The 115343-nt window shown below is 33.8% G+C and carries 118 protein-coding genes (1 of these 118 running past the window's edge); 34 read left to right on the forward strand and 84 right to left on the reverse strand.

What is annotated here, in order from left to right:
- Positions 1–510 precede the first annotated feature (510 nt).
- Positions 511–1260, forward strand: a complete 750-nt coding sequence (locus OD803_RS08530; protein WP_262733123.1) for a hypothetical protein — start codon at positions 511–513, stop codon at positions 1258–1260.
- Positions 1261–1520: 260 nt separating this feature from the next.
- Here the strand turns inward: OD803_RS08530 and OD803_RS08535 are convergent, their stop codons facing one another.
- The 5 genes from OD803_RS08535 to OD803_RS08555 form a co-directional block, all read right to left on the reverse strand.
- Positions 1521–2498: an SDR family oxidoreductase gene (locus OD803_RS08535; RefSeq protein WP_262733124.1), complete on the reverse strand. Its 978-nt coding sequence runs from the start codon at positions 2496–2498 to the stop codon at positions 1521–1523.
- A gap of 134 nt (positions 2499–2632) precedes the next feature.
- Positions 2633–3925, reverse strand: coding sequence for a nucleotide sugar dehydrogenase (locus OD803_RS08540; protein ID WP_262733125.1), 1293 nt, complete (start codon positions 3923–3925; stop codon positions 2633–2635).
- Positions 3926–3927: 2 nt separating this feature from the next.
- On the reverse strand, positions 3928–4515 hold the full coding sequence (locus OD803_RS08545; RefSeq protein WP_262733126.1) for a sugar transferase: 588 nt from the start codon (positions 4513–4515) through the stop codon (positions 3928–3930).
- Between the two features lie 4 nt (positions 4516–4519).
- Positions 4520–6997 carry a polysaccharide biosynthesis tyrosine autokinase gene (locus OD803_RS08550; RefSeq protein WP_262733127.1) on the reverse strand — a complete coding sequence of 826 codons (2478 nt, stop codon included), beginning with the start codon at positions 6995–6997 and terminating at the stop codon, positions 4520–4522.
- 4 nt (positions 6998–7001) lie between these two features.
- The gene (locus tag OD803_RS08555) at positions 7002–7793 is read right to left on the reverse strand and encodes a polysaccharide biosynthesis/export family protein (protein WP_262733128.1); all 792 of its coding nucleotides are present in this window, start codon (positions 7791–7793) and stop codon (positions 7002–7004) included.
- A gap of 104 nt (positions 7794–7897) precedes the next feature.
- Between OD803_RS08555 and OD803_RS08560 the strand changes: the two genes are divergently transcribed.
- From OD803_RS08560 to OD803_RS08605, 10 genes are all read left to right on the forward strand, one after another.
- Positions 7898–9760 carry an ABC-F family ATP-binding cassette domain-containing protein gene (locus OD803_RS08560; RefSeq protein ID WP_262733129.1) on the forward strand — a complete coding sequence of 621 codons (1863 nt, stop codon included), beginning with the start codon at positions 7898–7900 and terminating at the stop codon, positions 9758–9760.
- Between the two features lie 14 nt (positions 9761–9774).
- Positions 9775–10539 carry an O-methyltransferase gene (locus OD803_RS08565; RefSeq protein WP_262733130.1) on the forward strand — a complete coding sequence of 255 codons (765 nt, stop codon included), beginning with the start codon at positions 9775–9777 and terminating at the stop codon, positions 10537–10539.
- 79 nt (positions 10540–10618) lie between these two features.
- Positions 10619–11302 carry an ABC transporter ATP-binding protein gene (locus OD803_RS08570; protein WP_129761373.1) on the forward strand — a complete coding sequence of 228 codons (684 nt, stop codon included), beginning with the start codon at positions 10619–10621 and terminating at the stop codon, positions 11300–11302.
- 5 nt (positions 11303–11307) lie between these two features.
- The gene (locus tag OD803_RS08575) at positions 11308–11436 is read left to right on the forward strand and encodes a hypothetical protein (protein ID WP_255421388.1); all 129 of its coding nucleotides are present in this window, start codon (positions 11308–11310) and stop codon (positions 11434–11436) included.
- A gap of 117 nt (positions 11437–11553) precedes the next feature.
- Positions 11554–12129 (forward strand): cob(I)yrinic acid a,c-diamide adenosyltransferase, encoded by a 576-nt coding sequence (locus OD803_RS08580; protein WP_262733131.1) that lies wholly within the window; start codon positions 11554–11556, stop codon positions 12127–12129.
- A 230-nt stretch (positions 12130–12359) separates the two neighbouring features.
- Complete coding sequence (locus OD803_RS08585) at positions 12360–12581, forward strand: DUF2795 domain-containing protein (RefSeq protein WP_010177336.1); 222 nt, start codon at positions 12360–12362, stop codon at positions 12579–12581.
- A gap of 172 nt (positions 12582–12753) precedes the next feature.
- Entirely contained in the window at positions 12754–16107 is a 3354-nt protein-coding gene (gene secA / locus OD803_RS08590) for a preprotein translocase subunit SecA (protein ID WP_262733132.1), read from the forward strand.
- A gap of 145 nt (positions 16108–16252) precedes the next feature.
- Positions 16253–17236: an SMP-30/gluconolactonase/LRE family protein gene (locus OD803_RS08595; RefSeq protein WP_262733133.1), complete on the forward strand. Its 984-nt coding sequence runs from the start codon at positions 16253–16255 to the stop codon at positions 17234–17236.
- Between the two features lie 96 nt (positions 17237–17332).
- The gene (locus tag OD803_RS08600; protein WP_262733134.1) at positions 17333–18055 is read left to right on the forward strand and encodes a thioredoxin family protein; all 723 of its coding nucleotides are present in this window, start codon (positions 17333–17335) and stop codon (positions 18053–18055) included.
- Between the two features lie 153 nt (positions 18056–18208).
- Positions 18209–18598: a hypothetical protein gene (locus tag OD803_RS08605; RefSeq protein ID WP_262733135.1), complete on the forward strand. Its 390-nt coding sequence runs from the start codon at positions 18209–18211 to the stop codon at positions 18596–18598.
- Between the two features lie 228 nt (positions 18599–18826).
- Here the strand turns inward: OD803_RS08605 and OD803_RS08610 are convergent, their stop codons facing one another.
- From OD803_RS08610 to OD803_RS08715, 22 genes are all read right to left on the reverse strand, one after another.
- The gene (locus OD803_RS08610; RefSeq protein WP_223077118.1) at positions 18827–19468 is read right to left on the reverse strand and encodes a DUF6266 family protein; all 642 of its coding nucleotides are present in this window, start codon (positions 19466–19468) and stop codon (positions 18827–18829) included.
- Between the two features lie 88 nt (positions 19469–19556).
- Positions 19557–20030: a DUF6943 family protein gene (locus tag OD803_RS08615; protein WP_223077119.1), complete on the reverse strand. Its 474-nt coding sequence runs from the start codon at positions 20028–20030 to the stop codon at positions 19557–19559.
- A gap of 231 nt (positions 20031–20261) precedes the next feature.
- Positions 20262–20558 carry a helix-turn-helix domain-containing protein gene (locus OD803_RS08620; protein ID WP_262733136.1) on the reverse strand — a complete coding sequence of 99 codons (297 nt, stop codon included), beginning with the start codon at positions 20556–20558 and terminating at the stop codon, positions 20262–20264.
- Positions 20559–21326: 768 nt separating this feature from the next.
- Positions 21327–23285: a heavy metal translocating P-type ATPase gene (locus OD803_RS08625; protein WP_262733137.1), complete on the reverse strand. Its 1959-nt coding sequence runs from the start codon at positions 23283–23285 to the stop codon at positions 21327–21329.
- Between the two features lie 11 nt (positions 23286–23296).
- On the reverse strand, positions 23297–23503 hold the full coding sequence (locus OD803_RS08630; RefSeq protein ID WP_084176750.1) for a GDCCVxC domain-containing (seleno)protein: 207 nt from the start codon (positions 23501–23503) through the stop codon (positions 23297–23299).
- Complete coding sequence (gene merTP / locus OD803_RS08635; RefSeq protein WP_036122966.1) at positions 23503–24096, reverse strand: mercuric transport protein MerTP; 594 nt, start codon at positions 24094–24096, stop codon at positions 23503–23505. The genes OD803_RS08630 and merTP overlap by 1 nt, the downstream gene beginning before the upstream one ends.
- A gap of 58 nt (positions 24097–24154) precedes the next feature.
- On the reverse strand, positions 24155–24571 hold the full coding sequence (locus tag OD803_RS08640; RefSeq protein ID WP_262733138.1) for a Fur family transcriptional regulator: 417 nt from the start codon (positions 24569–24571) through the stop codon (positions 24155–24157).
- Positions 24572–24573: 2 nt separating this feature from the next.
- Complete coding sequence (locus OD803_RS08645; RefSeq protein WP_262733139.1) at positions 24574–25779, reverse strand: efflux RND transporter periplasmic adaptor subunit; 1206 nt, start codon at positions 25777–25779, stop codon at positions 24574–24576.
- Positions 25780–25783: 4 nt separating this feature from the next.
- On the reverse strand, positions 25784–30118 hold the full coding sequence (locus tag OD803_RS08650) for a CusA/CzcA family heavy metal efflux RND transporter (RefSeq protein WP_262733140.1): 4335 nt from the start codon (positions 30116–30118) through the stop codon (positions 25784–25786).
- Between the two features lie 117 nt (positions 30119–30235).
- Positions 30236–30547 carry a DUF6660 family protein gene (locus OD803_RS08655; protein WP_105045957.1) on the reverse strand — a complete coding sequence of 104 codons (312 nt, stop codon included), beginning with the start codon at positions 30545–30547 and terminating at the stop codon, positions 30236–30238.
- 58 nt (positions 30548–30605) lie between these two features.
- Positions 30606–32669, reverse strand: coding sequence for a Piwi domain-containing protein (locus OD803_RS08660; protein ID WP_262733141.1), 2064 nt, complete (start codon positions 32667–32669; stop codon positions 30606–30608).
- A gap of 20 nt (positions 32670–32689) precedes the next feature.
- Positions 32690–32983, reverse strand: a complete 294-nt coding sequence (locus tag OD803_RS08665) for a helix-turn-helix domain-containing protein (protein ID WP_262733142.1) — start codon at positions 32981–32983, stop codon at positions 32690–32692.
- A gap of 163 nt (positions 32984–33146) precedes the next feature.
- A complete protein-coding gene (locus tag OD803_RS08670) occupies positions 33147–34886 on the reverse strand; it encodes a DUF3987 domain-containing protein (RefSeq protein ID WP_262733143.1) in 1740 nt (579 codons plus the stop codon).
- Positions 34883–35791, reverse strand: a complete 909-nt coding sequence (locus tag OD803_RS08675) for a BT4734/BF3469 family protein (protein ID WP_262733144.1) — start codon at positions 35789–35791, stop codon at positions 34883–34885. The genes OD803_RS08670 and OD803_RS08675 overlap by 4 nt, the downstream gene beginning before the upstream one ends.
- A complete protein-coding gene (locus OD803_RS08680) occupies positions 35778–36074 on the reverse strand; it encodes a helix-turn-helix domain-containing protein (protein WP_072349425.1) in 297 nt (98 codons plus the stop codon). The genes OD803_RS08675 and OD803_RS08680 overlap by 14 nt, the downstream gene beginning before the upstream one ends.
- 2 nt (positions 36075–36076) lie before the next feature.
- Positions 36077–36373, reverse strand: a complete 297-nt coding sequence (locus tag OD803_RS08685; protein WP_093026613.1) for a helix-turn-helix domain-containing protein — start codon at positions 36371–36373, stop codon at positions 36077–36079.
- A 211-nt stretch (positions 36374–36584) separates the two neighbouring features.
- Positions 36585–37589: a DUF6617 family protein gene (locus OD803_RS08690; protein ID WP_111126202.1), complete on the reverse strand. Its 1005-nt coding sequence runs from the start codon at positions 37587–37589 to the stop codon at positions 36585–36587.
- Positions 37582–38694 (reverse strand): site-specific integrase, encoded by a 1113-nt coding sequence (locus OD803_RS08695; RefSeq protein ID WP_111126203.1) that lies wholly within the window; start codon positions 38692–38694, stop codon positions 37582–37584. The genes OD803_RS08690 and OD803_RS08695 overlap by 8 nt, the downstream gene beginning before the upstream one ends.
- Before the next feature lie 245 nt (positions 38695–38939).
- Positions 38940–39632, reverse strand: a complete 693-nt coding sequence (locus tag OD803_RS08700) for a peptidoglycan DD-metalloendopeptidase family protein (protein ID WP_262733145.1) — start codon at positions 39630–39632, stop codon at positions 38940–38942.
- 89 nt (positions 39633–39721) lie between these two features.
- The gene (locus tag OD803_RS08705; RefSeq protein WP_262733146.1) at positions 39722–41302 is read right to left on the reverse strand and encodes a hypothetical protein; all 1581 of its coding nucleotides are present in this window, start codon (positions 41300–41302) and stop codon (positions 39722–39724) included.
- An 18-nt stretch (positions 41303–41320) separates the two neighbouring features.
- Positions 41321–41893 (reverse strand): hypothetical protein, encoded by a 573-nt coding sequence (locus OD803_RS08710; RefSeq protein ID WP_262733147.1) that lies wholly within the window; start codon positions 41891–41893, stop codon positions 41321–41323.
- Positions 41874–42425: an RNA polymerase sigma factor gene (locus tag OD803_RS08715; RefSeq protein WP_262733148.1), complete on the reverse strand. Its 552-nt coding sequence runs from the start codon at positions 42423–42425 to the stop codon at positions 41874–41876. Before OD803_RS08715 ends, OD803_RS08710 begins: the two co-directional genes overlap by 20 nt.
- A 187-nt stretch (positions 42426–42612) precedes the next feature.
- Between OD803_RS08715 and OD803_RS08720 the strand changes: the two genes are divergently transcribed.
- Together OD803_RS08720 and meaB are read left to right on the forward strand one after the other, a co-directional pair.
- On the forward strand, positions 42613–43188 hold the full coding sequence (locus OD803_RS08720) for a DUF2911 domain-containing protein (RefSeq protein ID WP_129761382.1): 576 nt from the start codon (positions 42613–42615) through the stop codon (positions 43186–43188).
- 17 nt (positions 43189–43205) lie between these two features.
- Positions 43206–44282 carry a methylmalonyl Co-A mutase-associated GTPase MeaB gene (meaB, locus tag OD803_RS08725; RefSeq protein WP_131508206.1) on the forward strand — a complete coding sequence of 359 codons (1077 nt, stop codon included), beginning with the start codon at positions 43206–43208 and terminating at the stop codon, positions 44280–44282.
- On the opposite strand, the gene OD803_RS08730 is transcribed toward meaB, so the two are convergent.
- Positions 44277–45218 (reverse strand): NAD-dependent epimerase/dehydratase family protein, encoded by a 942-nt coding sequence (locus OD803_RS08730; protein WP_262733149.1) that lies wholly within the window; start codon positions 45216–45218, stop codon positions 44277–44279. The genes meaB and OD803_RS08730 overlap by 6 nt on opposite strands.
- Positions 45219–45319: 101 nt before the next feature.
- On the opposite strand from OD803_RS08730, the gene OD803_RS08735 reads away from it, so the two are divergent.
- The 3 genes from OD803_RS08735 to OD803_RS08745 are packed head-to-tail and all read left to right on the forward strand — an operon-like array spanning position 45320 to position 48286.
- On the forward strand, positions 45320–46033 hold the full coding sequence (locus OD803_RS08735; protein WP_129761385.1) for a glycosyltransferase family 2 protein: 714 nt from the start codon (positions 45320–45322) through the stop codon (positions 46031–46033).
- Positions 46033–46671: a lipid-A-disaccharide synthase N-terminal domain-containing protein gene (locus OD803_RS08740; protein WP_129761386.1), complete on the forward strand. Its 639-nt coding sequence runs from the start codon at positions 46033–46035 to the stop codon at positions 46669–46671. The genes OD803_RS08735 and OD803_RS08740 overlap by 1 nt, the downstream gene beginning before the upstream one ends.
- Complete coding sequence (locus OD803_RS08745; protein WP_262733150.1) at positions 46649–48286, forward strand: ArnT family glycosyltransferase; 1638 nt, start codon at positions 46649–46651, stop codon at positions 48284–48286. Before OD803_RS08740 ends, OD803_RS08745 begins: the two co-directional genes overlap by 23 nt.
- On the opposite strand, the gene OD803_RS08750 is transcribed toward OD803_RS08745, so the two are convergent.
- The 3 genes from OD803_RS08750 to OD803_RS08760 are packed head-to-tail and all read right to left on the reverse strand — an operon-like array spanning position 48276 to position 50449.
- Complete coding sequence (locus OD803_RS08750; RefSeq protein ID WP_131508198.1) at positions 48276–48845, reverse strand: phosphatase PAP2 family protein; 570 nt, start codon at positions 48843–48845, stop codon at positions 48276–48278. The two genes, OD803_RS08745 and OD803_RS08750, sit on opposite strands and share 11 nt — an antisense overlap.
- Positions 48846–49073 carry a hypothetical protein gene (locus OD803_RS08755; protein WP_262733151.1) on the reverse strand — a complete coding sequence of 76 codons (228 nt, stop codon included), beginning with the start codon at positions 49071–49073 and terminating at the stop codon, positions 48846–48848.
- Positions 49074–49075: 2 nt separating this feature from the next.
- The gene (locus OD803_RS08760) at positions 49076–50449 is read right to left on the reverse strand and encodes an MATE family efflux transporter (RefSeq protein ID WP_262733152.1); all 1374 of its coding nucleotides are present in this window, start codon (positions 50447–50449) and stop codon (positions 49076–49078) included.
- 408 nt (positions 50450–50857) lie between these two features.
- Between OD803_RS08760 and OD803_RS08765 the strand changes: the two genes are divergently transcribed.
- Positions 50858–51805, forward strand: coding sequence for a hypothetical protein (locus tag OD803_RS08765; RefSeq protein WP_262733153.1), 948 nt, complete (start codon positions 50858–50860; stop codon positions 51803–51805).
- Between the two features lie 183 nt (positions 51806–51988).
- On the opposite strand, the gene OD803_RS08770 is transcribed toward OD803_RS08765, so the two are convergent.
- The 4 genes from OD803_RS08770 to OD803_RS08785 all read right to left on the reverse strand — a co-directional run bounded on the left by OD803_RS08770 (position 51989) and on the right by OD803_RS08785 (position 56586).
- On the reverse strand, positions 51989–52936 hold the full coding sequence (locus tag OD803_RS08770; RefSeq protein WP_262733154.1) for an NAD(P)H-dependent flavin oxidoreductase: 948 nt from the start codon (positions 52934–52936) through the stop codon (positions 51989–51991).
- A complete protein-coding gene (locus OD803_RS08775; RefSeq protein WP_262733155.1) occupies positions 52937–54556 on the reverse strand; it encodes a S8 family serine peptidase in 1620 nt (539 codons plus the stop codon).
- A 32-nt stretch (positions 54557–54588) separates the two neighbouring features.
- Positions 54589–55776: a tRNA 2-thiouridine(34) synthase MnmA gene (gene mnmA, locus OD803_RS08780; protein WP_262733156.1), complete on the reverse strand. Its 1188-nt coding sequence runs from the start codon at positions 55774–55776 to the stop codon at positions 54589–54591.
- 99 nt (positions 55777–55875) lie between these two features.
- Entirely contained in the window at positions 55876–56586 is a 711-nt protein-coding gene (locus tag OD803_RS08785; protein WP_262733157.1) for a toxin-antitoxin system YwqK family antitoxin, read from the reverse strand.
- 59 nt (positions 56587–56645) lie between these two features.
- On the opposite strand from OD803_RS08785, the gene OD803_RS08790 reads away from it, so the two are divergent.
- Positions 56646–57638, forward strand: a complete 993-nt coding sequence (locus OD803_RS08790; protein ID WP_262733158.1) for a fasciclin domain-containing protein — start codon at positions 56646–56648, stop codon at positions 57636–57638.
- A gap of 100 nt (positions 57639–57738) precedes the next feature.
- Here OD803_RS08790 and yidC read toward each other — a convergent pair whose 3' ends face one another.
- The 3 genes from yidC to argS all read right to left on the reverse strand — a co-directional run bounded on the left by yidC (position 57739) and on the right by argS (position 63216).
- Entirely contained in the window at positions 57739–59640 is a 1902-nt protein-coding gene (yidC, locus tag OD803_RS08795; protein WP_262733159.1) for a membrane protein insertase YidC, read from the reverse strand.
- Between the two features lie 68 nt (positions 59641–59708).
- Positions 59709–61349, reverse strand: a complete 1641-nt coding sequence (locus OD803_RS08800) for a CTP synthase (RefSeq protein ID WP_262733160.1) — start codon at positions 61347–61349, stop codon at positions 59709–59711.
- A 91-nt stretch (positions 61350–61440) separates the two neighbouring features.
- The gene (gene argS / locus OD803_RS08805; protein WP_262733161.1) at positions 61441–63216 is read right to left on the reverse strand and encodes an arginine--tRNA ligase; all 1776 of its coding nucleotides are present in this window, start codon (positions 63214–63216) and stop codon (positions 61441–61443) included.
- Between the two features lie 634 nt (positions 63217–63850).
- Here argS and OD803_RS08810 point away from each other — a divergent pair.
- Positions 63851–65935 carry an ATP-binding protein gene (locus tag OD803_RS08810; RefSeq protein WP_262733162.1) on the forward strand — a complete coding sequence of 695 codons (2085 nt, stop codon included), beginning with the start codon at positions 63851–63853 and terminating at the stop codon, positions 65933–65935.
- Here the strand turns inward: OD803_RS08810 and ctlX are convergent, their stop codons facing one another.
- Together ctlX and OD803_RS08820 are read right to left on the reverse strand one after the other, a co-directional pair.
- Positions 65936–66868: a citrulline utilization hydrolase CtlX gene (gene ctlX, locus OD803_RS08815; RefSeq protein ID WP_262733163.1), complete on the reverse strand. Its 933-nt coding sequence runs from the start codon at positions 66866–66868 to the stop codon at positions 65936–65938. It abuts the gene before it with no gap.
- 81 nt (positions 66869–66949) lie between these two features.
- A complete protein-coding gene (locus tag OD803_RS08820; protein WP_129761402.1) occupies positions 66950–67348 on the reverse strand; it encodes a hypothetical protein in 399 nt (132 codons plus the stop codon).
- Between the two features lie 157 nt (positions 67349–67505).
- On the opposite strand from OD803_RS08820, the gene OD803_RS08825 reads away from it, so the two are divergent.
- Positions 67506–69245: a M14 family metallopeptidase gene (locus OD803_RS08825; protein ID WP_262733164.1), complete on the forward strand. Its 1740-nt coding sequence runs from the start codon at positions 67506–67508 to the stop codon at positions 69243–69245.
- On the opposite strand, the gene OD803_RS08830 is transcribed toward OD803_RS08825, so the two are convergent.
- Positions 69242–69823, reverse strand: coding sequence for an NUDIX hydrolase (locus OD803_RS08830; protein ID WP_129761404.1), 582 nt, complete (start codon positions 69821–69823; stop codon positions 69242–69244). The genes OD803_RS08825 and OD803_RS08830 overlap by 4 nt on opposite strands.
- Positions 69824–69949: 126 nt before the next feature.
- On the opposite strand from OD803_RS08830, the gene pyrE reads away from it, so the two are divergent.
- On the forward strand, positions 69950–70594 hold the full coding sequence (gene pyrE / locus OD803_RS08835; RefSeq protein ID WP_262733165.1) for an orotate phosphoribosyltransferase: 645 nt from the start codon (positions 69950–69952) through the stop codon (positions 70592–70594).
- A gap of 27 nt (positions 70595–70621) precedes the next feature.
- Positions 70622–71017, forward strand: coding sequence for an SRPBCC family protein (locus OD803_RS08840; protein ID WP_129761406.1), 396 nt, complete (start codon positions 70622–70624; stop codon positions 71015–71017).
- On the opposite strand, the gene OD803_RS08845 is transcribed toward OD803_RS08840, so the two are convergent.
- Complete coding sequence (locus OD803_RS08845) at positions 71014–71745, reverse strand: biotin--[acetyl-CoA-carboxylase] ligase (RefSeq protein WP_262733166.1); 732 nt, start codon at positions 71743–71745, stop codon at positions 71014–71016. The genes OD803_RS08840 and OD803_RS08845 overlap by 4 nt on opposite strands.
- A gap of 96 nt (positions 71746–71841) precedes the next feature.
- Between OD803_RS08845 and rsfS the strand changes: the two genes are divergently transcribed.
- From rsfS to OD803_RS08875, 6 genes are all read left to right on the forward strand, one after another.
- Positions 71842–72213: a ribosome silencing factor gene (gene rsfS / locus OD803_RS08850; RefSeq protein WP_134199521.1), complete on the forward strand. Its 372-nt coding sequence runs from the start codon at positions 71842–71844 to the stop codon at positions 72211–72213.
- Positions 72214–72223: 10 nt separating this feature from the next.
- Positions 72224–74152 carry an ATP-dependent zinc metalloprotease FtsH gene (gene ftsH, locus OD803_RS08855; protein WP_131508168.1) on the forward strand — a complete coding sequence of 643 codons (1929 nt, stop codon included), beginning with the start codon at positions 72224–72226 and terminating at the stop codon, positions 74150–74152.
- A gap of 113 nt (positions 74153–74265) precedes the next feature.
- Positions 74266–74874, forward strand: a complete 609-nt coding sequence (locus OD803_RS08860; protein ID WP_129761410.1) for an LUD domain-containing protein — start codon at positions 74266–74268, stop codon at positions 74872–74874.
- A complete protein-coding gene (locus tag OD803_RS08865; protein WP_134199517.1) occupies positions 74875–75696 on the forward strand; it encodes a phosphatidate cytidylyltransferase in 822 nt (273 codons plus the stop codon). It abuts the gene before it with no gap.
- Positions 75686–76336 (forward strand): phosphatidylserine decarboxylase family protein, encoded by a 651-nt coding sequence (locus OD803_RS08870; protein ID WP_131508164.1) that lies wholly within the window; start codon positions 75686–75688, stop codon positions 76334–76336. Before OD803_RS08865 ends, OD803_RS08870 begins: the two co-directional genes overlap by 11 nt.
- Position 76337: 1 nt before the next feature.
- Positions 76338–76604, forward strand: coding sequence for an acyl-CoA-binding protein (locus OD803_RS08875; RefSeq protein WP_129761413.1), 267 nt, complete (start codon positions 76338–76340; stop codon positions 76602–76604).
- A gap of 1 nt (position 76605) precedes the next feature.
- On the opposite strand, the gene OD803_RS08880 is transcribed toward OD803_RS08875, so the two are convergent.
- The 37 genes from OD803_RS08880 to rpsL form a co-directional block, all read right to left on the reverse strand.
- Positions 76606–77520: a dimethylarginine dimethylaminohydrolase family protein gene (locus OD803_RS08880; RefSeq protein ID WP_262733167.1), complete on the reverse strand. Its 915-nt coding sequence runs from the start codon at positions 77518–77520 to the stop codon at positions 76606–76608.
- A gap of 68 nt (positions 77521–77588) precedes the next feature.
- Positions 77589–78875 carry a citrate synthase gene (locus OD803_RS08885; RefSeq protein ID WP_129761415.1) on the reverse strand — a complete coding sequence of 429 codons (1287 nt, stop codon included), beginning with the start codon at positions 78873–78875 and terminating at the stop codon, positions 77589–77591.
- Positions 78876–79048: 173 nt separating this feature from the next.
- Positions 79049–80593, reverse strand: coding sequence for a glycogen synthase (locus tag OD803_RS08890; protein ID WP_262733168.1), 1545 nt, complete (start codon positions 80591–80593; stop codon positions 79049–79051).
- 140 nt (positions 80594–80733) lie between these two features.
- Entirely contained in the window at positions 80734–82023 is a 1290-nt protein-coding gene (gene eno, locus OD803_RS08895; protein WP_129761417.1) for a phosphopyruvate hydratase, read from the reverse strand.
- 155 nt (positions 82024–82178) lie between these two features.
- A complete protein-coding gene (gene carA, locus OD803_RS08900; RefSeq protein WP_262733169.1) occupies positions 82179–83282 on the reverse strand; it encodes a glutamine-hydrolyzing carbamoyl-phosphate synthase small subunit in 1104 nt (367 codons plus the stop codon).
- Positions 83283–83367: 85 nt separating this feature from the next.
- Entirely contained in the window at positions 83368–83841 is a 474-nt protein-coding gene (gene rplQ / locus OD803_RS08905) for a 50S ribosomal protein L17 (RefSeq protein WP_262733170.1), read from the reverse strand.
- A 63-nt stretch (positions 83842–83904) separates the two neighbouring features.
- Entirely contained in the window at positions 83905–84897 is a 993-nt protein-coding gene (locus OD803_RS08910; protein WP_129761420.1) for a DNA-directed RNA polymerase subunit alpha, read from the reverse strand.
- A gap of 95 nt (positions 84898–84992) precedes the next feature.
- The gene (rpsD, locus tag OD803_RS08915) at positions 84993–85598 is read right to left on the reverse strand and encodes a 30S ribosomal protein S4 (protein WP_262733171.1); all 606 of its coding nucleotides are present in this window, start codon (positions 85596–85598) and stop codon (positions 84993–84995) included.
- A gap of 171 nt (positions 85599–85769) precedes the next feature.
- Complete coding sequence (gene rpsK, locus OD803_RS08920) at positions 85770–86153, reverse strand: 30S ribosomal protein S11 (RefSeq protein ID WP_129761422.1); 384 nt, start codon at positions 86151–86153, stop codon at positions 85770–85772.
- Between the two features lie 105 nt (positions 86154–86258).
- The gene (rpsM, locus tag OD803_RS08925; protein WP_129761423.1) at positions 86259–86633 is read right to left on the reverse strand and encodes a 30S ribosomal protein S13; all 375 of its coding nucleotides are present in this window, start codon (positions 86631–86633) and stop codon (positions 86259–86261) included.
- A gap of 2 nt (positions 86634–86635) precedes the next feature.
- Positions 86636–86752 (reverse strand): type B 50S ribosomal protein L36, encoded by a 117-nt coding sequence (gene ykgO, locus OD803_RS08930; RefSeq protein ID WP_008269159.1) that lies wholly within the window; start codon positions 86750–86752, stop codon positions 86636–86638.
- Between the two features lie 4 nt (positions 86753–86756).
- Complete coding sequence (gene infA / locus OD803_RS08935) at positions 86757–86972, reverse strand: translation initiation factor IF-1 (RefSeq protein ID WP_007094967.1); 216 nt, start codon at positions 86970–86972, stop codon at positions 86757–86759.
- An 11-nt stretch (positions 86973–86983) separates the two neighbouring features.
- On the reverse strand, positions 86984–88342 hold the full coding sequence (gene secY / locus OD803_RS08940) for a preprotein translocase subunit SecY (protein WP_131508153.1): 1359 nt from the start codon (positions 88340–88342) through the stop codon (positions 86984–86986).
- Between the two features lie 13 nt (positions 88343–88355).
- Positions 88356–88808 carry a 50S ribosomal protein L15 gene (gene rplO / locus OD803_RS08945; RefSeq protein ID WP_129761425.1) on the reverse strand — a complete coding sequence of 151 codons (453 nt, stop codon included), beginning with the start codon at positions 88806–88808 and terminating at the stop codon, positions 88356–88358.
- A 12-nt stretch (positions 88809–88820) separates the two neighbouring features.
- Positions 88821–89003, reverse strand: a complete 183-nt coding sequence (gene rpmD, locus OD803_RS08950; RefSeq protein WP_129761426.1) for a 50S ribosomal protein L30 — start codon at positions 89001–89003, stop codon at positions 88821–88823.
- Positions 89004–89014: 11 nt separating this feature from the next.
- The gene (rpsE, locus tag OD803_RS08955; protein WP_129761427.1) at positions 89015–89539 is read right to left on the reverse strand and encodes a 30S ribosomal protein S5; all 525 of its coding nucleotides are present in this window, start codon (positions 89537–89539) and stop codon (positions 89015–89017) included.
- A 6-nt stretch (positions 89540–89545) separates the two neighbouring features.
- Entirely contained in the window at positions 89546–89902 is a 357-nt protein-coding gene (gene rplR / locus OD803_RS08960) for a 50S ribosomal protein L18 (RefSeq protein WP_262733172.1), read from the reverse strand.
- A gap of 10 nt (positions 89903–89912) precedes the next feature.
- Positions 89913–90455, reverse strand: a complete 543-nt coding sequence (gene rplF, locus OD803_RS08965; RefSeq protein ID WP_131508151.1) for a 50S ribosomal protein L6 — start codon at positions 90453–90455, stop codon at positions 89913–89915.
- 17 nt (positions 90456–90472) lie between these two features.
- Positions 90473–90871, reverse strand: coding sequence for a 30S ribosomal protein S8 (gene rpsH / locus OD803_RS08970; RefSeq protein ID WP_262733173.1), 399 nt, complete (start codon positions 90869–90871; stop codon positions 90473–90475).
- Positions 90872–90941: 70 nt separating this feature from the next.
- Positions 90942–91211, reverse strand: a complete 270-nt coding sequence (rpsN, locus tag OD803_RS08975; protein WP_129761431.1) for a 30S ribosomal protein S14 — start codon at positions 91209–91211, stop codon at positions 90942–90944.
- Between the two features lie 3 nt (positions 91212–91214).
- Positions 91215–91766: a 50S ribosomal protein L5 gene (rplE, locus tag OD803_RS08980; RefSeq protein WP_129761432.1), complete on the reverse strand. Its 552-nt coding sequence runs from the start codon at positions 91764–91766 to the stop codon at positions 91215–91217.
- A 2-nt stretch (positions 91767–91768) separates the two neighbouring features.
- Positions 91769–92080 carry a 50S ribosomal protein L24 gene (rplX, locus tag OD803_RS08985; protein ID WP_262733174.1) on the reverse strand — a complete coding sequence of 104 codons (312 nt, stop codon included), beginning with the start codon at positions 92078–92080 and terminating at the stop codon, positions 91769–91771.
- Between the two features lie 12 nt (positions 92081–92092).
- Positions 92093–92461: a 50S ribosomal protein L14 gene (gene rplN, locus OD803_RS08990; RefSeq protein ID WP_129761434.1), complete on the reverse strand. Its 369-nt coding sequence runs from the start codon at positions 92459–92461 to the stop codon at positions 92093–92095.
- Between the two features lie 2 nt (positions 92462–92463).
- Positions 92464–92721, reverse strand: a complete 258-nt coding sequence (gene rpsQ / locus OD803_RS08995) for a 30S ribosomal protein S17 (RefSeq protein ID WP_073085362.1) — start codon at positions 92719–92721, stop codon at positions 92464–92466.
- 18 nt (positions 92722–92739) lie between these two features.
- Entirely contained in the window at positions 92740–92931 is a 192-nt protein-coding gene (gene rpmC / locus OD803_RS09000) for a 50S ribosomal protein L29 (RefSeq protein WP_262733175.1), read from the reverse strand.
- A gap of 11 nt (positions 92932–92942) precedes the next feature.
- Positions 92943–93362 (reverse strand): 50S ribosomal protein L16, encoded by a 420-nt coding sequence (gene rplP / locus OD803_RS09005; RefSeq protein WP_262733176.1) that lies wholly within the window; start codon positions 93360–93362, stop codon positions 92943–92945.
- A gap of 18 nt (positions 93363–93380) precedes the next feature.
- Positions 93381–94097, reverse strand: coding sequence for a 30S ribosomal protein S3 (gene rpsC, locus OD803_RS09010; protein WP_262733177.1), 717 nt, complete (start codon positions 94095–94097; stop codon positions 93381–93383).
- 9 nt (positions 94098–94106) lie between these two features.
- The gene (gene rplV / locus OD803_RS09015; RefSeq protein WP_129761438.1) at positions 94107–94514 is read right to left on the reverse strand and encodes a 50S ribosomal protein L22; all 408 of its coding nucleotides are present in this window, start codon (positions 94512–94514) and stop codon (positions 94107–94109) included.
- An 8-nt stretch (positions 94515–94522) separates the two neighbouring features.
- On the reverse strand, positions 94523–94801 hold the full coding sequence (gene rpsS / locus OD803_RS09020) for a 30S ribosomal protein S19 (protein WP_008269180.1): 279 nt from the start codon (positions 94799–94801) through the stop codon (positions 94523–94525).
- A 10-nt stretch (positions 94802–94811) separates the two neighbouring features.
- Positions 94812–95639 (reverse strand): 50S ribosomal protein L2, encoded by an 828-nt coding sequence (rplB, locus tag OD803_RS09025; RefSeq protein WP_262733178.1) that lies wholly within the window; start codon positions 95637–95639, stop codon positions 94812–94814.
- Between the two features lie 10 nt (positions 95640–95649).
- Entirely contained in the window at positions 95650–95940 is a 291-nt protein-coding gene (gene rplW, locus OD803_RS09030) for a 50S ribosomal protein L23 (RefSeq protein ID WP_129761440.1), read from the reverse strand.
- Positions 95941–95947: 7 nt separating this feature from the next.
- Positions 95948–96577 carry a 50S ribosomal protein L4 gene (gene rplD / locus OD803_RS09035; RefSeq protein ID WP_131508147.1) on the reverse strand — a complete coding sequence of 210 codons (630 nt, stop codon included), beginning with the start codon at positions 96575–96577 and terminating at the stop codon, positions 95948–95950.
- Positions 96577–97194: a 50S ribosomal protein L3 gene (rplC, locus tag OD803_RS09040; protein WP_129761442.1), complete on the reverse strand. Its 618-nt coding sequence runs from the start codon at positions 97192–97194 to the stop codon at positions 96577–96579. The genes rplD and rplC overlap by 1 nt, the downstream gene beginning before the upstream one ends.
- A gap of 127 nt (positions 97195–97321) precedes the next feature.
- Positions 97322–97627, reverse strand: a complete 306-nt coding sequence (gene rpsJ / locus OD803_RS09045; protein WP_007650482.1) for a 30S ribosomal protein S10 — start codon at positions 97625–97627, stop codon at positions 97322–97324.
- A 12-nt stretch (positions 97628–97639) separates the two neighbouring features.
- Positions 97640–99766 carry an elongation factor G gene (gene fusA, locus OD803_RS09050; RefSeq protein WP_262733179.1) on the reverse strand — a complete coding sequence of 709 codons (2127 nt, stop codon included), beginning with the start codon at positions 99764–99766 and terminating at the stop codon, positions 97640–97642.
- Positions 99767–99771: 5 nt separating this feature from the next.
- On the reverse strand, positions 99772–100248 hold the full coding sequence (gene rpsG, locus OD803_RS09055; protein WP_129761444.1) for a 30S ribosomal protein S7: 477 nt from the start codon (positions 100246–100248) through the stop codon (positions 99772–99774).
- 23 nt (positions 100249–100271) lie between these two features.
- Positions 100272–100646, reverse strand: coding sequence for a 30S ribosomal protein S12 (gene rpsL / locus OD803_RS09060; RefSeq protein WP_019386263.1), 375 nt, complete (start codon positions 100644–100646; stop codon positions 100272–100274).
- A 171-nt stretch (positions 100647–100817) separates the two neighbouring features.
- Between rpsL and OD803_RS09065 the strand changes: the two genes are divergently transcribed.
- From OD803_RS09065 to rlmB, 5 genes are all read left to right on the forward strand, one after another.
- Positions 100818–102506 carry a POTRA domain-containing protein gene (locus OD803_RS09065; RefSeq protein WP_129761445.1) on the forward strand — a complete coding sequence of 563 codons (1689 nt, stop codon included), beginning with the start codon at positions 100818–100820 and terminating at the stop codon, positions 102504–102506.
- A gap of 101 nt (positions 102507–102607) precedes the next feature.
- Positions 102608–105865, forward strand: a complete 3258-nt coding sequence (locus OD803_RS09070; protein ID WP_262733180.1) for a SusC/RagA family TonB-linked outer membrane protein — start codon at positions 102608–102610, stop codon at positions 105863–105865.
- 12 nt (positions 105866–105877) lie between these two features.
- The gene (locus OD803_RS09075) at positions 105878–107299 is read left to right on the forward strand and encodes a SusD/RagB family nutrient-binding outer membrane lipoprotein (RefSeq protein WP_129761447.1); all 1422 of its coding nucleotides are present in this window, start codon (positions 105878–105880) and stop codon (positions 107297–107299) included.
- 174 nt (positions 107300–107473) lie between these two features.
- Positions 107474–109114 carry an aryl-sulfate sulfotransferase gene (locus OD803_RS09080; RefSeq protein WP_262733181.1) on the forward strand — a complete coding sequence of 547 codons (1641 nt, stop codon included), beginning with the start codon at positions 107474–107476 and terminating at the stop codon, positions 109112–109114.
- Between the two features lie 60 nt (positions 109115–109174).
- The gene (gene rlmB / locus OD803_RS09085) at positions 109175–109909 is read left to right on the forward strand and encodes a 23S rRNA (guanosine(2251)-2'-O)-methyltransferase RlmB (protein ID WP_262733182.1); all 735 of its coding nucleotides are present in this window, start codon (positions 109175–109177) and stop codon (positions 109907–109909) included.
- On the opposite strand, the gene OD803_RS09090 is transcribed toward rlmB, so the two are convergent.
- The gene (locus tag OD803_RS09090) at positions 109906–110664 is read right to left on the reverse strand and encodes a rhomboid family intramembrane serine protease (RefSeq protein ID WP_262733183.1); all 759 of its coding nucleotides are present in this window, start codon (positions 110662–110664) and stop codon (positions 109906–109908) included. The two genes, rlmB and OD803_RS09090, sit on opposite strands and share 4 nt — an antisense overlap.
- A gap of 88 nt (positions 110665–110752) precedes the next feature.
- Here OD803_RS09090 and OD803_RS09095 point away from each other — a divergent pair, with 88 nt between their 5' ends.
- Positions 110753–112033, forward strand: a complete 1281-nt coding sequence (locus OD803_RS09095; protein WP_129761451.1) for a replication-associated recombination protein A — start codon at positions 110753–110755, stop codon at positions 112031–112033.
- Here OD803_RS09095 and OD803_RS09100 read toward each other — a convergent pair.
- The 4 genes in view from OD803_RS09100 to radC are tightly spaced (at most 36 nt apart) and all read right to left on the reverse strand, a layout consistent with a single transcriptional unit that may run on beyond the window.
- The gene (locus tag OD803_RS09100) at positions 112030–112902 is read right to left on the reverse strand and encodes a hypothetical protein (RefSeq protein ID WP_262733184.1); all 873 of its coding nucleotides are present in this window, start codon (positions 112900–112902) and stop codon (positions 112030–112032) included. The two genes, OD803_RS09095 and OD803_RS09100, sit on opposite strands and share 4 nt — an antisense overlap.
- Positions 112903–112938: 36 nt before the next feature.
- Positions 112939–113622 (reverse strand): YjjG family noncanonical pyrimidine nucleotidase, encoded by a 684-nt coding sequence (locus OD803_RS09105; RefSeq protein WP_332006932.1) that lies wholly within the window; start codon positions 113620–113622, stop codon positions 112939–112941.
- Positions 113615–114916: a polysaccharide deacetylase family protein gene (locus OD803_RS09110; protein WP_262733185.1), complete on the reverse strand. Its 1302-nt coding sequence runs from the start codon at positions 114914–114916 to the stop codon at positions 113615–113617. Before OD803_RS09110 ends, OD803_RS09105 begins: the two co-directional genes overlap by 8 nt.
- Positions 114917–115343: the 3' portion of a RadC family protein gene (gene radC / locus OD803_RS09115; RefSeq protein ID WP_129761455.1), read on the reverse strand. It continues 272 nt past the right edge of the window; the window shows 427 of its 699 coding nt (coding positions 273–699); its start codon lies off the right edge, out of view; it ends in the stop codon at positions 114917–114919.

Below are 115343 nucleotides of genomic sequence, written 5' to 3' on the forward strand. Positions count from 1 at the left end.
TTTTGGTTCACCTGCCTTGAGCCTGTCGAAAGGTGGTCCCTCAAAAATGAACAAGCACACATCACTACAAAACCAAAAACCAAAAACCAAACACTAACAACCAAACACCAAACACCAAACACCAAACACTAACAACCAAACACCAAACACCAAATCCCAACTCCCCCATAAAAACCCCATAGATACTCCATGGATACTCCATGGATAGTCCATGCAAGAGCTATTTCAGAAAAACCAAGAACATAAGGCAACAACAACCAAAAACGGCACAAAAAAAGAAAAAACCCAAAACAAAACCCTTACAGGCTAAAACACACATAAAAGGCATTTTCTAAAACCTACCATAACAACAACCAATTAAGTTTATGCCTACATGACAGCCAAAGCTGTTTTTGTATACAAGGTCTTGCAAAAGACAAAAGCGCTAAAAAACAAGCTAAGGCTAATAAACCAATTAATAACCAGAAACTATAATCGCCAAAACTATAGTTTCATAAAACCCAAATCATTATGGCAAAATTGAAAAGCTTCATTAAGATCGAAGGAACCCTGGACGGTCTTACCTTTTACAAGGGCAAAGAAGGGTATTTAATCAAAACAAAAGGAGGTGTAAGTGCAAGACGTATTAAAAACGACCCTGCATTTGCACGTACCAGAGAAAACGGCTCCGAGTTCGGTCAAGCTGCAACTAGCGGCAAACAATTACGACGAGCAATCATCGATTTAATGTCCGACGCTAAAGACGACTTAGTAACATCACGCTTAACACAAGCACTGATAAAAGTCAAAAACGCTGACACGACATCTCCTAGAGGAGAACGTAGTGTAGCTATCGGTCTAGAATCACCCGAAGGAAGACTTGCTTTAATAGGATTTAACTTTAATAACAATGCAATCCTAAGCAGTGTCTTATTAACCGATTATGAGTTAAACACAACAACAGGAGAAATAGATATACCTAGTCTAATTCCTATCCAAAACCTCAACTATCCTGAAGGAGCAACACACGTAAGCTTAGAATCTGGATTCCTTAATTTAGACCTTTCCACCGATATAAAGGACCTACAATTAAGTCCAATTGTAAACCTACCAATCGATGCTACCAACACACCGGTAACATTAACACCAGCTGCTCCTGCCTCTGGTTCAGGTAATGAATTCTTCTTTTTAAAAGTAGCATTCTTTCAGGAGGTCAATGGTACTCAATACCCACTTAACAATGGTGCTTTCAACGCACTTCAGTTAATTGATGTATTGTAACCCATAGTGTGAAGTTAAAAAGCGGGTAGTTGCTACTCGCTTTTTTTTATAGTTAACATGCCAACCCTCATCGCGATACCAACACATGTAGTCGGTAAAACTCCATTCCTGCAACGGGCGTACCCGCGAAGTTTTGGGTGCGGTTCGCTGCAAGCGAAATGTTTACTGACAGTAAAGGACTTTTTGGTTCGTTTTTGGTCCCTCAAAAATGAACAACAAACAACAAGAAAACAGAAAACGAAATACCAATAAACAATAACCTAAGAAAAAGCATCCCAAGTAAGTTTCAACCCTTCCCTAACCGTGTAATGAGGACGGTAACCCAACAATTGCTCTGCCTTGGAAATATCAGCTAAAGAATCCCTAACATCCCCTTGGCGCTCAGGACCATAAACCGCTTCAACTGTAGAATGAGCAGCTTCCTTTAAAGTAGTCCAAAGATAATTAACACTAATACGTTCGCCACAAGCCACATTAAACACCTCATTCTTTACCGCTTCTGAAGCAAAAAAGCCTTTAACATTAGCTTGAACAGCATTATCTACATACGTAAAATCACGCGTTTGCTCCCCATCACCATTAATCTTAGGCGGTACACCATCCTTTAAAGCCTGCATAAACAATGGGATTACTGCTGCATAAGCACCATTAGGACTCTGCTTAGGCCCAAACACATTAAAATAACGTAACCCGATAACATCAGTACCATAAGTAGCTCCAAACACAGTAGCATATAACTCGTTCACATACTTAGTAACCGCATAAGGTGATAGCGGATTGCCAATAACAGCTTCTACCTTTGGCAAGTTCTTACTATCTCCATAAGTTGAACTCGAAGCAGCATATACCATGCGCTTAACAGTAGTACTCTCTTTTAACGCAATCATCATGTTTAAAAAACCGCTAATATTAACCGCATTGGTAGTAGCAGGATCATTAATTGACCGAGGCACCGAACCTAAAGCCGCCTGATGACTAACATAGTCAATGTCTTTCATCGCGTCCTTACAAGTTTGCAAGTCCCTAATATCTCCCTCTATAAGTTCAAAATTAGGATGCGACTGAAAAGCACTTAAGTTCTCTCTATACCCATTAGAAAAATTATCTAGTACCCTAACGGTTTTAGCATTGTATTTTAATAAATATTCCACAAGATTAGAGCCTATAAAGCCTGCACCTCCTGTAACTAAAAAAGAGAGTTGCGATAAATCTTGGGTATGATATGCGTTTTCGTACATGTTGTTTTATTGTTTACTGAATTGTTATGTTCTATGCTTATTGTCAGTCTAAGCTAAGCCTGTACTGAGCGTAGTCGAAGTGTCGAAGTTCCTTCAAGCGTCTCTCTCCTCACTCCTCACTTCTCTCCTCTCCCTTACAACCTTGCATCAACCAAGTCTCTTGGTAGTAAAGATTTTACATCAAACACCACACAGTGATCAGATTTCATAGACTTAACATCCAGCCCTAAAAAGTCTTTGTGAGATACAGCAAGCACAATACCATCATACTGCTGTTTGAGTAACGACGCATCACAAAGCAAATTGAGTCCGTACTCTTCATGCACTTCCTCAGCAGAAGCCCAAGGGTCATACACATCTACGGCTACATCATAAGTTTCAAATTCTCTTATAATATCAATAACTCGAGAGTTTCTAATATCTGGGCAATTTTCTTTAAAGGTAATACCCAGCACTAATACGTTAGCATCTTTAATACGCGCTCCCTTTTTAATCATCATCTTTACAGTTTCTTGGGCTACATAGCTACCCATACTGTCATTCATCTTTCGTCCTGCTAATATAATTTCTGGGTTATATCCAGTCTCAATAGCTTTTTGTGCTAAGTAGTATGGATCAACACCTATACAATGACCTCCAACTAAACCAGGTGTGAAATTAATAAAGTTCCATTTTGTTCCAGCAGCCTCTAGTACCGCTTTCGTGTCAATATCTAATAGTCTAAAAATCTTAGACAGCTCATTTACAAAAGCAATATTAATGTCACGTTGAGAATTCTCAATAACTTTAGCTGCTTCTGCCACTTTAATAGAAGGCGCCATATGGGTTCCTGCAGTAATAATACTCTTATAAAGGTCATCCACATATTTAGCAGTCTCTGCTGTAGAACCCGAAGTCACTTTAAGTATTTTAGTAACAGTATGTAGTTTATCACCAGGGTTAATTCGTTCAGGGGAATAACCCGCAAAGAAGTCTTTATTAAAGGTTAGTCCAGACTCTCGTTCTAATATAGGCACACAAATATCCTCAGTAACACCAGGATACACAGTAGACTCATAAATAACAACATCCTTAGGTTTTAATACTTTCCCTACAGTCTCACTGGCTTTAACAAGCGGTGTAAAAATAGGTTTATTGAGCTCATCTGTAGGCGTTGGCACAGTCACGATATATACATTAGCAGTCTCAAGGATTGAGGTGTCGTCGGTTACAAAGAGTCCAACACCTTTAGTTAAATCATCTGATAATACCGCTTTCAACTCATCACCTTCAACCTCTAAAGTACGGTCAACAGCCCCTTGTAATTCTTTTACTCGTTTTGGATTAATATCAAATCCTATTACTGGATATCGTTTTGCAAATTCTACTGCTAGTGGTAATCCTACATACCCTAACCCTATAACGGCAATCTTGTCTTGTGTATTCATTATCAGTTGGCTATCGATTTTAATATCATTGTCAAATCTAAACAAAAACTCCAATTCTCCACATATTTTTTGTTGATTTTCACTTTATCAGGCCAAATGACACTATCATTATAATATTGAGGGTCTGCTTGTTGACTCAACAAAACATCTTCGGCTTTATATTTTAAGGTTGCTGGACCAGTAATTCCAGGTTTTACACTTAAAACAATACGGTCATCACCTTCAAGACAATCAGCATACCCAACAACATCTGGTCGCGGACCCACAAAACTCATTTGCCCTAAAATAACATTAAACAGCTGTGGCAATTCATCTACTTTCGTTCGCCTTAATAGTTTACCAAGAGAAGAAGCATATACATCAAACTGTCCCAACTGGTGTGCACCTTGTTTTAGTGTACGCAGTTTATAAATTCTAAACAACCGTCCGTGTTGACCAACACGCACTTGAGAAAACAATCCCCATTGCTTGGTATCAATAGTCGCTAAAATTATCAGCAACAGAATAGGCAACAATAATACAGGGAGCAATAAAAGGCTAAGCGCCAAATCAAAACTTCGTTTTACAGCTAGTTGTCGAGTGCTAAGCAAAAGGCTAAATACGTTTTAGGAATTGTCTGAAACGCTTCCACATAGATTGTTTATCGTTTTCATGGTATGCATTACCATAAACACCATAACCATAGCCATAACCATAGCCATAGCCGTAGCCATACCCATAATTATGATTGGTTTTATGCTTGTAGAAGTTAAGCACAAAACTAATATTCTTTACTTCACCAGCTTTGTACTTGGCATTTATTAAAGAAAGCATTCCCTTTTTAGTATAATCTAAACGCACCATAAAAATAGACGCGTCAGCAAACTGCGCCAACTCCAAAGCATCAGTAACCAATCCTAAAGGTGGAGTATCTAGTACGATAATATCATAAGTTTCTCGTAACTGCGAAATTAATGAACGCATAGAATCACTCATCAACAATTCAGAAGGGTTTGGTGGCACTGGACCAGAAGGTATAATATCAAGGTTTTCTATATGTGTAGTGAATTTCACCTCCTCTAAAGCGCTTTCCTCTATTAAATAATTAACAACACCTTTATCATTAGTGATATTAAAGTCTCCAAATATCTTTGGTTTACGTAAATCTAGTCCAAGAAGAATGGTTTTCTTACCAGATAATGCATAAACCGTTGCCATGTTAATAGAGCAAAAGGTTTTTCCTTCACCACTAACAGAAGACGTGATCATTAAGGTGCGACCTTTATCTGAAACACCTTGTTTTTTATAGATAAATTGCAAACTAGACCGTATAGCTCTAAAGGACTCAGCTACTGCCGACTTAGGTTTTTCATAAACTACTAAATTGTTTTTGTAGTTATACTTCCCAACCAATCCAAGTATAGGAATATTAGACAATTGCTCTACCTCATCCGAACCGTGTATGGTATGATCTAATAAGTAAATAATGAAGATTAAAAACATTGGCGTAAAAAAACCAATCATCAGCGCCATCATATAATTAAGGGACTTATTAGGTCCTATTGGAGGGTTACCAATATCCTTAGCCTCATCAATAACAGAAATATCCGAAACATTGGCAGCTTTTACAATAGCCGCTTCACTGCGTTTATCAAGATAGACGTCGTAGGCTTCCTGACTTATATTCATCTTACGCTCTATCTTAAGGTACTCCTGTTGCTCTTCTGGCAATTCACTGAGTTCAGCTTCAAACTTAGCAATCTTGTTATTTATAGAAGATAAATAAATCCCTATAGTGGTTCGGGTGGCGTCAATAGTTTCAAGTAACACATTCTTCTCTGCATTGATTTGACGATCTAAATCTTTAAATAGAATATTACCTTCTTTAGTAGTGTACTCTAAGCTCTGACGCTCTATAGCCAATGCTGTAATCTTACCAACACTGCTTAATATATTGCCTTCTTGTATCCCTACTGAAGTAGGTGCTGCAATATTGGTATAGTCTGTTTTGGTTCGTAGATAAGTCTCTAAAGAATTTAGGTAATCTAACTTAGACTGCTCAGTCTCTTTTTGAACATCAAGCTGACGCAATTTCCCTGAAAGCTCAGTCATTTCCTCATTGACGTCAAACACCTTGTTTTGTTTTCTGAAAGCATTCATCTCATCAGTAACATCCTTAAGATTATCATTAACAGCATTCAAACTACTGTCAATAAACTTAATGGTATTAGTGGCGTAAAGGTTTTTGCGCTCCAATTCTGTCTTGCTTAGTATGGCTGTAGTAGCATTTAAGTAATCAACAATCTTAGCTTTATTGGTTCCTGCCATTGTTAAGCTTAACACCGAAGAAGACCTAGAATACGGATTGATTTTTACAGCACGTTGGTAACTATATACAACACCATCAAAATTAAGGAATTGAACAAAAAACTCGGTATTAGGAATAATACGTTTCCCTGCCCTAGAAGTAATAACTCCATTTAAAAAAGGCAGTTTTATAGAATCGCCAAATCTAAACGTTTGAGAAAAAGCACCTAAAGGCACTGTGACATTGTACTTGGCTTTATCGGCATATCGCTGAACGGATTTTTGTTCAGAAGTAAAATCAGCAAATACTTCAAACTGTTCGTTATCTAAAAAACGAATCCCTATGGGTTGACTTAATAATTGCCCTTGGGTTTTATCAATAGAAAATTTAAAAGGCGCAGCAGTGTAGACATCTACCTTACGATACTTACCCTCTACCAAATACCGCATGTAGTATTGAAGTGAATCTACAACCAATTCATTATGGCGTCGGGTATTAATTGACGTCATAATTTTACCAACCTTCCCAGAAACACCTCCCCAGTTAAAGGAAATACTGGTATTGGCAGTAAAAAAAGGGTTCTGATCACTCTCAACCGAAATCAAAGACCCTAGTTGATAGACATTTTCCTTTCTGACATTAATTAAATAAGCCACTACTAAAGCCACACCAATACTCAACAATACTAGCTTCCACAAGTTTAAGGCTTTAAACAAAAAGCCTTTAAAATCAAAGGTACTCCCTCTTGGTTCAGATGAATCAATATCAAAATGGTCTTGGTTCATACCTTTAAATACGATTAATTAATAAAATGGTAGTTGTAACAACAGATAAAACTGTAATAACTGATGTTAAGTTTTCTCTTAAGGTCGTTCCTGTTCCCCATGATTTTTGCTTCAATGGCTTAATATAAATTATATCATTGGGTTGAACATAATAATAAGGAGACTGCATCACATTAATATCAGTAAGATCTACATGATGAATTTGTTGGCCTTGTGGATATTGTCGGATAATTAACACATCCTTTTTGTTCCCTGTTACAGGAATCTCTCCACTATTAGCAACAGCCTCAAAAATATTTACTCGGTCTTGAAAAAGAGTATTAGTCCCAGGGTTAGCTATTTCTCCCATTGTAGTATAACGCAGACCTGCAAGTTTTACTGTTACAAACAAATTAGCTGTTTTCTTAAACTGTTCTTCTAGAAGTTTTGTTTCAATAATATCTTGTATCTCTTTGGTAGTATAACCTAAGACATTAATCTCTCCAAGCGATGGTATATTAATATTACCATGGTCATCAACAGTAAACCCATCAAAATAAGCGCGTTCAGAACTACTCGCATTTAGATTCTCATCTCCAGCAGGATTTAATATAGAAACTGATTCTTGGTCCAAGGCCTTAACCCGAATACTTAATATATCATTGATTTGTACTCTGTAAGGCTTATGCTGCTCAGTCATGAGCTGTAAAGAATCAAGAGCTTGTTCTTTAGTTTGTAAATACAGTGTATCTTTATGTGGAATACAAGAGGTAAAACCAATTGCCATGAGTAACACTAGCAGTAAACATCTATTCATAGTTGCGTAACTTGTTGCCTCACAAATATAATCCATCAACAGGAATATCAAAACTATTCCTTCTTTTTTTAAGGATTATCCCGTTATTTGCAAAAAAATGACTTTTGAATTACTTAACCGTTGAACATATCTCAAAATCTTATGGAGTACTGGAACTCTTCAGTGACATTTCTTTTAGTATCCATAAAGATCAAAAAATAGCTTTCGTTGCTAAAAATGGCAGCGGAAAAACCTCAATCCTCAATATCATCTCAGGGGCAGATAGCCCTGATTCGGGTCAGGTGATTATGCGTAATGGGTTACGGGTTTCCTTCTTGTCGCAAACCCCAAACTTTGGGGACAGCAAAACTATTGAAGAGGCCATTTTTAATGCAGACCTACCCATACTCAACATCATATCCAATTATGAAAAGGCCTTACAAAACCCTGAGGACACTGAAGCCTACCAAAAAGCCTTTGAACAAATGGACATCCATAATGCCTGGGAGTTTGATGTGCAGTACAAGCAAATTCTGTTTCAGTTAAAGCTAGAAGATATCCATCAAAGCATCAGTACACTATCTGGTGGTCAAAAAAAGCGTTTAGCACTAGCAAAAGTACTTATCAACACACCTGATTTACTTATTCTAGATGAGCCAACCAACCACTTAGACCTTGAAATGATTGAGTGGCTAGAGCAGTATTTTGCAAAAGCGCAAATGACACTATTTATGGTCACACACGACCGCTACTTTTTGGAGCGCGTTTGTAATGAAATTATTGAACTAGATCATGGCAAACTGTACACCTATAAAGGTAACTACTCCTACTATTTAGAACAAAAAGAAGCTCGAATTGCTTCTGAAGAAGTTGAAACAGGAAAAGCCAAACAGCAATACAAAAAGGAATTAGAATGGATGCGCAGACAACCTAAAGCGCGTACCACGAAGTCAAAATCTAGAATTGACGACTTCTTCGATATAAAGTCTAAAGCGCACCAACGCCGAAAAGACCACCAAGTACAGTTGGAACTCAACATGGAACGTCTTGGAAGTAAGATTGTGGAACTACACAAAGTCTCAAAAGCCTATGAAAACAAAACTATTCTTAACGGCTTTGACTATGTCTTTAAAAAAGGCGAACGTGTAGGTATTATTGGAAAAAATGGTACCGGAAAATCCACATTCCTTAACATGCTAACCAAAACCATAGCTCCCGACTCAGGTAAAGTAGTTGTTGGTGACACCGTAAAGTTTGGGTATTACACGCAATCAGGAATCAAAATAAAACCTGAACAAAAAGTCATTGATGTTATTAGGGAATTTGGTGAGTACATCCCATTAAAAAAAGGACGTCAAATTAGTGCACAGCAACTCTTGGAGCGTTTTCTATTTGATAGAAAGAAGCAATACGACTTTGTTGAAAAACTTAGTGGTGGTGAACAAAAGCGTCTGTACTTATGTACTGTACTTATTCAAAATCCTAATTTTTTAATTCTGGATGAGCCAACTAACGACTTGGATATTGTAACTTTAAATGTGTTGGAAGACTTTTTGCTTGACTTTCCAGGATGTTTAATTGTGGTTTCTCACGACCGTTACTTTATGGATAAAATTGTAGACCACCTTTTTGTGTTTAATGGCGATGGTACCATTACTGATTTTCCAGGAAATTATACCGATTATAGGGTTTATGAAAGCTCTACTCCTCCTGAAACTTCGCCTAAGGAAACTACTAAAGTTACAGAAAGCCAAAGGCAAAACGAAGCACAAAAACTCTCATACAACGAGCAAAAAGAACTCAAAAACCTTGAAAGTAAGATTCGTTCTTTAGAACTTGATAAAAAAGCACTTGAAGCTAAGTTTAACGACACAAGTTTATCTCAAGATAAAATCAATGCGTTATCGCAATCACTTCAAGACATTATTGACGAGATTGCCACCAAAGAAAGCAGGTGGTTTGAACTCTCAGAAAAACTAGAATCCTAAGACGCAAAACTCGTATGCATCAAGTGATTCAATATATAAAATTCTTATTTAAATCCACCAACCAACATGGTGTACACTCGCCTTTTGTATTTGACTTGGTTACTAAATGTTTTTACGACACTACTAACTATCCTGACTACGAAAAGCTTAAATCCTACAGACAAAGTCTACTGAGAAATGACAGTTTAGTTTCCATAACCGATTTAGGTTCTGGATCTAAACGCACAACATCTAATACTCGACAACTATGTGCCATTGCAAAAACATCTGGCACTACTTACAAACGTGCTAAACTGCTTTATAGATTATCACATTATTTTAAATTTAAGTCTATACTCGAACTTGGAACATCGGTTGGCATAGCAACTCATGCATTACATCTTGGAAATCCTAATGCAACACTTACAAGTATTGAAGGTTGCCCTAACCTAGCGCTACTTTCAAAAACAAGATTTACCAACCAACCAAATATTACTATCATTACTGGAGCATTCGACGAGCAGATTCCGCTTTTAAAAACTTCAAACTACGATTGTATTTTCTTTGACGGCAACCATACTAAAGATGCAACATTGCACTATTTTGAAGCCTTACTACCAAAAGCTACAAACGATACTGTCTTTATTTTTGATGACATTTATTGGTCTAAAGGTATGACTGAAGCTTGGGAAACTATAAAGCAACATCCTAAAGTCACAGTAACTGTTGACACCTTTTTTTGGGGCTTTGTGTTTTTTAGAAAAGAGCAAGCCAAAGAACATTTTACCATAAGACTGTAACAAGATTGTTGTTTTAGCGTCATATTAATCGCAAATATGTATCTTGCATAGCAACTATAGTTCAACTAAAAAAGTGATAATGGGTAACGTTATAGAAATACGTGATATTGTTAGAGATTTTCAATTAGGTCAGGAAACTGTACATGTTCTTAAAGGCATTGACTTAGACATTGAACGCGGAGATTATGTCGCTATAATGGGACCTTCTGGATCAGGAAAATCTACGCTTATGAACTTATTAGGCTGTTTAGACACACCAACATCAGGTTCTTACAACCTTAATGGAAAAGATGTAAGCAAAATGAGTGATGACGAACTTGCTGATATTAGAAACAAAGAAATTGGCTTTGTCTTTCAAACCTTTAACCTCTTACCACGTACCACAGCATTAGACAATGTAGCATTACCTATGGTGTATGCTGGTGCTTCTAAAAAAGAACGTGTTGCAAGAGCCGAAGAAGTACTAAACGATGTAGGTCTTGCTGACCGAATGGACCACAGACCTAATCAGCTTTCTGGTGGTCAACGTCAACGTGTTGCTGTAGGTAGAGCTTTGGTTAACAAGCCTTCTATAATACTTGCTGATGAGCCAACAGGTAATCTAGATTCTAAAACCGGATACGAAATCATGAATCTTTTTGATGAGATACACAAAGCAGGAAACACCGTTATAATGGTTACTCACGAAGAAGATATAGCTGCTCATGCAAAACGCGTTATTCGTTTACGTGATGGTATCATTGAAAGTGATACTAGAAACTAATTGTCATGCTTTGGATACTTTTAATTTTAGTTGGTGCTTTTATTCTTGTTAAAACTATTTTCACAAACAATCAACGCTTAAGGGAACGTCGTAATAAAGACACTATGTTTAATAAACGTCGGTTTAGACGTTAAAACATCCTTTACAATTTTCCAATAGAACTTTTAAATCTTACCTTGCATTTGCAAATTCCAAGATTCGGTTTAGCACACCTACCTCTTGTAATTCAGTAAACCCTGAAAGTTTAAAATATGAAAGTATACACAAAAACCGGAGACAAAGGCACAACAGCTCTGTTTGGTGGTACACGAGTACCAAAACACCATATAAGAATTGAAAGCTATGGCACTGTTGATGAGTTAAACTCCTACATTGGTCTGCTTAGAGATCAAGACATCAATACCCACTACAAAAACGTATTAATAGAAATACAAGATCGCTTATTTACTGTTGGCGCTATTTTGGCTACCGACCCTGAGAAGGCTATTTTAAAAAACGGAAAGTCTCGATTAAATATTCCTAAAATTTCTGAAGAAGATATTACTACTCTAGAGCAAGAAATGGACACCATGGATGCTGCGTTACCACAAATGACACACTTTGTATTACCAGGAGGCCACCAAACCGTGTCATTCTGTCACATTGCGCGCTGTGTATGCCGTAGAGCCGAACGTTTGGCGTCAGCACTTAATGACTTAGAACCTTTTCAATCGGAAACTTTAATGTATTTAAACCGCTTATCTGACTACCTTTTTGTGTTGGCACGAAAGTTGACTTATGACTTGCAAGCCGAAGAAGTAAAATGGATTCCGAAAAAAGAATCGTAACATTTTTTGGGTATTTAAAAAACTTTGCTTTATTGATACTATCAAGTTCAAGAATTAGCAAATAGTTATACGCTCTTTGATTAATGACAATGTGCTATTTAAACTGTAAAAAAAGCACTACAAAACACTTTGTAACGTACTCAGTTTAAACAAAACATTAAATAATTCATTTTTTTCTTGACTTTTTGAACTAAAAATTTATTTTTGCAAAAAATTAAAACGCATAAGAAATGTATTGGACACTAGAACTAGCATCTTATTTAAGTGATGCACCTTGGCCAGCAACTAAAGACGAATTAATAGATTACGCCATCCGTACAGGAGCGCCTCTGGAAGTAGTTGAAAACTTGCAGGCTATTGAGGATGAAGGTGATTCTTATGATTCTATTGAAGAAATCTGGTCAGACTATCCTACGGATGAGGACTACCTCTGGAACGAGGACGAATATTAAACAAAATCAAAAAGAATAGTTAAAAAGTCTCATAATGAGACTTTTTTTGTGGACTATCCTTTTAAAAAACATAACACAAACCCTATCTTTGTAAGCCTTACTAAAGCAAACCAAAGATTACAATAACAACTTAAGACCGTATTACTTCGGTCTCATAAAAAATAGACTACATATGAGTTTTTTAGATTCAGTTTTAAAAGTATTTGTAGGTGATAAATCTAAACAAGATGTAAAATCCATTACACCAATTGTTGATAAGATTAAAACCTTTGCAAGTGCTCTTGAACAATTATCACACGATGAATTAAGAGCCAAAACCGATGCTTTTAAAGCTAAAATAGCAGAAGCGAGACAACCACTTCTAGAAAAAAAGGAACAACTCCTTAAACAAGCCGAAACTACTGAAGATATTGACGAGAGAGAAGATATCTACGTTGAAGCCGATAAAATAGAAGACGACATCTACCAAGTTACCGAAGATGTACTTAACGACATACTACCAGAAGCCTTTGCTGTAGTTAAGGAAACCGCTAAGCGTTTTGTAAGCAATACTGAAATTACAGTAACTGCAAGTACGTTTGACAGAGAACTTTCAGGAAGTAAAGAATACATTACTTTAGAAGACGATAAAGCGGTCTGGTCAAACTCTTGGGATGCTGCTGGTAAAGCCATCACTTGGGATATGGTACATTACGATGTACAGCTTATTGGTGGTGTCGCAATGCACCAAGGTAAAATTGCCGAAATGCAAACTGGTGAAGGTAAAACTCTTGTTGCAACCCTACCTGTTTACCTTAACGCATTAGCAGGAAAAGGTGTTCATCTAGTTACTGTAAACGACTATCTAGCAAAACGTGACAGTGCGTGGATGGCTCCAATTTTTGAGTTCCATGGTTTAAGTGTTGACTGTATAGACTATCACCAACCTAACTCAGCTGCTCGTAAAAAAGCTTACATGGCAGACATTACTTATGGTACAAACAACGAGTTTGGTTTTGATTACCTAAGAGATAATATGGCACACTCACCAGACGACTTGGTACAGCGTCCGCATCACTACGCTATTGTGGATGAGGTGGATTCGGTATTGGTTGATGATGCACGTACACCTTTAATTATTTCTGGTCCAATTCCGCAAGGAGACAGACATGAGTTTACTGAGTTAAAACCAAAAGTTGATAATATTGCTGGTGTACAACGTAAAATGCTAACTGGTGTGCTTGCCGAAGCAAAAAAATTAATTGCCGAAGGCGACACTAAAGAAGGTGGCTTTTTATTGCTGAGAGTGTACAGAGGTATGCCAAAAAACAAAGCATTAATTAAGTTTTTAAGTGAAGAAGGTATCAAACAACTCCTTCAAAAAACTGAAAACTACTACATGCAGGATAACAATAGAGAAATGCCTAAAATTGATGCTGAGCTTTACTATGTTATCGATGAAAAAAACAATCAGGTTGAATTAACTGATAAAGGTGTTGAATTCCTCTCAGGTGAAGATGATCCAAACTTTTTTGTGATGCCTGAAATAGGTGTTGAAATTGCTAAAATTGAAGCCCAAGGTCTTTCAAAAGAAGAAGAAGCTGAAGCTAAAGAAGATCTCTTTAGAGATTTTGGTGTAAAATCTGAACGTATCCATACCCTTAACCAATTGCTTAAAGCGTACGCTTTGTTTGAAAAAGACATTCAATATGTTGTTATGGACAACAAAGTAATGATTGTTGATGAGCAAACAGGTCGTATTATGGATGGTCGTCGTTATAGCGACGGACTTCACCAAGCTATTGAAGCCAAAGAAAATGTAAAGATTGAAGATGCTACTCAAACTTTTGCAACGGTTACACTTCAAAATTACTTTAGAATGTACCGCAAACTTTCTGGTATGACAGGTACTGCTGTTACCGAAGCTGGTGAGTTTTGGGAAATCTATAAATTGGATGTGGTTGAAATCCCAACCAACAAACCTATCGCAAGAGATGATAGAGAAGATTTGGTTTACAAAACCAAACGTGAAAAATACAATGCTGTAATTGATGAAGTTACTGCCTTATCGCAAGCTGGTCGTCCAGTTCTAATTGGTACCACATCAGTAGAAATTAGTGAGCTTTTAGGAAAAATGTTATCCATTAGAAAAGTACCTCACAATGTCCTGAATGCAAAATTACATAAAAAGGAAGCTGATATTGTTGCTGAAGCTGGTAAAGCAGGACAAGTAACCATTGCCACCAATATGGCTGGTCGTGGTACTGACATTAAGTTAAGCGAAGACGTAAAAGCTGCTGGTGGATTAGCTATTGTTGGTACTGAGCGTCATGACTCGCGTCGTGTAGACAGACAGTTACGTGGTCGTGCAGGTCGACAAGGAGATCCAGGAAGTTCGCAATTTTACGTGTCTCTTGAAGACAACTTAATGCGCTTATTTGGTAGTGAGCGTATTGCGAAAATGATGGATAGAATGGGATTACAAGAAGGTGAAGTAATTCAGCATTCTATGATTTCAAAATCTATTGAGCGTGCTCAGAAAAAAGTAGAAGAAAACAACTTTGGTGTTCGTAAACGTTTATTAGAATATGATGACGTAATGAATGCACAACGTGAAGTGGTTTACAAACGTCGTCACCACGCATTATTTGGTGAGCGCTTAAGAGTGGATTTGGCAAACATGATTTACGATACTTCAGAAGGTATTGCACAAACCAACAAAGACGCCAACGACTTTAAAAACTTCGAGTTTGAGCTTATTAGATACTTCTCAATGAGTTCGCCAATTACTGAAGCAGAGTTTTCTAAACTTTCAACTCAAGACATTGCAGGAAAAATCTATAAAGCGGCATTTGAACATTATCGTGAAAAAATGGAGCGTAATGCAGAAATTGCATTCCCTGTAATTAAAAATGTATACGAAAACCAACGTGATAAATTTAAGCGTATCGTTGTTCCTTTTACTGATGGTGTAAAGAATTTACAAGTAGTTACCGATTTAGAAAAAGCTTACGAAACCAACGGTAAGCAACTTATCAACGATTTTGAAAAGAATATTACTTTGGCTATTGTTGATGATTCTTGGAAAACGCACTTACGTAAAATGGATGAGCTTAAACAGTCTGTACAATTAGCTGTTCATGAGCAAAAAGATCCTTTATTAATCTATAAGTTTGAAGCTTTTGAATTGTTTAAACAAATGCTAGACCAAGTTAATAAGGATGTGATTTCATTCTTGTTTAAAGGTGAATTACCTACAGAAACGCAAAACACCATTCAGGAAGCTAGAGCTAGAAGAAAAGAAAATCTTGAAACTTCTAAAGAAGAAATTCCAAATATGGATGAGCGTTCTGCGCAAAACAGAGCTGCAGGTAACACACAACGTCAACCAGAAGTTGTAGAAACTATTGTTCGTGATAAACCAAAAATTGGTCGTAACGATAAAGTCACCATAAAACACGTTATGAGTGGTGAAAACAAAACCGTAAAATACAAACAAGCAGAACCCTTAATCGCTAAAGGCGAATGGGTTTTGATTGAAGAGTAAAACCTGATAAATAGTTTATTATAGTCCTGATGCATTCATGTGTCAGGACTTTTTATTTGTATAAATATAGTATAAGGGATTGCCTATTTACTAGTAATCAAAACCACGGTTTTTGAGTATTTTTATCACCAAATAAAACTTGAAAATGCAGATTAAAACCATAACAACTTCTCTACTCTTTTGTATCGCCTTATCAATAATCAGTTGTAAAGAAGCTACAACAACAGCTTTAAACACTAGTAACACATTAAAACACAAAGCTGTTTTAGAATACCAAATACAATCAAAATTAGGAGAAGGCTCGTTTTGGAACTACAACACTCAAGAACTCTATTGGGTAGATATTCAAGGTAAAACATTACATATTTACAACCCTAAAACTAAGAGCAATAAAAGCATAACTGTACCTTCTATGATTGGTACTGTAGTTCCTTCAACTCAAAGTAACAAAGCTATTGTTGCATTGCAAGATGGAATTTACAGTATTGACACGAACACAGGAGATTTACAATTACTTTCAGATGTAGAGCAAGCTATAACTACCAATCGTTTTAATGATGGAAAATGCGACCCAAGTGGTCGATTTTGGGTAGGTTCTATTGCCTTTGATGAAACTCCACACGCTGCAAAACTATATATGTTGGACAACAACCAAAATGCCATTTTAAAAAAAGATAGTGTCACTATATCCAACGGAATTGTTTGGACCAAAGACAAAACCACTATGTATTATATCGATACGCCAACAAGCGAAATAAAGGCTTACGATTATAATGATGCTACAGGAGCTATATCAAATGAACGTGTTGCAGTAAAAGTGAGTGATACACTTGGTTATCCTGACGGAATGACCATTGATGAACACGATAACCTTTGGGTTGGTTTATGGAACGGAAGTGCTGTTGGATGCTTCAACCCTAAAACTGGTAATTTGATTACAAAAATTGAAGTTCCTGCGCTTAATGTAACCTCTTGTGCCTTTGGTGGTAAAAACCTAGACACGCTTTACATTACCACAGCAACCAAAGATATGGATACTGAACAACTAAAACAGTTTCCATTAGCTGGTTCAGTATTTAAAGCTGTTCCTGAAGTAAAAGGTGTTAAAGGACATTTCTATAAAGAGTAACGCTTTGATAATTTGTTTTTTAAAAAAAATAAACGATATTCGTTCCGCTAAATAATCATTTTTTTTAAAGACAATAACTCTAACCAAATCAAAACCATGAAAAAAACTGCCTCTATTTTAATGATGCTATTAAGCATCACGATATCATTTGCTCAAACAGAACTTACTGATGATGACGCTGAAGCAAAGCTTCTTGTTAATAACGATAGATTAATTGTACTAGACTTTTATGCTACTTGGTGTGGACCATGTAAGCGTATGGAACCTATCATTAAAGAGTTAGAAGCAAAATATAAAGATAAAGTTGACTTTTATAAAGTTGATGTTGATAAAAACAAAGTAGATGATGCGTTAAATGTTACAGCAATGCCTACGTATTTTTTCCTTAAAAACAGCTCTAATTTAGAAGTTGTTGAAGGCGCAATGAGTAAAGCTGAAATGGAAGACTTGATTCTAAAACATATGGGTGGCGCTGTTGCTTCTAGTTCATCAAACACTATTGATCTTGACGACTTTAGTCAATCCAATATTGACAAGTATTGGAACTCCTCTAACAGCTTAAACAGTTTAGCTTGGAATGCCTACGAAAATTATAGTGACATCAAAATTCTATTAAAAGCTATTAAAGCTGTAGAACGTTCTATTGAACTAGACCGAAATTCCCATAATACTGATACATACGCTGCGTTGTTATACAAAACTGGAAATTACACCAAAGCTTTAAAAATGGCAAAGGAATCTATTGACATTGCTAAATCAAGTGGAGAAAACTATCAAATAACTACTGAACTTATTGAAAAAATTATTGATGAGATGTAAAGCTTAAAGGCTATTCATTAAACATATAACCTATCAAAAGCTTGACTTTTTTTTTATAAAAACAGTTGAGCTTTTTTGTTATTGATATTCGTTATTGAAAGAATTTATATCTTTATTATTGTGCAACATATTGAAAAACCTTTCTGAAATTAAATGAATATTGACAAAATAATTTATGTTCTATTGTTTATTCCATTTTTATGGATTCTGATTTTTGACCAACAGAAACTGAAAAAAAGAACTGTGTTTATTAAATATTTACTAATCTCAATTGGAATTTTGATGATTGGAATTTTATATCAAAATCATTCTGAAACTGAAAATAGATTTCTTGTTTATATTGGTTCTCAAATGACATTAATATTTTTGATTTTATTTAAAATAATTAGAATTCCATACTTTATGATTTTTAAACGCGAACCTGAATTTAATGCTTACGGTGGAAAGTGGATTGATAAAATAATTACGTTGATAATCACTATTGGAACTGTAGCTTTACCTCTTTTGATTGACAGTATGATATTCAAAAAAGTAACTGAATAAAAACTACTGGCAACAACGTGTATAGTTTATTGCTTCTGAATTTCCTATCGGAAATTAAAAACCCCTTATTTATAAGGGGTTTAAGTTAAAAAGGCAACAATAAGGCAACAAATATTTGATTATAAGAACTAACCAAAGGAAAGAAATAATAGATAAAATTAGGAACTTATTAAACGATAAAAATAAAACCGTTCGTGTAGAACGGTTTTATTATTTAAACATCAACCGTTAATTAGCTGTTCCAGAGCCTAAATAAACGCTGTTTGACACGATACTACCATCTGCTGTAGTAAATGCCATAAAAAGCTCAACAGTATCTCCTGCATAGGTACTTGGAATTGTAATGATTTGAGATCCTACAGTTCTATCAGCACCATCAAGAATATACATTGATTCTTTTTTACTTGGATTGTAAACTAAAATCATTGCTTTATCGGTTGCATTTGCATTACCTTCAGCAGAGTTATCATCCCAAGTAAATTCTACTTGTCCCGCAGTTGCTAAATCTGTTGCAGGGTTCAATGCTCCTGATAGATTACCTCTACTTAATAAAGCTAAAGAATAATCAACAGTAAAGTTTGGTGCAGCTCCTGTAATAGCATTATTCAATACATAAGACATTGCTGCATTAAACTCTGTTTTTTGCACCGCATAAGATTTATACCCTTTCTTGATAAAACCTAAATTCGGTTGAAGATACTCCAAAGTAACAGTAAACTTGTTTCTTTGGTTAACTTGTCCTTCTGTTCGTGGATTTGCCACATTTGAAGGCTTAATTCTCAAATAGTCAATACCTTTCCAAGAAGCACCGACTACGTTTCCTACTTTTCCTGATACACCGCCCAGGATTCCTTGTGAAATAACACCCATTGTATATAAAAATTAAAATTACTACTTGTTCGGAGTTGGTACGGACTTGGTATAGCCTTTCACCAACACAAGTAATATATGGCAAATACTATGCTAATAGATTGATTTGGTTTTTGTTGCCCTTTGTTGCCCGATTTTGCTTTTTAGAAAATAGATTTTGTATATATGACACTTTTAAATCTGCCATTTTTGAAATGACTTTTTGTAATTCTGCTTCTTTTTGGCTAATAGCTGACACAATACTAATATGCTTCTGCAACTCTTTAGATTCATTTAGTAATGAAGTGTAGCTATATTTAAGCGTGTTTCTGCAATCATTTATTGAAATAAACGGAATTACACTACCTTTTAAATAATACGCATAGAAACCGCCTATTTGTAGCATCATTGATAAATGATAAAGGGTGTGTTTTTCTTCTTCGGTTGGTACAGTTACCACAAAGCAATTAGGACAGGGATTTATTAAAGGCTTTCCGCTGTTTTGCCCTTTGTTCAGGATAAAAAAATGAGGTTGCGAATAGGTTCTTCCGATTTGGTGTGTTTTCAGTTCAAAAGTTGACATAGCTATCCAATTTAAAATTGCTTCGCTACGCTTCGCACCATTAATTTTTTAAAAGAAAAACAATAAAAAAAGAAAGCCGTATGTTCTTGTGGCGTGGATAAGGCTGTCAAGGTTTTTGGAAAAAATACTACCCTCTTTTTTAAATAATATTGGGGTGGAGATTTTTTTCAAAACCCGTAGGGCGTGACCTTTATAGCCTTGCGCGTTGGCTGTGGTAGCCACATATATTTGCTACCTTTTTTTATGTATTTTTTGTTGTTCTAAAACATCTAATATGTCTTCTTTTTTATAAAAAATTCTGTTGCCCATACGAATTGGATTTAAAATGCCGTGTTTATTCCAGGAATGTATTGTTACTAAACTTATCTTTAAATAATCGGATACTTCTTGTCTTGTTAGGATTTCATCATTTTGTTTTTTAGATAATTCTTTAAGGTAGTTTTCAATTTTAAACATTAGTTTATCTGCTACCGCATCTGCTAATTCATCTGCTGTAACTTCTGTGATTTGAATTGTTTTTGTAATCATCTTGTTTTCTTTTTAGTTAATTGATTTCCACTTTTTGGGGCATAAACTCTTAAAAAAATAGGTTATTACCAATTTGAGCGTTGGATGAAGCGTTTGTATGGGTAGCGTTTTAAATAGTTGTTTGATAAAACAGCATTTAAACAAGCTACTTATACAGGACATTTAGGCAATAGCTTTTTGTTTTTTTGAGGAACGAGAAAAAGCAATATGCTATGGCTTATTACTACATTTTATGAACCTATTTTTTTATAACCGCTGACTTGGGTGGTGGGGAAAAGTGGTCTTTTATATTTGTTAACGAAATGAAACAAACAAAGACTTGAGGTAAGGAATACTTGGACTTAACGATGGTTTTGTGCAGCTTGAATGAGATAACGAATATGCTTCATTTTAATCTAAAATTTCAAATGGTTATTGTTTCAATTTAGTTCGGATTTTTATTAAAAGTTCGGATGTGAGCGTGGGAAAAGCGGCTATTTTACATAATGGCGTTATAACTACAGCTTTGGTGATGCGGTGGGTGTAGCGGCTGCTATTATAACTACCCGTTATGTAAACATAGCTTGGGGTGGTTTTTGGTGTGCGCGTTGGGAACAGCTCTTTGCTTTTTTATTGTACCACTTTTTAAAATATACCCGCAAATAAAATAAGCAATGTGCTGTGTGAGGGTTGGCAACCAAAAACTACAAGTGCGGTGGATAGCGGAACAAAACAAAAGACAGAGGATTTTGAGGTACGAAAAAACTGGGTTTTGTTTTGTGGGGACAATTACCAACTCATTCGTTGTAATCTAACTGCATTTAAAATTGCTAATAATGCTACTCCTACATCTGCAAAAACTGCTTCCCACATTGTAGCTAAACCACCTGCTCCTAAAATTAAGACAATGACTTTAACACCAAAAGCTAAAATGATATTCTGCCAAACAATTTTTCGTGTGGAACGACTTATTTTAATGGCTCTAACTACTTTTGAAGGTTGGTCGGTTTGAATGATAACGTCTGCTGTTTCAATAGCTACATCACTACCCAAACCACCCATTGCAATTCCAACGTTACTTGCTGCTAAAACAGGCGCATCGTTTATACCATCCCCTATAAATGCTACTTTATTTTCAGGATTCTTTTTTAATATTTCAACTTCGTTTAACTTATCTTCTGGAAGTAAATCACCTTTTGCATTTTCGATGTTCAACTCTTTAGCGACTTGTTGAGTAATGGAATCTTTGTCACCGGAAAGCATCATAATATTTTTGATACCAACTTTTTGTAATTTGACAATTGTTTCTTTGGCATCTTCTTTTAATTCGTCTGCTATTACCACATAACCAGCAAACTTGTTATCTATTGCAACTAATACAATAGATTCTACAATATTTTCCGTTTCCGCTGGGACTTCTATATTATTAGTAATCATTAATGCTTTATTACCTACTAAAACTGTTTTACTATTTACAATTCCTTTTAATCCTTTACCTGCAATTTCAGAAACGTCTTGAGCTTCAAAATCTTCTCCTTCTGATTTATACTCTAAAATTGCTTTAGCAATTGGATGCGTGGATTGTTCTTCCATCGCCATTAAATATTGCATAAATTCGGTTTCTTTCCAATCAATTGCTTTTACTTCTTTGATTTTAAAAACACCTTTAGTTACGGTTCCTGTTTTGTCCATTACCAAAGTATTTATCTTGGTCATTGCATCTAAAAATGAAGCACCTTTAAATAATATTCCATTTTTTGAAGCTGCTCCCAATCCACCGAAATATCCTAATGGAATTGAAATCACTAACGCACAAGGACAAGATATTACCAAGAATATTAATGCTCTGTATAACCAATCTCTAAATATATAATCATCTACAAAAAAGTAAGGTATAAAAGTAACACCAATAGCCAAGAACACTACAATTGGTGTGTAGATACGAGCAAACTGTCTGATGAATAATTCTGTTTTAGACTTACGAGCTGTAGCATTTTGAACCAAGTCTAATATTCTCGCAATAGAACTATCTTCAAACTTGTTGGTTACCTCAACTTCAATAACACTTTCTAAATTGATACTACCTGCGTAAACCTTTGCTTCTTTTTGAATGGAATCTGGTTTGCTTTCTCCTGTTAACGCAGCTGTATTTAAAGATGCTTTTTCGGATAATAAAATGCCATCCAATGGAATTTTTTCACCTACACGAATTTGAATTTTCTCTCCAATATTGACAACTTCAGGCGAAACACTTTTATAATCTCCCTCACGAAATACATTGGCTTCTTTAGGTCTAACATCTAATAATGCTTTTATATTTCCTTTTGCACGATTTACAGCAGCACTTTGAAATAATTCGCCTACTGCATAAAATAGCATTACTGCAACACCTTCGGGATATTCACCAATTATAAACGCACCAATTGTGGCAATAGACATTAAAAAGAACTCGGTAAAAACATCGCCTTTTATAAGATTTTTCCATCCTTCTTTTACCACAGGAAAACCAACAGGAATATAGGCTACCACATACCAAAGAATACGAATCCATCCAGAAAAATGAGGAAATGCTTCAAAATAATCTACAGCAATACCAACTATTAACATTACGAAACTGAAAATAGCTGGTAAATAGGTGTTTAAATTTGAAACACTTTTAGGATTGCTATGATTGTGACCATCATCGTGAGAATGTTGTTCTTCTGAATTTGGTTTTAAATCTCTTAAATTGACTTTCTTTTTTTTCATTTAGTTTTGTTTTAGCAACAACTTTTGTTTTGTTGAATTGGTGGACAAGGAACTGTACCATAAGAACAATACACACAACAATCACCTTCGTTTGGTTTTAGTACCGTTTTACAATTCTCGCACTCGTAAAAGAATTGACAAGCATTTGTTGGCATATCTTCTTCTTTTTTATGTCCGCAGTTAGGGCAAGTGATTTCCGATTTTAATATGGTTTTCATTAATTTTCTTTTTTATCAGTTACTTTATAACCTGTTGCGTTAATTGCTTTCTCAATTTCCGCTTCATTTGTTTTAGTTTTATCATACTCAATGATTGCGTTACCATTTTCGTATGATGTTTTTGAGTTTACAATTCCGTTAAGTTTATTTACTTCGTGGTTTACGTGAGCTTCACAACTGGCACAAGTCATTCCACTTATTTTATACTCTGTTGTTTTTATATTTGATTTATCAACGACAACAATTTGTTTCTCTGAATTGGGATAAAACATACTTGAGTAGTATGGGAAAGCCAACAACACTATTGCGAATACTGTTACAACACCTAAAAAGGTTTTTGACTGCATAAATTTTGGTTTTTCATCCGTTTCACATTCACAGTCTATTTCTTTTTCTGGTTTTAGTTTTTGATACCAAGCAAATAGAAGAACTACTATTGTTAGCCCTATTAAGTAAGGTCTAAATGGTTCTATCCAAGAAAAAGTTGAAGCAAATCCACTTGTTCCCGCGATTAGAGCCAAAACTGGGGCTATACAACATAATGAAGCTGTAATTGCTGTAAGCAAACTTGTTATCGCTAATTTACTTTTCATAATTACTTAATTCTTTGATTTCAAAAATGCAATTAAAAACAGTGCAATGGAAGTGCAATTATTGTCCACTACATTTATCACAAATACCTTTTACCACCAAATTTACATTCTCTGACACAAAACCATTTGGCACTTTTATTTGAGGTATTTTATGTTCTGTTAAGCAAATGGTTTCATTGCAATTATTACAATGGAAATGTAAGTGCAAATCGGTTTCAATTTCACAATTACATCCCTTTTCACATAATGCATATTTTGTAATCCCTGTACCATCGTCTATTTGATGCACAATAGCCTTTTCTTCAAAGGTTTTAATAGTTCTATATAAAGTGGTTCTGTCTGCTTTTGAGAAAGCATTTTCAATATCACTTAATGTTACCGCTATCTCTTTTTCTGCAAGAAACTTATAAATTAACATACGCATTGCTGTAACACGAATATTTTTTGACTCTAATACTTGTTCTATTGTTTCCATAATTAATCGTGGTCTTCCGCTTCTCCTTTTTTCATTTCTGCCATAAGATAATAAGCATTGTTATAAGCGAATTTTGTGTTTTCATCTATTTCTTCAGTAAATTTAATTGCTACCCATTTGCCATCTTTTTCTCCAACAATCACTTCAACAGGTTTAAAGCTCCAATCATCATTTTCTTTTTCTCCTGAAAATATATAATGTTTATCTCCTTCTTTAAAAATGGCACTTTCCGGTAATGCTTTTGCTTGGGTATTATCTACTTGAATTTTACCTTGAATATACATACCAGGAATTAAGTTACCTTTTTTGTTTTCTATTTCTGCGTGAACGTGGACTGCTTTTGGGTTGTCCTCAAAGGTTATGCTTACGGAATAGATTTCTGCGGTAAGTTCTGTATCTGGTATAGATTGTACCGTAAAGTTTACTCTTTGACCCTTCTGTACTTTATGGACATCTTTTTCAAAGACCATTAAATCGGCGTGAACGTGATGCGTATTTACAATTTCAAATAATTCGGTTTGCGGTTCTACATATTGTCCTGTTTTTACTTCAACTTTTTGTACGAAACCCTCTATTGGACTTCGCAATGCTATGCGTTGTGAAATTGTGCCATTACGAACAGAAGTTGTATTGACGTTCAATATTCTTAATTGCGCTTCTAAACCATTAACCATTGCTTTTGATGCTTGATATTCTGCTTCTGCTTTCTGGAAATTAGCACCAGAACCAACACCAGCATCGTATAATTTTTGTTGACGTTCATAATTTTTCTTTGCAAGCTCGCTATTGCTATAAGCGTTTAAATAATCCGTTTGCGCTTGTATGATATTTGGGTGCGATAGATAAGCCACAACTTGACCTTTATTAACCTTATCACCTTCAATCACTTCAATTGAAACGACATTTGCACCAACAACAGTAGTAATAGCTGCTTCGTTTTGTGGTGGTACTTCTAACGTTCCGTTTGCTTCTACATAGCCGCTCATATTACGTAATGCCAACGTATCTATTTTCATTTTTAAAGCATCGAATTGCTGTTGTGAAAGCATTACTTCTTCGCTTTCATTATGTTCTTCATTAACTTCTGTTTTTTCTTCCTTATCGTGGGAATGACCATCATTCTCGTTATGATTTTCTTTATTTCCGCAAGCTGAAACAAAAATGGTTAACACCATTACGGTAAGAATTTTATATATTTTATTTTTCATTGTCTTATTGATTAAAATATTGTAATTGAAATGTGCTTTCTAAATAGTTTACTAATGCAGTCTGTGCTTCAAGTTCCGATTGAATTGCTTCTTTTATCAACTGCGTAAATGCAGTATAATCAATTTCGCCTTCTCTGTACGCCAGTAATGCACCTGTTTTTTGCTCTTTTGTTAATGGTAAAACTTGGTCTTTGTAAAACTCCCAAGACGTTTTCCATTTGAAATAATTTTCTTTAGCCTGAACAAACCTTGATTGTACTTCCTGTTTTTTGAACGCTACGTTGGTTTCTGCTATTTCTTTATCAATTCTGGCACTTCTAACTTGTGCTTTGTTAGAACCTGATAAAAACGGAATTGAAATTCCTGCTTGATAGGTGTAAAATCCTGAATTGCCATTGACACGCTGTAAGCCACCTTGAAGATTGAACTTCGGTAAATTATCTGCCTTTGCAGCTTTATATTTGGCTTCTGCTTCATCTACAATGTTCTGCGACATACTGTACAATGGATGATTTTCAATACTGAACGTTTCCATATCATTCTCCATCACTACGTCAAACTCATCTGAAACTGTAAAAACTTCTTCTGATACCAACCACAAATTGAATTGTTGTAAGGCAATAAGATAATTACTATAGGCTTGCGCTTTTTTATTCTGAATTTGAAACGCTTGATTTTTTGCTGCTGAATATTCTAATTTAGAAATGGCTTCGACTTCATAATTTAAAGCTACTGCTTGTTCAAATTTGGAATAAATGGAATCCAGTTCTTTATACAAGTTATAGTTCCGTTTCATTTGATAGCATTTAGACCACGCTTTTTTTACTTCCAATTCCAGTTCCAATTCGGAAAGTTGAAAGGCTTTTTGTGCTAACTGAATGCGTTGTTCTTGTAACTTCCTTTTTGAACCAATACCAAACACATCAATATTAGATTGACCAATACCTATGGTTGTATAGATGCCATTACCACTATTAATTTCTTCACCACCTGTAAAAATTTGAGTCGTTCCGAAATCATAGGCAGTCGCTTTTAATTGCTCTTGTTTTGTAATTTCCAACTGCTTTTGTTTGAGCAATGGATAATTACTTTTTGCGAGTTTAACAGCTTCCTGTAATGAAATTTCGGGAATTGTATCATTCAACTCTTGAGCGTTACTTTGTGGTGAAAAGCCAAACAGTAATAATACAACTGCTGTTGCTGTTACTAACTTTTTATTTGGCTTAAACGTAAAAGATTTATTTTCTACCCAATGGTATAAAATAGGTAACACAAATAGTGTTAGCAAAGTAGAAGTTAATAATCCACCAATAACTACAGTTGCCAAAGGACGTTGTACTTCTGCACCTGCTGATGATGAAATAGCCATTGGTAGAAAGCCTAACACATCTGTAAAAGCAGTTAGCATAATAGGTCTGATTCTTCGTTTAGTGCCTTCAACTATTCTATCCTTTAGATTGGTTACACCTTCTTCTTTTAATTCGTTGAGTCCACTTATCATTACCAATCCATTTAAAACTGCAACGCCAAACAACACAATAAAACCAACACCTGCCGAAATACTAAATGGCATATCACGCAACCATAAGGCTACAACACCACCAATGGTTGCCATTGGGATGGCTATATAAATCATTAAGGTTTGAGGTAGTGATTTTAATGCAAAGTATATTAGTATAAATATGAGTAATAAGGCGATAGGAACAACGGTTTGTAATCGGTTGCTGGCACGTTCCAGATTTTCAAATGCACCACCATAGCGAATAAAATAACCCGATGGTAGTTCCAATTGTGCATCTAATTTTGATTTTATTTCAGTTACCAACGATTTTACATCTCGACCTCTGACATTGATACCTACATAGGTTCTTCTGTTGGTATTGTCTCTACTTATTTGCATTGGTCCTGCTTTGTAACTTACATCAGCTACTTCGCGAAGTGGAATCTGTGCACCAGAAGGTAAGTTGATAAACAAATTTTGCACATCTGTTATGTCTTTACGATTATGAGAACTTAACCTAACCACCAAATCAAATCGCTTTTCTCCTTCAAATATAGTACCTGCTACTCCTCCTGCAAAAGCTGATTGCACAATTTGATTTAACGTGTTTATTTGAAGTCCGTATTGTGCCAATTTATTTCTATTGTAAGTAATGGTCATTTGTGGCAATCCTTTCGTAGCTTCTGCTCGCATATCACCTATACCTTCAGTACCTGCAATAATTTTTGATATTTCCTCTGCTTTTTGAGCGAGGATGTTTATATCTTCGCCATAAAGTTTAACAGCAATATCTTCTCTAATACCTTCAAGCAACTCGTTAAAACGCATTTCAATAGGTTGGGTAAACTCATAATTAACGCCAGGAATAATTTCGACTGCCTCTTTTATTTCTTCAATGAGTTCATCTTTTGAAGACACTGTTGTCCATTCGCTTTTAGGTTTTAGGATTACAAAAATATCCGCAAAATCCATCGGCATTGGGTCTGTAGGCACTTCGGCAACACCAATACGACTAACAATTTTTTCTACTTCTGGAAATTTTGCTTTTACTATTTGCTCTATTTTAGTGGTAGTTTCAATGGTTTCAGTAAGGGAACTACCTGGTTTTAAAATAGCGTGAAAAGCAATATCACCTTCATCGAGTTGCGGGATAAATTCACCACCCATTCTTGAAAACATAAAAACGGTTATCCCAAACAACACAACTGCAATACCAATTACCCATTTACCTTTTCGCAAGGCTCTAACCAATATAGGTTGATATTTGTCTTCAACCCAATGTACAAATCTATCTCCATAAGATTTTTTATCATTTTTTGGTGCTCTTAACACTAAAGCAGACATCATTGGCACATAGGTTAAACACAGTACCATTGCACCAATCATAGCAAAAATAAAGGTCAATGCCATTGGTTTAAACATCTTTCCTTCAATACCTTGTAAGGCTAAAATGGGTAGAAAAACGATAAGGATAATCAACTGACCGAAAAACGCAGCGTTCATCATCTTTTTTGAAGCATTAGACGCCACTTTATCTCGTTCTTTGGATGTAAGCTGTTTCTTTTTTAGTACTTGTGATGCAATGAGAAATACTGTACTTTCTACAATAATTACAGCGCCATCAACTATAATACCGAAATCTATTGCTCCCAAACTCATTAAGTTTACCCAAACATCGAACACGTTCATTAAAATAAAAGCGAATAATAAGGATAATGGTATTGTTGAAGCAACGATTAAACCACCTCGCCAATTACCCAATAAGAAGATAAGCACAAAAATAACTATCAATGCACCTTCAATAAGATTTGTGGTTACAGTAGAAGTTGTTTCTCCAATTAATTTACTTCGGTCTAATAAGGGTTCAATAATTACACCTTCAGGTAATGACTTTTCAATTTGAGCCATTCGCTCTTTTACATTGGCAATAACATCATTGGAATTTGCACCTTTTAGCATCATCACCAATCCACCTACAACTTCACCTTCACCATCTTGGGTTAATGCACCGTAACGTATGGCAGAACCGAATTGCACAGTTGCAATATCATTAATAGTTACAGGAATATTATTAACGGTTTTTACCGTAATTTTTTTAATGTCTTCTAAACTCCGTACCAAGCCTTCTCCACGAATAAAATTAGCCTGATGGTTCTTTTCAATATATGCACCACCTGTATTTTGATTATTGGCTTCAAGTGCATTAAAGACATCTGTAATGGTCAATCCAATTGCGTTTAAATCGTTTGGGTCAACCGCGACTTCGTATTGTTTAATTTTACCGCCTATGGCGTTAACCTCAACCACACCTTCTACCATTGCCATTTGACGTTGTACAATCCAATCCTGCATTGAGCGTAAATCTGCAATGTCGTATTTGTCTTTATACTCTGGTGCTACTTTTAAGGTGTATTGATAAATTTCCCCTAATCCTGTGGAAATAGGTCCCATAGTAGGTTCTCCAAAACCAGCTGGAATTTGTTCTTTGACTTCGTTTAGTTTTTCGGCTACTAATTGACGAGGTAGATAGGTTCCCATATCATCGTCGAATACGATGGTAACAACCGATAAGCCAAAACGAGAGATTGACCTAATTTCCTTTACATCAGGCAGGTTGCTCATTGCAACTTCCACAGGGTAGGTTACAAATTGTTCAATATCTTCTGTACCTAAATTAGGTGCTTGTGTAATAACCTGTACTTGGTTATTGGTAATGTCTGGAACAGCATCGATTGGCACTTTGGTCATACTCCAAATACCTGCTCCAATTATGGTAAGCGTAAGCAAACCAATAATGAATTTGTTATTGATTGAAAAATCAATGATTTTATTAATCATAGTAAAATTTTAATTCAGTTAAACATATCATTTTGCGCTTCGCGCAAAATAAAAGCGAAGCAATGCTTTTGTTAAAAAGCATTGCGTAAGGATATAGCTATCCTTTAAAAAACTGAATTATGCCTGTGGTGGCTGTAAAATGGAAGTGGTAAAATCTTTTTTTATACCGTTTAAGTAGAGAAAATCTTGAGAAGAAATGTATTTAAACTCAAATTTTATTTCTGCGAATTTGAAATAAGTTACGTTTAAATGGCAACATTGGCAAATACAAAATGGGGAACATAAATCTGCATCTTGATGTTGGTGGTTATCACCTAAATCTTGAGAAATTTCTGTTTTAACTTCATTGTCAAAAGTACCTGTATCTTCACAAGGCACTAAATTTAGTGTGAAGATATAGATTGACAATATGAATGCTAAAAATTTCATTAAGGCAAATATAAGAATTTTTTAATGCAATGGTTGTGCAAAGAAAAAAGGCTTCGGATTATAAAAACCATAAGGTTTCTTGACCAAAAGGTGGTATTTCCTTGCTTTCAAAACGAGGTGCTATTTCTGCAACCATTTCAGGATATTTAATTGTTATTGGTACGTTTTGTTGACGTAAGGATTTCCAATATAGCCTACTAAATTGATACACTTGCTCTATTAGCTTTCTAATCATTTTACTATCATTTAAAGCCTCTGGTGTAGGACTTGATATTTTAAGTTTTATTGGAAATGAGTAACTTGAATGACTTGGGTATTGAACTGTTGTCTTATACCTTAAATTATTAAATAAAAGATATTTGTGTTCATCTTTCCTGCCTATATTTATAAAAGTACCACTCATAGGTATTAGCTCACCATTCCAATTTTGGTCGAAAGCAATTATATCTTGAGATTTTGTTTTATTGATATTTAAAACAAATAAAGGACAAGGCAATTTAAGTTTATCCATCATTTCTAAAACAGGTTGTATTTCCTCATCCTTCATATCCTTATAAAAGTGAATAACTATTTTTTCAGGTATTTGGTTTGTTGGTACGTATTGATAGATAGCATCACTTAATGCACCCCCTAACTGTTTAACATCAGATTTACTGAAATAATGAAATTCATTAAATCTTCCATTATTTTTAAAACTAAATGCACTCGCTACATATCGAATGTTTTCTTCGGTATTTTTAAATGCACCCACACCTATAACTAATTCATTTTTAGGTTTGACATTTAGTTGCCAAGGTGTACCATCTAATTTTGCTAATAAGGCTAATGATATATTGGTTAAATCGTATATGAACTTATGTTGATTTCTTCTAAATCTATCAAACTCTATTACTTGAGATATAATTCTTTTATATAAAAGCTGTTCTTTAACCTTATAATACACTAACCTTTTTTCAAGATTAGGTTCGTGCTTGTTAAAAGGACTTAAATAAATAGCAACATAATTAATATTAGGGTCAGATTTAAAATCTTTTATGCCTTTTGAAATTTGAGGTAATGGATTTTCTAAATCATCAAATACTATATTGACATTATTATCGAAATGTGCTAAAACACCTGCATAAATATTTAAACCTTTATACCAACTTGTACCATCTTCTAATAACTCTTGAAGCTTTTCTACTTCTTTAGTATAACTTGTATGATGTATAAAGAAGAAATGCACATTATCTAACTGACAAGGGTTTAAAGGCTTTAAATTTTTAAAATCTATTTTGGGGTTTCTACCGACACCATTTTGAAACACTAAATCATTGCTTTCATCAGTAACTTCACCTATTCGATTTATTTCTACAGGTAAGTAATCGTCATTATTAACAGGGATAACTTTCTTAAATTCTTCACTTAAAATGAAATGTTGAATAAACTTATCGATTTTGTGTTTATAACCAATATATTTATTGGAATCATCTTTGGGTTCTGGTTTAATTTTAAACGCATTACGTAAATCGTTATTCAAAATGGCAAAAGCCTTTGTGTTATCATCAATAAATTCCTTTTCCTTATGATATTTTAATAACCTCATTTTATATACAACTTTATTAAGATTTGTTGTTGAGGTATGTTTTATAATTTCAGAAATAGGTTTTTTAAACACTTTAGCCATACCATCATAAGAAATAACTAACTCACCATATTCACTAACTTCTTTAATTTGTACTTTGACCGTAAACTTATAATACTGCGCGAAACTTTTATTTTGATATGATCTATTACCTATCCAAATTTGATTATCATTCACAAAGTTTTGACCAACAAGTTTTTTAATGCTATTAAAGAATTTTTTGATACGCCAATTATAATAGTGTTTAATTAAGTCGGTTGGTTGTTCCTTTAGATTGAGTGATAAGGGATGATAGCCTTCTTTTTCGTAAATAAACGATGTGTATATGAAATCAGGGTTTTCTTCTTTTATACCAGGAAACAATTCTTCAATATTGGTTGGAAACTTTGTTTTATAGAGCTTTTGAGCATTACCAATTTTCTCTTTACTTAAATAAAAAGTTATTGGTTTGTCTGGTAAATCAAACGTTATGATATTGAAATAAAGTTCCTGACTCATAAGACTTGGGTTTATTAATTCTACTTCTTGCTCAATCTATTAATTTTTTGTTCTACAATTTTGAGGATTTCCGTACTGTTCTTTTCATCTTTTAACATAAAGACAATTTTATCTGCCATCCAGAATTGAAGCAATTCATTTTTATTTTGTTTTAATACTTTGGCTAATGCTTCAGCTTGCTCTTTACGAGCCATACGAGTACCACGTTCAATTTTACTTAAAAGTGCCGTATCAATATTCATTTGAGAAGCAACTTCTCTTAATAGTAATTGTTGTTCCTCTCGTATTTCTCTGATGTATTCGCCAAATGTCATTTTGGGGATATTTTGACTTGTCAATATTTGTCTAATGTAAGAAAAAGAAAATAAGAACTAACAAAAAGATATTAACAATTATAAACAGGAAATGAGGAAGTTAAGGATTTGAGGATATAAAGTATTTTTATAAATCCTCGTTTCCTTAAAATCCTCAAAATCCTTATTGTGCTTTTGTGGGATTTGTATAATTGTTATGTGCTTCCCTATGTATTAGACTAGCATCAACAAATTTAGTAATATAGCCTTCTGCTGTTTTATGAGGAATCTTGTTTTTGTCGGCTATATTTAGGTAATCTTGTCTTGAAAATTGATAAGGTAGTGCTTCTAAAAAACGTTCTTTACGATTGGCTCTTTTTACTTCTTTTTGTTCGATAGGTAAATCGTTAAACACCTTACTACTGTGCTTTACTAATACGCTTATCATTTCCAATGTATTTTCGAAATCTATATCCTCACAATATCTTACTTGGTTTACATCACCATCTTCCATAATGCGAAATACAGAAAACAACATTATAATTCTAAATGCTATTAACCCCAAACGTCTAACTGTTGCTATATAGTCATCGGGTTGAAGATTGAGGTATTTTGTTTGAAGCTTCTCAAAAAACACATTAAACTTTTGTTGTTGCTCTGTTGTTAGCCTTACTTCAATATCAGGATTGTTTTTTAGGGTTTTGTATAACCCAAAAAATTCATTTCCTAACTGGTCGTAATATTCATCTAAACCATTGGTTGTATCGGTTTGAAAAACGTTTTTCCAAGTAGGTTTGATATTCATATAATAAAACATAAATCGACTAAACAACCCATTTTCAGCACTTGGAACCAATGCTTGAATTTGTTTTGGTGTACCAGATAGTACCGTTGACAAACAAGGTCTTTCAATATCTACATATTCTTTATCGGTTCTACGATAGTAACTAATGGTTTCGTGGTGGAAAGCTTTACGGAAACCATCGGAATAATTACCGTAATCACTTTTAAAGGCTTGTGCCAATGTATCTCCTTCTGTTTCAAAAATTAACCCTCTACCTTCATTGTCAGATATTAATTGATAAACACCTGTTACACTATTGTTAGCCGGAATAAACAACATTCTTTCAGGTGGTTTACTCGGTTTTTCCATAGTTTCACTTTTGCCCTTATTCATATTATAAGTAGCCATTTCAACCTGATGTTGTTGTTTTAGGGTTTTGGATTGTTCGCGTTTTTGTTTGTGAACAGGATTTACCAAATTTTTAATTTGGTTTAATCTTCCTTTACCTGCTGAAGCTGGTGCTGTAACAAATAAATACAAGTTACTAAACACTTTACGTTGGTCGTACACACCGAACAATTTTGGGAAACAAGCGCTAAATGCTGTTAATGCACCCAACAACAAAATATCACGTTCTTCATTACTGCTTGATGGTTGTACCACTTGTTGCAAAAATGTTGGTATGTTGTTGTAAACTGTTGTAGGTATTGTTGGCAACGGTTGTTTTACTTCCTCTGGCTGTTGCAATACTTCAACAATTTGTTGTTGCTGTTTAGGTTTAATACCTACTTGATGCAAATGGTGGTATAAGGTTGCTATGCTTATACCGTGCCCTTTTGCTTGTAAACACTTGTTATATTGTTCGTCACATTCTTTATGGTCGTAACCTGAATAATTTCTGCTAATTCTATGGTAGTAATCACGTCCAGCTTCTCCGTATTCTTCTGAAATAGCAAAACCAATATCACGCCACTTTTCATAAGTATCTGTAATATCTATACCTGATTGTTCTAAAGCGTTGATATATGTTTCTATATCATTTGCAACAATCGTTGTTGGGTAGTTGTTGATTGGTTTTTTAGGTACTTCTTTTTGCTCTGGAACAGCTAACCAATCTTTCGGGTTGAATATCTTTGTCATATCTTTTGATGTCTTTTATGTAGGTATGCCAATGGATCGTGGGATAAAAAACACGCTCTGGAAATGTCTTTACCCGATTGGTCAACCTCTATGTTATATGTATGCTTTATGTAATTGGCCACCGCAATAAAATATTCGTTGTGTGGCACTTTGGAAACATCGATTCTAATTATCCATTTTAAGCCTTCCCCTGAAGGTGATGTAAACAACAATTCGGTTTCAAAATATTCATCGTTCAATAATTGTTGTTTTAGTTCTTCAAGATTCTGCAAATGGTCAAAATCGATTGTTAGTAATGATGAATGCTCAATTAAGCTATCATCATTACGTTTAGAAAACACACCTGAAAATGTTACATAATCAAAATGATTTGCTTTAAATTTCCGTGCTTCTTTAGGGTCTTTAATCGCTCTAAATTGCTCTGTGATACTTTTATACTTATCGCTTGTAATACGCTCAAATATTTGATGTAATCTTACTTTTTCTGTTGGAAACACATTTCTAATTGGTGCTCTATAAAAACTGCTGTAAGCATACCAAGTATCATCAGGTGCATCTAACCAGGATAATTCATCTTCTTTTTTAACTTCAAAATTTAGATGCAGTACCTCATTGATTTTTAGTAACAATTCTTCTTCATTAATGATTTTAAAATGATAGGATGCAAAATCGAATACATCACCTTTAAAATCGGTTAATTCTATGTCGTAATGCATTGCCTTATTTTCAACAACATTAATTTGTAATGTTGATTTACCACCATTAAAAGGATTTCGGGTTATCCCGCAGTCCCTTCCTTTTAAGGAAAGGACTGTTGATTTAGGATAATACTGCCTTAATACATAAGCATAAATATTTAACCCGTAATGCGTTTTCTTTAAGATGCTTTCTTTACTTATTTCCATCGCATTTAAAATTTGGGTTATAATAATTGCTTTGTAATAGTTCCTCTATATCAGATACTTTGTAATAAAATTTACCTTGTATCTTGCTATATGGAATCGTACCATTTGAACGGAATGTTTGCAATGTCCGTTGGCTAATATGTAGCGTTTGCATTACGTCCTGATTGTCAATCCACGTATCTTTTAAGCGTTCTGCTCTCGTAGCTCTTATTAATTCGATACGTGCCTTTAAGTCCTTAATCTCTTGTGAGAGTGCCAAGAGTAAATCGATGATTTCAGTCATAACTAAATCCTTCCTTTTTTGATTAAGTAATTAGCTGCCTGTTGCTCGATTTCGTCTTGGGAATCCATACGGTTACGCAATAACCATTGGTCTAATTCCTGACGTTGGAAATAGATTTTTTTACCATTCGGTTTATAGTGTGGAATGGCTCCCGTACTTGTAAGTTTATACAAGTGCGATTGTGATAGTTCTAAATACTGACAAGTTTCATTGAAATTCAATACTTGCTTTTGCAACGTTTGTTGTTCTACTAACAACTTTTCGATGCGTTCTAAACGTTCAATTATTTTAACGTCCATCTTATTATAAATTTTAATTAAAAAATGGACTTCTGCGCAAAAGTCATCCTTGATTGTCAAGGACATAACAAATATTGAAAAAGGTGTTTGGTATAACAGAAAAGAGAAAAAATGGTATTATTAAACCATTGTAAAACAATGATTTACACCGTTTTTGGTATTATCTATTTGGTATTAAGTAGAGAAAATACCACTTTTAAAAAGTGAAGTTTTATTTGATTTGGTCAAGCCAAAAATTGGCTTCAACTAATTTTTGATAGGCTCTTTTTTCAGTACCTAAAAATCTACGGTATTCTTTACCTGCATTACTACTTGGTCCATACCGATAAGCAAAGAATTTATAAATGTGTTTAGGCTCTATTTTTTTAGATGGTTTACTGTCAAAAAATATTCTTTCATTAAAATATTTAGTTTCTGTTAACTTAACCATAAAAGCTGCAAGTAATATTTTATTACCTCTATCCTTTATGAAGTTATATTCATCATCTATAATGCCTTTTTCATTTAATAGCTCCTCTAATTTTGCAAATTCTCTTTGTTTAATCTTATTAATAAGTGCGTTATAGGATAAGACATCATTGTTTTCCTTTCTAAAATCACCTTGTATAGCGTTGAAAATTGAACTTTGTTTTACTTGTTTCCTGACCGTTTTTATTTCTGCACCGGAATAGGATTTTACAATTAACTCTTGAGGTGGTTCTTCATTAAAAAATACTTCGTGCAGTTCTTCTATTGTATAAATTTCAGCATCACTTAATTCTGAAAATCGTTCTTGAAGTTCCATAAAAAGCATCATCGCATTTGCTTTTAAAAATGAAATGATATAGGCTTCATCAGATTTATCATTTTGAATTGGCTTTAAAGACAAACTTTCAACAATAACATTATCTGAAATGTAATTTTTAATCTGGGTTAAATAATTTAAAAATTTACGGTGAGCATTATCATATAGAAAAGACAAGTGATCAGCTGTTGAGTTTGCATCAAGTGCATCATTAATTTGATTAAAATTTTTGATGTACTCGTTTTCTATTAATTTTAAATAGTATTTACGCTTGTTAGAATACGCCTTTTTGAAGTCGATTTCATATTTAGGCGTTGTATTGAGGTATTGCTTTTTAAAGCCTTTTAAAAGCTCTTTAAATTGGTTTTCGGTTCTTTTATCATCAGTAACCTTTTCCACATACAGTAAGTCGATAAATAAGTCTTTAGCCATTTGGGTTAAGGTTTATTCTGTAAGCTGCTTGTTTCTTTTTGTCATCAATTACTTTAGCGTAAATTTGAGTTGTTTTCAAATTCTTATGACCTAACATTTTTGATACTGTATATATATCAGTACCCAAAGTCAGTTGTAATGTTGCAAATGAATGTCGCGCACAATGGAACGTGATATTCTTCTTAATTTCTGCATCACCAACCCATTCTTTTAGTAGGTCATAATTTCTCTGAACGTTATTAATATTCTCGAAAACTTTTTTAGTCGATTCGCCTTTTTCTCCTAACAATTCAAATGCTTGTTCGGAAATTGGTAAGGTTTCAGCTCCTTTAGTTTTCTTTTGCTTAAATCTAATAAAATTTCCATAGGTTTCTGAATATTGGATTTCAGACCATTGAAGTTTTGTAATATCTGACCAACGTAAACCTGTAAGGCAGGAAAATAGAAAAGCATTTTTTAATTGTGGATGTCTGCTATCTGTATTAAAAAGCTTTCTAACTTCTTCTAAAGTTAAAAATTCCATATGTGTATCTTCTTCTTTAAAATTTTCAACTGAAATAGCAGGATTGTATTGAATTACTTTTTCTTTAACAGCTTGTCGTAATACAGCTAAAAGCTTTTTAAAATATGCTGATTTTGTGTTTTGGCTTAATGGTCTTTTACTTCTGGAAAGTGCTTTTTTGTCTAAATACTCTTTAAAACCTTCTACCCACTCTTCATCTATTCTTTCAAAAGAAATTCCCGTAGGATGATAATCTTTTAAATGTTTTAGAGTACTATTCCATACACCTAAATTACCTTTACTTTCTGAACGTCTTTCAATCCATTGTTCTAAATACACGAAAAAATTGCCTTGTTTCTTTTCTTTATTTTCAAAACCATAAATATTATTCTGTACCTCTAAATGTCTTTTGGCTCTGATGCTTTCAGCAAGTTGTAAGATTTTCTTGTTTTCTAATTTCTGCGCTTTAGTTAAGGACCCTTTGTCGGGTTCTGGCGTTAAATATAATTTCAAGTACTCGTACTTACGATTTCCGTTTTCGTAATAATCAAGATATAAACTAATTCGTTTCCCTTTTCTACGTTGGCGTAAAGTAACTTTCATTTTCCTTATATTTACTGTGTTATACTATGCGTTTTAAGAGTGTTATATGGGCAACAATACGGCAACAAATATAAGCAAAAAAGGGTAGTTTGGCAACAAAAAAGAACGTGAAATATTATATAAACCAATGATTAATAGGCAGATAACAAACAAAGGAAAGATAATGAATTTCCTATTGGAAATTGCTCGCGGATTTTCACGCAACGAAATCTTAGCCTAGACCGTTAAACGAACCCTTCAAAAAATTACTCCAGTTTCAACAACACATTTGGGTTTGGGCAATTACTTAAATAATAGTCTAGATCTTGTTTTGAGCTTACTCCAGGATAATCACCTACATACCCACCAATATCTTTTATAATTTGAAAATGCAAGTGTGGTGGATAATCGCCATTTACAGTAGCATCACCAAGAGTTGCTAATTGTTCTCCTTGTTTAAACTGTTGTCCTACACTTAACTGTTCAATTGACGCAGTACTTAAATGTCCATATAAGGTGTAAAAAATCACTCCATCGATGAGATGTTTTAAAATAATGGTTGGTCCATAGTCTCCAAAATTGGTGTTGTTTTTAAAACTATGTACTACTCCATCTAAAGGTGAAAGAATTTCTGTACCAGCAGCAATCCAAAGGTCAATTCCTAAATGAATGTTACGTTCGGTTAGTGGATTTTGTTCGTTAAAATGAGTACTACGTTGGTAAATGTTTCGTGTTTCGTTATAACCGCCAAAGGCAACCAACCCATTATGCTTGCTTATATGCGCATTTACAAATGCTTCAAGCTTTGAAGATGAAGATACATCAACCGATTGCAGTAAGGTATTGTGTTTAGAAAGATCTAAAGGAATGTACTGTGAATTTGAAATTGAAGCATCTAGTACTCGAAGTGGTTTTGTACTAATGCGTTCTAAAAAATCGTGGAATGTGTTTGAGGGCATTTCAAAAAAATATTTCTATAAAAATACACTTTTTTGAAACGTATGGCCTTTATTCAACTGTAAGATTTCTGTTCATTAAGAAAGCTTGATTATTGCATTATAACATGGCTAAATTTAGCATTAACCACAATTGTTTTATTACTATTTGGGCTGTTAGTAGAAAACGACGACGTGTTTTTAGCATCTTGTTTTTCTGGATGAGTAAAACGTGTACGATCGCCTTTATACTGCAAATTGAATGCTGTTTTTGGCAAACTTATAAGTGCGTCACTATTTTCTAACACCAAATTGATATTATTAAACGAGTCATTGATTTTTGAAATGGTTAAATCTCCAAAGCTACCATCAATAATTGCATTGCCATTTAAATTGTCGAGACTAATGTTTGATGAGTTAGAATTTAATACAATTCTGTTTACTTGCTTTACATGTGCTTTATCCACATAATTTAGTTTTAACTCACCTTGACTCCAAGTGTCAATTAACACAGGTGAATAAGATACATTGATGGAAGTCTCGCTTCCATCAATGTGATTTGCTACTAATGTAGAGTGTGAAATATCTGCTCTTAAGTTTTTAATAACCGAAGTAAACTTCAACTCACCATGTCTTACATTTAGGTTTAGTTTAGCATCTTTAGGCATTTTTATTTTAATGGTCTTTTTTACTTTACCACTTCTTGCCTCAAGTGTTCTAGACAGTTCAGCACGACGCTTTTCGTTGCGTTCCATACGCTCTTCAAGACGTTCAGCTAAATGAGCTTGTCTTTCGGCTTGTGCTTTTTGGCGCTCTTCAAAACGTTTTGCAATTTCTGCACTACGCTCTTCCATTTGTTTAGCGCGTTCTTCCATTTGCTTACCGTGTTTTGCTTCCCATTCTTCCATACGTTTAGCATACTCTTTTCCCCATTGTTTGTCAAACTTCTTGCTCCACTCTTTTAGTTTCACTTCATAATCTTCACCAAACTGCTTACCATACTCTTCTCCCCATTTTTGCATTTCCTTTTCGTAGTTATCAAAATCAACTTTAGAAAATTCTTTTGCCCAAGCTTTCATTTTATCCTTGTACTCTTTTCCGTACTTTTCTTCATACTCTTTACTCCATTTTTCAAGGTATTTTTCACCATCTTTTTTGTAGGCTTCGGTATCAAAATGTACTGAATGAATCCCTTTTGGTAATTCAGGTAATTTTGGAAGCTTAGGAAGTTTTGGCAATTCCATTTCTGGCATTTCAGGTAGCTCAGGTATTTCGGGTAACTCTGGCATTTCAGGTAACTCAGCCAATTCAAATTCAAGCTCTCGTAAGGCGTCAAATTCGAAATTGTTGTCAAACTCAAATTCAAACCCTTCCATGTTAAAGTTTCCCCATACATTTCGGCTTCCTTTAGAGCTTATACTTACATTTTTTCCTGAACCTTCAACGCTTATATTCCAGTTTTCAAGCGCTTTTTTAAGCTCTTCCTTTGAAAGTTTATCGCTTTCTATATATGCTTCAACCTCAACAAGATCTTTATTCCATGTATCGATTTCAATTTGCACATAGCTTGTGTTTAAATCTATGGTAACGTCTTTATCTACTTTTATAGATTGAGATATTTTATTTAACTGTTGCTGTGCAGTAACACTAATGGTAGCACACAACATAAACAACATTAATTGTATTGTTTTCATTTGTTCGTTTTTATTGCTTTAAGCATTATCCTGACTCATTTCTGAGTCGTTTAAATCTTTTAATTGTTCTTTTAAGCGATACAATAAATTAAGTCTTAATTTTAAGTTATCTATTAAGGCACTTACAGTAAGCTCGTTTGGTCCATTTTCGGTTAATTCAACCGAAAGTCTATCGTACTCTTTATTGAGTTCTTCAAGACGTAGCACGTAGCTATCAAACAATTCTTTATTTTCTGAAGTGAGCTTTACATTGGATAATTCTAAGTTAATATTAGCCAGATAGTAGTCTTCAACCTTTTTTAAATCGGGTGAAATATCACCAAGCGACTTTAAATTAGATACCACTTCTTCCTTACCGTTTGAAGGCTCAATTGGAGGCACATTGTAAAATTTATATGCTCCAAAACCCATCCCAATAAGAATAACAACACTTGCCGCTATTTGCATTATACTGAAACGTTTTTTGATTGTTTTTTGCGGTTGTGCGTTATCTAGCTTCTTTAAAAAACGGGCTTCATGTCCTTTAGGCATTTTTTGATTGGAAACCTTTGGTTCGTCTTTAAAGAGTTCTCTAATATCTTGTTGTGCCATTACTTGTAAGTGTTAACAGTTCTTTTAATTTTACTTTTCCTCTAGACAGTTGCGTTCGAGAAGCGACTTCGCTAATGCTTAAAATTTCAGATATTTCCTGGTGGTCATACCCTTCAACCAAATACAGCATAACTACGTATTTATACTTTTCTGGTAGCTTTTTTATAGCTTCTTTTACTTCTTCTAGTGTTATTGTATCTTCAACAAACCAGTTGTCATCATTATCATCAACTACTTTTAGGTGCACCTCTTCCAATTGCAACAAATGTTGCTTTTTGGATTTAAGTAAATCGATACTTTTATTGATAACAATACGTTTTAACCAAGCTCCAAAAGTAACCTCTGCTTTGTATTGGTGCAGTTTAGCAAAAGCTTTTATAAAGGATTCCTGAACGATATCTTCAGCTTCCATAGAATCCTTTACAAATCGCATTGCCACAGCATACATACCATCACAATACTGATTGTAAATTTGTAGTTGTGCAGCACGATTATTTTGCTTGCATTTTTCAATAATTTCAACTTGAAACATGCGTTAGTTGATCTTTTGGTTATTGGTTTAGTTCTCTATAAAGACGATACAAAACATACAGTGTTGCAAAATTTACCTCTTTTTTTTAAAATGATACCAAATTATTATAAATGAACGTTAAATAGATAATGTTTAGGTGTTTTTGATATATCTTTAGCACTTAATTTTAAAATTCGAATTTTTAGGTATGAACACGTTTTTAAAACGAATCCTTATTGTTTTAACTTTAGTCGCTGTAGGACTATTTTTATACTCTTATTTTGTTGAAAATATTTTTTCTAAACGCTTGAGTCCAAAAGATAATGTAGAATACAAACTCAACGATTTACAAGTTGAAGTGTTTTACAATAGACCTTCAAAAAAAGGAAGGGAAATTTTTGGCGGACTTGTACCTTATAACCAAGTATGGCGAACAGGAGCCAATGAAGCGACAACTTTTGAAACCAACAAATCGCTATATGTAAAAGGAATTGCTATACCTAAAGGCATCTATACGCTTTGGACAGTACCAAAAGACAGCTCTTGGCAAGTCATTTTTAATAAAAAACTATATCCTTGGGGAGTTGATGAGCAAATGAAGCCAATGAGAGAACCTCAACACGATATACTTGAAATTGAAGTTCCTACTGAAGAGCTCAATACTACTGTTGAACAATTTACCATTGGTTTTGATAATACTACAGGTGACCTTCACCTTACAATGGCTTGGGATAAAACAAAAATTGCCGTACCTTTAACTGTAATCAAAGATTCAATTGAATAAAGGTAAGACATTATAACTTGGCTAAAAACACTAAATCATCGTCTGCTTTACACGAAAAGAAAGGAGTTTCAGAGTCTGAAATTACAAATAAGGATTCTATTGAAACCATAAAAAAGCGAAGACGTCATCAACCTTCTGCCGAAGCATTGGCTCAAGGTATTATAAAAGGTGACATTACATATTTAAGCAGAGCCATAACTTTGGTAGAGAGTTCTAACCCTTTACATTTAGAAAAAGCCAATACTATTATAAAACACTGTTTACCTTATGCCAACAAATCAGTAAGAATAGGTATCACAGGAGTTCCTGGAGTTGGTAAAAGCACGTTTATTGAAGCTTTTGGTTCGCAACTCACAACAAATGGTAAAAAAGTAGCTGTTTTGGCAGTTGACCCAAGTAGTAGCTTAACCAAAGGCAGCATTTTGGGAGACAAAACTCGAATGGAAGATTTGGTAAAAGACCCAAATGCTTTTATACGACCTTCTCCTTCTGGCTCCTCGTTAGGTGGTGTTGCCAGAAAAACCAGAGAAACCATTATTTTATGTGAAGCAGCAGGTTTTGACACCATTATTATTGAAACGGTTGGTGTTGGTCAAAGTGAAACTGCTGTTCATAGTATGGTCGACTTTTTTCTACTGTTAAAACTTGCAGGAGCTGGTGACGAACTTCAAGGCATTAAACGTGGTATTATTGAAATGGCAGATACTATTGTTATCAATAAAGCAGATGGAGACAACCTAAAAGCTGCTAAACTTGCCAAAGTAGAATTTAATAGAGCATTGCATTTATATCCTGCTAAAGATTCTGGTTGGCAACCTAAAGTTACACTATGTAGTGCTTTACAACAAGAAGGTATTGACGCTATTTGGGATATTATAAATGACTATGTTGAAGCAACCCAAAAGAACAATTATTTTGAACATCATAGAAACGAACAAAATAAGTTTTGGCTACTACAAACTATTGAAGACCGTTTAAAATCTGATTTCTTTGGAGATTCAAAAATAAAAGAAGCACTCAAATCTCAGCTTGAACTTATAGAAAATGGTAAAACCACTCCATTTGCTGCTGCAGAATATATATTGAGTTTATGAAAAATTGGCTTTAAACCATTCTACTTGAGCTTTTACAGCTTCTAACAATGTAGTTTGCGGATTGTAGTTCAACAGCTTTCTTGCTTTATCGATATTTGCTTTAGTACGCAATTGGTCTCCAGGACGCTTAGGGATAACATTAATTTTTATAGACTTTCCTAAAACAGCTTCAACAGCTTCAATACCTTCTTGAGTGGTGTGCTCTACTTCAGTTCCTAGATTAATGATTTCACCATTGACCTTATCTTCATTACCAATTACACTCACTACACCATCTACAATGTCGCCTACGTAAGTAAAACTTCTAAGGTGTTTATCGCTGCCTTCATACAACGGAAACGCCTCGTCCTTCAACCCTAAATCTATGAGTTTTGTGTACATTTTTTCAGGACGCTCTCTTGGACCAATAACAGAATACAACCTTAATGAGCATGATTTTAATTGCTTTTCTCTACTTTTTTGAAGCACTAACTGCTCAGCAGCTAATTTAGTAACACCATAGTGAGATGCTGGTTTTGGCGCAATACTTTCAGGGAAAGTCGCTTCTAAACCATAAATTGAAGAGGTTCCAATATTTACAAATAATTTAAGATTGCTACACTGTAAAGCGTAATCCATTAAATTTTTAGTTGCTATTATATTATTGCTAAAATAGTCCTCAAACGTAGAAGTTGATGAAATACCTGGTTGAGCAGCATAGTGAAAAATATAGTCGATGTCTTTAGGTAACACTTCAGCAAGGTCAGAATCTCTTAAATCTTTTTTCAAGATTGAAATGCCTTTTTGGGTTAAAGCATCTGCATTTAATTGCTTTAATTCCAGACTGTAATAATCATTAAAATTATCAATTCCTAAAACATCATGCCCTAAAGCTTTAAGTCTTTCAGCTGTGTGAGAGCCAATAAAACCGACAGCTCCTGTAACAAGTATTTTCATTTTATTAGTTTAGAGATTGCAAATTAACAATTATTCCATTAAAAAGAATAATTTCAGTTTAGTTAAAAAACAATACTTTTGTAGCAACTAACTTTTAACAGATGAATTACAAATTCACTATCATAGTTCCTGTTTATAATGAAGAAGATAATTTAGAGAGAGTTGAAAAGGAACTACTGGCTTACACGAAAATCGCTTCCTTACCTACAAAAATTTTATTTGTAAATGATGGCTCAAAAGATAGCAGTCAGCAACTTATTGAAGATATTTGCAATAGAAACGCTGCTTTCAACTACATTTTGTTTGAAGCTAATAGAGGTTTAAGTGCTGCTATAAAAGCTGGGTTTGATTATGCTGACACTGAACTTGTAGGTTATATAGATTCTGATTTACAAACTGCTCCTGAAGATTTTAATTTACTTTTAAAACATATTGACACTTACGATTTAGTAACTGGTGTAAGAGCAGACCGAAAAGATAGTTTTGTAAAAAACATGTCGTCTAAAATTGCTAATGGTATAAGAAGAGCTTTTACCAAAGACGGAATGGATGATACTGGTTGTCCTTTAAAAGTTATTAAAACCGAATATGCTAAGCGTATTCCTATGTTTAAGGGTTTACATCGTTTTTTACCAGCAATGATATTATTGCAAAATGGTAAAGTTACCCAAATTCCTGTGCGTCATTTTCCAAGAATTGCTGGTACTGCAAAATTTGGTTTATGGAACCGATTACTTGGACCACTCATGGATTGTTTTGCTTACTTATGGATGAAAAAAAAGTACATCAACTATACAGTTTCTAAACAAGGTTAATGAACGATTGGTTGATATATTGCATAGGTTTTATCGCTCAGATTTTATTCTCTTCGCGCTTAATAATACAATGGATAACTTCTGAGAAACACCAAAAAGTAATAACTCCAACCTTATTTTGGACCTTAAGCTTAATTGCCTCTTTTTTACTCTTTATATATGGCTATCTTAGAGATGATTTTGCCATTATGCTTGGACAAGGGTTAACCTATTTTATTTATATACGCAATTTGCAATTACAAGGCGAATGGGAGAAATTCCCGAGAGTAATGCAATACATTTTACTTGGTGCTCCTACTCTAATTGCCATATATTACTTTAACAACAATGTTATTGATAGAGATGTTTTATTCAAAAATGAAGCTATTCCGACTTGGTTGTTAACCCTAGGTATTGTATCGCAAATTATTTTCACGTTTAGGTTTATTTACCAATGGATTTATTCTGAACGCAAAAAGCAATCGTCTCTTCCTTTTGGATTTTGGATGTTGAGCTTAATAGGTTCTTTGCTAATTCTTATTTATGCCGTTTACAGAAGAGATCCAGTGTTATTTATAGGTCATGGTCTTGGTTTAATGATCTATGCCAGAAATTTATTCTTAATAAAAAAATCAAATGCTAAAAAAACTACAGCATAACCCTATACTTACCATAACAGTACTTGTACTTTTAATGCTCACTTTTGGCGTAAAATACCTTTCAGTAAGTATTATGGAAGCACGTAATTTTATTACTGCTAGAGAAATGCTAACAGATGGTAATTGGCTCCTTACAACCATGAATGGTGAAGCTAGATATGAAAAGCCTCCTTTACCAACTTGGTTAGCTGCGTTTTTTGGGATGATTTTTGGAATAAAAAACCTACTAGCTATTCGCTTTCCTGCTATTATATTTATAGCAATCACAGGTGTTTTTACCTACTTACTTTCTAATAAACTTTTAAATAATAAAAACCACAGTTTAATTAATGCTTTAATTGTAGTGACTTCCTTTTATGTTATTGGAATTAGTATTGAAGCTCCATGGGATATTTTTACTCATGGGTTTATGTTAATGGCTATTTATTTTTTATTTCAATACTTACATGGTGCTCCAAACAATTTCAAAGCAATTCTTATAGCTGGTTTGTTTTTAGGATGCTCAATACTTTGTAAAGGTCCTGTTTCTTTTTATGCCTTATTACTGCCTTTTTTAATTGCTTATGGTGTGGTTTTTAAATTCACTGCTATAAAAAAACAGATATTACCATTATTAGCTTTTTTAATCATTGGACTTATTGTTGGCGGTTGGTGGTACTTGTATGTAAGAGTTAACGATCCTGCAACTTTTACTGCCATTGCTGAACGAGAAACAGGAAATTGGTCTAGTTACAATATAAGACCTTTTTACTATTACTGGAGCTTTTTTACGCAAAGCGGAATTTGGACTATCCCTGCTTTTATTAGCTTATTATATCCCTATTTAAAGCGAAGAGTGAGTAATACTGAAGCCTATAGGTTTAGTTTTATTTGGACCATTACTGCTGTTATTTTGCTTTCATTAATTCCTGAGAAAAAATCAAGATACCTAATGCCTGTTTTAATTCCTTTAGCAATTAACACTGGTTTTTATATTGAATATCTCATAAGATGCTTTAAAGGTTTAAAGGACAAGCGCGAAACTATACCTGTGTATTTTAATTTTGGACTTATAGCCTTAATTGGTTTAGCGTTTCCTATTGTAGGTTATTTATTTTTAGGCGAAAAGCTTTCGGGTTATATGATGTTTCCTTTTGCCATAGCTTCCATAACCTTAGTTTTATTAAGTGTACTAATTTTTGTTCAGTTGAAACTAAAAAACATGGAAAAGGTATTTTACCTCACTATTTTCTTTTTTGCTGCATTATTAATATCTGGTTTACCGCTTTCAACAGCTTTAATAGACAATAATTACAAACCTATTTCAAACTTAAAAGAAGACACTAAAAAAGAAGCTATAAACGTGTATGGTTTTAATTATATCTCACCTGAAATGATTTGGCAGTTTGGTGATAAAATTCCAAATATAACTCAAGAAGATGGTACAATAAATTTCCCTAACGAACCAGTGTTTGGGATGCTTGCTAATGGTATAAGCCCTGAACATCAAGAACTCTTACTCGCTAAATACCACATTGAAAAAGTTGCTACTTATGACCTCAACACTTCAGCTAAAGACAGTAAAAGTTATAGAGGACGATTGGTAAACACCTATTATATTCTTACTAAGAAGTAAAGCGTTTAGCTAAGTACTTATTGAGTTTATAAAACCCAAAACCTGATAGCGCGCCAAAAATCATTCCGCAGAAAATATCCAACGGAAAATGCACTCCTATATACACTCTACTGTAAGCCATTGCTGCTGCCCAAAATAGCATTAAAAAGATAAGATACTTGTATTTATGTTTTAACATTAAACCTGTAAATACAGCTACAGCCATTGAGTTAGAGGCATGACCTGAGAAAAAGCCATATCTACCTCCACAAGAAGGCTTTACCAATCGCATTAATGAATTTACGGTCTCGTCATGGCAAGGTCTAAAACGTTCAAAGCCATATTTAAATAAGTTGGTAACTTGGTCAGTAAAAGACACCATAAGTGCTACAACCAAAACAGTTATTAAAAACGTTTTTCGGTCGTGATTTTTAAACATTAAGTATAGTAAAATGGCATAAAGAGGAATCCAGTAAAATTTTGTGGTGTAAAACATCCAAAATCCATCCCAAGACTCAACGCCTAAATTGTTTAAAAACAGGAATAATTCTTTATCGTATTCTATTAATTGGTCTATCATCTAATCGTTGTATTGTTCTATTTCGCTATCGTAAAAATCGGTAGCTGCCTGAATTAAGTTTTCAATTTCAGACTCTAATTCTCTTTGATCGTGTTCATCAAATTCTTCTAACCATTCTACCTCATCATTTTCTAAATTAATAATAAACCTAGGAAAATCGGTATGAATAATATATATAGCATTAGGATATTGGGTATTGTCTCCAAGTATAAATTTAGGCAGTTCCATAATTATGCTGTTTTAATGAGTTTGTTAGTTAAATAATTAAATCGAATATACAATAAAATTGCTGCAGTTGTTAAACCTGCTAAAAGTCCTAGCCAAATACCAAAACTTCCATAGACTTCTTCTTTCCCTAAAAAATAACTTATAGGAAATCCAATAACCCAATACGAAACAAAGGTAATTATAGTTGGTATTTTTACATCTTGCAAACCTCTTAAAGCACCTAAAACAACAACTTGAACACTATCACTTATTTGAAAAATTGCTGCTGCAATTAAAAGCGTTGACGCGATACTAACCACTTCGGTATTGTCAACAAGGTTTACAGCATCGTCATAATCTACATACAATTTTGGTAGGTGGTTGTGAAACAAAAAGAAGCAAATACCAAAGCAAATAGCAAGTATTGTTGCCAATAAAAATATAGAAATGGCGATTCTACGTAGTTCTAAAAAGTTATTCAAGCCTTTTTGGTTTCCTACTCTCACCATTGCAGCAACACTAAGTCCCATTGCTACCATAAATGTCATTGACGATAAGTTAAGTGCAATTTGGTTTGCCGCTTGTGGGTTTTTACCTAGTAAACCACTCAACCATATAGCTGCTGTAAAAATGGCTACTTCAAAAAACATTTGCATTGCGCTAGGTGTTCCTAAATTAATCAGTTTGTTAAGCATTAGTTTATCTAAAACAAAAAACTTGATATTAGTTACAAAAGCTTTAGATTTTTCTTTTTTACTCAACAATATCCAAATAAACGCCACCATTACAAATCGCGAAATCAATGTTCCATAAGCAGCTCCTACAATACCCAACTCAGGAAAACCAAATTTCCCAAAAATGAGCAAATAGTTAAAAACAACATTTACAATATTAGCTATCAATGTAGCATACATAGGATATTTTGTCATTGACAAACCATCGCTAAACTGCTTAAATGCTTGAAAAACCACTAACGGAATTAAAGAAAAAGCAACCAAATCTAGATATGGAATTGCCAACTCAACGACCTCAATAGGTTGCTTCATTAAATACAAAAGCGGTTTAGCGAAAAACACCATTAAAAACAATGAAATACCTAGTATTGTACATAAAAACAATCCATGTTTAAAAGCCGATTTTCCATTTTTAAAATCATTGGCTGCATCAGCTTCAGCCACAAGAGGTGTAATGGCTGTTGAAAACCCAATACCTAAAGACATAGCAATAAACATAAAGCTATTACCAAGTGAAACTGCAGCCAACTCAGCAGTTCCTAATTGGCCAACCATAATGTTATCAATAAAACTTACAAAAGTATGTCCTAACATGCCCAACATTACAGGAGCAGCAAGTTTCCAGTTGTATTTGAATTCTTTAGTATAATTTGATAAAACCACTTATGCTTTTTTGAGGTTTCAAAGGTATGCCATAGAAAACTATATAAGAATTTTCCACTGAATATTTTTCAAAAAACCTTTATGAATATTGAATATCAAGCAATTATATAATCAGATTGTTAATAAGTTACTTTAGTATAATTTCTATAAATCAGTTAAAAGCAATATTTTTATCAAAGTTATTTTCAATGTAAATTATCAGTGTTTACTTGGTATATATTGAAAATAAAGAAACTTTTTTAGCTATTATTTTAGAGGGATTTAAAAAATTAATGACGTTAAAAAACGTTTCAATAAAAAGAGGGTATTTCTACCCTCTTTTTTTATGGTTTTAGCCTTGTTATAAATTAACATATTTTTAAAATCTGCAAATGCTAAGGTTTTGTAAATTGCTTAAAAGCACAAACAATGAAACAAATTACCCTTAGTATCATTTTTCTTTACAGCTTATTTTCGTTTTCTCAATCATCAACTGAAGATGTTATAGAGCCTTTTTTAGAAGACATCGTATCTCAGTTTCCTAATGTTAGAGATTTAGCCATTTCTCCCAACGGAAAAGAAGCAGTATTTTCTGCACAAAGTTTTATGGGAGACATTTCTGCATTAATGATTGTTAGTAAAACTGACACGAAATGGAGTAACCCTAAAATCATCTCATTCTCTGGACAGTATTTTGATATCGAACCTTTCTTCTCAAGTGATGGTCTTAAGTTATTTTTTGCATCGAACAGACCTATGGACAACACATCTACAACTGTAAAAGATTTTGATATTTGGTATGTTGAACGCGCTTCTACTGAAGCTTCTTGGTCTGCTCCTATTAATTTAGGCGCTCCTGTAAATACTGAAATGGACGAGTTTTATCCTGTGGTTACAAATTCAAACAACTTATATTTTACATTAGATAATCCTTCTCTTAAAAGAAAAGACGACATATACATTAGCGAATTTAAAAATGGAGCATATACACAACCTAAACCTTTAAGTGACTCTATTAATTCTGAAGGTTATGAGTTTAATGCTTTTATAGCTCCTGATGAATCTTTTATAATCTATACTTGCTATAATCGTGATGATGGTTATGGTAGTGGTGATTTATATGTAAGTTACAAGCAGGAAAATGGCGAATGGAGTATTTCTAAAAACATGGGACAAAAAGTTAACTCCAACAAAATGGAATATTGCCCATTTGTTGATACTCAAAATGGCATTTTATACTTTACAAGCAAACGATTAAAAATGACTAGCTTTGAAGAAAAACAAAGCATTGAAGATTTAAAAACTATTTTTTACAGCTATGAAAATGGTTTAAGTAGATTGTATAAAATCTCTATTACAAACCTTATCGAGAAATAATTTAATCTATTGATTTTTCTTTTAGGTTTATAACTTGCTCACAAATGTCAGTTCGAGTGATTTTTTTGATAAAAAATCGTATCGAGAACCTTTTTAAGCATTAAATTCTTATTCTCGATATAAATTTTACTCATTTTTCAATCGTAAAATTCACTCGAATTGACAGAATTTTTAATGAATAACCTAAAACATCTCGTTTTTGATATTTTCTTTGGCTTCTCTGTATTCTTCAACAATATCAGTTACAATTTCAGCTACTGGTTTTATATCATGAATTAAGCCTGAAATTTGCCCAATTTCAAGCTCTCCTTCAACAAGGTCACCTTCAAACATTCCCTTTTTTGCTCTTGCTCTACCTAATAAGGTTTTCAACTCTTCAACCGTTGGTCCTTTTTTGTATAATTCCTGAACGTCGTTATAAAACTTATTTTTCACTAATCGTACAGGAGCCAACTCTTTTAAAGTTAATTGCGTGTCACCTTCTTTAGCATCAACAACAACATTTTTAAAGGCAGCATGTGCCGATGATTCTTCACTCGCCACAAATCGTGTTCCTATTTGAACACCATCTGCACCTAAAACCATAGCTGCAAGCATCGCCTTTCCTGTGGCAATACCTCCTGCTGCTATTAATGGTATCTGCAATTGCTCTTTTACCATAGGTATTAAAGTAAGTGTAGTTGTTTCATCTCTTCCATTGTGGCCTCCAGCCTCAAATCCTTCTGCTACAATTGCATCTACTCCTGCACCTTGTGCCTTTAAAGCAAATTTTACACTACTCACCACATGCACAACAGTTATCCCTCTTTCTTGTAACCAAGAGGTCCAAGTTTTTGGATTTCCTGCTGAAGTGAATACAATCTTTACACCTTCTTCAACAATAATATCCATAATCTCTTCAATATTTGGATACAACATTGGCACATTAACACCAAATGGTTTATCAGTTGCTTTTTTACATTTTTGAATATGCTCACGTAATACTTCAGGATACATTGAACCTGCTCCTAAAAGTCCTAAAACACCTGAGTTGCTAGCAGCTGAAGCTAACCTCCAACCACTATTCCAAATCATTCCTGCCTGAACAATAGGATATTGAATATTGAACAGTTTGGTAATTCTGTTTGTCATTTATGATTTAATAAGTTTAAACGTTTTTGATGAGTCTCCAGATTGAAGTACTAACACATACACACCTGAAGCAATTTCAGAACAATCCATTTGTTCTATTGAGTTTGATAGTGTCTGTTCCAAAATTACATTCCCAACCATATCATACATTAAAAAATTAGTAGATTCAAATTGACTAGGAATATGGATATTTAAAAGATTATTTACTGGATTTGGAAAAAGTTTAAATTCAGCAATTTCCTGTTCTTGCATAGACAATGCTATGTTATAAGCTAAGGCTAAATCTGGAATTCCGTAGCCTAAAAAATTGTCTGGTGTGGCATATTGTGAAGCAGACATCCTTATGTACTGCATAATTTCGGTATTTGAAGCATTAGGTAATGCTTGCCACAAACATACAGCTCCTCCAGCTAGAATTGGCGAGCTTAATGATGTACCGTTATTAGTGATAATTTCATCATTTTCATTAACCACATAAGCTCCTAAACCTTGAGCTGCAACATCAGGTTTTTGTGTGGGTTGGATAGTACTTCCTTGAGAGCTAAAAAACGCATAATCCTCGTTGCTATCAACTGCTCCAATGGATAATACGTTTGGCGAATCGGCAGGAGCACCAACAATTACCCAAGCATTACCACCAGAATTTCCAGCCGATGTAATTACCAACATTCCTTTTTCTGAAGCAATAGTTGCGCCTCTTGTAATAAATGCGGTTTGACCATCCATATCTTCGTTAGTGTAGCTGTAATTAGGATTATCATAAGTTGTATATCCTAAAGAAGTGTTTATGACATCAACACCTAAACTGTCTGCACGTTCAGCAGCTTCAACCCAATAACTTTCTTCAACAGGGTTTTCGCTTCCTGCATCTTCAGTTCTAAATAAATAATACGATGCATCTGGAGCAGTACCAACATACTCGTCTTGCACATAAGCTGCCATTGTACTCAACACTCTTGTACCATGAGTATTTGCTGTATAGGCATATACATTTTCTGTTCTGTCTACAAAATCATAACCATCCAATAAATCGCCATTATCTCTCAAGCGTTGAAAAGCTGACATGGTATTAACATTTGTAAAGCCTGCATCTAAAACCGCAACCAGCATACCTTCGCCAGTAAAATCATCTAAATGCAAATCATCTGCACTTATCATTTGTACTTGGTTTTGGGTATTTCCGTAGGTGAAATCGGTTAGTGTTTCTTCTATTTCAAATTTATCTTCATTTTCTGAAAATCTTCCACTTTCAGTATTCAAGCTTTTATCAGCAAAATCGATACTAACTACAAACTCTAAATCTAAAAGCATATTGATGTTTTCAACCGTTCCTCTAACATGAACAGCATTAAGCCATTTAGACTTTGCCATAACCGTAATTCCTTGTTGTGCTTTTAATGTGGTAATATGATTTTCGTTTACAGGAACATCTCTGGCATCTATAATAACACCATGAGCGTTCTTTCGGTCTATTGCTCTTTGTGTAAGAATAGTTAACGGATTACTTATTGCAGTTTCAACATTTTCCTTTTCTTCCAAATACACCCAAGCGTCTTCATCTTGCGCATATAACTGAAAGGCAAAAACTGTAAAAAGAAGTAAAAGTATTTTGTGTTTCATGCGTTGGCATTTGGGAGTATTGCAACTGCAATTTAAGAAATTACTCCTGAACCAACTAATTCATCATTTAAATACCATGCCACAAATTGACCTTCGGTAATTGCAGATTGTGCAGCTTCGAACTCAACGTAAAGTCCACCATCAACTTTATGTAAAATTGCTTCTTGTAAAGGTTGACGGTATCTAATACGCGCTTTCACCTTCATTGTTTCATCAACATTTAAAGCTAAATCTTCACGAATCCAATGCAATTCATCGTTATTGACAAAAAGTGCTTTTTTTAATAAACCAGGATGCGATTTTCCTTGACCTGTGTAAATGATATTATCATCAACATTAGTGTCAATTACAAATAATGGTTCAGCAGTACCACCAACAGCTAATCCTTTTCGTTGACCTTTAGTAAAATAATGTGCTCCTTGATGCTTCCCTACAACTTTTCCATCAGTAATAGAATACTCAATTTTTCGTGATAAATATTGTAGTTTTTCTTCTTCAGAATTAAACTCAGGAGTTTCTTGCTTATACACATCAATAGCTTGTGGTATCTCAACAATAACACCTTCTTTAGGTTTTAATTTTTGCTGAAGAAACTCAGGCAGTCTTACTTTACCAATAAAACATAATCCTTGAGAATCTTTTTTCTCAGCTGTTACCAAATCGAGTTTTGTTGCTATTTCTCTAACTTGTGGTTTTGTTAACTCACCTATAGGGAATAATGCTTTTGACAGCTGCTCTTGCGACAACTGACATAAGAAATAAGATTGGTCTTTGTTACCATCAACACCAGCTAATAATTGATAAATTTCTTCACCATCTTTTTGAAGCGTTCCTTTTCTGCAATAATGACCAGTTGCCACATAATCTGCTCCTAAATCGAGAGCAATTTTCATGAAGACATCAAATTTTATCTCTCGGTTGCAGAGTACGTCAGGATTTGGCGTGCGTCCTTTTTGGTATTCATCAAACATATAGTCTACAATGCGCTCTTTATATTGCTCACTTAAGTCTACTGTTTGAAAAGGTATACCTAATTTATCTGCTACCAACATAGCGTCATTACTATCATCTAGCCAAGGACATTCATCAGAAATAGTTACTGAATCATCATGCCAGTTTTTCATGAACAAGCCAATAACCTCATAACCTTGCTCCTTTAATAAATAAGCCGCAACACTAGAATCAACACCACCTGAAAGTCCTACTATAACTCGTTTCACGATTTTCCTTTAAAATTTGATTTTGCAAAATTACAAAATAAAAAATGGCAACTCTACAAAGTTACCATTATAAAAAATTATGCTATTTATAGTTTATAACTATTGTTGTTTAGGGTTGTTACTCGTTTTTGTAAAATTCTTTTCCTCAGTCAGTTTCCCATTGGTATAATACTTCCAAATACCATGCTTTTTACCACGCTTGTATTCCCCTTCAGCCAATAACTGTCCATCTGCATTATAGTATTTAGACAAGCCGTGTAATTCATCATTTTCATAACTAAATTCTTTTACTACAACCCCTTTTTCAGAATACCAAGTTGAAATACCTTCTATTTTCCCGTTGACGTAGTTTGTTTTTTCTGCTATTTGTCCATTATCATATAGTACTTGCTTTTCGCCATGTAACTCGCCTTTATCATTATAATATTCAATAGACATGACAGCATCACTTTTATTATGGTAAAATACCCACTTACCTATAAAGAGTTTTCCGTTCATTTTGCCTTCACTAATAAGTTTACCTGTTGAAGCGAAAAATTTAACCTCAGCAATATTGTTGTTAGGGTTAAATGTTTTGGTAGCACTCAATACACTCTTTTTTTGTTTAAGCGTATAGTATTTAAAAACACCTACTTCCTTTCCATGCTCAAACTGTCCTTCATAACGAGGCTCGTTGGTTTTGTCAAAGTTCTTTTTCCAAACACCATGACGTTTCCCGTTATTATCGTATTGATTTATAGAATTTTGCGCAGATAAATTTGCATAAAAAAATGTTAAAATTATAACTGTTATAATATTTTGTTTAAACATTTTGTAAATTTGTTAAACAAACTGACGTTTGTATATGTTGAACATTAAAACTCAAAAAAATGAAAATTATTTCAAACATTTCAAAATTTGCCCTAATACTTTCTGTAGTATTTGCATTTCAATCTTGCAGTAGTGATGACGATAACAATGATGGAGGAACTCCTGAAGAGTTAAACATTGTTGAAACTGCGTTAACAGCACCAAACTTAAGTAGTCTTGTTGCTGCATTACAAGCTGCTGATGGTAACCTAGATGTAGTACTTTCTGGTAATGGACCATATACAGTACTTGCTCCAACAAACGATGCTTTTGCAACCTTTTTATCAGATAATGGTTTTGCAAGCTTAGACGAAGTACCTACAGATGTTTTATCACAAATTTTATTGAATCATGTTATTTCAGCTGACGTAACTTCTACAGACCTAACCACTATGGGTTCTGGTTACACTTCAACAAATGCAGATGGTGTTGGAGGCAACAAGCTTAGTTTATATTTCAACACTTCTAGTGGTGTAACATTTAATGGTATATCTACAGTTACAACTCCAGATATTGATGCTTCAAACGGAACAGTACATATTGTTGATGCTGTTATAGGATTACCAGATGTAGTTACTTTTGCAACAGCAGATCCTAATTTTTCAACTTTAGTTACTGCTTTAACAAGAGATGATTTAACATTTGACTACGTTACAACATTATCAACAGCTAACGGAACAGCTCCTGCTCCTTTTACTGTGTTTGCACCAACAAACGACGCTTTTAGTGACTTATTAGCCGAATTATCATTAAATAGCTTATCAGATATAGATGAACCAACTTTAAAAGCAACATTAGATCACCATGCAGTAGCTGGAGCTAATGTAAGATCAACAGCTTTAATGGACGATATGACAGTTAGCACTTTAGGTGGAGATATTACAGCAAATGTTACTGGTGGAGCGACATTAACTGATATAAATGATAGAGTTAGCAACATTATTGCTGTAGATGTTCAAGCAACAAATGGAGTAATTCATGCCATAGATAAAGTAATATTACCTCCTCTATAATTAATAGTGATTGTATTAATTGATTAGTTTTAGTTAGCCAAAAAGCCTTTAAACAAAAATGTTTAAAGGCTTTTTTAGTTATTAATTAGATAATCTTAATTTACTTTCTTCCTTGTTGTTGGCGTTTTTGTTGTTCAGCTTGCTCCATCATTTCTTTCATTTTTCGCTGAAAACGACTTTCCTTTTTAGGTTGTTTCTTTTTCTCTTGAATTTTAGCCAACACTTTATCTTCATCAATGATAAAGTTTTTAATCACTAACATAATACCTATACTAATTAAGTTTGAAATAAAGTAATACAAACTCAATCCTGAAGCGTATTGGTTAAAAAATATAAGCATTAATAATGGTGAAAAATAAATCATGTATTTCATCATCTTTTGCATATCAGGCATACCTTCTTGAGTAGGTTGAGCTGCTACTTGCTGACCTGTAGTCATACGCATGTAGAAGAAAATTGCAATAGCTGCCAATATTGGGAACAAACTCACGTGATCACCATATAATGGAATATTAAAAGGAAGTTCAGCAATGATATCATAAGACGATAAATCATCAACCCAAAGGAATTTTTTCTGACGTAAATCAAAAGCTGTTGGGAAAAACATAAACAACGCATAAAACACAGGAATTTGCATTAAACCAGGTAAACAGCCACTCAATGGGCTTGCTCCTGCTCTTGTTTGCAAGCTCATAGTTTCTTGTTGTGCTTTTAATTTATTGTCTTTGTACTTTTCTCTTATTGCGTCTAATTCTGGCTTAAGAATTTTCATTTTTGCTTGTGACAAAAACTGTTTGTATTGTACAAACGACAATAAAATTTTAACCAAAATAGTCATCACAATAATAGCAATACCATAAGGTAAAAAGCTACTTAAAAATCCAAATAGAGGAATAAATACCGACTTGTTGATCCATCCAAAAATTCCCCATCCAAAAGGAATACTTTCTTCAAGATTTTGGTCGTAAGTCTTTAATACTTTACTATCAGTTGGTCCATAATAAAAACTCATGTTTTCATTAAGCTCTCCACCTTTTACTTGTAACGGTAACTTTGAAGCAAATGATTTTGTAAACAACGTATCTACATCTTCATCTTCAACTAAATTCTTAGACGTTAATTTTACAGTTTTAAAAGGTGCATCAGATACTAAAATAGAGCTGAAAAAGTGCTGTCTGTATGATAACCAGCTAACATCTTCAACATCTTCTTCGTCATCACCAGTTTGCGCCAACTTGTCTATTTTTTTACCATCATGCTGATAAGTTAATCGTGTGTAACGGTTTTCATACTGAATACTTCTATCATGTCTGTATCCATCAAGTTGCCAGTTTAAATCTATATTTTGAGAACCATTGATAACATCATTTAAACCTTGAGATTTAACGGTAAACCCAATCATATAATCATCAGGTTTTAGTTCATAACGATATTCTAAAAACTTAGTTTCAGACACTTTTAATTTCATAGAAACTATAGTGTTTTCACCATTTTTAGTAACCGATGGTTGAAAATAAAGCTCTTTAGTATTTAGGGTTCTATTATCTGTTGTTCCAAAATTGATATTAAAATCAACATTATTCTTTTTTATTAAATGAATAGGAACAGAATCGTAATCGACAAAGTTTTTCAGCTTAACTTCTGACAAGTATCCACCTTTATTACTAAACTTTAAAGAAAACACATCAGTCTCAACAGCAGTTTCTCCATCAGTTGCTGAAGGCAACGTTGCTGCATAAGCAAAAGCGCCTAATTTTAATTTTAATGCCTCTAATTGTGTAGAGTCTTTTACTGAACTGTTTGAGTAGTCTTGAGCAGTTGTAGTTAATGTTGCCTCTTGTGCTTGTTGCTTTTTCTCAGCTTCAATTTGCTCTTGTTTTGCTTTTTCTTGTTCGGCTAACTCTTCTTCTGTTGGTTGGTTTTGCCAAAGCATGAATAATAATATTCCGAAAATAAGTATAAACCCAATAACGGAATTAACGTCTAATTTTTTTTCTTCCATAAGTATTTAGTTTCCCCAATTAAAGTTAGGAGTGGATGTCTTTTGGTGTATCAAAAAACTGTCCAATATTATTTTTGTGTCATACTGACACTTTTCTCGTCTTTTTTAAAGTTTAAAGCAGCTTTTACAAATGCTACAAATAAAGGATGCGGATTTGCAACAGTACTCTTATATTCAGGATGGTACTGCACACCAACAAACCAGCTATGTGAAGGAATTTCAACAATTTCAACCAAACCAGTTTCAGGGTTAAACCCTGTAGCTTTCATACCTGCGTCTTCAATTTGCGTTTTAAATGCGTTATTAAATTCATAACGATGTCTATGACGCTCTTTTACAGCATTTGAACCATACACTTGTTGTACAATACTACCATTTATTAGTTCGCAATCCCAAGCACCTAAACGCATAGTTCCACCTTTATCAGTAATATCTTTTTGAGATTCCATAAGGTCAATAACAGGATATTGCGTTTGCTCATCCATTTCAGTTGAATTGGCATCTTTTAATCCAAGTACGTTTCTAGAATACTCAATAACTGCCATTTGCATACCTAAGCAAATCCCTAGAAACGGAATATTATGCTCTCTCACATACCTAACCGCTTCAATTTTTCCTTCTATACCACGCTCTCCAAAACCAGGAGCAACTAATACTCCATCTAAATGTTGAAGTTTACCAGCAGCATTTTTTGGTGTTAAAAATTCTGAATGAACAGATTCTACATTTACTTTCACTTCATTTTCTGCTCCTGCATGAATAAAAGCTTCAAGTATTGATTTGTATGAATCTTGGAGTTCAACATATTTTCCAATAAGTCCAATAGTAACTTCTCCTTTTGGGTTTTTATGTCGGTTTAAAAACTGATTCCATTGCGTTAAATCTGGAGTATCACTTTCTAAATTTAATTTTTTAAGTACTACTTTATCCAAACCTTGTTCTAACATTAAGTTAGGCACATCGTAAATTGTTGATGCATCTATAGATTGAATAACAGCCTCTTCACGAACATTACAGAATAAAGCTAGTTTTCGTCTTAAATCTTCAGGTAATTCATGTTCTGTTCTGCAAACTAAAATATCTGCTTGAACTCCACTTTCCATTAAGGTTTTTACACTATGCTGAGTAGGTTTTGTCTTTAACTCACCAGCTGCAGATAAAAATGGAATTAATGTTAAGTGAATAACGATAGCGTTGTCTTGACCTAAATCCCAACGCAATTGACGCACAGCTTCAATGTAAGGTAAGGATTCAATATCACCAACGGTTCCTCCAATTTCAGTAATAACAATATCGTAATCTCCTGATTTTCCTAAGATTTGAATACGTTCTTTAATTTCGTCAGTAATATGAGGAATAACTTGAACCGTTTTACCTAAAAACTCCCCTCTACGTTCCTTTTCAATAACACTTTGATAAATTCGTCCAGTAGTAACGTTGTTTGACTGACTTGTAGGCACGTTTAAAAAACGCTCGTAGTGACCCAAATCTAAATCGGTTTCGGCACCATCATCGGTAACATAACATTCACCATGCTCATAAGGATTAAGAGTTCCTGGGTCAACGTTAATGTAAGGGTCTAATTTTTGGATTGTTGTTCTGTAACCTTGAGCCTGAAGTAATTTTGCCAATGAAGCAGCTATAATTCCTTTTCCTAAGGAAGAACTTACGCCTCCAGTTACAAAGATGTATTTTGTGTTTGTTGTCATGTTGCGCTTTTAAACGCAGGCAAATTTACAAAATTTTAATAGTTATTAGGTAGTGTTTTGGGTTTTAATTGCTATTAAAAATACAATATTATTACATACGTTCAGGAACATTAATTCCTAATAGCCCAAACGCATTTTTAATGGTGTTACCAACTACCTTAGATAACTGTACTCTAAACTGTTTTTCGTTGTCATTATCAGCACCAAGTATAGATACATTTTGATAAAATGAATTGAACTCTTTCACTAAATCATAAGTGTAATTAGCAATTAAAGCAGGACTATGTTGTTCTGCTGCGTTTTGAACCACTTCAGGAAACAGTTGAATTTGCTTTAGCAATTCTTTTTCCTTTTCATGTAAATCGACTGAAACTTTTGTAGACGTATCCACATCAGACTTTCTTAAAATAGACTGAATTCTTGCATAAGTATATTGAATAAATGGTCCTGTATTTCCTTGAAAATCGATAGATTCTTTAGGATCGAAAAGAATTCGCTTTTTTGGATCTACTTTAAGGATGTAATATTTTAAAGCACCAAGACCAATGGTTTTGTATAGTTCTTGTTTCTCTTCTTGAGTATAACCGTCTAACTTACCAAGTTCTTCAGAAATCTCTTCAGCAGTTTTAGCCATGTCTTCTACTAAATCGTCAGCGTCTACAACAGTACCTTCTCTACTTTTCATTTTTCCTGAAGGTAAATCGACCATACCATAGCTTAAATGGTATAAGTTTTTAGCCCAATCAAAACCTAATTTTTTGAGGATTAAAAACAGTACTTTAAAATGGTAATCTTGCTCGTTACCTACAGTGTAAACCATTCCGCCAACATCAGGAAAATCTTTAATACGTTGAATAGCTGTACCAATGTCTTGTGTCATATATACTGCTGTACCATCACTACGAAGTACGATTTTTTCATCAAGTCCTTCATCAGTAAGGTCGCACCACACTGAGCCATCTTCTTTTTTAAAGAAAACTCCTGTTTTCAATCCTTCGGCAACAAATTCTTTTCCTAATAAATAGGTTTGACTTTCATAATACAGTTTGTCAAAATCAACACCTAAGTTTTTATACGTAACATCAAATCCCTCATAAACCCAACCGTTCATTTTTTCCCAAAGCGCAACTGTTTCAGGATCTCCAGATTCCCATTTTTGAAGCATTTGCTGAGCTTCTACCAAAATAGGAGCTTGTTTTTTTGCATCTTCTTCAGTCTTTCCTTCTTCTACTAATTGCTGAATTTCGTTTTTATACTCTTGGTCAAACTTCACATAATAATTACCTACCAGCTTATCGCCTTTTAAGCCTGTGCTTTCAGGAGTTTCATTATTACCGTAACGTTTCCAAGCCAACATACTTTTACAAATATGAATACCTCTATCGTTTATAATTTGAGTCTTGTATACCTTTTTTCCAGATGCTTTTAAAATTTCGGCAACGCTATATCCTAACAAGTTATTTCTAATATGACCAAGGTGTAATGGTTTATTGGTATTTGGTGAAGAATACTCTACCATTATTGCATTGTCGCCTTCTTTTGGTGTTACCAATCCATAAGAGGCTTGATTAGAAATTTCGTTAAAGAAATTCAGGTAGTAAGCATCATTAATTTCAACATTCAAAAAACCTTTAACTACATTAAATGCTTTTACCTCATCAACCTTTTCAACAAGATATTGACCTACAGCTTCTCCTATTTGCACAGGATTACCTTTTACAACACGCAACATAGGAAAAACAACAATTGTTATATCTCCAGCAAATTCCTTACGAGTAGCTTGGAATTCAACCGATTCTAAATTAGCGTTATACAATGAAGTTATAGCTTCTTGTACGTGTTTTGTCAATATATCTTGAAGACTCATTTGTAGTTAATTTTTAAGTGTGCAAAGATAGCATTTTTATTAAAATTTTAAGACCCAATGCCGCTTAAATACTTAATCTTAAAGCACAATACCGAAATCTAAGTTTATATGGAATGCAAAAAGAGCGATTGACAATTTGCCATTGAAGTCTGCTTTTTAAAATATACTCTTGTTTGAAAAAAATAACAGTCTTAAATTAAGAATGGTAAATTAATTAAGTTTTGTGAAGTTATAGCGTAGCGTTATCAAATTACTTCAAAATTCATTTTTAATACTAAAATTCTGACAATCAATATTTTAAACAAAAATTTGTTAATAACTTTAATTAACGTGCATTTCGTCGATAAAAGTGTAGTTTTTCTATGATTTTTTACCGTTCATCGAGTAGGAAAATTTTTAAATTTAAATAATATTCCTTTTATCTAATTTTTTGGTAGTAAAACCTAGAAATTAGCTTTTTATAACCCTTTTAAAGATTTTTGGAAAGCTATTAATCAAAGTCCCAATCGTTGATGATACCTATTTTTCAACCTTTAACAGGATTGTTATTGTGTTTTGTGTTTTTACTTTTCCTATCCCTCAAGGCAAGTTGGCGTCAAAGCAGTATTGCAATTTATAACACTAATTGTAGAAGATGAAACAGTTAATAACTTTAGCTGCTTTTTTTTCTGTGCTCTCTACTTTTGCTCAAAAAATAGAGAAGGATAGTCTTTTTATTCAATCAGAGATTGAACACCTAACTATTCAATTAGCTTACCAACCTCAGGATTCTGCAAAGGTTGAAACTTCCCTTTTATTAATTGAAAAGCTATATACTGTAAAAGACTACAAAAAAGCGTTATTGTTTATTGACCAAACTGAAAGGTTATCTGAAACTTTAAAATATAAAAGAGCAATTGCCGAAGCCAAATATTTTAAAGCCCTTATTTATTCAACAAAAAATGATTACTACAACGCAATTGATAGTTACAATAAGTCCAAGAGACTATTTAAAGAACTTGACGACACACTAGGTTATGCTAGAGTTAGTAATGGCATTGGTCTTATTGAAATTAAACGTGGAAACTATGCTGAAGGTCTTGAAAATGCTTTATTAGCTATTCAGGTTTTTGAACGCATGAACTTGAGAGAAGAACTTAGTTTAGCCTACAATAGTTTAGCCGAAGCTTACTACAATACAAACCAAATAGATAAAGCGCTTGAGTTTAATTATAAGGCATTAAACGTTAGAACCCAACTACAAGACAATGCTGGAATTAAAAACTCAACCAAAAACATTGCTTTACTTTATTCTGAAAGAAAAGAACACAGAAAAGCTATTGAGTATTTTGAGAAAGTTTTAAATCTTTTAGATACTGAAAATGATAATGACTTAAGAGGAGAAATTTTACCTCGAATTGGTGAAGAATATTTGCAGTTTAGAGAATATGAAAAAGCCGCAGAGTATTTACTTGAAGGATTAAAATACAACAGAAACACACAAAATGAAGATGGATTACTTAGGTCATTAAACTCCATAGGTCATCTCAATTTAAAACAAAACAAGTTAAAACTTGCCCAAGCGCAATTAGACGAAGCCTACAGTATTGCAAAAAATGGAGTTAACAAACATGAGCTTTTAAAAAACTACAAACTCCACAAAGAACTAGACTCCATACAAAAGCAATATCAAAATGCATTTTTCTGGCAAGGAAAATATTATGACTTAAAAACTGAACTTGATAAAGAGAGTCAACCCAAAATACCTGTAATTACTACTCCTGTTACTGAAACCAATATTGACGAAGCGTTTACTAACGAGGTGAGTATTGAAAATGAAGCAATAAATAAAGAAAATGAAAAATCTATTAAACGATTAAAACTACTAAGTTACGTCTTAGCTTTTGCTATTTTAGTATCCTTACTTGTTTTAGTTATTTCTCACCTAAAACATAGAAAACGTTTAGAATACGCTAGAGAACTTGAAGAAAAAAACAAACAGATAGAGTTACAAAACGAAGCTATATTAGAACAAACACATCATTTAGAAGAGGTTAACAAAGTTAAAGATCGTTTGTTTTCTATAGTATCTCACGATTTAAAAGATTCGATTTCGTCCATTAAAGGATTTATTGATTTGCTTCGCGAAGACAGCCTTACCAAAGAAGAGTTTTATGAGCTTATCCCTGAGTTAAGTGAGAATGCTGACAATGCTTCTTTATTACTTTTTAACCTATTAAACTGGTCTAAATCCCAAATGCAAAACTTAGAGTCTAACCCTGAGTTATTCAACATCCAAGATGTATTCCACAATAAAATGGGATTAATAGAACAAAAGGTTGAACAAAAACGAATTGTTTTAATTGATGAGTCGCAAAGAGATTTTGTTTATGCCGATAAAAGCATGATAGAAATTGTAATCCAAAATCTACTTACAAATGCTGTTAAGTTTAGTAGAATTGGTGATGCTATAACTGTTTCAAACAGAGACCAAAATGGTAAATCCTTAATATGCGTAGAAGATACTGGAGTTGGTATTTCTCCAGAGAATCTAAACAAGCTATTTAAGAACAATACATTTACTACAATAGGTACCAAAAACGAAAAAGGTACAGGATTAGGATTAACTATTTGCAAAGAACTTGTTGAACTTAATGATGGTAGAATTTGGGTTGAAAGTGTTCAAAATGTGGGAACTAAATTTTTTGTTGAGCTTCCAAAAGTAAAATCAGCAGAATAATTAAGCTCTAGGTAAAAACACCTCAGCCATCATACAACGAGCACTTCCGCCTCCACAAGTTTCTATAGTTTCTAAAGAGCTAGAAATTATCTCACAATGCTTTTCAATTTTTAAGATTTGCGATGCTGTCAAACTATCATGAGCAGCTTTACTCATTATTAAATAAGGTGTATTGTTTGCTCCTTTTAATTGAAGCATGTTACCAGCAAACTGATGCATTTGAGACTCAGTAATTTCTATAATTTCTTTACCATCAGATTTTAGATGCTGAATAACATTTTTGCGTTCTTTTTTATCATCAATAGTATCCAAGCAAATCACAGCAAAGTTTTCAGCTAAACACATCATTACATTAGTATGGTAAATTGGTAATCGCTTACCATCTACAGTTTGGTTAGCGGTAAATACTACAGGAAAATAGTCGAAATCTTCACAAAACTCAATAAACAACTCTTCGTCTGCTCTAGGTGATAACGCACAATAGGCTTTACCATTAGCTCTATCTAACAATAAACTTCCTGTTCCTTCAAGAAAAACACCTTCATCTTCTGCACTTGTATAGTCAATAATATTTTCAATTTTGAAGCCTTCGTTTTCAAGCCTAACAAATATCTCTTCGCGTCTTTCCTTTCTTCTGTTTTCGGCAAACATTGGATAAATTGCAACATCACCATTTTCATGAAAACTTACCCAGTTATTAGGAAAAATCGAGTCTGGAGTATCTGCTAACACATCATCTTGCTCAACAATTACATTAATGCCTACTTGCCTTAACTTTGCTACAAAAGCGTCAAACTCTTCTTGAGCTTTGGCATTAATCTCAGCGTTTTTAACATCTATAGTTTCTTGAAAATAATTATTGACAGCTGTCTGTTCGTTCATCCTAAAGTTTATAGGACGAATCATTAAAATAGTATTCGTAATCTGTTGCATTATTGGTAAAAATTCTGCTGCAAAATTACTATTTTAAAATGTATTTTTCTCTAAAGACATCAATGAAGTATGTGTTAAAATTTACATTGAAATTCTTTTATTTTTCTCTTCATTAAGCCATATCAAAGCTTCTTCTCTTAGATAAAACATTTTCATTGTCCAGTTTTCATCATTATTCAAACTCAATATTGTTTTAGTAGCCATTTTACTACCAATTGAGTTCACAACAACTGCTACAGCAAAAACTTCTTTCAATTTTGAAATCTTACGTTGAACATCAAAAGTATAAGAGTAAGAATGAAGTTTGTTTACTAAAAGTGAAAATGGAGGTGTTAAATTTTCGAGTAAAAAATTATGATATTCTTCCATTAGTTTTTTGTCCATTTCAACACCTTCGTCAATAATTACCTCAGCTAAATGCTCATTGAGAATAATAATAGTGCCAAATGACAATTTGTGAGAAAGCTCTCTTTCTTGCATATTATTTTAGTTAATAAGGGATAGTTAAAAATAAAAAAAATCCTTGATTTTGCTAAGGTTTTGACAAAATAAATCCACGATATTCTAACATAAAACGATAACAATCTTAAAATCAATTACTATTTTAAGTAAGTTTGAAATATCAAAAATCATACACATGAAAAAATTTGCGCTACTTTTTATAATACTGTGTTCTTGCTCCCAAAACAACCCCAAAAAAACTTATGATTTCACTACTGTTTTTGAAAAAAGTGAAGGCAAGGAAACTGCCACTTATGAAGAAACCATACTCTATTATAAAAACTTAGCCCAAGCTTACCCTGAAATTTCGATAGACTCAATTGGTAAGACAGATTCTGGCAAACCACTTCATCTTGTAACATTAAACCCTGACAAAGTTTTTGATTTTTCGCAAATAAGAGCCAACAATAAGCGCATACTTCTTATCAATAATGGCATTCATCCTGGTGAAAGCGATGGTATAGATGCCACAATGCTGCTTTACAGAGATATTGCTCAAGGCACTATTGAAATGCCTAAACACACTGTTTTAGCAACCATACCAATATATAACATTGGAGGTAGCTTAAATAGAAATTCTACAACAAGAACAAACCAGAATGGACCTGTATCGTATGGTTTTAGAGGAAATGCTCAAAACTATGACCTCAACAGAGATTTTATAAAATGTGACACCAAAAACGCACGTGCTTTTACTGAGATTTATCATTTAGTAAACCCTGATGTATTTATTGATAATCATGTAAGCAATGGTGCAGACTACCAATATACGCTCACTCATTTATTCACACAACACAATAAATTAGGAGGCGATTTAGGCAATTATATCCATACCGAAATGATGCCTAAACTAGAAGAAAAACTAGCCGCAAAAAATTGGGATATTACACCTTACGTCAATGTATTTAACAGAACTCCAGAGACTGGTTTTAATCAGTTTATGGACTACCCAAGATACTCTACTGGTTACACAACACTATTTAACACTTTAGGTATGATGGTTGAAACTCACATGCTAAAACCCTACAAACAACGTGTTGAAGGCACTTATGAACTTATGAAAAGTATGATTGATATTATTGAAGAAGACTATCAAAAAATACAATGGAAACAAATAAGCACAGAAGAACATATTCGTGATTATGCTGAGACCTATACGCTAGATTGGAAAATCGATACTAGCAAAACCTCTACATTAAGTTTTAAAGGATATGAAGGCAATAGAATACCTAGTGAAGTTACTGGAGCGCAGCGCTTAAAATATGATCGCACAAAACCATTTACAAAAGATGTGGTTTACAACAACTATTTTGAACCAAGCATTGAAGTAACTATACCAAGTGCTTACATTATTCCACAAGGTTGGTGGAAAGTAATTGAACTTTTAAAACTTAATCAAGTAGAAATGCGCAAGTTTGAAAAGGACACTACAATAACAGTAGAATCCTATGAGATTGAAAGTTATGAGAGCAGAAAAATGCCTTATGAAGGCCATTATCAGCATTACAATACAAAAGTTGTTAAAACAGAAAAAGAAATAACATTTTTGAAAGGCGATTATATTATTAACACACATCAAAATGCGTTTAGGTATTTAATGGAAACTTTAGAGCCTGAAGCACCAGACTCATTCTTTAACTGGAACTTTTTTGACACAATTCTGCAACAAAAAGAAGGTTTTTCACCTTATGTATGGGAAGATATTGCTAAAGAATTATTAGATAAAAACCCTGATTTAAAAACAGAATTTGAACAGAAAAAACAAACAGATACTAATTTTAACAATAACTGGTATGCGCAATTAGATTGGCTACACAAACAAAGTGACTATTACGAAAAAGCTCACCTACAATATCCTGTGTACAGATTGCACTAAACCAAAATTTTAATATTAGCATAAGAGTTTGTCATAGCTTCTTGACGTTGCGTTTCGTTGAGCCATTCTACCTTGGTAATACCTTCTTTCTCTTCTGGTTCAAGTTTACCTGAGTAAGTTGTTTTCATCTCAAACCAGTAAGTTACTTTTATTTTGTGCTTACCATTTCGCTTAAAAATGTGATAGGTAGTATCAAGCGGTTTTACAATTTCAAGACCTTTAACACCTGTCTCCTCTTCCACTTCTCTAATTGAGGTTTCTTCTATCGATTCTTTAGCTTCAGCTTTTCCTTTTGGTAAGTCCCATTTTTTATTTCGGTAGATAAACAGTGTTTCTCCTTTTTCATTAATAACCTTACCACCTCCTGCAACTACATTTGGTAATTTCTTTAAAAATTTTTTAAGGAGTTTATCAGGGTTTTTGTGTATTAATCTCACCTCTTCCAAACTGGTAGAATTAAGTTCTTTTATAACTTTACCAATATTAACTGTATCTAATAAATAGTTTTTAAAGTTAGTTTCTTCACTAACAATAGTCGTTAATATAATTGGTTTGTCACCTACAAAAACTTTATACATAATATTTGGGCAAATAGGTTTTCAATGGTAAAAATATAACTTTTAAGCACATATTACCATTTTCAAAAATTAATTTTATTTTAAGTTTTGAAATTTAAATTTAACAAAATTGTGTAGTTTTGCGCTATGATTTTTAACAAACATACCGCTAAAAAAACTGCTGAAGTTTTATTGCAAGTAAATGCGATAAAACTTAGCCCTGAAGAGCCTTTTACTTGGGCTTCTGGCTGGAAATCGCCAATATATTGTGATAACAGAATTGTGTTATCTTATCCGCAAATTCGCAACTACATTAGAGAAACCATGGCTAAGCAAATTGAAAAACAATATGGCAAGCCTGATGTTATTGCTGGTGTTGCTACAGGAGCTATTGGTATTGGGATTTTAGTTGCTGAGTATTTAGGACTTCCGTTTGTTTATGTAAGACCTGAAGCAAAATCGCATGGTCGCAAAAACCAAATTGAAGGTCATCTAGAACATGGACAAAATGTGGTAGTTGTTGAAGACTTAATAAGCACAGGAAAAAGTAGTTTAAATGCTGTAGCTGCTCTTAAAGAAGCTGGTGCCAATGTAAAAGGAATGATTGCTATTTTCACTTACGGTTTCAATGTTTCTAAAGAAAGTTTTGAAGCTGAAGACCTTACTTTACATACTTTAAGTAACTATGAAAGCTTGTTGGATCAAGCACTAGAAACTAACTATATCACTAAAAAACAACAGGACCTTTTGGCACAATGGAACGCTAACCCAAGCGAATGGAACGCTAATTGATACACCTTTAGAAAAAAACTTATATACATGAATTTAGAATCGCCAAAGGTAACCCTTAACAAATCAGCTCAAGAGACTTTTGATTTTTTATCTGATGTGAAAAATTTTGAAGCTTTAATGCCTGAAAACATCAGCAAATTTGAAGTTTTAGAAAACGACAAATTTTTGTTCGCTCTAAAAGGAATGCCTGAAATAGTGCTTAAGAAAAAAGAAGCTACACCTCCTAATAAAATTGTACTTGGTGCTGCTGGTGGAAAACTAGACTTTTCACTTACTGGAAACATCACTGAAGTAGATGCTAATACCAGTGAAGTCCAATTAACTTTTGAAGGCGAGTTTAATGCTATGATGGCTATGATGATTAAAGGCCCAATTAGTAAGTTTATTGAAACTCTAGCAACAAACATGACTACTGCTGTTTAGTACAACAGAGTTATTTCTTTTAAATCAAATTCTTTAATGATTTCATCTTCAAGCAACACTTGAAGATTACCAGAATTTGACACACCTTTTATATAACCTGAAAACATATTACCTTCCATATCTTTAAATGTGGAAGGTTTATTTTTTCTAAAAAGATGCTCTTCATACTGAGCTTTAAGTGTAGAAAAGTTCTTCTTCTGTAGTAATTCGAAAAAATATTCAAGCTTCTGTAATACAGTAATCATTATCTCATCCAATTCAAAAAAGCGTCCAGACATTAATTGTAAAGACGAAGCTTTAGGTAAATTTTCAAATTCTGTTTGGTTAACGTTAATCCCAATGCCTATAATAGAAGCTTGTAATCTATTTTGCTTTATGACATTTTCAATTAAAATTCCAGCTATTTTTTTATTTTCTGACAAAATGTCGTTAGGCCATTTAATGCTTAGTTTTTCAACGTTAAGGCTTTTTAAAGCTTCAAAAACCGCTGAAGACACAGCTATACTAATATAAAAATTACGTTCTACATCAACACCTGTAATGTCTTTAAACACGCTCATAGTAAGATTTTTAGCATCTTGAACGTTCCATTGGGTTCCCATTTGCCCTCTGCCTTTTGTTTGATGTTTAGCAACAACAACCGTAAAATCCTCAATAGCCTTACTAGCACTTAATTGTCTTAAATAAGTATTAGTTGAGTCAATGGCATTAAGTTTGATTATATGCATAAAAGCAGCAAATGTTAATTTATAATTTTCTTAAGAAGAATTAAAGTTCAAAAGAACTAAAAAAATAATAACTTTGCACAAAACTAAATCAATTTAATGGCGAAAAAAAATAGTAATGTCGACCAATTAATAACTACCATATTAGCTGGTATTGAAGATGTAAAAGGGAAAGAAATAACAATCCTTGATTTAAGAGAAATTGAAAACACAGTTTGTGATTATTTTATTGTTTGCGAAGGTACTTCAAATACGCAAGTAAACGCCATAGTAAATTCAATTCAAAAAAAGGTTAGCAAAGAACTTAAAGACAGTCCTTGGCATGTTGAAGGTGTTGAAAATGCTGAATGGGTTTTGATAGATTATGTTAATATTGTTGTACATGTTTTTCAAAAACACATTAGACAGTATTACGACATTGAAAGTCTTTGGGGAGATGCAAAAACAACTGTTATAGAAACTAGTTACTAAAAAAGAATTAATGGCAAACGAAAATAAAAATACAAATAAGAAACCAAAGCTTAATCCATATTGGATTTATGGAATAGCAATTTTTGCTATTATCGCTTTTCAGTTATTTTCAGGTGGATTTGGATCGCAAAATGTGGCGACCACAACCCCTTCTCAATTTTTAGAATATTTAAAAAATGGTGATGTTTCAAAAATTGAAATCATAAACCGAAGAGAAGCAAAAGTTTATCTTACCGAAGAAGCACAAAATAAAGAAATACATAAAAAGACTAAACCTAGTAGTATTTTCCCTGCAATGACTCCTGCTCCAAACTATTCGTTTGAGTTTGGTGATTTGCAAAACTTTGAAAAAGACATCAACAAAACCCTTGAGGATAACAACTTAAATACTGAGCTAAAGTATAAAACCGAAGAAAATCTTTGGGGTAACTTTTTAATCTCCTTATTACCGTTTATCCTAATCATAGGTGTTTGGATTTTTATAATGAGACGTATGTCATCAGGTGCTGGTGGAGGCGCTGGAGGACAAATTTTCAACATCGGAAAATCTAAAGCAAAACTTTTTGATGAAAAGACTGACATTAAAACTTCATTCAAAGATGTAGCAGGTTTAGAAGGTGCAAAAGAAGAGGTTCAAGAAATTGTAGACTTCCTTAAAAACCCTGAAAAATACACTTCACTTGGTGGAAAAATACCTAAAGGAGCTTTACTGGTAGGACAACCTGGAACAGGAAAAACCTTATTAGCAAAAGCTGTTGCTGGTGAAGCACAAGTACCTTTCTTTTCACTATCTGGTTCTGACTTTGTAGAAATGTTTGTAGGTGTTGGAGCATCGAGAGTACGAGATTTATTTAAACAAGCAAAAGAAAAATCGCCTTCAATTATATTTATTGACGAAATTGATGCGATTGGTAGAGCTAGAGGAAAAAATAATTTTTCAGGATCTAATGACGAACGTGAAAATACCTTAAACCAGTTATTAACTGAAATGGATGGTTTTGGCACTAATACCAATGTTATTGTATTGGCTGCTACAAACAGAGCCGACGTATTAGATAAAGCTCTTATGCGTGCTGGACGTTTTGATCGTCAAATTTTTGTTGACTTACCAGATGTAAGAGAGCGTAAAGAGATTTTTGAAGTTCACCTAAGACCTATCAAAAAAGCAGAGGATTTAGATATCGATTTTCTTTCAAAACAAACACCTGGTTTCTCTGGTGCTGATATTGCCAATGTATGTAATGAAGCTGCACTTATTGCTGCTAGACAAGGTAAAAAAGCAGTAACAAAACAAGATTTCCTTGATGCTGTTGATAGAATTGTTGGTGGATTAGAGAAGAAGAACAAAATTATTACACCAGAAGAAAAACGTGCCATTGCTTTCCACGAAGCTGGACACGCAACTGTAAGCTGGATGCTAGAGCACGCTGCTCCATTAGTAAAAGTAACTATTGTTCCTCGTGGACAATCGTTAGGAGCTGCTTGGTATTTACCAGAAGAACGCTTAATTGTTAGACCAGAGCAAATGTTAGACGAGATGTGTGCTGCATTAGGTGGTAGAGCTGCTGAAAAAGTTATTTTCAATAAAATATCAACTGGTGCTTTAAGTGACTTAGAAAAAGTAACCAAACAAGCTCGTGCCATGGTTACAATCTATGGATTGAGTGATAAAGTAGGAAACTTAACCTACTACGACTCTTCAGGTCAGTCTGAGTATGGGTTCACAAAGCCTTATAGCGAAGAAACTGCTGAGTTGATTGATAAAGAAATTTCTAATATTATCGAAACACAGTACCAAAGAGCTGTAGCACTTCTTGAAGAAAATAAAGATAAACTTACTGAACTTGCAGAAGTTTTATTGGAAAAAGAAGTTATTTTTAAAGATAATTTAGAGAAGATTTTTGGTAAGCGTCCTTTTGGAAAAGACGAAGAAGAATAAAAGCCAAAAACATAATATTATTATAAAAAGCTTAAATTAATCACGTGTTAATTTAAGTTTTTTTATATTTGAAATAATACGCAAATTAAAACCTAGGTAATAGCAACCCATACATGAGTCTATTTCGTAAAATCTTCGGTCTAAAATCTGATAGTGAAGAAGATAACATAAAAAGCGAAGAGAGAGGCAAATATATGCCTGAAATTAAATTGCCCGCTGACGAGAGATTTACCATAAATTTTAAAGCCAATGGCGGAAAGTTTTTGTATTGCGAAAATTTAAACGAAGTCAAGGATAATTTATCGCAAATTCTTAGTGAAAATGAATGGGAAGACAAAAACGCTTTACTCTTTGATGATAGACTTTCTGAATTATTTAAAGATTTTCATTTAAATCCAACTAAAAAAGTTTCAGAAAGCACGTATTTTTTATCCACTTGTGAATACCTTATTTCAGATGATGGTTCGCTATTAATTTCTTCAAATCAAATTGCTGAGAAAAAACTAAAAGAGCTGCCTACCAATTTTATAATATATGCAACAACAAGTCAGTTTGTTGAAAATATAGGTGAAGGACTTAGAGGTATTAAAGGTAAAAACAGAGAAAAAATCCCAACTAACATTACTACGATAAAGCATTTTAAAACTGTTGAGGATAAAGATTTTCTAACTTATGGAAGTAGCTCAAAAAACCTATATTTGCTTCTTCTAGAAGACCTATAGATGAAAGAAGCCGTTACCAGAGCATTATCCGGAGCAATATACATCACATTACTAATCTTGTCACTGTATTGGCAACATGCATTGGCTGCATTATTTTTTGTGTTTGGTATTATTTGTCTAGCTGAGTTTAAAAAACTTATCAACTTAAAAGATTTTTATCCGTTTATAATCTTCACGATTTTATATTTTGTGTTTGGATATTGGTCAACTATTATAACCACTACACATGGTTTTGATGAGGCTATTCAAATACTTCATGTAATTACAATTTTTGTTCAGTTGTTTTTAATTAAAGATTTATTTTCTGAGAAAACCATACCGCTTTTCAGCTCTAAAAGATATCTAATCACTACTTTTTATTTAAGTAGTGCGTTTGTGTTTTTAATTTTAATAGCAAACTTTAAGCATGAGTTTACACCATTGTTGCTTTTAGGTACTTTTATTCTAATATGGATCAATGACACATTTGCGTACTTGGTTGGAAAAAACTTTGGAAAACAAAAGCTATTTCCTAGTATTTCGCCTAAAAAAACAGTTGAAGGATTTTTAGGTGGTTTGTTTTTTTCGTGTGTTGCTAGTTATTTTATTGCTAAATTTACAAATACGTTAGATTCTACTTATTGGTTAATTTTAGCAATTATTGTTAGTGTTTTTGGTACACTTGGAGATTTGATAGAATCTAAATTTAAACGACAAGCTAAAGTAAAGGATAGTGGTGTAATCATGCCTGGTCATGGTGGCTTATTAGACAGACTAGATAGTATAATATTTGCTGCTCCTTTTATTTATTTATTTTTAAGAATAGTAACTTATGTTTCATAAAGAAGGCCATAAAATTATATTTATTTCACTAGTTATAGTAGTTGGAGCTGTTTTGCTCATTGATTATTTTATACAACTACCTTGGCTAAGAACTTCACTAATGCTACTTTTTGTAGTGTTCTTGGTTTTAATTCTTCAATTTTTTAGAAACCCTAAACGAAACACCATTTTAAATGAAAAACAAGCCGTTTCGCCTGTTGATGGTAAGGTTGTAGTTATTGAAGAAGTTTTTGAAAAAGAATATTTTAACGACAAGCGCATACAGGTATCTGTTTTTATGTCGCCAATTAACGTTCATGTTACACGTTATCCTATAAGTGGAAATGTATTGTACAGCAAATACCATCCTGGGAAATATTTAGTTGCATGGCATCCAAAAGCCAGTGAAGAAAACGAGCGCACGACTATTGTTGTGGAAAACAACTCGTTTGGAAAAATACTATATAGACAAATTGCTGGAGCACTAGCAAAACGTATTGTTAACTATGCTAAGGTTGATGACAAAGCAATACAAGGTGCTGATGCTGGGTTTATAAAATTTGGGTCGAGAGTAGATTTATTTTTACCTTTAGATGCAGACGTTAAAGTAACCTTGAACCAAGTTGTAAAAGGAGGCGAAAGTATTATTGCTGAAATTTAAAATGACACCTGAAGAACTAGACATAGAGTTTAGAGACGCTGTAGAGCGTATAAACAATCATACCGAACCTTTTCCGGCTGATTTTTTACTTCGCCTTTATGCTTACTACAAAAAGGCTACAAACAACTATGGCAGACCAAGTAGCCGAAAGCCTATAATTAACGCGTTTAAAACAAATGCATTATTTCAAGTTAAAGATGTTTCGCCAGATGAAGCTAAACGTATTTATATTGATTTGGTAAACAATTATTTTTTATACCGAAAATAAGTTAATCCCTTATCAAAGGCATTGTAGAGCAACGTAGTAAACCTTCTTGTTTAGCTATTTCTGCATAAGGCACTTCTTCAACAGTAAATCCATTTTTTCTTAACCAAGTATTTAATCTTGTAAAGTTTTTTTCTGAGATAATCACATCTTCTGAAATTGAAAACACATTACTGTTCATATCATACATTTCGTCTTTTGTAATGACAAAACAATTTTCTTCTCCAAAGAAATTAAGCAACCACTCATACTCTTCTTCAACTAAAAACCCTTCTTTATGTAAGATTGCTTTATTTGTTCCTATTGGCTGAAAGCAGCAATCTAAATGTAAAGCATTGTCTCTAGGGTTTACTTGAGATTTTCTAAGGTCGAAACTTTTTATGGTTTTATGCGGAAATTTTTCAGTAATGTAATCTACACCTAATTGGTTTGTACGAGCCACAATATAATCAGAATAATCAGCTCCTCGGTAAGTTCCAATAAAGATATGGTCATTCCATACAATCACATCTCCTCCTTCAATATGAGCTTCTTCAGGAGGTCTAATTACTTTTTTAGGGTCAATTTGATCAATAACATATTGAATGGCTTCAAGCTCTTCTTCTCGATCTGGTAATATATTGGCTTTTACAAACACATCATCAATTACGAAAGCTATATCTCTTGCAAAAATTTGATTACAGTCCTCAATAATATTAGGTCTGTACACTTTTACATCATACTTTTCAAAAACTTTAGCTACTGCTTCCATTTCATTAACCATATCGGCTTCTAAGGGATATGTCCCTGCTTTTATGTGCTCAAGAGATTTTGGGTCGTATGCGTCCTCTATTTTAGGAGTTGGACCATTACTTTTAGCTGTTCCTAAAACCACTGCTCTAAGACGAGAGGTTTCATTTTTAACATTCAATTTCAGCATAATATAAATTATAAAAAAAGCTTCATTAAAATAAATAATGAAGCTTATATGATGTAATAAGCCTAAGCTTAACGCTCGTTAATTCCTTTAAACGATCTTAATGTTTCACCTGTATATACTTGCCTTGGACGACCTATTGGCTCTTTATTTAAGCGCATTTCTCTCCATTGAGCAATCCAACCAGGTAAACGCCCTAGCGCAAACATTACTGTAAACATTTCAACAGGAATATTCATTGATCTATAAATAATTCCTGAGTAGAAATCTACGTTAGGATATAGTTTTCTTTTTACGAAGTAATCATCTTCTAAAGCTTCTTTTTCTAATCCTTTAGCAATATCTAAAATAGGATCTTCAACACCTAAATCACCTAAAACGTCATCGGCTGCTTTTTTGATTATTCTAGCTCTTGGGTCAAAGTTCTTGTATACACGATGTCCGAATCCCATTAAACGGAAAGGATCTTCTTTGTCTTTTGCTTTACCCATATATTTTTTAGTATCTCCTCCATCTTCTTTGATAGCTTCAAGCATTTCTAAAACTGCTTGGTTTGCTCCACCATGTAAAGGTCCCCAAAGTGCAGAAATACCTGCAGATAAAGAAGCAAATAAACCTGCATGTGAAGAACCTACAATTCTTACTGTAGAAGTTGAACAGTTTTGCTCATGATCAGCATGTAAAATTAAAAGCTTGTCTAAAGCATTTACTAAAATTGGGTTTTGCTCATAGTTTTCATCTGGTCTTTTGAACATCATCTGTAAAATGTTCTCAACATAGCCTAATGACGAGCTTCCGTAATCTAATGGTAATCCCATTTTCTTACGCATTGTCCACGCTACTAAGATTGGGAACTTACCTAAAATTCTAACAATAGCATTGTACATTTCTTCTTCAGAATCTACATTTACTGACGAAGGATTAAATGCTGTCAATGCACTTGTAAGTGAAGACAAAACTCCCATTGGATGCGCTGACTTAGGGAAAGCATCTAAAATTTTCTTTATATCGTCATCAACAACAGAATGCTTTTTTATGTCGGAGTGAAATTTATCTAATTGCTCTTGTGTTGGCAATTCTCCAAAAATCAAAAGATAAGCTACTTCAAGGAAATCTGCTTTTTCAGCTAGTTCTTCAATTGAATATCCTCTATACCTCAATATTCCTTTTTCTCCATCAAGAAATGTAATGGCACTTACACAAGATCCTGTATTTTTATAACCTGGATCAATTGTAGTAACGCCTCCTGTTACACTTCTTAAGGCCTTAATATCTATTGCAACCTCATTTTCGGTTCCTGTAATTAAAGGAAATTCATGTTTTTGACCGTTAATTTCTAATGTAGCTTTATCTGACATTTTTATGTTTATATTTTTTTAAAGTTTTATTGTTAAAAAGATTGTACGAAAATACGAAATATCTTAGGATTTTTAAAGCTTCTCCATAAAGGATTTATCTATTGTGATATTACGAAAATTGATGCTTGGATGTAACTCATAATTGAAAATACAAGCGCACATAAACTACAGCATTATTTGACATTTATTTTATACAATTTCTTGTAATATTCTTTTACTGAAGATTGCCAAGTAAACTTTTGTGATTTAGCATTGAGGCAAATAGTATCCCACTGACTTTTGTCTTCAAAAAAGATTTTTAATGCTTGAGAAAATACCGATAAAAAGTTAGCATTCTTTTCATCAATTGTTTTTCCGTTGAATGAAAACCCTGTTTTTAAATGTTCAACAGTATCTTTCAATCCACCTGTATGGTGTACTAGACATGGTTGAGCATTTCGCATTGCTAACATTTGACTGATTCCACATGGTTCAAAAAGACTAGGCATTAAGTATAGATTAGATTCGGTATAAATCGAATCAATAACCTCTTCGGACTGTCCATTAAAAAACACAAAGTTGTCATATTCATAGCTTATGTTTTGCAATAATTGCTCGTACTCTGGTGCTCCAGTTCCAAGTACTACATAAATACCATTTACTGCTTTTAGTTTTTCTAAAATTGATTTTAATAATTCAGGTGAATTTTTAAAAAAGAAAAACTTCTGCTCAGTTAATCTCGCAACACTAGCACAAACAAATTTTGCTGGTTCTTTTATGAGTCTTACAATTTTTTCTCCTGTATGAATTAAAAAATCAGCTTTATATTCTTTTTCAGGTTCTTGCAACCACTCAAAAATCGCTTGAATAGCATTAACATAAAATGCTCCATGTTGCACTAAGTTTATGTTTTGATAATTACAACCGTTTAAAATTCCTACTAGGCGTTTTTCTTTATTAGCTTCTTTTAAATAGTTTTCTAAACCTTCTCCACCTATAAAATCTGGAAAATTGCTAGACTTCATTATATCTTCTTTATAGGAAGGAGACACTGTGTGCACAACATCAGCAAGTTTAATTCCTACAGCCATAAGGTTTATACAATCTTGATATCTTGGATCTTTTAAATTCTCATAATCTATATCTAACTCAGGATAAAAAGCATGTAACGAAGAGTAATTATCTTTAAATGGTCTAATACCTTGAATAGCCAAATTATGAATTGAATATACAAACCTTATATTTTGCAATACTTTATAAGAAGGATGATATTCTTTTAAAAACAACAATAAACTAGTATGCCAATCGTGTAAGTGTACAACATCTAATTTCCCAAAACTATTTTGTGTTATACTCTCTGCTACTGCACTACAGAATAAGGAGAACATACAAGCATCAGTATAAAATGGTTGTTCTGGGTCATTAAAATAAATATGGGCAATATTACCTGACTTTATATCAGGATGATGAATAACATAATGTGTAATATTTTCAATTTCTTTCTTTGGAGCTACTTGATAGATAATTGCTTTGGCTGTTTCTCCTCTATAAGAAAACTCAACCTCTTTAATCTTTTTTTGCCCTATGTGCAATCGTCCATAAGCAGGTGTTACAACACTAACTCTATCACCTAAAGCTGCTATTTGCCTAGGAACGTCTCTAACAACATCTCCCATACCACCAGCTTTACATTTTTTGATGGCATCGTTTTCAGCAGAAACAAAAAGGAAATTTGACATTAAGTACTGAGTTTTAATAATGAAGTATAAATTACTTAAAATAAATTTACTTAAAAAACTAATACACATTAATTAGTTGTTAAAAGTAAAAAAGGCTTCTGTAATTAAACAGAAGCCTTTTTAATACCATATTTTAAATATTACTTTACTTTAAAAGCCTTTTCTTGAGGATAGTAAGCAACGTTACTTAATTCTTCTTCGATTCTTAATAACTGATTGTACTTTGCCATTCTATCACTACGAGATGCAGAACCTGTTTTAATTTGACCAGTGTTTAATGCTACTGCTAAATCAGCAATAGTATTATCTTCAGTTTCACCAGAACGATGAGACATCACTGACGTATAACCTGCATTATGAGCCATATTAACAGCTGCAATAGTCTCGGTTAAAGTACCAATTTGGTTTACTTTAATTAATATTGAGTTAGCAATACCATTTTCAATACCTCTTGATAAACGCTCTACATTGGTTACAAATAAATCGTCACCTACTAGTTGTACTTTATCTCCAACTTTTTCGGTTAAGTATTTCCAACCTTCCCAATCGTTTTCATCCATTCCATCTTCAATAGAAATAATAGGATATTTAGCAGCTAATTCAGCTAAGTAGTCTGCTTGCTCTTGACTAGTTCTTACTTGACCTTTGTCTCCTTCAAACTTAGTATAGTCATATTTTCCATCTACATAAAATTCGGCCGAAGCACAATCTAAAGCAATCATTACTTCATCACCTAATTTATAACCTGCTTTTTCAACAGCTTTTGCAATTGTATCAAGTGCATCCTCAGTACCATCTAATGTTGGAGCAAAACCTCCTTCATCACCTACTGCAGTACTAAGACCTCTATCGTGTAATACTTTTTTAAGGTTGTGGAAAATTTCTGTACCCATTTGCATAGCATGAGTAAAGTTTTTTGCTTTTACAGGCATTACCATAAACTCTTGAAATGCAATTGGCGCATCACTATGAGAACCTCCATTAATGATATTCATCATTGGTACTGGTAACGTGTTTGCTGAAACACCTCCAACATATCTGTATAAAGGCATTCCTAACTCGTTTGCAGCGGCTTTAGCAGCAGCTAAAGACACTCCTAAAATAGCATTAGCTCCTAATTTTGATTTATTTGATGTACCATCTAATTCAATCATTAATTGATCGATAGCATTTTGTTCAAACACTGAAACACCTAACAACTCTTGAGCAATTATAGTATTGACGTTTTCTACAGCTTTTGTAACTCCTTTTCCCATATAGGCATTTCCACCATCTCTAAGTTCAACTGCTTCATGTTCTCCTGTTGACGCTCCTGATGGTACTGCAGCTCTACCTACAACTCCATTTTCTGTAGTAACATCAACCTCTACAGTTGGATTACCACGTGAATCTAAAATTTGTCTTGCATGAATATTAATTATAATGCTCATATATTTCTATTTAATGTTGTTTAATTGTATGTCAAATTTACAAAATTGTTAATCTAAAAGGTATTTACCAATTCATTATTACATTTTAATTTTACTAAAATGTTTTCGTAAATAAAAAACCTCAATGAAAATCGATTTTCTTTGAGGTTTGTTCATTATTTATTTTTAATGTTTTCTATAAATTGGTCAAATAGATACGACGAATCGTGAGGTCCAGGACTTGCTTCTGGATGATATTGAACTGAAAAACAGTTTTTACTCTTCATTTTAATACCTGCTACAGTATCATCATTTAAATGCAAATGAGTAATCTCAATATCTGGATGATTTTCAGTTTCTTCTCTATTGATAGCAAAACCATGATTTTGCGACGTAATCTCTCCTTTACCTGTAATAAGGTTCTTTACAGGATGATTAATACCTCTATGTCCATGGTGCATTTTATAAGTAGAAATTCCGTTTGCTAACGCGATTACTTGGTGTCCTAAACAAATACCAAATAGCGGAAGGTTACGTTTAATGATTTCTTTAGCCAAATTTTGTGCTTCAAACAATGGCTCAGGATCTCCTGGTCCATTAGATAAGAAGTAGCCATCTGGTTTAAATGCTTCTAACTCTTCAAAAGTCGAATTGTAAGGAAACACCTTAATATAGGCATCTCTTTTAGCTAAATTTCTAAGGATATTAGTTTTAATTCCAATATCTAAAGCTGCTATTTTATACGTAGCATTTTCGTTGCCAAAATAATATGGTTCTTTGGTAGATACTTTAGAAGCCAACTCTAAACCATTCATATTTGGTACATCTGCTAGTTGTTTTTTAAGGTCTTCAATATTATCAACCTCAGTAGAAATTACAGCATTCATAGCTCCATTATCTCTAATATAGCTTACAAGAGCTCTTGTATCTACATCAGATATAGCCAATACATTATGCTTCTCAAAGAAATTTTCGAGTGAATCATCAGCTGCAGGTCTTGAATAGTTAAAACTGAAATTTTTACAAATTAGACCTGATATTTTAATGGAATTAGACTCCACTTCTTCAGAAAGTGTTCCATAATTACCAATGTGCGCATTGGTAGTCACCATTAATTGTCCGAAATAAGATGGATCGGTAAATATTTCTTGGTAGCCTGTAGTACCAGTGTTAAAGCAAACCTCTCCAAATGCAGTACCTTTTTTCCCTATTGATTTTCCATAGAATATGGTTCCGTCTGCTAGTAATATTAGTGCTTTTTCTCTTTTATTATACTTCATAGATTCTAAAAGTTTCGCAAAATTGCATAAAAAAAAGGATAAACTAAAATGTTTATCCTTTAATATTTCAAATGCTTATTAACATTTATTCTTCTTCGTTAGTTGCCTTAGTTTCTGCAACAGGAGCTGCAGCTGCTTTGCTACCACCTCTTCTACTTCTACGAGTAGATTTTTTCTTAGGCTTATCAGCATTGTAGATTTCGTTGTAGTCAACTAATTCTATCATTGCCATATCAGCGTTATCACCAAGACGGTTACCAAGTTTAATAATTCTTGTGTATCCTCCTGGACGATCACCTACCTTAGCAGCAACATCTCTAAATAATTCTGCCACAGCTTCTTTTTGTCTTAATTTAGAAAACACAATACGTCTGTTGTGAGTAGTATCTTCTTTAGATTTTGTTACTAAAGGCTCAACAAATTGTTTTAACGCTTTAGCTTTAGCTACTGTAGTGTTAATACGCTTGTGCTCTATTAAAGAACATGCCATATTAGCTAACATTGCTTTTCTGTGGGCAGTTTTTCTACCTAAATGATTAAATTTCTTTCCGTGTCTCATGACTTTTGTTTTATCATCTTGCTACCAAATCCAAAGAGTAAATCTAAGGAGAGCAAAATATGATTAATCTTTATCTAATTTATATTTGCTTAAGTCCATTCCGAAGTTAAGACCTTTAACATTTACTAATTCTTCTAGCTCTGTTAAAGATTTTTTACCGAAGTTACGGAACTTCATTAAATCATTTTTGTTGAATGATACTAAATCTCCTAATGTATCAACCTCTGCTGCTTTTAAACAGTTTAAGGCACGTACAGAAAGATCCATATCAACTAATTTAGTTTTTAATAACTGTCTCATGTGAAGTGATTCTTCATCATAAGTTTCAGTTTGAGCAATTTCGTCAGCCTCAAGAGTTATACGCTCATCAGAGAATAACATGAAGTGGTGAATTAATATCTTAGCCGCTTCAGTTAAAGCATCTTTAGGATGAATAGAACCGTCTGTGATGATTTCAAAAACTAATTTTTCGTAATCGGTTTTTTGCTCAACACGGAAGTTTTCTATACTGTACTTCACGTTTTTTATTGGCGTATATATTGAGTCAGTAAAGATAGTTCCAATAGGTGCAGAAGCTTTTTTGTTTTCTTCAGCAGGAACATATCCTCTACCTTTTTCAATAGTGATTTCCATATTGATGCTTACTTTAGGATCTAAGTTACAAATCACTAAGTCTTTGTTTAGTACTTGGAAACCTGAAATAAACTTTTGGAAATCTCCAGCTGTTATTTGCTCTTGACCAGAAATTGAGATTGAAACAGACTCATTATCGATTTCATCTATTTGACGCTTAAAGTTTACTTGCTTTAAGTTCAAAATCATTTCTGTTACATCTTCAACTACACCTGCAATTGTAGAAAACTCGTGATCTACACCTTCTATTCTTACAGATGTGATTGCGAAACCTTCTAAAGAAGATAATAAAACTCTTCTTAAAGCGTTTCCTACTGTTAGTCCATAACCTGGTTCTAGTGGTCTGAATTCGAATTTGCCTTCAAAATCAGTAGAATCGATCATGATTACTTTGTCAGGCTTTTGAAAATTTAATATTGCCATAGTGTTCTTCGTTTTAATTGTTATTTAGTTGCGCGATTTAAAAGCTTGAAGACGTCTAATAAATCCTTTGGCTAAATACCAATATGTTTAATTTATTATTTAGAATATAATTCGACGATGAATTGCTCGTTGATGTTCTCAGGAATTTGAACTCTTGCAGGAACAGATACAAATGTTCCTTGTTTAGTGTCGTTATTCCATGTAATCCACTCATAAACATGACTAGAGTTTGTTAATGAATTTTGGATTGCTTCTAAAGATTTTGATTTTTCTCTTACTGCTACAACATCTCCTGCTTTTAATTGGTAAGAAGGAATGTTTACGATATTTCCGTTAACAGTAATGTGTCTGTGAGATACTAATTGTCTAGCTCCACTACGTGAAGGAGACATTCCCATTCTGTAAACTACGTTGTCTAAACGAGACTCACAAAGTTGTAACAACACCTCACCAGTAATTCCTGGAGCAGCAGTTGCTTTTTTGAACATGTTTCTGAATTGCTTTTCTAAAATACCATAAGTGTATTTAGCTTTTTGCTTCTCCATTAATTGGATAGCGTATTCAGATTTTTTTCCACGACGCTTGTTTGCACCATGTTGACCTGGAGGATAATTTCTTTTTTCAAAAGCTTTATCATCTCCAAAAATAGCTTCACCAAATTTACGAGCTATTTTAGTTTTAGGACCAGTATATCTTGCCATTTTTAAATTAAATTATGAGAGTGTTTATGAATTAAGGTCTTAATCTTATCCTTCGATAAACGTGAATCTCTCGTTGATACTTGTTTAAAATTTTTCAGTTTGCAAATTTACATATAAAAAATTAATATCAACTATAAAAAACAGTTGATATTAATTCTTCAAAAATATAAATTAAACTCTTCTACGTTTTGGTGGACGACATCCATTATGTGGTAATGGAGTAACATCTACGATTTCTGATACTTCAATACCAGAGTTGTGAATAGATCTAATTGCAGATTCTCTACCATTTCCAGGACCTTTAACAAACACTTTCACTTTCTTTAATCCAGCTTCTTTTGCTACTCCTGCAGCATCTTCAGCAGCTAATTGTGCAGCATAAGGAGTGTTCTTTTTGGAACCTCTGAATCCCATTTTACCTGCAGATGACCATGAAATTACGTCACCTTTTTTGTTTGTTAAAGAGATAATGATGTTATTGAAAGATGCAGCAATGTGCGCTTCTCCAATTGCATCTACTATTACTTTACGTTTTTTAGTACTTGACTTTGCCATATTTTTTAGTTTCTAGTTGTTAGCTTTTAGTTGTTAGAATCCTAAACCTTTCGATTTCGAACAGATTCATCTAACGTCTAATTACTAATGACTACTGTCTTGTTATTATTTAGTTGCTTTCTTCTTGTTAGCAACGGTTTTTCTTCTACCTTTTCTAGTTCTAGAGTTGTTCTTTGTACGTTGACCTCTTAATGGAAGCCCAGATCTGTGACGAATACCTCTGTAACATCCAATATCCATTAATCGCTTAATGTTTAATTGAGTTTCAGAACGCAATTCACCTTCGATAGTATAAGTTCCAACAGCGTCACGGATTGCTCCAATTTGATCATCTGTCCAATCTTGTACTTTTGTGCTTTCATCAACTTTAGCCGTTGCCAAAATTTCTTTTGCTCTACTTTTACCTACTCCGTAGATATAAGTTAAAGAGATTACTCCTCTTTTCTGTTTTGGTATGTCTACACCTGCAATTCTTGCCATAATTATCCTTGTCTTTGTTTGAATCTAGGATTCTTTTTGTTAATTACGTAAAGTCTACCTTTTCTACGCACTAATTTACAATCAGCGCTTCTTTTTTTAACTGATGCTCTTACTTTCATCGTATTAGTATCTATAGGTTATACGAGCCTTTGTTAAATCGTAAGGACTCATTTCTAATTTTACTTTGTCTCCTGGTAACAACTTAATATAATGCATACGCATTTTACCAGATATATGTGCAGTCACAATATGACCATTTTCTAATTCAACACGAAACATCGCATTAGATAATGCTTCTATGATTGTTCCGTCTTGTTCTATTGCTGCTTGTTTTGCCATAGTATATAGTTTTAAGCTACTGCTTTTCTATTTTTACCTGTTTTCATCAAGCCATCATAGTGTTTATTCAACAAGTAAGAATTTACTTGTTGCATGGTATCAATTGCAACTCCTACCATAATCAATAATGACGTTCCTCCAAAAAACAATGCCCAACCAGCTTGTACATCCATAAGCTTTACAATAATTGCTGGGAACACAGCTATTAATGCTAAGAATAATGATCCTGGTAAAGTTATTTGAGACATTATTTTATCTAAATACTCAGAAGTTTCAGTTCCTGGTCTAATACCTGGAATAAAACCACCGCTTCGTTTTAAGTCGTCAGCCATTTTGTTTGTTGGTACTGTAATAGCTGTATAAAAATATGTAAACACTATAATTAAGAGTGCAAATACTAGGTTGTACCAAAATCCGAAAATATCAGAAAACTGTGTTTGCATCCATGTACCTACTTCTCCTGATCCAAATGATTTACCAATTAAACTTGGCACAAACATGATAGCTTGAGCAAAGATGATTGGCATAACTCCTGAAGCGTTTAACTTTAATGGTAAAAACTGTCTAGAGCCAAATGCATTTTTTTCGTATCCACCTGTAGCTGTACGTCTTGCATATTGCACTGCGATTTTACGTACTGCCATAACTAGCATTACTGAACCTAGTATAATTAACAACCAAATAACAAGCTCAATTAAAATCATAATTAAACCTCCATTAGATTGTGTTACTCTAGCAGCATACTCTTGTAAAAATGATTGTGGTAAAGTAGCTATAATACCTACCATAATTAATAATGAAATACCATTACCAATACCTTTATCAGTAATTTTTTCACCTAACCACATTGCAAAAATACATCCAGTAACTAATATTATTACTGAAGAAATCATAAATGTAGTTGGAGAAAAACCATTAACTAAAAGTGCACTTGTTGAGTTAACTCCTGTTAATGATGGTAAGCTTGCTAAATATCCTGGTGCTTGAACCAAACAGATACCTATTGTTAACCAACGGGTTATTTGAGTGATTTTCTTTTGACCACTTGCTCCTTCTTTTTGAAGTTTTTGTAAATAAGGAATTGCTATTCCCATTAACTGCACTACAATAGAAGCAGAGATATAAGGCATAATACCTAGGGCAAATACTGATGCGTTAGAAAAACCTCCACCAGTAAACGCATTGATTAACCAAATTAATCCACCTTCGGCAGCATCTCCTTGTAATCCTGATAATTTAGTAAAGTCAATACCTGGAAGCACTATTTGTGCACCAAAACGGTAAACTAAAAGCAAACCAAGTGTTAACATGATTCGGTCTTTTAGTTCCGTTATTTTCCAAACATTTTTTATAGTGTCTATAAATTTCATACTTATAATAATCTTATAAAGTTACAGCTTCTCCTCCTGCAGCTTCAATAGCAGCTTTTGCTGAAGCAGTAAATTTATGAGCAGATACTTTTAATTTAGATTTTAATTCTCCACGACCTAATATTTTTACTAAATCGTTTTTACCAGCCAAACGTAATTGTACTAGCGTTTCAAAATCTATAGTATCCTTTATCTTCTTATCGTCAACCAATTGTTGTAATGTATCAAGATTTACACCTTGGTATTCTACACGGTTGATGTTAGTAAATCCGAATTTAGGCACACGTCTTTGAAGTGGCATTTGTCCACCTTCAAAACCAAGTTTTTTAGAATATCCAGAACGAGACTTTGCTCCTTTGTGACCACGTGTTGCAGTACCACCTTTTCCAGAACCTTGTCCTCTACCTACTCTTTTTCCTTGATTTTTAACTGAGCCTTCAGCTGGTTTTAAATTACTTAAGTCCATTTTTATGTCTTATTATTTTGTTTCTTCAACAGAAACTAAATGTTTAACTTTATTAACCATACCAACGATATTTGGAGTGGCATCATGTTCTACAACCTGACCGATTCTTTTTAAACCTAAAGCCTCTAAAGTTCTCTTTTGGGTTTGAGTACGATTGATTGTACTTTTTACTTTTGTTACTTTGATCTTTGCCATCTTCCTTAAGATTAACCGTTAAATACTTTTTCTAATGATATTCCTCTATCCTTAGCAACTGTGTCAGCACTTCTTAATTGTAATAAAGCATCAAAAGTAGCTTTAACAACGTTGTGAGGGTTAGAAGATCCTTGAGATTTAGATAATACATCATGTACACCTACTGCTTCAAGAACTGTTCTTACAGCTCCACCAGCAATTACTCCTGTACCAGGAGCAGCAGGAATGATGTTTACTCTAGCTCCACCAAATTTACCTTTTTGCTCGTGTGGCAAAGTTTTTTTGATGATTGGTATTCTAACCAAGTTTTTCTTTGCGTCTTCAACTGCTTTTGCAATTGCGGTAGCAACATCTTTAGATTTTCCTAAACCATGTCCTACTACACCTGCTTCATCACCTACTACTACGATAGCTGAAAAACCAAATGCTCTACCACCTTTAGTTACTTTTGTAACTCTTTGTACACCAACTAAACGATCTTTAAGATCTAATCCACCTGGTTTTACTAATTCTGCGTTTTTATATTTTTGATACATAATGTCTTAAAATTTTAGTCCGCCTTCTCTAGCACCTTCTGCTAACGATTTTACTCTTCCGTGATATTGATATCCACCTCTGTCAAAAGAGATAGTTTCTACACCTGCTTTTAATGCTTTTTCAGCTACTGCTTTACCAACTAAGGCTGCAATTTCTGTTTTAGTACCTTTTGCAGAACTAATGTCTTTGTCTCTTGAAGATGCAGCAATGATAGTTTTACCTGTTACATCATCCACAACTTGAGCATAAATTTCTTTATTACTTCTAAATACAGCTAAACGTGGTCTAGATTCAGTTCCTGAAACTACCTTACGAATTCTGCTTTTTATTCTTAATCTTTTTTGATTCTTTGTTAATGCCATAACTAAACTATTAAGCTGATTTACCTGCTTTTCTTCTTAATACTTCTCCTACAAACTTAATTCCTTTTCCTTTGTAAGGTTCTGGTTTTCTAAATGCACGAATTTTCGCTGCTACTTGTCCTACCAATTGTTTGTCGTGAGATGTTAATTTTACGATTGGATTTTTTCCTTTTTCAGAGATTGTCTCTACTTTTACTTCTGGAGCTAAATCCAAAATAATGTTGTGAGAAAATCCTAAAGCTAAATCCAATTTTTGTCCTTGGTTAGATGCTCTATAACCTACACCTACCAATTCTAGTTCTTTTGTCCATCCTTCAGATACACCTTTAATCATATTGTTGATTAAAGCTCTGTAAAGACCATGTTTTGCTCTTTGGTCTTTTTTATCTGTTGAACGCGTTACTTGTACGCTTCCTTCTTCAACAGCTATATCTACGTCTGAAAATTCTTGAGTTAATTCACCTAATTTACCTTTTACAGTAATTACATTGTCTTTAACTTCTACTGTAACTCCTTGTGGGATAGTTACTGGGTTATTACCTATTCTTGACATGTTCTTTCTGTTTTAAATTAGTAAACGTAACACAATAATTCTCCACCAACGTTTTCTCTTTGCGCTTGTTTTCCTGTTAATACACCGTGAGATGTTGAAACAATTGCAATTCCAAGACCGTTAAGGATTCTTGGCATTTCGTTAGCACTTGCGTATTTACGTAAACCTGGTTTACTTATTCTTTGAATTTTCTTAATTACAGGTTCTTTAGTATCTTTATTGTACTTAAGAGCTATTTTAATAGTTCCTTGTACTGTAGAGTCATCAAACTTGTAACTTAAAATATATCCTTGATCGAATAATATTTTAGTAATTTCTTTTTTTAGATTAGATGCAGGTATCTCAACCACTCTGTGGTTAGCTTTTACTGCATTTCTAACTCTCGTTAGATAATCTGCGATTGGATCTGTATACATTTATATTAATTTGCGGTTTTGGTTTTCGAAAATTAGTTTTCGAACTTCAAACCAATTTATAATTCTTTGTTTACCAACTTGCTTTTTTAACTCCTGGTATTAAGCCTTTGTTAGCCATTTCGCGTAACATTACACGAGAAATTCCAAATGTACGTACGTATCCTTTTGGTCTTCCTGTTAATTTACAACGGTTGTGCATACGTACAGGTGATGCATTTCTTGGTAACTTTTGTAATGCTTCGTAGTCTCCAGCTTCTTTTAAAGCTTTACGTTTTTCAGCATATTTTGCTACCGTTTTTGCTCTTTTCACCTCACGGGCTTTCATTGATTCTTTAGCCATATCTTAGTTCTTTTGAAAAGGTAATCCTAATTCAGTTAATAACGATTGTGCTTCTTTATCTGTGTCTGCAGATGTTACGAAAGTAATATCCATACCAGAAATTCTGTTGATCTTGTCAATATCAATCTCAGGGAAAATGATTTGCTCAGTAACTCCTAAGTTGTAGTTACCTCTACCATCAAATCCTGTAGCTTTAATACCATCAAAGTCTCTAACTCGTGGTAAAGCTGAAGTAATCAAACGGTCTAAAAACTCATACATTTGCTCACCTCTAAGTGTAACTTTAGCACCTATTGGCATTCCTTTACGTAATTTGAATGATGCAACGTCTTTTTTAGATAAAGTTGCAACAGCTTTTTGACCAGATATTTTTGTTAATTCTTCAACAGCGTGATCAATTAATTTTTTATCTGCTACTGCTGCTCCAACACCTTTAGAGATTACAATCTTTTTAAGTTTTGGAACTTGCATTACATTTTTATAACCGAATTCTTCTGTAAGAGCAGAAACTATTTTGTCCTTGTACTCTTGTTTTAATCTTGGAATGTAAGCCATAATTATATTACTTCATTAGATTTTGTAGAAAATCTTACTTTCTTATCACCTTCCATTTTATATCCTACTCTTGTTGGTTCACCTTTACTTGTTAAAAGTGACAAGTTAGAGATATGAATTGGTGCTTCTTTTTCTACGATACCACCTTGAGGGTTTTGTGCACTTGGTTTAGTGTGTTTCTTTACCATGTTTATACCTTCTACGATGGCCTTGTTTTTATCGATAAATACTTTAAGTACTTTCCCTTCAGATCCTTTGTGATCTCCAGCGATTACTTGTACTGTATCTCCTGATTTTATTTTAAGCTTTGTCATCTTGTTTATCAATTAAAGCACTTCTGGTGCTAATGATACAATTTTCATGAATTGTTTATCACGAAGTTCTCTAGCAACAGGTCCAAAAACACGTGTTCCTCTCATTTCTCCTTGCGGATTTAAAAGTACACAAGCGTTATCGTCAAATCTGATATAAGATCCGTCTGGACGTCTTACTTCTTTTACTGTACGCACAACAACAGCTGTTGATACTGCTCCTTTTTTAATGTTTCCGTTAGGAGTTGCGTCTTTTACTGAAACTACTATTTTGTCACCAATAGAAGCATATCTTCTTTTGGTTCCACCTAGAACACGAATAGTTAAAACTTCTTTCGCTCCAGTGTTATCAGCTACTTTTAATCTTGATTCTTGTTGTACCATAATTACTTCGCTCTTTCAATTATTTCTACTAATCTCCAACATTTAGATTTACTTAAAGGTCGTGTTTCCATGATCTTTACAGTATCTCCAATATTACAGTCGTTTGTTTCGTCGTGAGCAACATATTTCTTTGTTTTCAAAACGAACTTTCCGTACATAGGGTGTTTTACTTTTTTAACTTCTGAAACCACGATTGATTTCTGCATTTTGTTGCTAGTAACAACACCTATACGCTCTTTTCTTAAATTTCTTTTTTCCATCTTTCAGCCAGAATACAATTATTGTATTTCTCTTTTAGTTAATTCTGTTGCAATTCTCGCTACGGCACGACGTACGTTACGTAACTGAATTGGATTATCTAATGGAGAGATCGCATGAGCCATTTTAAGGTCTGCATAACTCTTTTTAGTCTCGCTAAGTTTTTCTTGTAACTCAGCTACTGATAGCTGTTTAATTTCTGCTTGCTTCATAATTCTCTATATTAAGCTTCGTAATCTCGAGCTATTAAAAACTTAGTTCTTACTGGTAACTTTTGAGCCGCTAAACGTAAAGCTTCCTTAGCAACATCCATTGGTACCCCACCAACTTCGAAGATAATTCTACCTGGTTTAACAACAGCTACCCAATATTCTACAGCACCTTTACCTTTACCCATACGTACTTCCAAAGGCTTCTTAGTGATCGGTTTGTCTGGGAAAACTTTAATCCATAATTGACCCTCTCTCTTCATGTAACGAGTAGCTGCGATACGAGCTGCCTCGATCTGACGAGATGTCAAGAAGTTAGCATCTAAAGATTTTATACCAAACATACCATTAGAAAGTGTATGACCTCTTCCGGTATTTCCTTTCATACGTCCTTTTTGGACTTTACGAAATTTTGTTCTTTTCGGTTGTAACATTTTACTTTTCTTTAAAAATTACTTTCTACGACGAGATTTGTTCCCACCGCGTCCTCCAGACTTGCCACCTTGCTTCTTAGACAAGCCAACTAATGGAGAAAGTTCTCTTTTTCCGTATACTTCACCTTTCATGATCCATACTTTAACACCTAATCTACCATAAGTAGTATGTGCCTCAACTAAAGCATAGTCAATATCAGCTCTAAACGTAGATAAAGGAATACGTCCTTCTTTGTAGTGCTCGCTACGTGCCATTTCAGCACCATTTAAACGACCACTGATCTGAATTTTGATCCCTTCAGCATTCATACGCATTGCAGCAGCGATAGCCATTTTGATCGCACGACGGTAAGAGATACGATTCTCAATTTGTCTAGCAATACTTGATCCTACTAAAAATGCGTCAAGTTCAGGTCTTTTGATTTCAAAGATGTTTAACTGAACTTCTTTTCCAGTAATTTTCTTAAGCTCTTCTTTTAACTTGTCTACCTCTTGACCACCTTTCCCGATAATAATACCAGGTCTTGCAGTAGTGATAGTAACGGTTACAAGTTTAAGTGTACGCTCGATGATCACTCTGGATACACTAGCTTTTGATAAACGAGCATGGATATACTTTCTGATCTTATCGTCTTCAGCAAGTTTGTCTCCATAATCATTTCCACCATACCAGTTAGATTCCCATCCTCTGATGATTCCTAAGCGATTTCCGATTGGATTTGTTTTTTGTCCCATACCTCTATCTTAGCTTTGTGTGTTATTTAATGCTCCAATCACAACTGTTACGTGATTTGAACGTTTTCTAATTCTGTGTGCACGACCTTGAGGTGCTGGACGTAATCTTTTTAACATAGATCCTCCATCAACTCTGATCTCTTTTACAAATAGGTTTGCGTCCTCAATGCTTGCATCTTCGTTTTTTGCTTGCCAGTTAGCTATTGCAGATAACAATAACTTCTCTAAGCGACGAGATGCTTCTTTTGAACTAAACCTTAAAATTTGAAGAGCTTTCTCAGCTTTTTGACCTCTAACCAAGTCTGCAACTAAACGCATTTTTCTTGGTGAGGTTGGACAGTTGTTCAACTTTGCAAAAGCAACTTGTTTTCTGTCTTCCTTTATAGCATCTGCCATTTGTTTTTTACGACTTCCCATAGCTCTACTTATTTTTTACCTTTATTTTTTGCACCTGCATGTCCTCTAAACGAACGTGTTGGTGAAAATTCTCCTAATTTATGACCTACCATATTTTCAGTTACATAAACTGGTACAAATTGACGACCGTTGTGTACAGCTATAGTCTGCCCAACGAAATCTGGTGAAATCATTGATGCTCTAGACCAAGTTTTAATAACAGTCTTTTTATTTGAAGCTACGTTTTCTGCAACTTTCTTTTCTAATTTATAATGGATGTAAGGTCCTTTTTTTAATGAACGTGCCATATTATCTCAATTATTTCTTTCTACGTTCTACAATATACTTGTTACTTGCTTTGGTTTTAGAACGTGTTCTATAACCTTTAGCTGGAATACCATTTCTAGATCTTGGGTGTCCACCAGACGAACGTCCTTCTCCACCACCCATTGGGTGATCAACTGGGTTCATTACTACTGGTCTTACTCTAGGTCTTCTTCCTAACCAACGTGTTCTACCTGCTTTACCAGATACTAACAATTGGTGGTCAGAGTTTGATATAACACCTATTGTTGCCATACAATCTGCAAGTACTAAACGTGTTTCACCTGATGGTAATTTAATAGTTGCAAATTTTCCGTCTCTTGCCATTAATTGAGCAAACGCTCCTGCACTTCTTGCCATAACCGCTCCTTGACCTGGACGTAACTCTATACAAGAGATAATAGTACCAAGAGGAATTTGGCTTAAAGGCATTGCATTACCAATTTCAGGAGCGATACCTTCTCTACCCGAAACAATGTTTTGTCCAACCTGTAGACCGTTTTGAGCAATGATGTATCTTTTTTCTCCGTCTTGGTAGTTCAATAACGCGATAAAAGCTGTTCTGTTTGGATCGTATTCAATTGTTTTAACTTCAGCTGGAATTCCAGTTTTGTTACGCTTAAAATCAATGATACGATACTTCTTCTTATGACCTCCACCAATATGGCGCATGGTCATTTTTCCTTGACTGTTTCTACCACCAGATCTTTTGTTCGGAGCAAGTAAACTTTTCTCCGGCTTATCAGTAGTGATGGCGTCAAATCCATTTACTACTCTAAAACGCTGAGCTGATGTGATCGGTTTTAATTTTCTTACTGACATTTTCGTCTAATTACATGTTACTGTATAAATCAATAGTCTCACCTTCCGCCAGTTGTACAATTGCTTTTTTAATTGCATTTGTTTTACCATGTTGAATACCTGTTTTTGTGTAACGGGTTCTTCTATCTGGACGGACATTTATAGTACGAACTTTTTCAACAGAAACTCCATAAGCAGCTTCAACTGCTTTTTTGATTTCTACCTTGTTCGCCTTTGTATTCACTTGGAAACTAAAGCAGTTGTTTAACTCACTATTAGTTGTCGCTTTTTCAGTGATAATAGGTTTAATTAAGATACTCATGGTTTTCTTATTTACTTAAATTCGACTCAATTTCTTCTAGAGAACTCTCTAAAAGAACTAATTTATTTGCGTTTAAAATTTTATAAGTGTTTAATTCTGAGTTAGTTACAACTTCAGACCCTTTAAAATTTCGTGATGACAAATATACATTATTATTTGAAGCACCCAACACAAACAACGATTTTTTGTCTTGTATGTCTAATGCTTTCAGTACTGCTGTAAAGTTTTTCGTCTTTGGAGCATCAAAATTGAAGTCTTCCAAAACAACGATATCTTTATCATTAGCTTTCATTGTTAAAGCAGATTTTCTTGCTAAACGCTTCAAGTTTTTATTTAATTTGAAGCTGTAGTTTCTTGGTCTTGGTCCGAACATACGTCCACCACCTTTAAATACACCAGACTTGATACTACCTGCTCTTGCAGTACCAGTACCTTTTTGTTTTTTAATCTTACGTGTACTTCCTGCAATTTCTGCTCTTTCTTTAGCCTTGTGCGTTCCTTGACGTTGGTTAGCAAGATATTGCTTCACGTCTAAGTAAACAGCATGGTTGTTAGGCTCAATAGCGAACACATCTTTAGAAAGCTCTGCTTTTCTACCTGTGTCTTTTCCGTTTATATCTAAAACTGCTACTTTCATTATTTCTCAATGATTACATAAGAGTTTTTGTGTCCAGGAACACATCCTTTTACAACTAGTAAGTTCTTTTCAGGAACTACTTTGTACACTCTTAAATTTTCAACTTTCACTTTTTCGCCACCCATTCTTCCGGCCATCTTCATTCCTTTGAATACTCTCGCAGGATAAGAAGCAGCACCAATAGAACCTGGAGCTCTTAAACGGTTGTGCTGACCATGCGTTGCTTGACCAACTCCACCAAAACCATGACGTTTAACAACACCTTGGAATCCTTTTCCTTTAGATGTACCAGCAATATCTACAAACTCACCTTCAATAAAGTGCTCTACAGTAATTGCATCACCTAATTTGTAATCTCCTTCAAATCCTTGGAATTCTACGACTTTAGTTTTAACAGAAGTACCAGCTTTCTTAGCATGACCTAATTCAGCTTTAGTAGCACTTTTATCTGTCTTGTCATCGAAACCAAGTTGAAGGGCATTGTACCCGTCAACCTCTTCGGTTCTGACTTGGGTAACGATACATGGACCTGCTTCAATTACTGTACAAGGAATGTTTTTCCCGTTTTCATCAAAGATGCTGGTCATACCGATTTTTTTTCCTATTAACCCAGACATATTTATTAATTATTAATTATTACTATTCTATTTATTAAAACTCAAGGCTGAAAAATACGTTTCAGCCTTGAATTGTATTTTTAACCGTTTTTCCCTCGCTCGCAGCTCAGGACATGTTTGTGTTCACTTACACTTTTATCTCAACTTCAACTCCACTTGGTAATTCAAGCTTCATTAAAGCATCAATTGTTTTTGAAGATGAAGAGTAAATATCCAATAATCTCTTGTAAGAACTTAATTGGAATTGTTCTCTTGACTTCTTGTTTACGTGTGGTGAACGTAACACAGTGAAAATCTTTTTATGTGTTGGTAACGGAATTGGTCCTGTTACAACAGCTCCAGTACTTTTTACTGTTTTTACAATCTTATCAGCAGACTTGTCAACTAAATTGTGATCGTAAGACTTTAATTTTATTCTAATTTTCTGACTCATTTTCTTTTAGTTTTAAGCTTCTACGCCTTTAGCTGCTTTGATTACTTCTTCTGAAATATTTGAAGGAGTTTCAGCATAGTGTGAAAATTCCATTGTTGATGTCGCACGTCCTGAAGACAATGTTCTTAATGTTGTTACATATCCAAACATTTCTGATAAAGGCACAACAGCTTTTACTGTTTTAGCTCCTGCTCTGTCACCCATATCACTTACTTGTCCTCTACGACGGTTAAGGTCACCTACTATATCACCCATATTTTCTTCTGGAGTGATTACTTCTAGTTTCATCATAGGTTCCATTATTACAGCTTTTGCAGCTTTTGCAGCAGCTTTGAATCCTAATTTAGCAGCTAATTCGAATGATAGCTGATCAGAATCCACATCATGGTAAGAACCATCAGTTAAAGTTACTTTCATAGCGTCAACTTCGTATCCTGCTAAAGGACCGTTTTGCATAGCCATTTTGAATCCTTTTTCAATTGAAGGGATAAATTCTTTAGGAACATTACCACCTTTAATTTCAGAGATAAACTCTAAACCTTCTTTACCTTCTTCTGCAGGCTCAAGAGTAAATACAATATCTGCAAATTTACCACGTCCACCAGATTGTTTCTTATAAACTTCTCTGTGTTCTGCACGTTGAGTAATAGCTTCTTTGTATTCTACTTGTGGCTGACCTTGGTTTACTTCAACCTTAAACTCACGCTTAAGACGGTCAACAATAATATCTAAATGAAGCTCACCCATTCCAGAAATAATAGTCTGTCCTGAAGCTTCGTCAGTTCTTACTGTAAATGTTGGATCTTCTTCAGCAAGCTTACCTAACGCTAAACCTAATTTATCAACATCAGCTTTAGTTTTTGGCTCAACTGCTATACCAATTACTGGATCTGGGAAATCCATAGACTCCAATACTATTGGGTGTTTTTCATCAGACATAGTATCACCAGTCTTGATATCTTTAAACCCTACTGCTGCTCCAATATCTCCTGCTTCGATGTATTCAATAGCATTTTGCTTATTAGAGTGCATTTGGTAGATACGAGAGATACGCTCTTTTTTACCTGAACGGTTGTTCAATATATAAGAACCTGCATCTAAACGCCCTGAATAAGCTCTAAAGAATGCTAAACGACCTACGAAAGGATCTGTAGCAATTTTAAATGCTAAAGCTGAAAAAGGTGCCTTTGCATCTGGTTTACGAGATTCTTCAGCTCCTGTATCAGGATTGGTTCCTACAATGTTATCTCTATCTAATGGAGATGGTAAGTAACGACATACAGCGTCTAATAAAAACTGAACCCCTTTATTTTTAAATGAAGAACCACAAATCATTGGAATGATAGCCATATCCATTACAGCAGCTCTAAGTGCAGCATGCACTTCTTCTTCTGTAATAGAATCTTCATCTTCCATGAACTTTTCTAATAAGTTTTCGTCATAAGTTGCCACTTCTTCAATAAGTAATGCACGATACTTACGAGCTTCCTCTTTAAGCTCTTCAGGAATTTCAACTACGTCAAAAGTTGAACCATAGTTATCATCGTGCCAAACTATAGCACGGTTTTTTACTAAATCTACAATACCCTTAAAATCGGCTTCTTCACCAATGTTTAATACAATAGGCACTGCATTAGACTTTAACATGTCTTTTACCTGTTGGCAAACTGCTAAGAAATTAGATCCTTGACGGTCCATTTTATTAACAAAACCAATACGAGGCACTTTATAGTTATCTGCAAGTCTCCAGTTAGTTTCAGATTGTGGCTCAACACCATCAACTGCACTAAATAAGAATACTAACCCATCAAGAACACGTAAAGAACGGTTTACCTCAACCGTAAAATCAACGTGACCTGGAGTATCGATAATATTAAAGTGATACCCTTTAGTTTCTGGAGTTGGTTGCGCATTTTCTAATGGAAACTGCCAAGTACAAGTAGTTGCAGCCGAAGTAATTGTAATACCACGCTCTGCCTCTTGCTCCATCCAGTCCATAGTTGATGCTCCATCATGTACCTCTCCTATCTTGTGAGACACACCCGTATAAAAAAGAATACGTTCTGTTGTTGTTGTTTTTCCTGCGTCAATATGCGCAGCAATTCCTATGTTTCTAGTATATTTTAAATCTCTTGCCATTTTAATTAAAATCTAAAGTGTGAGAATGCTTTGTTTGCTTCTGCCATTTTGTGAGTATCAACTCTTTTCTTAACAGCAGCTCCTTCTTCTTTAGCAGCAGCTAAAATTTCAGCAGCTAATTTTTGCGACATAGATTTTTCATTTCTCTTACGAGCATAACCTATAAGCCATTTCATTGCTGTTGAAACTTTACGATCTGGACGTATTTGCATTGGAATTTGAAATGTTGCTCCACCTACACGACGACTACGTACTTCTACGTGAGGCATAACGTTAGATAACGCATCTTTCCAAATTTCTAAAGCTGTTTTTTCTTCATCTGTTTTTTTCGACTCTACAATATCAATTGCATCATAGAATACTTTAAAAGCTACTGACTTTTTACCGTCCCACATCATCATGTTAACGAAACGAGTTACTAACTGATCGTTAAAACGTGGATCTGGTAAAAGCGGTCTTTTTTTCGCTTGTCTTTTTCTCATGTCTTCTTCTTAAAGTTTTTTAATTACTTCTTAGGGCGTTTTGCACCATACTTAGATCTACGTTGCGTTCTACCTGAAACACCTGCTGTGTCTAAAGCACCACGAACGATGTGATATCTAACACCTGGTAAATCTTTTACCCTTCCACCTCTAACCAATACTATCGAGTGCTCTTGTAAATTGTGACCTTCACCACCGATGTATGCATTAACCTCGTTTCCGTTTGTTAAACGAACCCTTGCCACCTTACGCATTGCTGAGTTAGGTTTCTTAGGAGTTGTCGTGTAAACACGAGTACACACACCACGTCTTTGTGGACACGAATCTAAAGCAGCCGATTTACTCTTCTTGGTTATTTTGGCTCTTCCTTTTCGTACTAATTGTGAAATTGTTGGCATATATTACTATATAATTTTTATTAAACCCTTGTTTAAAGGGCTGCAAAGGTAGAAATAAATATTAATTTTTCAAACGTAAATCAATTAATTTTAAATTAGTTGCCTATTTATTTTTAGCTAAACATATTTTTAGTGATAAAAATCCGTTAGCTTTGGGTAATCTTTTTATTTATGCCTGAAAAAAAATTGCTGCTACAATTTGCGATTTGGTTGCTTTTTACAGCAAACCTTTTTTCGCAGTCGTTATATTTATCAGCAATTGGTGATAATGAAAATGAAACCGCTGTTATTGATTCATTATTATACAGGAAAACATTTAATGATTATCAAAGTTTATTACAGGAAGTAGACACATTAAAAGCTAGGTTAAACACTATTGGATATATTGAAAGTGAACTCAAGAGTTTTAACAAGTCTAATGACTCAACCTTCACTGCTCAGTTTTCTTTAAACAATAAATACGATTACATACATATATATTACAAAGATGTCATCGACAAAAAACTATTATCTTTAATTTCTAACTCTGTAACTGATGATTATTTTGAAGTTAACATCAGCAATTTAGAAGCGTCATTAAACATTCTAAATACTGAAATTTCTAATCAAGGTGATCCGTTTTCTTTTTTACAGTTAGATGAGATTTCTAAAAAAGACACTTCTACACTATCAGCAAACTTAGTACTATCAAGTAAAAGTCAAAGATTTATTGACAAGATTATTGTAAAAGGTTACGAAAAGTTTCCGAAGTCTTATTTACGACACTACCTTAATATTAAAAAAGGACAGACTTTTAATCTTTCAGACATAAAAAATAAATCTTCAGTAATTAACGATTTGAGGTTTGCGAATCAAATTAAAGATCCTGAGGTTTTATTCACAAAAGACTCTACCATATTATATGTATACATCGAAAAAGTAAAAAGCAACACTTTTGATGGCTTTTTGGGCTTTGGCACAAACACTGAAACCAATAAAATTGAATTTGACGGTTACTTAAATTTAAATCTTACAAACAACTTAAATTATGGAGAGTCTTTAAAACTACTTTACAAAAGTGATGAAAACGAGCAAAAAACTTTTGACATTAACACCACGTTTCCTTATATATTTAGAACTCCTTTAGGCATAGATTTAAATCTAAATATTTTTAAAAGAGATTCTTCATTTATTAATGTATCACAAAAGGCAAAGCTTTTTTATCAGTTAAATCCAAACAATCAAGTATCAATAGGAATTCATTCTATAAAATCTGAAAACTTACTTAACTCAAACGTTACAACTATTACTGATTTTAAGTCAGATTATTACACCGCCAACTACATTCATACAAGACCACAAAACTACAATCTATTATTTCCTACAAATTTTCTCTTCGACATTACATTAGGTTTGGGAAATAGAAATTCTGAAGGTGAAGATGAAAGACAAACCAAAGTAGAGTTAAACACCTTTAAAATTTTCAATTTAAATGATAAAAACAGCTTTTATTCACGGTTAAATTTTGCCTATTTAGACTCTAACACCTACTTAGAAAACGAATTATTTCGATTTGGTGGAATAAATTCAATTAGAGGATTTGAAGAAAACAGTCTTACAGCAAACCTATACACTGTTTTAAATACAGAATATCGCTACCAACTAAACAACACACTTTACGTAAACAGTGTTATTGACGCTGCATATTTTGAAGACAATTTCAATTCAATAAAAGAAAAACTTTTTGGTTTTGGGTTTGGCTTCGGACTACTTACAAACTCTGGTTTATTCAAACTAAACTACTCAGTTGGTAAAACCGAAAATCAAAAGTTTAAATTTTCTAATTCAAAACTTCACATTAGCTTATCCGCAAACTTTTAGCTAAAACCATAAGGTTTTTTTTAAAATTTTAATACAATATTATTGTTTTATTAACTTTTTATTAAGACTTTTGGCTTAGGCTAATTCAAATTAATTTAAATATGAAAACAAAGTTTAGTGGAATTCTAACGCTATTACTAGCGTTTGTCGTGCAATTAACTTTTGCACAAGAAAAAACAGTCTCAGGGACTGTGTCAGACGAATCTGGCTTACCCCTCCCTGGCGTTAATATCATTGTAAAAGGCACAACAAATGGAACTCAAACTGATTTTGATGGTAAATACTCCATCAATGCCAATGCGGGTGACGTGTTAACTTTTACATATGTAGGGTTAAAAACCCAAGAAATCACAGTTGGAACTTCAAACACAGTTAATGTTACTATGTTAGAAGATGCAGCAGTACTTGATGAAGTAGTAGTAACAGCATTAGGTATTGAAAGAGAAAAGAAATCTCTAGGTTATGCAACCCAAGAAGTTAAAGGGGATGCTGTATCTAAAATTAAAAGTTCAAACTTTGTTAATTCACTATCAGGTAAAGTTGCTGGTTTAGATATTAAATCTTCTGGTACTTTAGGTGGATCAACAAACGTTGTTATTAGAGGTAACAGTTCTATCGCTGGTAACAACCAAGCATTGTTTGTTGTTGATGGTATTCCTATTGACAACGGAAACACTAACTCAAGCGATCAAATAACAGGTCGTGGTGGTTACGATTATGGTAATGCCGCATCAGACATTAACCCTGACGACATTGAGTCTATCAACGTTTTAAAAGGTGCTGCTGCATCTGCCCTATACGGTTCTAGAGCTGCAAATGGTGTGATTATGATTACAACCAAAAAAGGCGCTAAAAAGAAAGGTTTAGGAATTACGATAAGCTCAAGTTTAACTTTAGGAAATGTTGATAAAGAAACATTACCTGTATACCAAAAAAGATATGGAGCTGGTTATGGACCATATTATGATGACCCTACTGGTTATTTTGGTTTAGCAGATATTGATGGAGATGGAATAGATGACCTTACTACAGTATTTACTGAAGATGCTTCTTATGGAGCTGAATTTGACCCTAACTTAATGATTTTTCAATGGAATTCAATTTTTCCACAGTTAGACACTTACCAACAAGCGTCTCCTTGGGTTGCAGGAGCTAATGACCCTAACTATGTATGGAAAACAGCATCAACAGCTGTTAATTCAGTATCAATTGATGGAGGTACAGACAAATCTGCTTTTAGATTAGGGTTTACCAACATGCTGCAAGAAGGTGGTTTACCTAACAGTAATATTAAAAGAAATACTATTAATTTTTCTGGTTCTCATGAGTTATCAGATAAATTAACTGCATCTGCAACAATGACCTATACCAAAACAAATGGTAAAGGTAGATATGGTACAGGTTATGACGCTAACAACGTAATGCAACAATTTAGACAATGGTGGCAAGTAAATGTTGATGTTAGAGAACAACAACAAGCTTACTTCGCAACTCGTGAGAATATCACTTGGAACACTAACTCTGCTACTGATTTAACTCCAATTTATTCTGACAACCCTTATTGGACGTTCTACGAAAACTATCAAACAGATGAGCGTAACAGATATTTCGGTAATGTTGCTTTAAACTACGAAATTAATGACTGGTTGAGTATTTTAGGACGATTTACATTTGACACCTACAGTGAGATTCAAGAAGAAAGAACAAACGTAGGAAGTGCTAATGTTTCTAAATATAGCAGATACAATAATAATGTAGCCGAATACAACTATGACTTCATTTTAAGTTTTAACAAAGACCTAAATGATAAATTAGACTTAGATGGTAACTTAGGTGCTAACTTAAGAAGAAATGAAAACAGCAGTATTTATGCTTCTACAAATGGAGGTTTAAACTTAGCTGGCCTTTATTCATTATCTAACAGTGTAAGCCCAATTAATGCTCCTGACGAATACGAAGCTGTACAAATGGTAGACGGTATTTATGCGCGTGCAGGTTTAGGTTATGACGATTTTGCATTTGTTGAAGGTACATATAGAATTGACCGTAACTCAAGCTTACCAAAAGCTGATAACACATACGATTATTGGTCAATAACAGGTAGTATGATTTTTACTCGCTACTTAAAAGCTGATTGGTTAAACTTTGGTAAGTTACGTGCTAACTATGGTATTGTTTCAAACGGAACTATTCCTTACAGAGTATTTAATACTTACGGAATTGGAACTCCATTTGGAGGTACTGGTATAGCATCTAACCAAGGCTCACTAAATAACGCAAACCTTAGACCAGAAGAGCAAAAAAACTGGGAAATAGGTTTAGAAATGCAGTTCTTAGACAGACGTTTAGGATTTGACGTAACCTATTACGATGCATTAAACGTTGATCAAATTACAGCTGTTCCAGTATCTAACTCAACTGGGTATACTTCTGTCTTACTTAATGCTGGTACTATATCAAACAAAGGATGGGAAGTACAATTAAATGGTACTCCTTTAAAGACTGAAGACTTTAGATGGGATGTAAACTTAAACTGGGCAAAAAACACTAGTTTAGTTGAAAGTTTAGCTGACGGTATTGATAACTTAGTACTTGGTTCTTTCCAAGGTGGTGTATCAATTAACGCTACTCCTGGTCAACCTTACGGTACTATCAGAGGTACAGATTTAGTATACCATGAAAACGGTCAACCAATTGTTAACCAAACTGGTTCTGCTTCAAGAATTGGTACTTATATGGTATCTGACACAAATAACGAAGTTATTGGTGATATCAACCCTGAATGGACTGCTGGTTTATTCAACAGCTTCACTTACAAAAACTTCAATTTAAGCTTCTTAATAGACATGCAAAAAGGTGGAGACGTTTTCTCTCTTGATACATGGTATGGGTATGCAACAGGATTATATGATTTCTCAGCTGGAAACAACGAATTAGGAAACCCTATTAGAGATGCTGTTACTGGTACTCCTGGAAATTATGGTGCCGACAGTGGTGGTATAATACTACCTGGTGTTGCTCCAGACGGTTCTCCTAACGAAGTAAGAGCTAACGCAAATATTTATGCAAACCCTTGGGGTTATGCAAGAGCTGCTAATAAGCAACACGTTTATGATGCAGGATTTATTAAACTACGTGAAGCAAGTTTAACTTATAATTTAGATTCTAAAATTTTAGACAGACTTCCTTTTACAAGCGCTTCGGTTTCAATTATTGGTAGAAATTTATGGATAATTGATAAAGATGTTCCTTATGCTGACCCTGAAGCTGGTTTAAGTTCTGGTAATATCCAAGGATATCAATCTGGTTCTTACCCAACTATGAGAGAAATAGGAGCAAGTCTTAAATTACAATTTTAAAAAAGAAGAATTATGAAAAAAATATTTTTAACAGCTCTATCACTTGTAGTATTGGTGTCTTGTAAAACTGATGACCAATATGAAGATTACAATAGAGACCCAAAAAATCCAACTCAAGTAGCTGCTGAGTTTACTTATAACGCAGCTGTAAAAAGTTTGTTTGACCAAATGACTAGCACAAATGTTAACACTAACATATTTAGACTTTTAGGTCAACATTGGACAGAAACCACCTATACTGATGAGGCAAACTATGATTTTACAACGAGAAATATTCCTCAAAATCATTGGTCTGAAATGTATAGAGATGTATTACTAGATTTAAAAACTACTAAAGAAATAGTTGCTAGTGATACTGAATTGACAGATGCTGAAAAAACAGCAAGAACTGCTCAAGCTGAAATCTTAATGATATACACTTGGCAACAACTTGTGGACACATTTGGAGACATCCCTTATACTGATGCTTTAAGCGATGTGACATTACCAACATATGATGATGACACGATGATTTATGAAAATTTAATTGAAAGAATTAACGCTGCTATCCCAGATATTTCAGCTTCTGGTTTTTCTGATGCTGATAAAATTTATGGTGGAGATGCTGCTGCTTGGAGTAAGTTCGCTAACTCTTTAAAGTTAAGGCTTGGTATTCGTTTAACCGATGTTAACCCAGGATTAGCTCAGTCAACAATTACTTCTGCTGTAAGCGCTGGTGTATTTACTTCAAATGCTGATAATGCACTATTACAGTATGAAGGTGCAACACCTAACACTAACCCTCTTTGGGTTGATTTAGTTCAATCAGGACGTTCTGACTTTATTGCTGCTAACACTTTAGTAGATATTATGAATGACTTAAGCGATCCTAGAAGAGAAGTTTACTTTGATCAAAACTTAGGAGCAGGTGTTTATGTTGGTGGTCCTTATGGAGAGAACAATAGTTTCCCTAATTACACTCATGTAGGAGCTGCAATGCACGAACCTACTACTCCAGGAGTTTTATTAGATTATGCTGAAGTTTCTTTTTACTTAGCTGAAGCTGCTGAGCGCTCAATTGTAGGAACTCCTGCAGACGCTGAGATGTACTACAACCAAGCTATTACTGCTTCTTTTGATTATTGGGGAGCGGACATCACTGGTTATTTAGCCAATCCTGATGTTGCTTATACAACTGCTGCTGGAGACTGGAGACAAAAAATTGGTACCCAAATGTGGTTAGCAATGTATAACAGAGGCTTTGAAGCTTGGACAGCATGGAGAAAATATGATGCTCCTGCATTAAATATTGCTGCAATTTCTGAGTTACCTGTACCTACTAGATACACTTATCCTGTAAACGAACAAAACCTTAACCAAGTTAATTACGAAGCGGCTTCTGCTGCTATAGGTGGTGATGATCAAACCACTAAAGTATTTTGGGATACAATGTAATTGTAAACCATTATATTAAACAACTAAAAAGCCCGAAAAGTTTAAATTTTTCGGGCTTTTTCATTACAACAACCACCTCCTTAATTTAACATATTTTAACGTTTTTAGCACGCTTTTTTAAGATTTAATCATTTTTCAACCCTTATTTTTGTGAAAATTTTTAAAAAAAGAAAAATGCTATTGAAAAAACACTACTCAATTTTATTGATATGTCTTCTATTATCCATCATTACCAAAGCTCAAAATACAGTTGGTACTATATTAAATACTGAAGACTCATTTGGTGGATATACACTTTTTACAGCTCAAACTGAAACTTATTTAATAAACAACTGTGGAGAAGTTGTAAACCAATGGACTAGTCAGTACCCTCCTGGTAACTCTGTATATCTACTAGAAGACGGTTCTTTATTAAGAGCTTGTAATGTAGGTAATACGCATATACAATTTGGTGGTACTGGTGGTAGAATTGAAAAATTTGATTGGGATGGAAATTTAACTTGGGAATTTGATTATTCTAATACCACTATGTTACAGCATCATGATATTTTCCCAATGGATAATGGAAACATACTTGTTTTAGCCGCTACTGAAATGACTAGCGAAGAAGCTATTGAAGCTGGTAGAGACCCAAGTAAATTAGATAACGGAAGATTATTAAACGAGCAAGTTATTGAAATTGAACCATCCGGAACAAACTCAGCTACTATTGTATGGGAATGGAATATTAAAGACCACCTTGTTCAAGATTTTGATAGCACAAAAGACAATTACGGAGTAATTTCTGAAAACCCAAATAAACTTGACATTAACTATCTAGGTGGTTTAAGCGGAAACGAAAACTGGTTACACATAAACTCTATTCAGTATAATAAGAATTTAGACCAAATTGTATTATCGTCTAGACATATGAATGAAATTTACATCATAGATCACTCAACAACCACAGCTCAAGCAGCCTCAAGTACAGGAGGAGTTTATGGAAAAGGTGGTGATTTTCTTTACCGATGGGGAAACCCACAGGCTTACGACCATGGTACTGAAAGCGACAGAAAACTTTTTGGTCAGCATTACCCACATTGGATTCCTGAGGGATTACCATATGCTGGAAAATTAATATTATTCAATAATGGATTTGGTAGAGTTCCTAGTTTTTCTGAAGTATTTATAATTACTCCACCAACTACTAGCCCTGGTGTTTATTCATATTCTCAAAATGTAGCATTCGGTCCTACTTCTACTGATTACACATATACTGACCCTAATAATGAAACGGAATTCTTTTCAAGAATTTTATCTGGAGCTCAAATGCTTCCTAACGGAAACATTTTAATTTGCGATGGAGATTCAGGATACTTTTTTGAAATAGATTCTAACGAAAATACTGTTTGGGAATACATAAACCCTTCAAGCTCTAATGGAATTTTATCGCAAGGAGATAATCCTAATGAAAACCCCAATATAGTATTTAGAGCCACCAGTTACTCTCCAAGTTATTCTGCCTTTACAGGAAGAGATTTAACACCTGGAGACCCTATAGAATTGAACCCTAATTTATCAGGATGTGAAGCTCTTAGTTTATCTGATGTTGAACAAAACTCTGTTAGCGTATACCCTAACCCAACAACAAACAGAATCAATATTAAAACCCAAGGGACTATTGATAGTATTGAAGTATATGACGTCATGGGTATTAGAGTAGCGCAAAACAAAAACACCAATGGTATTGATTTGAATAACTTAAAGTCTGGAGTATACTTTTTAAATATTACAGATAATGGTAAACTAACCACAAAAAAAGTCATAAAGCAATAATTCATCAAATACCATTAACTCTTTTACTTTTAAAGGTTGGTTTTTTATACCTTTGACCCAATGGAAAAAGAGACCACAATTTTCGGCATAAGAGCTATTATAGAAGCTATTAAATCTGGTGAGAATATTGATAAAATATTTCTTCAAAAAGGTTTAAAAGGAGATTTATTTACAGAATTGGAACAACTTATAAGACAAGAACGATTGAACGCGTCTTATGTTCCTGTTGAAAAATTAAACCGATTAAGCAAAAAGAACCATCAAGGAGCTGTAGCTCAAATAGCTCCAATTTCATTTTATGATATTGAAGACTTGGTTCTAAATGTTATAGAATCTGGTAAAACGCCATTATTCTTATTGTTAGACCAACTTAACGATGTTAGAAATTTTGGTGCCATTATTAGAACTGCTGAATGTACTGGTGTTTCAGGAATTATTATCCAGAAAAAAGGCGGAGCTCCTGTAAATGGAGACACTGTGAAAACAAGTGCTGGAGCCATTTTTAAAATCCCAATTTGTAAAGTTGATCATATAAAAGATGCTGTTTTTCATATGCAAGCATCAGGAATTAAAGTTATTGCAGCCACAGAAAAAACTGATAATACGATTTATGATGTTTCGTTTAACGAACCTTGTGCTATCATCATGGGATCAGAAGGTAAGGGCATCAACCCTTCGGTGTTGAAAGTAGCTGATGAAAAAGCAAAACTTCCTATTCTTGGAGAAATTGAATCTTTAAACGTTTCAGTAGCTTGTGGGGCTTTTTTATATGAAGCCGTTAGGCAACGTCTTTAATCGTCACCTTTTTCTTTCTTCCTAAAGTCATACACAACCTTTATTGACCTTTGCTCTGAATCTACATTGGTTTCAGATTCAATCTCAGATTCTATATGTTCAATAAAATTACCATTTTCATCAAAATGTCTTAAAAAAGGATCATCCTCTTCGTTATACTCTGGTTGCTGCCAAACATACTTTTCTGGTTTAGCAATAGCTTTTCTAAAAATTAAAGCAAATACAAAGCCAGTAATTAATCCTGCTAAGTGACCTTCCCAAGAAATGCCCTTTTCAACAGGAAATACATACCATATCATACTTCCATATAAAAATATGATTAGTAGTGATAATGCTACAAGCCTAAAATGTCTTGCAAAAACGCCTTTAAAAAATATAAAACTTACAAGCACATAAATTAAACCACTGGCTCCAATATGGTTTGCAGGTCTACCAATACACCAAGTGATTAATCCTGACAGTAAAATACCGTACAAAATCACTTTCCAAGAAATTTTTCGGTAGAAATAAAACAAAGCCATTGAAAGCACAAACAACGGAATGGAATTATTGTACAAGTGCTCAATATCTGAATGAATAAAGGGACTTAGTACAATTCCTTTTAGTCCTTTTAATGTTAATGGATACACGCCTAAGCTTTTTATACTAGGAAAAAAGCGCACTTGCATCCAAAACACAAGCCATAGCAACATAACAAAAAAGACAGGATATGCTATCACTCCTGTAGAATACTTAAACTGTTGCTGATTGCTCATAGACTAAATTTAAAATTTTATATTCAAAATATTGACCATTTATAGGTTTTATGAAATATTGTCACCTACAATTTTGTAATTTTACTTTATGAATGAACCTTTAGCAGAACGTCTACGACCAAAACACTTAAAAGACTATCTTAGTCAAACGCATTTAGTTGGAAAAAACGGAGCACTTTCACTGCAAATAAAGCAAGGTATAATCCCTTCCATGATATTTTGGGGACCTCCAGGAATAGGAAAAACCACACTTGCCAATATTATTGCTAATGAATCTGACAGACCGTTTTACACGCTAAGTGCTATAAATTCTGGTGTTAAAGACATTAGAGAGGTTATTGATAAAGCAAAGCAAAGTGGTGGTTTATTTACTACCAAAAACCCTATTTTGTTTATTGATGAGATTCATAGGTTTAGTAAATCGCAGCAAGATTCATTATTGCAAGCGGTTGAAAAAGGTTGGGTTACGCTTGTAGGAGCAACTACTGAAAACCCAAGCTTTGAAGTAATACCTGCTCTCTTGTCTCGCTGCCAAGTGTATGTGTTAAACTCGTTTAGTAAAGACGATTTAGAAGCTCTTTTAAATCGTGCAATTACTGAAGATGAACAACTCTTAAAACGCAATATAGAGCTTAAAGAAACTGAAGCTTTAATACACCTTTCTGGTGGTGACGCTCGAAAACTGCTTAATATTTTTGAACTGATTGTAAATGCCTTTGATGCAGATAAAAAGCTAATTATCACTAATGATTTAGTGCAACAAAAAGTACAAAACAATACTGCCAGATATGACAAAACTGGTGAGCAACATTACGACATTATTTCGGCTTTTATAAAATCTATTAGAGGTAGCGACCCAAATGCAGCTGTGTACTGGTTAGCACGTATGATTGAAGGTGGTGAAGATGTAAAATTTATTGCACGACGATTACTTATTCTTGCTAGTGAAGATATTGGAAACGCAAACCCAACTGCTTTAGTAATCGCCAACAATACATTTCAAGCGGTTTCAGTAATTGGAAATCCGGAATCTAGAATTATCTTAAGCCAATGCGCTACTTATTTAGCCTCTTCTCCTAAAAGTAATGCTGCATATCAAGCTATCAACGATGCGCAACAATTGGTCAAACAAACTGGAGACCTATCAGTACCACTATCTATAAGAAATGCACCTACCAAACTTATGAAAGAGTTAGGTTATGGAGATAATTATCAATATGCACATAACTACGAAAACAACTTTGCAGCACATGAGTTTTTACCTGATGAAATAAAAAATACTACCTTATATCAACCAGGTAATAATAGTAGAGAAAATGCGCAACGTGAATTTTTAAAATCGCGTTGGAAAGACAAATACGATTATTAAAACTTAATATTTAATGTTTTAATTGAAACTGTTTTTCCATCATTGCTTGAATAATACCAAAACCCATCTTCTTTATACACAATTGCATTTTGATCTTTTACAATAAATACATTTTGCTTTTTGGTTTCTAAAAGTACCATAACAACACTAGGTTTCATATCAACAACCTGAAACCCATTAGCTATTGGTTGTGCATATAGTGCATCAACTTCTGTAAGTTCTGAAATTGTAGGTTCAGTGCGTTTAACAGCTTCAACTACTGGTTGCGCTATAACTTTTGGTTCTTTTGCCGCCTTTTCTTTGGCTTCTTTTAAATCGTCAATCTCTTTTTGCAAACGTGCAATTTCAGCTTTTGACTGCTGTACTTCCTCAACAGCAACAACATCAGCAGATTGTGTTTGAGTTGAAATTGATGTAATTTTAGCATTAGGCTCATACTTATAATCAAGGTGTTGATACGTTTCAAAAGCATCTCTTAGCGCTAAATTGTAAGCTTTATCAAACTCTTTTTCTCTAGTTTCACCAACTTTAGATTCATATACAATTCTTCCATTACAGTCTTTTAAGTCTATCTTAATCTTAGTCTTAAAAAGTCCTTTTTCATTTGACACATCAGCATACATTGCTAAACACCTGTTAGACTGTAAATCATCAGGAAATTGGTCTTCATAAAAAAATGCTGTATAACCGTATTTATTAAACAAAAACTTGGTAAGCGAGTTCAACTGGTATTGATCTTTTTCTTTTAAAAAACTATATTCTGAAGGTATAATTACATACTTATAGCTATTAATAGACTCTTGCGAAAAAAGTTGTGATGGCAAACACACTATTGCCAACAACAGTAGTATAGACTTGTAAAATTTCATTCTTACGTAATGGTTTTCAATATTTATATACAATAGTTAAAGATAGTTTTTTAATTGTAATAATGTATCAACTTCTTTAATGTTTGCCTCAGGTTTTAGTTTGTGGATGTTATATAAAATGGCTTCTAACCCAACATCTAAAGCACCAAGAATATCGGCTTCATAGTTATCTCCTATCATAATACTTTCATTTGGTTTTGCCTTAGCTTGATCCAAAGCAAAATTGAAAATTAATGGGTTTGGTTTTTTTACACCTACCATTTCAGAGTTTGTAACAGTTTCAAAATAATGAAGAATATTAGATGCTTTCATCTTTTTTTCTTGAGCTTCTTGAAATCCGTTAGTTATAATATGTAATTTATACCTTGGTTTTAAATAGTTTAAAATATCTAAAGTATCATGAAACAAGTGGTTGAAAGAGGTTAAGTATTCAATATAATCCACTGATAGTTTATTGATAACTTCATCTTCAATAGTATGTTCAATACTATCAAAACTATCCTTTAGTCTTTTATACCTTAGGTTTTCCTTATCTATTCGTTCTTCACGGTAAAGCTTCCAATAGCTTAAATTAATAGGCTCATACACTTTTAAAAAACGGTCAATTTCAACCTCAACATTGTGTATTTTAAAAATTTTTTCAAAAGTCAACGCTGAGTTTTTATCAAAGTCCCAAAGTGTATGGTCTAGGTCAAAAAATACATGTCGTATACTATTCATCATCTACTGAATCTAAAATTACACCAAATAAATCTCTAAATCCTTTCCAACGTACATCATCGCCAAAGGTATAATTATGAAATACAGGTGTAAAGGTTCCATTTACTTGCTTCACCTGTTGTATTAAACGTTCTAGTTCTTGCTTTTTATCTAAAAAAGACTGCCTTTTTAGCAACGCATAATCTATACAATGAAATGCATTGATTTGCAAAGGTGTTTGCACTTCGTAGTCTAAATCGTAAAACTGAAAAGGTGTACAAGTTCCTGCTCTAAAACCTAGTTCGTTAATATAACCCATTGTGAAATCCTGTTTTACCTCAAGCTCAATAAGGTTTCTGTAAGATTCTGGTAAGTTCAATTTAGAAAACGAATGTCTTGAAACCTCTAAACCATAATTGACAATAGATTCCATTTTTTTCTTTTCCTTTTTCAACACTTCAATATCTTCCAATGCAAAATAAGAGGCTTTGAGTCCTACTTTGCAATAATCAGAAACCGATTTTATCAACGATACAAACTGCTTTCTATTAACATTAATATTCTTGTCATAGGTTGAATAATCGCCTATCAAGAAAAAGACAACAAACTTAAACTTGGTTTGTTTTTGCTTAGTGATAATCCATTTAAACGTATCATAAGGGTCTCTTTGAAATCCAAAAAGCACTAAATAGCGTTGATAAAACTGCCTGAATTTAAACCTAAACAAATCGCCTAAAGTTCCGCCAATGGTTCGTAGCAATCCTTTTTGCCTAAAGTAGTATGCCATTGGAACATCAATAACTGGCTGAATGGAATACGACTTCTTTGGAAATTCAAAATCTGGAAATTGAGCTTGCAACACACTTTTAAATTTATATGCCCAAATATCAATTACAGGTTGGTGTAAAAATCCGTTTTTAAAGGCTAAACTTTCTTTTGCTAAAAAGCGTCCGTACTCATCTTTTACATGTGGCAAATATTCTTCATAGCGACTTAACAGATAAAAAGTTGCTGCAAAAATATCATAAGGCAAACTACTCTTTTCTGAAGTGCTAAAAAATGCTTTAGTAGTGTCCCAATCGTGAACATGTATTTCAACATCGTTGAGTCCTTGTTCAAACAGCAGCTCATGACTTCTTATAAAAATCTCATTGCTCAACGGTTGTTTAGCATACGAAATCTTTAAGCTTTCATGAGCTATAAACTCTTCAATAGTTGTGGTAAAACTTACTGGAACACCTAAAATTCTTGTGCATATATGCTTAAAAGCATAGCTTAACCTTGGTGTTATTTTATGGGTGAAAACTAATAGCACTTATAAGATATTTTCATCTGCAAAGCTAAAGTATGCTTTTTCGGTAATAATTAAGTGGTCTAACACTTTTATATCCAAACTCTCTCCTGCATATTTCAGTTTTTGGGTAAGTTGCTTATCGGCTTCACTAGGTTTTAATGTTCCTGAAGGATGATTGTGCGCTAAAATAAGTCCTGTAGCACCAAGCTCTAATGCATTTTTCATCACCAAACGCACATCTACTAGAGTTCCTGTAATGCCACCTTTACTTAATTGTTGCTTTTGAATCACTTTATTAGAATTGTTTAAATACACAATCCAAAACTCCTCATGTGGCAACTCACCAATAACAGGTTGCATCAGTTCAAATACCGAAATACTTGAGGTAATTTTCTTTCTTTCTAGTGCTTCTTCTCCTCTACGTCGTCGTCCCAATTCCATAGCAGCT

The sequence above is a fragment of the Gaetbulibacter sp. NE genome (assembly GCF_025548475.1).
Lineage (GTDB): Bacteria > Bacteroidota > Bacteroidia > Flavobacteriales > Flavobacteriaceae > Gaetbulibacter_B > Gaetbulibacter_B jejuensis.

Coding starts and splice junctions, on each gene's coding strand:
- merTP (WP_036122966.1), bottom strand. CDS start 24,096: ATGAAAAGTAAATTAGCGATAACAAGTTTGCTTACAGCAATTACAGCT.
- OD803_RS09065 (WP_129761445.1), top strand. CDS start 100,818: ATGCCTGAAAAAAAATTGCTGCTACAATTTGCGATTTGGTTGCTTTTT.
- carA (WP_262733169.1), bottom strand. CDS start 83,282: ATGAAGTATAATAAAAGAGAAAAAGCACTAATATTACTAGCAGACGGA.
- rpmC (WP_262733175.1), bottom strand. CDS start 92,931: ATGAAGCAAGCAGAAATTAAACAGCTATCAGTAGCTGAGTTACAAGAA.
- OD803_RS09100 (WP_262733184.1), bottom strand. CDS start 112,902: ATGAAATTTTACAAGTCTATACTACTGTTGTTGGCAATAGTGTGTTTG.
- OD803_RS08600 (WP_262733134.1), top strand. CDS start 17,333: ATGAAAAAAACTGCCTCTATTTTAATGATGCTATTAAGCATCACGATA.
- OD803_RS08810 (WP_262733162.1), top strand. CDS start 63,851: ATGAAACAGTTAATAACTTTAGCTGCTTTTTTTTCTGTGCTCTCTACT.
- OD803_RS08615 (WP_223077119.1), bottom strand. CDS start 20,030: ATGTCAACTTTTGAACTGAAAACACACCAAATCGGAAGAACCTATTCG.
- OD803_RS08775 (WP_262733155.1), bottom strand. CDS start 54,556: ATGAAACACAAAATACTTTTACTTCTTTTTACAGTTTTTGCCTTTCAG.
- rpsJ (WP_007650482.1), bottom strand. CDS start 97,627: ATGAGTCAGAAAATTAGAATAAAATTAAAGTCTTACGATCACAATTTA.
- rpsH (WP_262733173.1), bottom strand. CDS start 90,871: ATGTATACAGATCCAATCGCAGATTATCTAACGAGAGTTAGAAATGCA.
- OD803_RS08555 (WP_262733128.1), bottom strand. CDS start 7,793: ATGAATAGATGTTTACTGCTAGTGTTACTCATGGCAATTGGTTTTACC.
- OD803_RS08610 (WP_223077118.1), bottom strand. CDS start 19,468: ATGGGTGTTATTTCACAAGGAATCCTGGGCGGTGTATCAGGAAAAGTA.
- OD803_RS08845 (WP_262733166.1), bottom strand. CDS start 71,745: ATGCATATAATCAAACTTAATGCCATTGACTCAACTAATACTTATTTA.
- OD803_RS08540 (WP_262733125.1), bottom strand. CDS start 3,925: ATGAATACACAAGACAAGATTGCCGTTATAGGGTTAGGGTATGTAGGA.
- rplB (WP_262733178.1), bottom strand. CDS start 95,639: ATGTCAGTAAGAAAATTAAAACCGATCACATCAGCTCAGCGTTTTAGA.
- OD803_RS08705 (WP_262733146.1), bottom strand. CDS start 41,302: ATGAAAACAATACAATTAATGTTGTTTATGTTGTGTGCTACCATTAGT.
- rplE (WP_129761432.1), bottom strand. CDS start 91,766: ATGGCTTACATTCCAAGATTAAAACAAGAGTACAAGGACAAAATAGTT.
- rpsQ (WP_073085362.1), bottom strand. CDS start 92,721: ATGGAAAAAAGAAATTTAAGAAAAGAGCGTATAGGTGTTGTTACTAGC.
- rpsK (WP_129761422.1), bottom strand. CDS start 86,153: ATGGCAAAGTCAAGTACTAAAAAACGTAAAGTAATAGTAGATGCAATT.
- OD803_RS08605 (WP_262733135.1), top strand. CDS start 18,209: ATGAATATTGACAAAATAATTTATGTTCTATTGTTTATTCCATTTTTA.
- rplP (WP_262733176.1), bottom strand. CDS start 93,362: ATGTTACAACCGAAAAGAACAAAATTTCGTAAAGTCCAAAAAGGACGT.
- OD803_RS08595 (WP_262733133.1), top strand. CDS start 16,253: ATGCAGATTAAAACCATAACAACTTCTCTACTCTTTTGTATCGCCTTA.
- OD803_RS08565 (WP_262733130.1), top strand. CDS start 9,775: ATGCATCAAGTGATTCAATATATAAAATTCTTATTTAAATCCACCAAC.
- rpsE (WP_129761427.1), bottom strand. CDS start 89,539: ATGTATCAAAAATATAAAAACGCAGAATTAGTAAAACCAGGTGGATTA.
- OD803_RS09105 (WP_332006932.1), bottom strand. CDS start 113,622: ATGAATAGTATACGACATGTATTTTTTGACCTAGACCATACACTTTGG.
- OD803_RS08720 (WP_129761382.1), top strand. CDS start 42,613: ATGAACACGTTTTTAAAACGAATCCTTATTGTTTTAACTTTAGTCGCT.
- rplR (WP_262733172.1), bottom strand. CDS start 89,902: ATGGCATTAACAAAGAATCAAAAAAGATTAAGAATAAAAAGCAGAATT.
- OD803_RS08840 (WP_129761406.1), top strand. CDS start 70,622: ATGAATTTAGAATCGCCAAAGGTAACCCTTAACAAATCAGCTCAAGAG.
- rplN (WP_129761434.1), bottom strand. CDS start 92,461: ATGGTACAACAAGAATCAAGATTAAAAGTAGCTGATAACACTGGAGCG.
- rplO (WP_129761425.1), bottom strand. CDS start 88,808: ATGGACTTAAGTAATTTAAAACCAGCTGAAGGCTCAGTTAAAAATCAA.
- OD803_RS08825 (WP_262733164.1), top strand. CDS start 67,506: ATGAAAAAATTTGCGCTACTTTTTATAATACTGTGTTCTTGCTCCCAA.
- infA (WP_007094967.1), bottom strand. CDS start 86,972: ATGGCAAAACAAGCAGCAATAGAACAAGACGGAACAATCATAGAAGCA.
- OD803_RS08800 (WP_262733160.1), bottom strand. CDS start 61,349: ATGACAACAAACACAAAATACATCTTTGTAACTGGAGGCGTAAGTTCT.
- OD803_RS08880 (WP_262733167.1), bottom strand. CDS start 77,520: ATGCTGAAATTGAATGTTAAAAATGAAACCTCTCGTCTTAGAGCAGTG.
- OD803_RS08740 (WP_129761386.1), top strand. CDS start 46,033: ATGAACGATTGGTTGATATATTGCATAGGTTTTATCGCTCAGATTTTA.
- OD803_RS08820 (WP_129761402.1), bottom strand. CDS start 67,348: ATGCAAGAAAGAGAGCTTTCTCACAAATTGTCATTTGGCACTATTATT.
- ykgO (WP_008269159.1), bottom strand. CDS start 86,752: ATGAAAGTAAGAGCATCAGTTAAAAAAAGAAGCGCTGATTGTAAATTA.
- rplF (WP_131508151.1), bottom strand. CDS start 90,455: ATGTCAAGAATAGGTAATAACCCAGTAACTATCCCACAAGGAGTTACA.
- rpsS (WP_008269180.1), bottom strand. CDS start 94,801: ATGGCACGTTCATTAAAAAAAGGACCTTACATCCATTATAAATTAGAA.
- rsfS (WP_134199521.1), top strand. CDS start 71,842: ATGGCGAAAAAAAATAGTAATGTCGACCAATTAATAACTACCATATTA.
- ftsH (WP_131508168.1), top strand. CDS start 72,224: ATGGCAAACGAAAATAAAAATACAAATAAGAAACCAAAGCTTAATCCA.
- OD803_RS08710 (WP_262733147.1), bottom strand. CDS start 41,893: ATGGCACAACAAGATATTAGAGAACTCTTTAAAGACGAACCAAAGGTT.
- OD803_RS08675 (WP_262733144.1), bottom strand. CDS start 35,791: ATGGAAATAAGTAAAGAAAGCATCTTAAAGAAAACGCATTACGGGTTA.
- rpsM (WP_129761423.1), bottom strand. CDS start 86,633: ATGGCAAGAATTGCAGGTGTAGACATACCAAAACAGAAAAGAGGAGTA.
- rpsC (WP_262733177.1), bottom strand. CDS start 94,097: ATGGGACAAAAAACAAATCCAATCGGAAATCGCTTAGGAATCATCAGA.
- rplC (WP_129761442.1), bottom strand. CDS start 97,194: ATGTCTGGGTTAATAGGAAAAAAAATCGGTATGACCAGCATCTTTGAT.
- OD803_RS08735 (WP_129761385.1), top strand. CDS start 45,320: ATGAATTACAAATTCACTATCATAGTTCCTGTTTATAATGAAGAAGAT.
- OD803_RS08680 (WP_072349425.1), bottom strand. CDS start 36,074: ATGACTGAAATCATCGATTTACTCTTGGCACTCTCACAAGAGATTAAG.
- OD803_RS08870 (WP_131508164.1), top strand. CDS start 75,686: ATGTTTCATAAAGAAGGCCATAAAATTATATTTATTTCACTAGTTATA.
- OD803_RS08860 (WP_129761410.1), top strand. CDS start 74,266: ATGAGTCTATTTCGTAAAATCTTCGGTCTAAAATCTGATAGTGAAGAA.
- argS (WP_262733161.1), bottom strand. CDS start 63,216: ATGAGTCTTCAAGATATATTGACAAAACACGTACAAGAAGCTATAACT.
- OD803_RS08620 (WP_262733136.1), bottom strand. CDS start 20,558: ATGATTACAAAAACAATTCAAATCACAGAAGTTACAGCAGATGAATTA.
- OD803_RS08785 (WP_262733157.1), bottom strand. CDS start 56,586: ATGTTTAAACAAAATATTATAACAGTTATAATTTTAACATTTTTTTAT.
- OD803_RS08750 (WP_131508198.1), bottom strand. CDS start 48,845: ATGATAGACCAATTAATAGAATACGATAAAGAATTATTCCTGTTTTTA.
- rplD (WP_131508147.1), bottom strand. CDS start 96,577: ATGAAAGTAGCAGTTTTAGATATAAACGGAAAAGACACAGGTAGAAAA.
- rplX (WP_262733174.1), bottom strand. CDS start 92,080: ATGACAAAGCTTAAAATAAAATCAGGAGATACAGTACAAGTAATCGCT.
- OD803_RS08625 (WP_262733137.1), bottom strand. CDS start 23,285: ATGAAAAAAAAGAAAGTCAATTTAAGAGATTTAAAACCAAATTCAGAA.
- secA (WP_262733132.1), top strand. CDS start 12,754: ATGAGTTTTTTAGATTCAGTTTTAAAAGTATTTGTAGGTGATAAATCT.
- rplQ (WP_262733170.1), bottom strand. CDS start 83,841: ATGAGACACGGAAAGAAATTTAATCATTTAGGTAGAAAAACTGCCCAC.
- OD803_RS08715 (WP_262733148.1), bottom strand. CDS start 42,425: ATGTTTCAAGTTGAAATTATTGAAAAATGCAAGCAAAATAATCGTGCT.
- pyrE (WP_262733165.1), top strand. CDS start 69,950: ATGATTTTTAACAAACATACCGCTAAAAAAACTGCTGAAGTTTTATTG.
- OD803_RS09090 (WP_262733183.1), bottom strand. CDS start 110,664: ATGAGCAATCAGCAACAGTTTAAGTATTCTACAGGAGTGATAGCATAT.
- rlmB (WP_262733182.1), top strand. CDS start 109,175: ATGGAAAAAGAGACCACAATTTTCGGCATAAGAGCTATTATAGAAGCT.
- rpsN (WP_129761431.1), bottom strand. CDS start 91,211: ATGGCTAAAGAATCAATGAAAGCCCGTGAGGTGAAAAGAGCAAAAACG.
- rpsG (WP_129761444.1), bottom strand. CDS start 100,248: ATGAGAAAAAGACAAGCGAAAAAAAGACCGCTTTTACCAGATCCACGT.
- OD803_RS08700 (WP_262733145.1), bottom strand. CDS start 39,632: ATGCCCTCAAACACATTCCACGATTTTTTAGAACGCATTAGTACAAAA.
- OD803_RS08660 (WP_262733141.1), bottom strand. CDS start 32,669: ATGAGTCAGGAACTTTATTTCAATATCATAACGTTTGATTTACCAGAC.
- OD803_RS09075 (WP_129761447.1), top strand. CDS start 105,878: ATGAAAAAAATATTTTTAACAGCTCTATCACTTGTAGTATTGGTGTCT.
- OD803_RS08765 (WP_262733153.1), top strand. CDS start 50,858: ATGAAACAAATTACCCTTAGTATCATTTTTCTTTACAGCTTATTTTCG.
- OD803_RS08645 (WP_262733139.1), bottom strand. CDS start 25,779: ATGAAAAATAAAATATATAAAATTCTTACCGTAATGGTGTTAACCATT.
- yidC (WP_262733159.1), bottom strand. CDS start 59,640: ATGGAAGAAAAAAAATTAGACGTTAATTCCGTTATTGGGTTTATACTT.
- OD803_RS08670 (WP_262733143.1), bottom strand. CDS start 34,886: ATGACAAAGATATTCAACCCGAAAGATTGGTTAGCTGTTCCAGAGCAA.
- OD803_RS08580 (WP_262733131.1), top strand. CDS start 11,554: ATGAAAGTATACACAAAAACCGGAGACAAAGGCACAACAGCTCTGTTT.
- OD803_RS08865 (WP_134199517.1), top strand. CDS start 74,875: ATGAAAGAAGCCGTTACCAGAGCATTATCCGGAGCAATATACATCACA.
- OD803_RS08875 (WP_129761413.1), top strand. CDS start 76,338: ATGACACCTGAAGAACTAGACATAGAGTTTAGAGACGCTGTAGAGCGT.
- OD803_RS09070 (WP_262733180.1), top strand. CDS start 102,608: ATGAAAACAAAGTTTAGTGGAATTCTAACGCTATTACTAGCGTTTGTC.
- OD803_RS08690 (WP_111126202.1), bottom strand. CDS start 37,589: ATGGCTAAAGACTTATTTATCGACTTACTGTATGTGGAAAAGGTTACT.
- OD803_RS09080 (WP_262733181.1), top strand. CDS start 107,474: ATGCTATTGAAAAAACACTACTCAATTTTATTGATATGTCTTCTATTA.
- OD803_RS08570 (WP_129761373.1), top strand. CDS start 10,619: ATGGGTAACGTTATAGAAATACGTGATATTGTTAGAGATTTTCAATTA.
- rplV (WP_129761438.1), bottom strand. CDS start 94,514: ATGGGAAGTCGTAAAAAACAAATGGCAGATGCTATAAAGGAAGACAGA.
- OD803_RS08530 (WP_262733123.1), top strand. CDS start 511: ATGGCAAAATTGAAAAGCTTCATTAAGATCGAAGGAACCCTGGACGGT.
- OD803_RS08830 (WP_129761404.1), bottom strand. CDS start 69,823: ATGTATAAAGTTTTTGTAGGTGACAAACCAATTATATTAACGACTATT.
- rpsD (WP_262733171.1), bottom strand. CDS start 85,598: ATGGCAAGATATACTGGTCCTAAAACTAAAATAGCTCGTAAATTTGGT.
- OD803_RS08585 (WP_010177336.1), top strand. CDS start 12,360: ATGTATTGGACACTAGAACTAGCATCTTATTTAAGTGATGCACCTTGG.
- secY (WP_131508153.1), bottom strand. CDS start 88,342: ATGAAATTTATAGACACTATAAAAAATGTTTGGAAAATAACGGAACTA.
- OD803_RS08655 (WP_105045957.1), bottom strand. CDS start 30,547: ATGAAATTTTTAGCATTCATATTGTCAATCTATATCTTCACACTAAAT.
- rpsL (WP_019386263.1), bottom strand. CDS start 100,646: ATGCCAACAATTTCACAATTAGTACGAAAAGGAAGAGCCAAAATAACC.
- rpmD (WP_129761426.1), bottom strand. CDS start 89,003: ATGGCAAAGATCAAAGTAACAAAAGTAAAAAGTACAATCAATCGTACT.
- fusA (WP_262733179.1), bottom strand. CDS start 99,766: ATGGCAAGAGATTTAAAATATACTAGAAACATAGGAATTGCTGCGCAT.
- eno (WP_129761417.1), bottom strand. CDS start 82,023: ATGAGCATTATAATTAATATTCATGCAAGACAAATTTTAGATTCACGT.
- OD803_RS08755 (WP_262733151.1), bottom strand. CDS start 49,073: ATGGAACTGCCTAAATTTATACTTGGAGACAATACCCAATATCCTAAT.
- OD803_RS08890 (WP_262733168.1), bottom strand. CDS start 80,593: ATGTCAAATTTCCTTTTTGTTTCTGCTGAAAACGATGCCATCAAAAAA.
- OD803_RS08575 (WP_255421388.1), top strand. CDS start 11,308: ATGCTTTGGATACTTTTAATTTTAGTTGGTGCTTTTATTCTTGTTAAA.
- OD803_RS08790 (WP_262733158.1), top strand. CDS start 56,646: ATGAAAATTATTTCAAACATTTCAAAATTTGCCCTAATACTTTCTGTA.
- OD803_RS08650 (WP_262733140.1), bottom strand. CDS start 30,118: ATGATTAATAAAATCATTGATTTTTCAATCAATAACAAATTCATTATT.
- OD803_RS08730 (WP_262733149.1), bottom strand. CDS start 45,218: ATGAAAATACTTGTTACAGGAGCTGTCGGTTTTATTGGCTCTCACACA.
- OD803_RS08885 (WP_129761415.1), bottom strand. CDS start 78,875: ATGTCAGATAAAGCTACATTAGAAATTAACGGTCAAAAACATGAATTT.
- OD803_RS09095 (WP_129761451.1), top strand. CDS start 110,753: ATGAATGAACCTTTAGCAGAACGTCTACGACCAAAACACTTAAAAGAC.
- ctlX (WP_262733163.1), bottom strand. CDS start 66,868: ATGCAACAGATTACGAATACTATTTTAATGATTCGTCCTATAAACTTT.
- OD803_RS08665 (WP_262733142.1), bottom strand. CDS start 32,983: ATGACATTTGGCGAATACATCAGAGAAATACGAGAGGAACAACAATTA.
- OD803_RS08630 (WP_084176750.1), bottom strand. CDS start 23,503: ATGAAAACCATATTAAAATCGGAAATCACTTGCCCTAACTGCGGACAT.
- OD803_RS08910 (WP_129761420.1), bottom strand. CDS start 84,897: ATGGCAATATTAAATTTTCAAAAGCCTGACAAAGTAATCATGATCGAT.
- OD803_RS08695 (WP_111126203.1), bottom strand. CDS start 38,694: ATGAAAGTTACTTTACGCCAACGTAGAAAAGGGAAACGAATTAGTTTA.
- OD803_RS08550 (WP_262733127.1), bottom strand. CDS start 6,997: ATGAACCAAGACCATTTTGATATTGATTCATCTGAACCAAGAGGGAGT.
- OD803_RS08745 (WP_262733150.1), top strand. CDS start 46,649: ATGCTAAAAAAACTACAGCATAACCCTATACTTACCATAACAGTACTT.
- OD803_RS08770 (WP_262733154.1), bottom strand. CDS start 52,936: ATGACAAACAGAATTACCAAACTGTTCAATATTCAATATCCTATTGTT.
- OD803_RS08535 (WP_262733124.1), bottom strand. CDS start 2,498: ATGTACGAAAACGCATATCATACCCAAGATTTATCGCAACTCTCTTTT.
- rplW (WP_129761440.1), bottom strand. CDS start 95,940: ATGAGTATCTTAATTAAACCTATTATCACTGAAAAAGCGACAACTAAT.
- OD803_RS08640 (WP_262733138.1), bottom strand. CDS start 24,571: ATGGAAACAATAGAACAAGTATTAGAGTCAAAAAATATTCGTGTTACA.
- OD803_RS08685 (WP_093026613.1), bottom strand. CDS start 36,373: ATGGACGTTAAAATAATTGAACGTTTAGAACGCATCGAAAAGTTGTTA.